Origin of the sequence: Agrobacterium vitis (assembly GCF_014926405.1) — a bacterium.
Classification (GTDB): domain Bacteria; phylum Pseudomonadota; class Alphaproteobacteria; order Rhizobiales; family Rhizobiaceae; genus Allorhizobium; species Allorhizobium vitis_H.
Window position 1 is genome coordinate 1449428 of sequence record NZ_JACXXJ020000003.1, and the last position, 115343, is coordinate 1564770.

The window sequence follows — 115343 nt, forward strand, 5'->3', positions numbered from 1 at the left end:
TGGCAGTCTCGGTCGTGCTTTCGGCCATCGAGTTTGGTGGGTTCCTGTCGCCACCGGCCCTTGACCGCTTGCTGGCGGTTTCGGGCAACAACTGGCGCCTCGGCTGGTGGGTGATCGCAGGCCTCGCCTCCGTCGCCTTGCTTACCGTCCGGTTCGCCCTGAACGAACGCGATATTGAGCGGCTCGTAGTTGAAAACCCTACGATTTCTCAAGCGGAGGGGAGACTGCTGTTTTCAAGAGCCAGATCTACTGGACTCTGAAGGAGGCGGTAAAAAGCAGATCCTATTGGCTCATCCTCGCTTATATGAGCGTTGCTGGAGTGGCGTGGGTATTTCTGATGGCGCACGGGGTCGTCCACCTGCAGGACGTTGGCTACACGTCAGCGGACGCGGCTATGGCCATGGCGATCACGATCGTCGCCTCCTTCGTCGGCAATATGACGGCAGGATTTTTGGGTGATCGCATATCGCCGGCAATCATTGCCGCAGCCAGTATGGTGCTCGTCACCCTTGGCTTCTATCTGCTGAGGCAACCGCAGGGCTTTGCGGGGATACTGCTTTACGCCGTGCCTGCGAGGATCGGTTACGGTGCTTCGCAAGTCTGCATTATGGCGCTTTTGGGAAACTACTTCGGGCGAGAAGCCTTCCCGTCGATGTTCGGTTCGATGATGCCGGTATCCACGTTCTGCGCAGCATCGGGAGCGGCCGGCGCCGGAGCGATTTTCGACCAGACCGGATCTTACGCGCTGATGTTCAACATCATTATCGGCCTCTGCATCATTGGCGCACTCGCCGTGCTGCTCGCCTCGCCGCCCAGACTGAACAGAATTGAAGAATATCCTGCCGGGGGAGCAGGCCGATGAAAGCATCAACTTACATATGGGAGGGGAAAATGCGCGTCCGACTTGGCTATGCCGCCTCGATTGTTCTTGTGACTGCAGCTACTGCTTGTGCAGATGATAACGGCCTTGCCATCGCGGTGCCGCCAGTTAATCCGGTCGGCAGCGTCCAGGAACCCGTATTCGTTGGACCATTGTCGGAAACCGGCAAATGGCTTCACGACAACGGAGTCGATATTCAACTTGATTATGTGAACATCTATCAGAATGCACCGTCCTTTGGATTCGAAGGAGGCTCCTCCGCAAATTACGGAATGTTCGTCTTCGGAGCCACGGGCAACCTGACGCCTGACCTGAGGATCAAATGGGTCGAGACAATCAACTACCCATCGTACAACACTGACAATTATCTCTTCGATCTGTCGAACGCATTTTTTCCGGTGCCTGTTGTGGATTCACGGACTGATCTGACGCGCCTGACGATCGAAGCCGATTTCCTTGATGACAGGCTTCAGATCGAGGCGGGCAGAATGGGACTCGGAAAAGACTTCATGACGCGGGGCTTTTGCGGGGGGCTCGGATGTCTGAACTCGACGCTGGCGACAACTCTCAATATGCCGGGGGAATCGCTTTCAGTTTGGGGTGCGCGCGCAGGCTATCATTTCACGCCCAATACCGCGATCGGTTTCGGGGTCGTTGAGGACAATCCAGACAACTGGCAGGAGGGAAATGGCTGGGACTGGGGCAAGGGTGATGCCGAGGGCGTAATTGCGATCGCGAACCTCACGCACCAGGAGTCGTTTTTCGATAATCCGAATCCGTTGAAATTTGAGGTTGGCGCCTACTATCGCTCCACGCGTTATGAGGATGCTCTCTACAATTCCGGTTGGGGTAACCCGACCTTTGGGCCGGCACCCACGATCGTCGAGCACGAAGGCACGACCGGCGTTTACGGGCAGGTCCGCAAAGTCGTCTGGAGCGCGCCAGGTGCTGGGCCCGTTCCAGAGAACATCGCGCTCTATGGCGGATTGTTTCACACCTTCGGCGACGGTCAGGCCTATCCGTGGGAGGCCTATGCGGGGATCGAATATTCGGGCTTCTGGGCGGAAAATCCCGTCGCCACGATTGGCGCTTCGGTGCATTACATCGGGCTCAGCGAGAAGCGTGCGCAATACGAGAGAAACGCGCGACTATTCTTTTCCGGCATCGACGAGAAGCAGCCGCGGGATACGTTCATGTTCGACGTCCATGGAAGCGTTGGACTTTTCGAGCGCGGTGTTCTCGATCTCGGCGCCGCCTATATCGTCAACCCCAACACGTCTGTGCTCGCAGATTATTCCTCCGGCCGGCAGAAGGACGGCTTTGTCTTCTATGCCACCCTTGCCTTCGACATCAGCGGCGGCCTCGGACTCTCCCCGTTGCGCCGGCCGTGAGGACGTCGTTGCGGACCACAAAGGACAATGTCATGGAACATGAAAACAAAGAACAGCTGGAACGCAACAAGCATCTGGTTCGGGAATTCTATCGTCGGGTCTTCGATGGTCAGAACCCTGATGCCGCGAAGGACTTCGTGACTGAGGACTACCGCCAGCACTGCGACCATATACCCAGCGGTCTGTCTGGGCTCGAAGGTTTCGTGAGGACGATTTTCCCGAATGGGCCGGTGCCAGAACCCGCCGAGATGCTTATTCCTCCGGCATTCATCGTCGCCGAAGGAGACATGGTTGTTGTCGCTGCCTGTTTACCTCAACCTGAACCGGACGGCAGCGGCAAAACCTACGATTATTTCATTTTCGATGCCTTCCGCGTTCGTGGCGATAGGCTTTCCGAGCACTGGAGCAGTGTGAACAAGATCGCACCCCCCAAGCATTGATACCATGCACAACAGCCTCGATTGGGAGTAGCAACATATGAAGCTTTACCAAGTCCCCGGAACCTGCTCGACCGCATCACGGATCGTTCTGGAGGAGGTAGCCATTCCGGTCGATCTCGTGGACGTCGATCTGCAGACCAAGAACCTGCGGGACGGAACGAGCTATCTCGACGTCAATCCCATAGGACAGGTTCCGGCGCTCCTTCTCGACAGCGGCGAGGTCCTTACCGAAGGCGCGGTGATCATGCAGTATGTCGCCGACCAGGCACCGGCTTCCGGGCTTTTGCCGCCACCGGGCGATTTCAACCGCTATCGTGTGCTCGAATGGACGAACTACATCGCAACCGAGTTGCACAAGACCTTCTCGCCGCTCAATCGGCCCAACACGCCGGTGGAATATCGCGACTTGACCAAAACGACCTTCCTGCCCCGGGTTTTCGGTGTCATCGACACTCGTCTCGCCAGTAGCCCTTATCTGGCCGGGGAAGCGTTCACGATCGCCGACGCCTACGCGTTTGTGGTGCTGGGCTGGGCGAAGAGAGCCGAACTCGATCTCTCGGCCTGGCCGGCAATCGTCGCTTATTTGAAGCGCATCGGCGAGCGTCCCTCCGTCAGAAAGGTACTGAACGCGGCGACCTGAGGCCCGACAAAATTCCGGGCGGCGAGCCGCGTGGCTCGCGACCCGCCTACATGCAGACCGAACCTGCGTGTCCGAACATCTCCGGCAAGGTTGTGGTCTCCGCATAGCAGGGTGGGGGAGGGGTGTCTTGCGGACTCGAACGCGAAGAAGCACCACGGGAAAAAATTCATTCATTCAAGAGAAGGAACCGGAATGACATACCTAATTCGACAGATGGGACATGTGGTCATCTCTTCGCCCGATCCGGTCGGCGCTGCCAAGGACCTTTGTGACGTCGTCGGTCTTCGCATCACCGAGCAGGAAGATGACACGGTTTATCTCTCAAGCAACGACCGCCACCACGAAGTGACCTACGTCAAGGGGGACGGCAAGGCGGTGGCCTGCGGGCTGGAGGCCGCCAGCGCCGACGCGGTCGACGAAGTCAAGCGGAGAGCCCTGTCCGATGGCCTCACCGTGCTCGACGACACACCGCTCGGCAAGCACTACGATAAGGCCGTTCGCCTGATCGCGCCGGGAGGCAGTATCTTCGAGGTGCATACGCCGATCACTCGCAATCAGCCACGTCGTTATAACTATTCGACGCCCGGTGCACGGCCCCGCCGCATCGAACATATCAACTCATTTGCGCCGGATACCCAGGCCTTCGGCGAGTTTTGCGAGAAGGTGCTTGGCATGAAGCTGTCGGACCAGACCGGAGAAGATGGCCTGCGTTGGTACCGAGCCGAGGACGGATTTCACCACACCATCGCCATGGGGCCGGGGGAGAGCGGCCTTCACCATTACGCCTTCGATCTCCACTCGCTCGAGGATCTGGCGGCAATCGCCGACAATCTCACCCTTAAGGACAGGGCGCTGGTCTGGGGCCCGGGGCGGCACGGCGCCGGCGGCAACATCTTCACCTACTACGCCGACCCGCATGGCTGCCTGGTCGAAAATTCGATTGAGCTGGACCGTATCGATAATGACGCAACCTACGAGCCACGCACCTGGGACATTTCCGAAGGTCTGGCCGGTCGCTGGCTCAATCTGTGGGGCACACCTCCCACACCGGAGTTCCTACGTCCGGGCATCGCCTTCGACCCGGATTTCTGAGCGTCCGGCTTTCAGAAGCGGTCGCCGGTTGTTCATGCGCGGTTGAGGGAGGAAAGTCATGACAGAATACGATGTCATCATTATCGGCTATGGACCGACAGGCAAGGTACTTGCCCGGCAGCTTGTCGACGTCGGGCACACTGTGGCGGTCGTGGAGCGCTGGCCGCAGACCTATCCGTTGCCGCGTGCGATCGGCTACGACCACGAGATAAAGCGCATTTTCCACGCTCTTGGCATAGCCAGCGAAGTCGCCGCCATCTCCCGGGAGATGGGTCATTACGTCTGGTACAATGAAGACTGGAAAGCGCTGATCGATATCGACGAGACCCGGGAATCGATCTCCGGCGGCCCGACCGGATATACGTTCAACCAGCCCGACCTTGAACAGATCCTTCATGAGGATCTTCTGCACCGCGACGGGATCTCCTATCACCTCGGCATGGAGGCCGTCGCAGCACACGACGCAGAAGATCATATTGTGGTCGAGCTGGCCCGCTTCGACGCGCAGACCCTGACCATCGATCATTCAGAAACACTAACGCTGACCGGCAGCTATCTGGTTGGCTGCGACGGAGCCAACAGCTTCGTACGCAAGATGATGGATGTATCCGTCATCGACCATGGGTTCGACGAATCCTGGCTCGTCGTCGACGTTAGGCCACACGATCTGGATAAGCTTTCGATTCCCAATGCGGCCCAGTGGTGCAACCCGGCACGCCCCACCACGATCGTGCCAAGCGGGGTGCGCAACAGACGCTGGGAATTCATGCTTCGCTCCGACGAATCGCCCACGCAGATGTGCGAAGCCGACAAGGTTTGGGAACTTTTATCCCCGTGGCTTTCACAAGAAGACGGCGAGCTCATCCGCAGCGCGAGCTATCGATTCCGCTCGCTGGTTGCGGGTGGCTGGCGGAAGGGCCGGATGCTGATTGCCGGTGATGCCGCCCATCTCATGCCACCCTTCATGGGCCAAGGCATGTGCGCCGGGCTGCGCGACGTCTGGAATCTCGGTTGGAAGCTCAATCGGGTCCTCGACGGTTCCGCGCCAGAAAACCTGCTCGACACCTACGAAGCCGAGCGTTCTCCCCACGTGGACGCCGTCATCAGAATCTCGATGGCGATGGGACAGGTGATTTGCGTCCCCAATCCCGAAGCAGCTCGCCGCAGGGATGAGGCCTTTTTTGCCGGAAACCTGCCGCCACCGCCGGCTTTCCCGCCGTTGTCCGGTGGCATCATAGCGCGAGACGGTGATGGTAAGCCCATCGGCGGTGCCGGTGAACTTCTCCCGCATGATGATCTGGCGCGCGGCGGGATTCGGGTTCGTCTCGATGATCTGGTCGGCCGGGATTTGGTACTGGTCACACGCATTGCGGTCGATGACGGGCGACTGGAAAGACTTGGCATCCGCCAAGTCTTTCTCGGCGAAGCCGGCTGGCGGGATGTCAACGGGCGCCTCGCACGTTGGCTCGACAGCCGTGGTGCTGTCGCCTACCTCGCGCGACCTGATTTTTACGCTTTCGGCACTGCTGCCAATACCGATGAGGTCGACACCTTGCTTGAGACCTTTGAATGCATGGTGGGGGGAAGAGAGCATGTTCTCAATGAAATCGCATAGCGCCACCATCGCGCTGATATTTGGTCATATCGCCGGGATGATCGATCTTGCGGGCTTGCCGGTCTGGGTCGGGACGCTCTCGGCCGGCTTCGGGTTCGGAAACACGCATGCCGGCGGACTGGTTACCGCATTCCTGCTCGGCGTCGTGCTGGCAAGCCTCTGGGTAGCGCGCATGTTCCACAAACTCCCCGGCCATTTGCTGGCGCCGGGTGGCTACGGCGCAAGTGCAGTCTGCTTCGTTTTGATGTCGCAGCTTCCGCCGGAGTTTGGAACCTTCCTCGCCCTGCATACACTCGCCGGTATGGCCACGGGAGCGGCGCTTTCGTCAACGCATGGAACAATGGGACGGACGGCAAATCCTTTGCGGATCTTTGCGCTCTGCTCGGCCGGATTCGGCGTCTTCGCGCTCGTATTCCTCGGGACCGCGCCAGCGGTGATCGCCCAAAGCGGGCCTCCAACCTTTTTTATGATCCTTGCCGCGATCATGGGAACGGCGGCGCTTGTGACGTCGATGTTCTTCCCCAAGCAGCAGGCGGGGACGGACGTCCAGCACTATACGGCCGCTCGCATCCCTGCCACCGCTTGGCTTGTAACCATTGGAGTGATGCTGATGAACTTCGTCCAGGCCCTGACCTTTTCCTATGTGGAAAGGATCGGCATGGCGAGGGGCTACGGCGAGGGAGAGGTTCAGACAGTCCTCCTGTCGATCGGGATCGTCAATATGTTCCCGGGATTGATCGCCGCTGCTCTCCAGAAGCGGTTACCGCCGCTTGTAGTTGGCATTGCCGGCGCCGCCGTTCAGGCTCTTCTTTCCGTTCTCATCACCGGGTCGAACGATTTCCTGCTGTATGCGGTGCCATCGCTCTTCTTCGCTGCGGTTATGATCTTCACCCACACCTTTCTGTTTGGCTTCCTCGCCAAGGTCGATCCCTCCGCTCGGGCTGCGGCCGCGACGCCTGCGATGACGATGGCGGGCTCTGCGATCGCGCCTCTCCTCGGTGGCGTCCTGTCGGATGTGATCGGCTACCATGCCATTGGCCTAACGGCCGCCGTGGTCGCCTGCGTGACCGTGGCGCTGTTCGCCCGGGCCCATCTGTCCACGCGCGTGATCCAGCAGGCCGGGACAACGTGACATTTACTGACTAGACGCTTTCAAGGAGATCAAAACATGGGCTTCACACCAAACCCCGATCATCGCTACCGAATGCCTGCGGTTTTCGGGCCGGCGGTAGGTCCCCGCCAAAGGCCAGGCGGCGGCATGTGGTCACCGGAAGAAACCGGCACGATGAATGCGGAGTGGATGGCGATCACATATCGCACCGACCCCGAGAAGCTGGCGGCTCTTCTTCCACCCGGCATGAGCTTGCGGGGCGAACCACTGCTCAGCGTTTCCTGCGCCTGGTTCAAAAACCTCTACTGGCTCGCCGGCCGAGGTTACGGCATTCTGTCGCTTGATTTTCCGGTTGCTTATCAGGGCAAAACCGAGACCCTTGATGGCTCTTTCTGCCCGGTGATCTGGGAGGGCCAACCTGAGGCGATCCTGACCGGCCGCGACGAGATGGGCTTCCCGAAACTCTTTTGCGACATGCCCGAAATTGCCTGGGATCGCAAAAAGGGTACGGCTTCTTGCGAGACGTCCTGGTTCGGCTTCAAGTTCTTCGATATCGCGCTCACGGATATGGTCGAAGATGATGCACCACCGAGCCTGCCCGGTTCGGGCGGTGGCGCGGCCATGTACTATAAATATGTGCCCCGCACGAACCCGCGGAAGGGGGGTGGCGCCGACGTCGCCTATGTCACCACACCGGCGCCGCGGCCAGGCGAAGGCCGTCCCGACGCCATCAGTTTCGAGGGCTACGACTTCAAGCGGTGGAGGGCCAACGGCAGCTTCAATTGGCACCGCGCCACGTTCGAGCAGCTCCCGACGACCTTTCACATCGTCAACACCATTGCAGACCTCCCATGTCTCGAAATCGTCAGAACCGAGATGGTCGCCTTTTCGGGCCCTGGCATCGGTGTATCCGTAAACAGCATCCGGCCGGTCGAACCGGCGACTGAGTAAACAGGAAAAAGATATGAAACTTGCCAGATTTGCGGTCGAAGGAAAAATCAGGCTCGGGAGGGTCGAAGGCGACTATGTCTTCGATCTCACGAATGTCGCGCCAGACCTGAATGGCTCCATGAAGCTCTTGATCGAAAGGTTGCACGAACTGCGATCTGCCATTCAGTCCGTGAATGCGCCCTGTTTCCAGCTATCCGAAGTACGTTTGCTTGCGCCGATCGATGATCCCCGCAAGTTTCTGGCCATCGGGATGAACTACAAGGCTCATGCGGAGGAGGCTGCCGCCGCGGGGATTCCGACACCGAAGTCGCAACTCTGGTTCAACAAGCAGGTCACCTGCATCAATGGACCCTTCGACGACGTCGTGATCCCGAACGTCTCCGGAAAAGTCGACTACGAGGCAGAACTGGGTTTCGTCATCGGAAGACGGTGCCGGCATGTCAGCCGCGAGGACGCCCGATCCGTTATTGCTGGCTATTTCGTCGCAAACGACGTCACGGCACGTGACTGGCAGTTCCGCTCGCCCACCTATACACTCGGCAAGAGCTTTGACACGCATGGTCCGATCGGTCCATGGATCACCACCGACGATGAGATCGCTGATCCTCACGGTTTGACCCTTACCCTCTCCCTCAATGGTGAAGAGCGCCAGCGGACGTCGACCGGCGACATGATCTACAACATCTGGGATCAAATCGCCTACCTCTCAACCGTTATGACCCTCGAACCGGGCGATATCATCGCAACCGGAACGCCGTCGAACGTAGGAATTGCGACAGAAACGTTCATGAAGCCGGGGGACGTCGTGCGGGTGGAGGTCAGCGGCCTCGGTGCAATCGAAAACCACTTTGTCGCCGAATGAGGAGAAACGACATGAACGTAGATCTTTTGATTTCCGGAAGCAGCGTGCTCGCGTCACAAAACAAGACGTTCCAGCGGTTTAACCCCTATAATAACGAGGTCGCTTCAGTTGTAGCCGCCGGCTCACCGGAAGACGCGATCGCCGCGGTGCGCGCTGCACACCGGGCCTTTCCCGCTTGGTCTGCAAAAGGTCCGCATGAGCGACGAAAGCTCCTTCTCAAGGCGGCGGACCTTATGGAGCAGCGCTCCGGTGATTTCATCGCGGCTACGACTGAGGAAACAGGTGCGACTGGACCTTGGGGCTCCTTCAACGTTGGAGTTGCTGCGAAGATGCTGCGAGAGGCGGCATCAATGACGACCCAGGTTACCGGGGAAATCATCCCCAGCGAGAAGCCCGGCAGCATGGCAATGGCTGTCCGCCAGGCCGTTGGTGTGTGTGTTGGCATCGCTCCCTGGAATGCCCCGGTCATTCTCGGTACGCGCGCAATCGCCACGCCTTTGGCCTGCGGCAATACGGTGGTGCTCAAGGCATCCGAGATGTGCCCCCGAACCCATCGGATGATTGGCGAGGTGCTGAATGACGCAGGAATTCCTGCAGGTGTTGTGAATGTCATAACGAATGCTCCCGAGGATGCCGCCCGCGTCGTCGAAGCGCTTGTTCGGGCGCCGGAGGTGAAGAGGGTGAATTTCACCGGTTCGACGCGCGTCGGCCGGATCATCGCAAAGCTGTGCGCGGAGGAGCTCAAGCCTTGCTTGCTGGAACTTGGTGGCAAAGCACCATTCATTGTCCTCGACGATGCTGATGTCGAGAGCGCGGTCAACGGTGCGGCATTCGGGGCTTTCATGAACATGGGCCAGATATGCATGTCGACGGAGCGCATCATCGTCGTCGAAAGCATAGCTGACCAGTTTACGAAGGCGCTTGCTGAGAAGGCCGGTAAACTGCCTGCGGGTGACCCCAGCGGCCCGAATGTTCTCGGGGCATTGGTGAGTCTCGAGGCTGCGTTGAAGATGGACGCAATCATTGCGGACGCCTTGGACAAGGGCGCTCAGATCGTTGCCGGCGGCAGACGGAATGGCGCCGTGGTCGAAGCAACAGTCCTCGATCATGTCACCCCGGCGATGCGGATATATAGCGAGGAGTCCTTTGGACCCGTCAAACCGATCATCCGTGTGAAGGATGCGGAGGAAGCTGTCGCAATCGCAAACGACACTGAATATGGTCTTGCCGCTTCGCTTTATACGAACGATGTCACGGCCGGCTTGAGACTCGCGGCGCGGATAAAATCCGGCATTTGCCATATCAACGGACCGACAGTTGCCGATGAGCCGCAGATGCCTTTCGGGGGCGTCAAGGAATCAGGCTGGGGACGGTTCGGTGGCAAAGCCGCGATCTCGGAGTTCACCGACCTTCGGTGGATCACCATCGAAGATCCGAAGCAAGGCTATCCATTCTGATTGAACCAGACTGCATTCCACCTGTTTGCTCGGGCCGGCGCCTGGCCCGCATCGCGCAGGCTGTCGGACTATTTGCCGGCCGACCGGGACGGCTTGGCGGCCGAGACCTCGCTGAGCCGGACCCAAGCCACCCGCTATTGACGTTGTTTCGGTCGCAAAGGTGCCGCCGAGAACCGGAGAGGGAGATGAAAAAAGTCGTTGCAAATCCACAGGAAGCTCTGACCGAGATATTGTTCGATGGAATGACAATTATGGCCTGCGGCTTCGGTGTCTGCGGTATTCCCACCGTCCTTATCGAGGCAATCCGTCAATCGGGCGTGAAGGACCTCACAGTTATCTCGAACAATGCCGGCATCGACAATTTCGGACTGGGCATCCTGCTGGAAAGCCGTCAAATCCGAAAGATGATCTCCTCCTATGTCGGGGAGAACAAGCTGTTTGCCGCACAGTTCCTGTCTGGCGCACTCGAACTGGAATTTAACCCGCACGGAACATTAGCCGAACGGATTCGAGCAGGCGGTGCCGGAATTCCTGGGTTCTACACGAAGACAGGCGTTCGGACGGTCGTTGCTGAGGGCAAGGAAACGCGAATGTTCGGCGACGGCGAGTATATTTTTTGGGGACCAGCCTGACCGCGGACCTCGCTATCTTCCATGCGTTTAAAGGGGACACTGAGGGTAACCTCGTCTATCGAAAAACCGTGAGAAATTTCAATCCGGTGATGGCGATCGCGGCTAAAATGACCATTGCCCAGGTTGAGCACCTTGTGCCCGCGGGGATCATTGATCCTGACGGCGTCCATACATCCGGCATCTACGTACGGAGGATACTGCAGGTGCCGAATCCTGAAAAGCGGATCGAGCAACGGACGGTTCGGCCCAAACCACACCAGGCGCTTGCCTGAGATAGCGTGGTCCAGCGAACAGATGGCTGCGCGAGCCGCGCGTGAGCTAAAAAGGCGGCTTCTACGTGAATTTGATAATCTGTATACCCACTCGTGGCAAACTTCATACCCCAAGGCATGCAGGTGACGCTCCAGAGCGAGAACCGAATGCTTGGGATGGGGCCATTTCCCATCGACGGAGAAGAAGATGCCGATTTGATCAATGCCGGCAAGCAAACCATCACAGAGGCGCCGAACACCAGTTACTTTTCGTCAGCGGAGAGCTTTGCAATGATCCGGGGCGGTTATATCGACCCGTCCATTCTTGGCGCGATGCAAGTTTCCGAACAGGGCGATCTGGCCGATTGGATGATTCCGGGAAAGATGGTGAAAGGCATGGGTGGCGCCATGGATCTCGTTGCCGGCGTTGAGCGCGTGATCGTATCAATGGAACACCAGGCTGGTGGCGAGCCCAAGCTACTCGGTGAGTGCACGCTACCACTCACAGGGCGTCGGGTTGCCGATCTGGTTATCACTGATCTCGGCGTGTTCGAAATCGATCGAAAGGGTAAAACGGGGATGTGCCTGATCGAATTGGCACAAGATGTGTCCTTGGCCGAAATCCGATCGAAGACGCCCGCGTCGTTCGGCGTCCGCCTTACTCCAGAAAGTCCGTTTAGTCTGTTCGGTCGGAACTCGTGAAAAGCTCTACTCGGCACTACCGCAACACGCACCCAGGTCATGTTTTGGCCAAAGAGTTGAACGGTGCCGACTGTGAACGAGCCGACCGGCACGGAGATCCTTCGCTGCCTCGTCCGCGACAAATACAGGTCGCAAGTCGGAGGAGCGATCACGACAACTCACTTAAGCGCGACACGAGCCTCGTCACCGGCCTCAGACTTGGCTAGGGCCGATTGACGTTCATGACCGAGCGCTCCGCGTCTTGAGGTAGAGCCATGCGGACATTCGTCGCTGTGCGCATGGCTTCGGCCGGCTGTGTTAGCACAGTTTTATCTTTTCGATGCGAAGCTGTACCACGGACGAATGGGGGTATTCATGCTGTCGATCAGGAACGTTCTCACAACGGTGTTTTTGCTGTTCAGCCTGGCGCTGTGTATTCTTTGCGGCGGCGCGCTGAACGCTTCCTATTCCAGTTTCCGCACCTACAGCACCGTATCTGCCTACACGGCCGTCAACCGCGCCGTTTTCGATGTCCTTCTTGGTTACCGGCTGGAGCGTGGCCACAGCGTGACGGTTCTCGAAGCGACAATCGAGCAGGGACGCGCTCGGCTTCAGGATGTCCCTGTCGACCGGGCGATGGTCGATCAAGGCATGGCGGATCTTAGAAAGGTCGAAGCGGGCATACAATCCGCCGAACTGGCCGGTTCCTTGAAGAGGATCAATGATTTCTATAAGGAGAACGAGACGCTCCGCAAACGGGCCGACGCACAGTTTTCCACCGAACTCGCCCTGCGGGATCAGGCTGTAGGCAAGGCCTATACGAGCTTCGGCCAAGAATTCCTGAAGGAACTTGAAGCTGCCTCTGCCATCACGGAGAGTAATATCCGCTCGCTCGACAACATGCTTGTCGATCTGTTGCAGATCCGCGCCGGCGCATGGGCCACCCGCGCAGCCGTCGGTGCGGCTTCCATCGTTCTGAACAAGGCGGCTACCACTCAACAGCCTCTCGCTTCAGACGATCTTGTAACGTTGATGACGCAGAATGGCCGGTCCTTCGCGAATTGGGATCAAGTTCGCAATCTTGTCGATCATCCCACAACCGACCGATCGCTGAAGGACAGCTTCAACACGGCGGACAACACCTACTTCAAGGGCCCTCTATGGGACCTTCGCAACTCGATGCATGCGGATCTCTTCAACGGCCGCGGTGCAAAAGTCGCCCTGAAGGACTGGCTGCCTGCGAGCAGCAAGGGTCAGGCCAGCGTGGCGGACGTCGCCCTGGTTGCGATGAAACTCCTCGATGAGAAGGCCCAGGGTCTGGCTCAATCCGCTCTCATGGGTGTCGCACTATACTTGGCCATCCTTCTGGGCGCGATCGGCATGACGATCGTGGGAATGTTCATCGTCATCCGGCGCGTGGCCATCCCTATCACGCGCCTGACCGAATGCATGAATAGCCTTGCGCAGGGAAATCGCGACGTGATCGTTCCCGGCGGAAAAAGGACCGACGAGATCGGCGGCATGGCGCGATCGGTCGAGGTGTTCCGGCGAGCCGCCATCAGAAACTCGGAACTGGAAGCGGAAGCCATCGAGAACAACCGCAAAGCGGAGGCCGAACGTCTGGCAATCGAGGAACGCGCCGCGGCCGAAGCGGAAATCCGCCTCAACAAGGCCACCGGTGCGCTGGCCGCGGGGCTCAGAAAATTAGCCTCGGGCGATATGCTGTGCGAAATCAACGAGGAATTTGCGCCCCAGTTCGAAGCGCTGAGACAGGATTTCAACTCGTCCGTTGCTCAACTGAGGGAGGTGTTGCTGGCTGTTGCCGATTCGTCCGGCAACGTCCATGGAGGTTCCGGCGAAATCTCTAACGCATCAAGCGATCTTGCGAAGCGAACGGAAAGCCAGGCGGCTTCGCTGGAGGAAACGGCGGCCGCGCTGGAAGAGATTACAGTGAACGTCCAGACGACGTCCGTTCGCACTGCCGAGGCTCGCGATCTTGTCCAGGGCGCGCGGAAAAAGGCCGATCATTCGGGCGAAGTGGTTGGAAACGCCGTCGATGCCATGGGGCGGATCGAGCAGTCTTCGAGGCAGATCATCCAAATCATCAGCGTCATCGACGAGATCGCCTTTCAGACCAATCTCCTTGCCTTGAATGCCGGGGTAGAAGCTGCCCGGGCCGGGGAGGCGGGAAAGGGCTTCGCCGTCGTTGCGCAGGAGGTTCGTGAACTCGCTCAGCGTTCGGCGCGTGCAGCCAAGGAAATTAAGACGCTCATCACGAATTCCGAAATAGCCGTTTCGGAAGGCGTGAAACTTGTCGGCGACACGGGCAGAGGGCTTGCCGATATCGTTGATCTCATCCAAGCGATAAACCAGCATATGGACGCCATAAGCACTGCCGCGAGGGAACAGGCCTCAGGATTGAAGGAGGTCAACTCCGCCGTGAATCACATGGATCAGGCAACGCAGCAGAACGCAGCCATGGTCGAAGAGATGAACGCCGCAAGCCTCGGCCTTGCGCAAGAATCAGAGAAACTCACGCAGTTGCTTTCAACATTCCGCACCTCCGGGGGCTCTGCCGAAAGAACACGTCGGGCGGCGTAAGTTCTCGGCTACGATTGCGGGACCCCATACCGAGAACGCGAGCGTGATTTTGGTTCCGAAGCGCCGGGCCTTGTGGTTCCCGCTCCAAACCTATTGGACCGGTAGGAGTTCTGTGGGCCCTTAAATCGGGTAATCTCTTTTGATGGCCGAGCTCGCAAATCTAACACATTGCAGCTGAGCTAGTTTTGTTGTTCAGGTTTCAGGAATTTCGACCAGGCAGCGATCTCTCTATTTACCAGGTCCTGCATGTAATCGCCAGACCGGTGATCGTCGGGCGGCAGGCTTGCTCCGATCGTACCCAGCTTTTCACGGACATTGTTTTGCGCCAGAGAATTCTGCAGAGCCGCGTTTAAGGTTTTCACGACTGCCTCTGGGGTGCCGACTGGAACAAAAAGGCCCGTCCAAGTTTCCGTCAGAAACTCGGGCAGTCCTGCTTCGGCACTGGTGGGAGCATCCGGAAGGACGGGGGAACGCTTTTGTGCGGCAATCGCCAATATGCGAATGCTTCCTGCCTTTGCTATAGGTGCCGCCGAGGCCAACAGGTCGCATCCTCCGGCTATTCTTCCTCCAAGCACATCGGTGATCGTCTGCCCGAACCCCTTATACGCGATGAGGTTGGGCTCTACGCCAATGAGCTTGAACAACATCACACACGCGACGTGGGAAGCAGCTCCGATACCGCCATGTCCCATGGCCGGCGCGCCTTTCGCGCTTTTCGCGTGATCGATGAATTCCTCCAGGTTCTTTGCCGGGAAATCCTTGCCGACGTAGATGACGTTCGGGCTGGTAGAGACCAGCCCAAGATATTTGAGATCCTTGCGTGGATCGTACTGCAGCGATCGATTGATCGTCACCGCCGCCGCCAGCGTCCCCATGTGCCCGAGCCCAATCGTGTAGCCGTCCGGTTCGGCCTTTGCAACCCGCGCCGTCCCGATCGCTCCGCCCGCACCGCCAACGTTCTCGACGAGAACATTCTGGCCGAGATGCCTTGACATTGCTTCTGCGATCACGCGTCCCGTCGCGTCTGCCGCGCCCCCGGCATTGAAGGGTACCACCATAGTGATCGGCTTCTCCGGGAAGTTTTGAGCACTGACGGCGGTGCTGTTCGCAATGCAGCCCAGCATCGAGAACGCGGTAAAACACAACATCTTGGGCAATATTTTGCTATTCAGCGTGTTGAGCATAGTTTTCTCCTCTCCAAAACGTCACTTTCGCGTGCTCGGGTCATCAACGAATACGTGTGGGAAACCCGTAGAGATTGGCGGGATTTTTCCACATGATATCTTCGATCGTATGCGGCGAGCCGACGGCTTCAACAAATCGCTCCACAAGACCCGAACAAGATAACGGGCGCCACGGGAGGGGACATCCGGCCCGAAGTGGCTTTCATGCGGAGGGGGGTGTGGCCAGTCACTACCCCATACGCATCGGCTGGGACAGCGATCAATCAAGGCTGAAAGCCAGTCCGGATCTGGTTCGATATTCAACGGCCGATCCGGCCTTCTATAAGGCGACGACAGTTTCACCCAGATGTGTTCTGCTTCAAGAAGGCGCAGCAATGCCCTTCCCTTTTCATCTGATGGACGGGCCTGCCCGTAAAGACCATAATGATCGATGACTGTCGGAATGCAAATTCCGAGACAATCCGCCCCCTGATTCCGAAATGATCTCGCCCCTCCATTCCGAGAAATAGTCGCCCCCTTGTTCCGAGATGATGCCGCCCCCTTTGGCAGGGATGTGGTGTGGGAGTTCTGCCGGTGTGAAGTTCCTTCCGTCGATGTTGACGAGGAAGGAACGGGATGCCTGCGGAGAGACTGGAATGGCGCGTCCGGCGTGCCGGGCTGGATTATCACGTCGAGATCGAACGGCATTATTATTCGGTTCCCTATCGCTTTGCCCGCGAGCAAGTAGAGGCGCGCATCACCGCCAATACGATCGAGATATTCCACAAGGGCGCGCGGATTGCCGCTCACCGCCGCTCGAGCGGTAACGGCAAGCACACGACCATCCCCGATCATATGCCCTCGGCGCATCGTCGGTTCGCCGACTGGACGATCGAACGCATTCGACGCGAAGCCTCAGCCATGGGGCCGGATGTCGACCTGTTGTGCGAGCGCATCCTTGCCGACCGGCCGCATCCCGAGCAGGGCTTTCGCGCCTGCCTTGGGATTATCCGCCTTAACAAGAGCTTCGGCCGCGACAGGGTCAATGCCGCTTGCGCCCGAGCGCTGGAGATCGGGGCCCGGACCTATGGTTCGGTGCGCTCCATCCTCGACAACGACCTCGACCGGACGGCGAGCTCGAATAGATCCGCCTCGCACGAACCGATCCACCACGAGAACATCCGCGGACCTCGCTATTACCACTAAGGAGAACGAAGAATGCTTGCTCATCCAACACTTGATCGACTGAACGCCATGGGCTTGGCCGGCATGGCCAAAGCCTTCGGCGAACTCGTCGCCAACGGCGAGGCCGAACATCTCTCGCATGCCGAATGGCTCGGATTGCTGCTCGAGCGGGAATGGAGTTCCCGTTACGACCGCAAACTTGCGGCGCGTCTCAGGTTCGCCAAGCTTCGTCATCAGGCGACCCCGGAAGATGTCGATTATCGCGCCGACCGCGGCCTCGACCGTGCGCTCTTCATGAAGCTGCTCGGGGGCGACTGGATCGGTGCTCACGACAATCTGGCCATATGCGGACCCTCGGGCGTCGGAAAGAGCTGGCTGGCTTGCGCTCTCGGTCAGAAGGCTTGCCGTGACGATCGTTCCGTTCTCTATCAGCGGGTCCCACGACTCTTTGCCCAGCTCGCGCTCGCCCGCGGCGACGGCCGATACGCTCGTCTGCAACGCACCCTGGGTCATGTCCAGCTCCTGATATTGGACGACTGGGGCCTCGAGCCGCTCAACGAGCAAGCCCGTCACGATCTGCTGGAAATCCTCGAGGACCGCTACGGCCGTCGTTCGACGATCATCACCAGCCAACTCCCCATATCCGCCTGGCACGGTGTCATCGGTGAGCCAAGCATCGCAGACTGCCGCTATTATCGACGGGGTGGTGCATTATGTAACCATCATTGACCCGCGCCACGGCCTTGCGGGTCAGCGTCTTGAGCTGGTGTCAGTCCAATCCGGACGCGGGCTGGCATTTGTTGTTGTGCGATTACCTGACGGACGCCGCCGTTCCATTCGCCGGTCGGTCACCGACCTTGTAACCGCTTCGCCTGACGCGCGGAGCGAGTTGGAGTCGGCGCCTCGCATCAGCGTTCGAACCCTGCTCACATTGATGCGCCATTTAGACAGCATGGTAACCTCCCGTTCCAAGGAGGTGATTCGCGATGACCGTGCAATCGAATCCGTACCGGTATCGTGTAGCGTCTCAGTCCCTCGTAAAGCTTCTGACCCCCAATACGACACTCCCGCATCCGTGGCCCGATCTGCCGCCAGAAACGCAGAAACAAATCGCTCAAAAGTTTGCACCCCTGTTGATGCGGATGCGGTCGATCCGCTCGTCGGCAAAGGTGGATCGACATGCTGAGAGCGACGAATAGCCCGGACGAGCGTATCACTGCCGAGCATCGCGGCAAGCTCGCCTACATTTATGTCCGCCAGTCTTCTGTAAATCAGGTGCGGCATCATCAGGAAAGCACGCAGCTTCAGTATCGTCTCGTCGAGCGTGCCGTCGGCCTTGGCTGGCCACATGAACGCGTGCACGTCATAGATGACGATCTGGGCAAATCCGGTTCGGGCAGCGTTGAGCGAGAGGGCTTCAAGAAGTTGATCGCGGAGATCGGGCTGGGCAATGCTGGGCTTGTCATCAGCCTCGACGCCTCCCGGCTCGCCCGCAACAATCGTGATTGGCATCAACTCCTTGATCTGTGCGCATTGTTCGGCGTTATTATCGCCGACGGAGAACGGCTCTACGACCCTTGCGCTTACCACGACCGCCTGTTGCTCGGCCTATCTGGCATCATGAGCGAAGCGGAGCTGCACCAGATCAGGCAGCGCCTTCATCAGGGTGAGCGCCAGAAAGCGGCACGCGGCGAATTGCGGCTTTGCCTTCCTGCTGGATTGGCTCATGACCGCTCGGGCCAGATCACTCTCAATCCCGACGAGGAAGTGCAGGCAAGGCTCGACCTCGTCTTCGGCAAGTTCCGCGAATTAGGAAGCGCGCGGGCTGTGATGCGCTATCTGCGAAAGGAGAATTTGCCGCTACCAATACGCCCGCTGCGTGGTCCGGCGCCGCACGAAGTCGTGTGGCAAGAGGCCACCAACCCACGCGTGCTCAGCATTCTCCATAATCCCGGCTATGCTGGAGCCTATGTCTATGGTCGGCGGCGGCAAACTGGCGGGCGCATTCGTCAGGACGTGTATCGGCCGCGGACGGCCAAGGTGCCCATCGAAGACTGGGAGGTCTGTTTGCAAGCTGCCCATCCTGGTTACATCGGCTGGGAGGAGTTCATGGACAACCAACGACGACTGGAGAACAACATCAACCACTACGAAGCCGGCCATACGGGAGCGCCACGCAAGGGCGCCGCACTGCTGCAGGGCATCGCTGTTTGCGGGCGGTGCGGTCGGCGGATGAGTTTGCGCTATAGCGGCCCTGCAGGGAACTATCCCGTTTACACATGCCGTGCCGATCGCGGTCACGACGGAGGGCCGTTATGTCAGGAGGTACGCGCTCTGCCCGTCGACGCACGCATCGAAGGCATTCTACTCGAGGCTCTGGCCCCGGACAGGATCGCTATTGCCATCGCCGCACTGGGTCAGATCGAAGAGGAAGCACACCAGCTTGAGCGTCAATGGGCATTGCGGCGTGAACGGGCGCGCTACGAGGCGGAAAGAGCCCGACGCCAATACGACGCAGTCGAACCCGAGAACCGCCTGGTGGCCCGGTCGCTGGAGCGAGCATGGGAAGAGAAGCTACGTGCAGCCGAGGCCATCGAGCAGGACTATGAACGGTGGCGCTCCGACGAGCCCCTCGTCCTGAGCGAGGCAGATCGCGACGGGTTACTGGCGCTCGGGGAGAACCTGCCTGGCATTTGGCGTGCCCCATCGACCACGGCGGCCGAGCGAAAGAGCATCCTGCGCCTCATCATCTGCGAGGTCGTTCTCGACCAGAAACGGCTGCAAGGACAGGTCTGGATCAAGATCCTGTGGCAAACGGGAGCGACAAGCGAGCACTCTGTCCAAAGGCACGTTCATACCTATGGCGACTATATCGATGTCGATAAATTACGAGCGCGCGTGGCGGAGCTGAACGCTGCTGGCAAAATGGATAAGGAAATCGCCTCATCGCTAAACTCGGAAGGCTTTCTTGCGGCACGGAATTGCGCCTTCAAGGGTGAGAATGTCTGGCTCTTGCGCAGGCGTTGGGGCATTCCAACCGTCAAAATCAACGGCACGAGCTCCAATCCCGTCAGGTGGCCGGACGGAACCTACTCCGTTCAAGGGGCAGCCGCGGCCTTGGGCATCACACCACAGGTCATCTTCGATTATCTCGCCCGCGGATGGCTCAAGGGACACCAACACGCCAAGGGCCAGCCATGGCAGATCGAATTGACGCAGGACCAGATCGACATCCTGCGCGCTCGCGCTCAACGCAATAGACGATCGAGGAAACAGGCATCATGAAATCATTGGTGACGCCAAGATGACGACCGCTCTACTCGATCGTTTGACCCATCGTTGCCATATCCTGGAAACCGGGAACGACAGCTTCCGCTTCAAAGCCAGCTCGGCCGCAGCAGCACACAAGAGAGGAGAAAAAGCCAATCCCTTGACCAAAGCCTGATCAGAAAACCATATTCAGAGGTGGCTCACTTCTCGGTGGAAAAACCGGCTCAGTTCCGCGTGGAAACCAACAATAGGCGGTTTCAACGATATGACGGCGTTTTTCGGCAGCGTCGGCGCGCAGTGGCATGGCAAAACCTAAGTGATACAGATCAGTATCACTTGCGCAGAACCTGAGCATTGGTCAATGTGCGATCGCGAGGATTTCGCTCCTACCCACTTCCGCATGGGGAAAAACCGCGTATTCTGAAAGCCCGTAAGCAATCAAGACTTTCGGGGGTTCCATGGATATTTCGACCTTATTCGCGTTCGCAGCGGCCTTCTTCGTGTTTGCCGCCAGTCCCGGCCCGGACAATATGACGATCGTCGCTCGTACGATTTCACAAGGCGCGGCCTCTGGCATTGCCTACGGGGCAGGAACTGTCGTCGGCATCCTGCTTTTCCTGGCGCTGGCCGCGTTCGGCCTCTCGATCATTGCCGCCGAAATGGGGATCGTCATGGCAATCCTGCGCTATGTCGGCGCGGCCTGTCTGATCTGGATGGGCATCAAGCTTTGGACGGTCGAACCTACCGTGCCAGAGCTGCAACCTGTTTCCGAGCGGCGTGGACTACTGGCGGTCTTCGCGACCGGTATTGCCCTCAACCTCGGCAATCCGAAAATGCCGCTGTTCTACGTGGCGCTGCTACCGAACGTGGTCGGCTCGTCCCTGGCCCCCGGCGACATCGGGGCTCTGGCGGCTGTCATCCTCGCTGTCGAGATAGTTGTAATCGGAGGGCATGTTACCCTCGCCGGCAGAGCTCGCAAGCTTCTCCGGACGCCAACCGTAGTCCGCCGCGTGAACCGGACAGCCGGGGGAGTCATGGTAGGTGTTGGCGTTGCGGTTGTAGCGTCGAGGTAGACCGACAAATTGTCGCAAAAGTTGGTCGCAAAACTCAGACTTCTACGTCTGAGTTTTGCGACAGAAATTTCCCTTAAAATTCAGGGGCCGTCGATCTGTCGCAAATGTTCGGCAGACCGTCCCAAAACTCTGCGGATAGCTAATTATCTGTACCTGTTGGCGCGGGGCGCTATGGAACGCAAAATCTCATAATCTCGATCCCGAGAGAGGAATGCGAAGCGTTTCCCCGGTATGTCGGACTTTCTGAGTTCAAAATTGACGAATATCGGCCCCTCACGCCGGAACAGCGGCGATGAGGCCGGGAACGCCGACGAGAGTGATGGCTCTTCTAATATTATAGGCATCATAAAAGCACCGTGGCACATCCATTGCTTTATCGTTGGGAATGGATGCTCGACGCTTTCACGTCGCCGGTCGAGAACGTTAGGTCTCGCCGTCAAGCGTGCCGCCATGCGATCAAGGACGGCCTCGTTCTCAAGTCGGGAGACGCGGCGATAGGGGTTGTTCGTGCAGCGTGGCTTTAGGGCGCAGCCCTTGCAAGCGTCCCTGTTGCAATAGTCGAACTTCACGTTCTCGCGTGACTTGCTCTCGTAGCGTGGGTAGAGAACCTGCTCGGCCGGGCAGATATAGACATCCTTGTGCGGGTCGTAGCGGAACGCCTCCTTGGTGAAGAAGCCCTCGCGTGCGGCCGGTCCGCGGATCGGCTTGGGAATATAGGCACTGATGCCGGCCTTCTCACAAGCCTCGATGTCCTCGATCTTGAAGTAGCCGCGATCGGCCACCGCCTCTATTTTGTCAACGCCGAGCGTTTCCATGGCAGCTTCGACCGTCGTCGCCAACAAACCTATGTCGAGGACCTGGTTGCACACTTCCTGTTCGACGATCAGCTTGTGCTTCACATCCACGGCAAGCTGGATATTGTAGCCGACGCCGACCTTCGTCATGCGGGCCATGGCGCGAGCTTCCGGATCTGTCACCGAGATCTGGTCCTCGCCGGTTTTGTCTAGTTCATCCAGTAGCGCCTTATGGCGATCGCGCTTGCCTTTGATGGCCGCGATCTTCTCCGCAAGTTTGCCATCGCCGCGACCAGATCCATTGCCCAGCTTCTTTTCGTCGATGTCACTTTCATCGAGCCACTTCATGTAATCGAAAAGCTTCTCGTCGGCCTCGGTGATGAACTTGGTCACTGCGCCACGGGTGAAGTTGCGATCCTTGTTGTTGACCGCTTTGATCCTCGTGCCATCGACCGCCAGAAGTTCTTTTCCGAACAAGTCGAGCTGCGGCATAGGATGACGAATTCCCGGAAGACCTGCCGGAATGCGGACCAGTTGATCCTGCGGAAGGCGGCGATGCTGCGAAAATCCGGCTTCAGGTGGCGCAGAAGCCAAATCACCTCGATGTTGCGATGAGCCTCGGCCTCCAGCCTCCGGCTCGACCGCACCCTATTGAGATAGCCGTAGATGTATATTTTAAGCAAATCCGACGGATCGTATCCAGGACGGCCGGTGTCTTTCGCCGCCACCCGCACAAACCCGGCGGCAACAAGATCCAGCCCTTCAACGAACGCCTCGATGAAGCGAACCGGGTTATCGGGACCAATATAATCCTCAACTGCTTCCGGTAGAAGCAGCATCTGCGAGCGATCAACTCCTGATAAATGTGCCATGGCAAATTCTATCATGGCCCGCTACTCTGAGGAATCCCCGATGGCGGCCTTGGAGACAATTGCGTGTTTGAAGACCAGTCATTTAGCATCAAGGTTGATCAGATCGAATGCCACGTATTCGGTATCTTTCAGCTTTCCGAGACTGTCGAGGAAACAAGGAAGGCAAGTTGGGAAGCTCTTCTCATAAAGAACCCCGCCGCCTTCGACGGAGCTTTGCTACGTATGGCGGATCATCGAATTGATGACGGCAGGTTAATTGTCGCTGCAAATAGCACGTCGTTTTCTGCCTATGTGGCAACACGTCATCCCGGATTTGGTGACAAGTATCCGCACGCGGCCCGAGCTGATCCGCTCGGAATGACTGCTGTTGTCTTGACAGCAGACGATTGTATCATCGTCACCAAGAGAAGCCTCATGGCGGATCAAAATCCTGGGGGGCTCTATTTTATCGGAGGATATGCCGAACCCTGTAAAGGCTCCGACACGGTCGATCTTTTCGAGGAAGCTGCTCGCGAGATCGCAGAGGAAATTGCTGTACTTGATCTTACCCGATCTGCATCGTTCGCAATTGGCCTCGCTTATGATCCCGTATTCTGCCACCCAGAACTATTCCTGTTGATGGTGAGCAAATCGACAGCCGCTGATGTTTTAGAAGGCGCTCAAAGTGCGCCAGATCGAAATGAGGCCGCTCAACTCCTTGCGTATCCAATGATCGACGTTCTTGATGAGGACGGGCCATTGGCAATGGCGCCTAAAACATGGAGCTTCATCAAAGCCAGAAATTTTCTTGCACAGCATTTACTGGCAAGTGATGCTATTTAGAGTTTTCGGACAGTCTGTAGGAGTTGTGTAAAACCATTCTTGCTGAAGCCGACACCTTCGCATCCAGCATTTTTTCAGGCGCTTGAGATCACGACCGACAATTAGCTGGACACCTCTAAAAACCTCCCCTTTTTTCGGGATTCGTGATTCACTTCGGCTGTGTGATTTGCAGGGAGCGGATGATGCGGGGACAGCCAGGGTTCTGGGATTTGGACGAACGTTACGAGCGGCTGAGTGCCGTTGGTGATCCTCTGGAAAAGCTCAACGCGATCATTCCCTGGCCTGTGTTCGAGAAGCCGCTCGCCAAGTCGCTGAAGCGATCTGATGGGTCGAAGGGCGGTCGCCCTGCTTTCCCGTCAGTGCTGATGTTCAAGATCCTGGTGTTGCAGGCGCTTTACAATCTCTCCGATGATCAGGCCGAGTTCGTTATCCAGGACCGATTGTCTGTCGGAGAAGGTGCCGGACGCCAAGACGATCTGGCTGTTCCGCGAAAGCCTGGTGCGCGCCGGTGCCATCGATAACCTGTTCGCACGCTTCGACAAGCACCTTTCACGTTCGGGCTATCTGGCCAAGGGCGGGCAGATCGTTGACGCGACGATCATCCAGGCTCCCAAGCAGCACAATAGCCAGGATGAGAAGGCCGCGATCAAGGCTGGTGAGGTCCCGGACGAGTGGAAGGACAAACCCGCCAAGCTCGCGCAGAAGGACCGCGACGCGCGCTGGACGGTGAAGTATTCCAAGGCCAAGCAACCGACGGAAACACCGACAACGGCCGCGACCAAGCAGCATGACATTGCCATCCCGATGTTCGGCTACAAAAATCATGCGGGGATTGATCGGGTGCACGGCTTCATCCGGGGGTGGACGGTAACGAGTGCGAGCGCCCATGACGGGGCCCAACTCCGCTATGTCGTGACAAAGGACAACACAGCCTCGACCGTCTGGGCCGATAGCGCCTATCGGTCGAAGACCAACGAGGAGTGGCTGGAAAAGAACGGACTGAAGTCGGACATTCACCAGAGGAAACCGAAGGGCCGCCCCATGCCCGAGGCTATGTCGCGGGCCAATGGCCACCGCTCGAAAGTTCGCTCCGCCGTCGAGCATGTCTTTGCCAGGCAGAAGGACAAGATGAAGCTCTTCATCCGCACCATTGGTATCAGCACGGCAAAGGTGAAGATCGGCGTGGCCAATATCGCCTACAACATGCTCCGCTATGTCTGCCTGACCGGAAAACCGCAGATGGCGTGATGCTCGTTGGCCGAAAGGCCGGAATGCAAGCCGCCAAGGCGGCAATTATCACCCAAAACTAACAGGTCGCTTGCCGAATTCACCGCCGAAATGGCTTTGTCAGCTCTTGCAACCGTCCCATGCCGGTAAATAGAGGTGTCCAGCTTATGAACAGGTCCGACCGGCAACATGTAAATGCGGCCAAAGGTATTATGCGTGACGACAGACGATGTGATTGTAAGCACCCAATCTACGATCGAAAGGCAGAGCGTCACGTCCAAGTGCCGATTGACCTCTGCACGCGTCGGAATGTCAGCGATACCAGCTTGACAGAGCGTTCTCCGACAAGCAGCCGAGGCCATTGGGAAGACTCCCGTCCACTGTCAGTCCTGTAAACTATCCAAGTCTCATAAGCCCATGCAATCCTAACCTAAAACCCTAATTGCGGGATCCTTCCGGTACTGATAGATCAGTACCTGTTGCTCAATAATCAGAGGAACTGTTTCCACTCAAATTCTTGGCTCAGATGACGATGTCGCCCAAAGCCTCAAACAACTTTCTGCCGCTCGGCAATCCGTGCGCGGACGCGATTGCTCGCTTCGAGTGGAGCGACACGCCCTTGGGCGACCTTGGCCAGTGGTCAAGCCTGCTTCGGAACATGACGTCCTACGTCCTTGGATCCGGTGTTCCCATGGTTTTGCTGTGGGGTGCCCAGGGCACAGTCATCTATAACGATGCCTATGCGAGTTTTGCGGGCTCCCGCCACCCGGGATCGCTCGGACAGACCTTAAGGAGGGCCTGGCCTGAACTGTTGGAGCTTGATCAGAACTTTCTGACAACCGTCCTCTCCGGCAAAACCCTTTCCTATCGCGATCAGCATCTCGTGGTCGAACGCAACAGCGCTCCTCACGATGTCTGGCTGAACATCGATGCCAGCTGCGTCCGGAATGACGACGGCGTACCCTGTGGTGCTGTGATCATCCTCAAGGACACGACTGCCCGGGTTCGTGTCGAGCAGAGACTTCAGATGGCCCAGAAAGCCGGGGGCATCGGCACATTCGAATGGTATCCCGATACGGGCCTGCTCGAGGTTTCCGACGAGTATCGGCGCATCTGGGGACTGTCACCCGACATCGAAGTGACCGATACGCTTTTGGTGAGCCTGCTTCATCCCGACGATCGTTCGAACACAGGACCGGCAAAGCTCGGCAGCGACAATCCGCTCGACTATGTCGAATACCGCAGGCTTTTCGAGACGTCCGGCGAGGTGAGATGGATCGCCCGCCAGGGGGAGGTGGTTTCAGGCTCCGGTGGGGCCAAGCGGTTTGTCGGCGCTGCGATGGACATTACGCCCCGAAAGGCGATCGAAGCATCTGTTCGCGACAGCGAGGCGAAGTGGCGAGAGCTGTTCGAGCAGATGCAGGAAGGGTTCTTCGTCGGTCGCGCTGTGCGTGATGCCGCCGGCCACATGCATGATTTCATATTTGAAGAGCTGAATCCAGCCTTTACCAAGCAGACGGGGATCCCCGCAGAGGACGCCATCGGTCATCAACTGGGCCACATCGTTCCGGACGTTCCCCGCGATCTGATCGATGGCTATGCCAGGGTGGTGGATACAGGTGTCGCGGAGATGCTGGAGGCCCACGTGCCATCGCTCGACCGGTGGTTCGAGGCGCGGGCGCGCGCGCTCGGCGGCGACCGATTTGCGGTGTTGTTCCTCGAAGTGTCCGAGCGCAAGCGCGCCGAACGTCTGGTGGCGGAAAGCGAAGCGCGGTTTCGGTCCCTGGCGCAATCGATGCCCAACCACGTCTGGACGTCGCCACCGGATGGGGCGCTCGATTGGTTCAACGATCGGGTCTATGCCTATAGTGGATCCGCTCAGGGTAGCCTTAACGGTGATGGCTGGGCAGCTATGGTTCATCCGAACGATATCCCTGCGGCCGCCGAAGCTTGGTCCAATGCCCGTGCGATGGAACAGCCTTACGAGGTCGAGTTCAGGCTGCGGCGCCATGACGGGGTCTATCGCTGGCATATCGCCCGCGCGGTTCCCATCAAAGCGAGCGATGGAAAGATCGATCGATGGATCGGCACCAATACCGACATCGACGATCAGAAGGCGGCGGAAACCGCCCTTGCTGAATTCGCGCTGACCCTGGAGCACCGTGTCGAAGCTGGAACTGCGGAGTTGGTGAAGGCGCAGGACGCTTTGCGCCAGGCCCAGAAGATGGAGACAATCGGCAATCTGACAGGTGGCGTCGCCCACGATTTCAACAACCTCCTACAAGTCATTGGCGGGAACTTGCAATTGCTGGCGAAGGATATCGCGGGAAATCACCGTGCTGAAACGCGCGTCGAGAACGCAATGGAGGGTGTGTCTCGCGGCTCGAAGCTTGCGTCGCAACTCCTGGCATTCGGCCGCCGGCAGCCATTGGCACCGAAGGTCGTAAGCCCCGCGCGTCTGATCCGAAACATGGACGAGATGCTGCGCCGCGCGCTTGGCGAATCCATCGAGATCGAGACTGTTATCGCCGGTGGTTTGTGGAACACGCTTATCGACAGCGCCAATCTCGAGAACGCCCTGCTGAACCTGGCGATCAACGCGCGCGATGCCATGGATGGGCAAGGCAAGCTGACGATCGAGGCGGGCAACGCCTTCCTTGACGATGGATATACGCGTTCTCATGTTGATGTGTCCGCCGGTCAATACGTGATGCTGGCCGTGACGGATACCGGCTCCGGCATGTCGGCGGAAGTCTTGGAAAAAGCGTTCGATCCGTTCTTCAGCACCAAGCCCGAAGGCAAGGGGACAGGTCTCGGCCTCTCGATGGTCTACGGATTTGTCAAACAATCCGGGGGACATATCAAGATTTATAGCGAGCTCGGCCAGGGTACCACCATCAAGCTCTATCTGCCCCGCTCTAGCCAGTCCGAGGACGTTCTTGTCAACATCGATATGGGTCCCATCGTAGGTGGGACGGAAACGATCCTGGTGGCGGAAGACGATAATGCCGTGCGCGAGACTGTCATGGCGACGCTGAGCGATCTCGGTTACCGCGTCCTTCAGGCGCCTGACGCGCAAAGTGCTCTTGCGATTATCGAAAGCGGTATGGCGATCGACCTCCTATTCACCGATGTGGTGATGCCAGGAAATCTCAAAAGCACGGAACTGGCGCGCAAAGCTGTCGAGAGGCTGCCGCAGCTCGGCGTTCTCTTTACGTCGGGCTATACCGAGAATTCTATCGTTCATGCCGGACGGCTGGATCCGGGCGTCGAACTGTTGAGCAAACCCTACACACGTGAGGCTTTGGCGCGAAAGTTGCGTGCCGTATTTGCGAACACGAAGCAACGTATGCTTACCGCCACGACGACACAACAATCCATTCCATCTGTCCCCGGTGATCCGCCGGTGCGATCCCTTGTGGTGCTGATTTGCGAGGATGATGCCCTGATCCGAATGAGCACGCGGGATATGCTGGAAGAGCTGGGTCATTCGGTTCTCGAAGCCGGCGACGCGAGAGAGGCTCTCGGCATTATCAATTCAAATCAGATTGATCTTTTGATGACCGATGTCGGCTTGCCAGATATGTCAGGGGTTGCACTGGTCGAGCGCGTGAGAACAATCGCACCCGATCTGCCTGTACTTTTTGCGACGGGACACGATCGGGTGGAAGGCACGGCGATGGGACCCATGACCAGGCTCGTTCGCAAGCCATTTGGATCAGACGATCTGTCCAAGGCTATCTTGGCGGTAGTCGGGGGAGTGAGCGAAGGATAGTCCAGGAAGCCGTATTTGTGCGACAATAATCCCTAGAGTCTGTCAGGTTTAATATGAACCATATCCTGCATGTCTGAGATAATTTGAGCATTCCTGTGGTGTGAAGAGCTTGAGCAGTTCGCCAATGCGCCTCCACGTTGTTTCGACGGTTCGCTCTTCGGCCTTTCTGACGAGCGTCTTGAGCTTTGCAAACATCATTTCGATGGGGTTGAGATCGGGGCTGTAGGGCGGCAGGAAAAAGAGATGGGCACCGACATCCCGGATCGCGTCACGGGCAGGCTTGCCTTTGTGGCTGCCCAGATTGTCCAGAATGATGACGTCGCCTGCCTTCAATGTGGGAACCAGGCATTGACGGATCCATGCGGTGAAGGCAAGGCCATTGATGGGGCCGTCGAGCACGAAGGGGGCAACGATGCCGTCGCGGCGCAGGCCAGCCAGAAAGGTCAGCGTCTTCCAATGACCATGAGGGACTTTTGCGATGAGAGGCTCTCCGCGCTGACACCAGCCGCAAGTGCGCGTCATGTTGGTCTTGACCCAGGTTTCGTCAATGAAGACAAGCCTGTCCGGGTCAAGCCGATGCTGATGGGTCTTCCACCGCGCTCGGAACCGGGCCACCTTCGGCCTGTCCTGCTCGCTTGCCACCAGTGTTTATGGAATGGCCCGCCCCTTTCCCCAGCGTCTGTTATGATGCTGGCGTGTGAAAGGAAGAAAGGAACGGACCAATGAACATAATGATTCTCGGAATTGATCTGGGCAAGAACTCCTGCAGCGCAGTTGGTGTCGACGCAACTGGTGCGGTGGTTACTCGCCGGACGATGCGTCGCGAGACGCTGATTGATTACGTAGCGAAGCTCCCGATTTGCGTGGTCGCAATGGAAGCATGCTGCGGTGCCCATCATCTGGGTCGCCTGTTTGCTAGACAAGGCCACGAGGTCCGGTTGATGTCGCCGGAGTACGTTCGCCCGTATATCAAAGCCCAGAAGAACGACGACCGGGATGCTGAGGGTATTGCCGAAGCTGCATCTCGACCAACCATGCGTTTTGTCGACCTTAAGAGCGAGGAGCAACTGGACATCCAGACGCTTCATCGGGCGCGTTCTCGCCTTGTGACTGAACGAACGAACCTCATCAATCAGCTTCGCGCGATCCTGTTGGAGCGTGGGGTAATCTTTCCGGTTGGGAGGCGAAAACTCGAGCTTGGCGTGGACAGCATGCTTGCAGGGAGCAATGAGGTCTTGTCGTCGCGACTGTGCCAGCTGGTTGGCGAGTTGCGTGCAGAATGGAAGGAACTCGACACAAAAATCGCAGCTCTGAATACCGAATTTATCCAGTTGGCTCGCGGTGATGCCGCTATGTGCAGGCTGACATCTATCCCTGGAATCGGTGTACTCAATGCGACGGCCCTGGTCGCTGCGGTGGGTGATGCGAGCAGCTTCGCCAAGGCTCGCGATCTGGGCGCTTGGCTCGGATTGGTCCCCAGACAGTACAGTACTGGCGGTAAACCCCGACTGCTTGGGATATCAAAACTAGGCAACACCTATCTGCGCACTCTACTTATTCATGGTGCTCGCGCGGCGTTACCGTCGCTTTCAACGAGTAACACGCCTCTCGGGCGATGGCTGAAGGCCATGATAGAGCGACGCGTACACCGTAACGCTGTGGTTGTAGCGCTGGCGAACAAGCTGGCACGAATGGCGTGGGCCGCCTTGCGCAAGGAAACAGCTTTTGACCGCAGTTACCCGGTAGCTGCGTAATCGGATTGGCTACGCACTATGAAACGCGCAGCCCAACGAAGTTTGCAGGAAGGATCGTGAAGATGGCCTGACAGTCGAACGGCGTTTGGAAAGCCCGGTTAAAAAAATGGCACTGGGTGCCGAAGTGTTTATTGGGGCTCTGAACGTGCGGATGTCCATCTTGGCCATGAGCTTACTCATGAGACCGTATACGTTGACGCAGACTGATCAGCAAATCGTAGAATGCTCTTGCAAGCGGGGCGGGCCATACGTTTTGAAGGTCTTGCCTTCTGCGCGCAGGAACCGCCAGACCGTGTCGTGGGACACGTTGATCCCTGAAGCCTTCAGGTCCGCCGACAGGGCACGCACCGTCCAGTCTGACTTGACCTGCAGCCGCTGACGCACTGCATCGGCCGCAGCCCCCCTCAGGGTTGGCTTGACATAGCCGCCGATCTTCGCTTGCAGCAAGCCTTTGCCCGAACGATTCAACTGTCCGATCCGCACAGCAGATGCCGCCGATATGCCAAACCGCTCCGCTGCGCGGACCGTCATGCCACCGTTCAACGCCCCCGCAATACGCGTTCGTAAATCCAAAGAAAGAGGTCTTGCCATCATCACCGGCCTCCACACCAGCAATGATCTTGAATCACAAAATCAACCACAGGGAATCTGGAGGGTTATTTGAGGTCGCATCGGACGGCGCGGCGAATTCGGGCGGCCTCATGTAAGCCGCATTGAACGAAGGCGCGGGTTGTTTGGCGCTATGGGGATTTAGCCGCGGCGGTGGATGGTGGTTGGCAGGATCGAGCCTTGCCGGAACGCGTCGACAGGTCTGGAAGGAGAGTCGTGCCGGTATTTGCGGTGTCTTTGATGCCCCTATCGGTTGGCTTGCATCGACCGAACTCTTGGTGCTGTTGCGTTTTACCTCGCGCAGGCACGATTGGCCAAAGCACTCGCCTCGCGGCCTGCGTGCCGTACGGTGATGTTCCCAGGCTTCAGAAACGGGCTCCAATGACGCGCCCAGCATAGATCGGCAGTCAGCGGTTAAAATTCCTCCCAGTTTGATTCTTTCGTGGCCAATGCCGCGTTACCGCGTGCGGCCGAGGACGAAACAGGTCTGCGGCTGGCTGGGGGTGAAGACCGGGGCAGGGGTCGCAGCGGACCACCGGTCGATGATGGCATCGATCTCGGTACATCATCGAACCTGAATTGCTCCAGCAGTTCGAACAGCGCGGCTGCCTCACGGGCCAGACTGTGGCTTGCGGCAGTTTGCTCTTCGACCATGGCCGCATTCTGCTGGGTCCCCTGATCGACGGTATTGACCGCCTGATTGATCTCTCCAAGGGCGGTAGATTGCTCGCGAGAGGCTTCGACGATCGCAACGACATTCGTGTTGATGTCGTGCACCTGAGTGGCTATCTCCTGCAAGGCGGAGCCCGCCTTCGTCACGAGAGAAACACCGTTTTGAACCTGCCCGCCCGAAGCAGTGATCAGCATCTTGATTTCCTTTGCCGCCGTCGCAGATCGCTGTGCTAATTCACGAACTTCCTGGGCGACGACTGCGAAACCCTTGCCGGCTTCACCGGCGCGGGCGGCCTCGACGCCGGCATTCAATGCCAGAAGATTGGTCTGGAAAGCGATCTCATCGATGACGCCGATGATGTTGGAGATTTCCCGCGACGAGTTTTCGATCTGATCCATGGCACCGATTGCGTCTCGAACGACCTGACCAGAGTGCTCCGCATGTTCGCGGGCGCGACTGACGAGCTGTCCGGCCTCTTCGGCGCGGCGGCTGGAGTCCTTCACAGTCGTCGTAATCTCTTCAAGTGCCGCAGCTGTTTCCTCGACAGAGGCTGCCTGCTGTTCCGTCCGTTTCGCCAGTTCATCGGCTGCGGTGCGAATCTCGCTCGAACCGGCCGCGATCGCACGTGCATTGTCAGCGACCGTCGCCATCGCTCGCTTCAGCTTTTCGGAGGCGGCATTGAAATCGGTTCGCAGGCGTTCCAGGGACGGGATGAATGGCTTTTCGATATTCTGTGACAAGTCGCCGTTGGCAAGATTGTCCAGGCAACCTGCAAGCTGGTCAACATTTTCGACGCGCCCGGTCACATCGGTCGCAAACTTCACCACCTTGAAGACATTGCCATTCATGTCGAAGATCGGATTATAGGAGGCCTGGATATAGACCTTGCGCCCGCCCTTGCCGATCCGCATGAACTCGTCCGCCACCAGTTCGCCTCCGGCAACCTTCATCCAGAAGTCCCGGTAGGCGGCCGAATTGACGTAGGAACTTTCGCAGAACATCGAATGGCGCTTGCCCTGGATCTCGGACAGGGCATAACCGAGGGTCGACAGGAAGTTTTCATTGGCTGTCAGCACGTCGCCGGCCGGAGTGAATTCGATGATCGCCTGTGCCCGGGACAGAGCCTCTAGCTTGCCGGCATCTTCGGCAGTCTTGAGCTTCTGAGCAGTGATGTCGGTGGCGATCTTGATCACCTTCACTGGCCTGCCACGGCGAATGACCGGATTATAGGAGGCCTCGATCCAGACTTCCTTGCCGCCTTTGCCGATGCGCTTATATTGCTGCTGATCATATTGACCGGCTGAGAGTTTGGCCCAGAATGCCTTGTAATCCGATGACCGCGCATAGCCCTGTTCAACAAACATGCTATGCTGCTTGCCGACGATTTCCGATAGCTCATAGCCGAGCGCGCGGCAGAAATTTTCATTGGCTGTCAATATCTTGCCTGAAAGATCGAACTCGATCATGGCTTGAGATTTTGATAGCGCAGAAAGAATTGCGACAGCATTGGCACCACGATTGAGAATATTCACGGGCGATCCTCCATGGAGACGTTCGTGGCTATACGTCGAGCCACAGTACGAATACTCGCACACTGATATTAATTCGGAATTAATTATAATCGTAACGGTTGCAGTCCAAATACGCGTAGAGATTCGCGAGTGACGGAGAGAAAATACCACAACCAGACCTTGATGAACGAGGGCGCATGGTCGCGCCCCCGCTTCGGGAATTCAATCGCTACATCAAACAGGGAATGTCCTGCATCGTAAACCTCAAGATCGACAAACCGGGCGGAGATACGCAATCGGTGCAATTTTCGATGACACCGGAACAGTGCAGAGAAATCGCCAACAATCTGATGATCTGCGCGCAGGTCATCGAGTTGGAAAGGCCGACTGCCCCGCAATGACGCCTCTCAGTGGATCGTGCCGCTGATAACCATTCTGGAAACGAAGGCCTTCAGCAGATCCGGGTCGAAATGCCCGGTTGAATGTATCATCGTGTCAATTGCCTCCGCCTGCGTCCAGGCCCGCTTGTATGGCCGCACAGTCGTCAATGCCTCATAGACATCGCAGATAGCGGCGATCCGGGCGACAAGCGGAATATCGTTTCCCGCCAATCCATGTGGATAGCCAGAACCGTCGAATTTCTCGTGGTGGGAAAGACATATCTCAAGGACGGCGTTTGAAACGTAGGGCTCTTTCTTCAACATTTCGTAGCCGCGTTGCGGATGAGTGCGGACTAGCGCCAGTTCATCGGCCGTGAGTTTGCCGGGCTTGCGCAACAGTTCCACCGGTAACACCATCTTTCCGAGATCGTGAACAAGCCCTCCAAGGCCGAGTAGGCGGATCTTCTCCTCGTTCAGTCCAAGGTTTCGGCCGAATGTGATCATCAACGCGCTGACGGCCAGCGAATGAAGAAAAGTCCCTTCATCCTTGTCCTTCAGCTTGGCAACGCCGATCAATGCACTTGTCGTCGACATGGCGTCGGACATGACCTTTTCGACGGCTAGACAGGCGGAATCGAATTGAAAGGCGTGATGAAGCTGCGCCTGGACGAGGACGTTTCGAACATAGGGTCGCGTCTCCTCAATAGCCCTTTGCGCCAAGGCAATTTGCTCGCCTGAGAAAAAGCTATGCAGATGGGCTTGAAAGGCGGCGGGGTTCAGCCCCTCGGGAGGGAACGCGGTATCGGTGTCGATGCCCTTCTGTGTGTCAATGACGACGCTGATAGCATGGCTTGCCATCATGCGATCGAGATCCAGCGAGGATTTAATCAGAAACCGCCCATGCGGTTTCGCAGGGTCGAGAGCTGTCCCTTCCAGCTCCTCGACAAACATTCCCACGCGGACCTGATGCAGCCTGATCCTCTTTCGCAACTAGCTCTCCCCAGAAGTCTCCCTTTACTGCCACGCGATAATGAGCATTCTTCCTACGATATGACTAATAGTCCATGGTGTGGAGTGGGGCAATCACCTGAGGCACCAACCCGGGCAGCGCTCGCAATCTACATGTGCGCCGAACCGGAACGCGGATTTCGATAGCCTGTGCAGGAGGCTGTTCAATCTGAATGAGCCACCGGAGCGCCCTGCCGGACCTGGAATTCCGATCGACGGTTCTGGATAGAGAGGCCTGACATAACTCGAACAGGAGGTGGCAATGCCCGAAATCCCTGCAAAGGGCTCTGCCGTGGCCAGAACGATGTCCATGCCATTGGTTTGGAGTGGGCAACTGAGACCCGAACCTCCTCCAGATACTCTTCCTATTGTCGGAGGAAGAGCTGGATGTCGGCGAACTGGCTATGCGGGTGGGCCTTGAGCGATCGGAGGTGTCGCGGCATCTATTAAAGCTCGCGCCATCGGCTGCGTTCGAGCGTGCCGATGTTTCCACGGTGTTCTCTATGTCTGTCATACGAGAAGGTGAAGTCCTGGGCATCTGCGCCCTTTTCGCCGGTGCTGTCGATCATCAGCCATTCCAGGTCAGCTTCGCGCGCCAGAACCCGAAAGCATCTGGTCAAGTACGCCCATCTCGATCCAGCGGTAATAGCGCCGTTTCACCGAGCGATAGTCCCCCAGCCGCGCCGGCAGGTCGCGCCAGCGTCCGCCCGAACGGCCATCCATAATAACGCATCAAGGAAATCCCGGTCGTCGGTGCGCGGACCACGACGACCTTTGGTCCCACTAGGCACAAAAGCCTTGATGCTCCTGATGTTATTAGCGACTTGCAACCAGCACGCCAGCGCCAATCATGAGCGCCCCAGCGCCACGGTTCAACACGCCGAGCTTCTTCGGATCGGTAAGAGCGGATTTTGCCCTCTGTCCCAGATACACGTGCCCACCTACGACCACGACCTCGATGAGCGCGATGATCGCCAGCAATTCCAGTGTGTCAGACACTGTTAGTGGCCGAATGCCGAGAACTCCCGGTAGGAGCGCGAGGTAGAAGATTGGCATCTTGGGGTTGGATATGTTCAAAAGAAACCCGGTTAAGAAGAGCCATACCAAGCCGCCGCGCATCACCCGGGGCTTAATGTCCGGTTTCGATCTCCACATCATAACGCCTGTGTAGATCAGATACATGGCACCCACATACTGAATGAATCGCAGCTTCTCGTTCATGTATTGGGCAATTGCATTGAAGCCAATTGCCGCGAAGATGACGAACAGAAAGATGCTGCAAACGACCCCAACACCATACGCAATTCCGTGCGCCGGGCCGTTGGAGACAGTTTTGGAAAAAATCGTAAGGTTGTCCGGGCCTGGGCTCGCGGCGAATACGAAGAAAGCCAAGCAAAACGTAAGAATTGTCTGAGTGTCCATTCGCTGCTCCTCTGTTCGCTAAATTCATCGAAATTAAAGTTGCCGCCATCGAAATAGTCAGTGCCGACTTTCTTGTGTCGTTCGGTAGGCGCATTGTACCCGAATTAGAGAAACATCGCCAACGCGTTGCGAATTTGAGGACCGTCGATATTGTCTGGGAGCAGTATATCAGAAGGGCGAGTGGCATCGGTGAGCGCACGAAATATTTGGTCGTGGATCCCAATCCCTTCCGGTATTCTAATCTTAGGACGGTCAATCATATAGTCCGGAATATCACCCCGGAATGCTTCGCGGAGTACGAACTTCTCAACGCCGGTCCTGACCTTCAAATCGAAGGGGAAAGCCATGGCGAACTCGATAAGCCATCGATCTAGGAATGGGAACCGGCACTGGATCGAGCTTGCCATACTGCTGCGATCGGTACGCTGAAGATCCGTACGGAAGAGATTATTCAGCCTGTAGGTCGAGAGAGCGTAGGGATCTTTGGCCGTTTTGAATAGACCATATCGCGCAAAAATCTCATCGCTTCCATCTCCCGACAGCGCAATCTTAAAGCCATTCGCCCGGACCCCGGCATAAACGGATGCCATTTGTTAGCATATCCGAGATGTCGACGGGCTCGAAGAACTCTCCGCTGAAGATTGAATTGCGAATGTTGCGTTTGTTCTGTCCACTTTGAAATTCCGTCACGATATGCGGAATGCCGCGCTCGGCGCAAAAACGCCGCGCATATTCCAGATCTGTGGAATTTTGAGTGCTGATCGGAAACGCTGTGACGTCCCGATGATATTTTGCGGCCAGATGGAGCACGATTGTGCCGTCGAGGCCGCCCGAGAAGATCAGTCAGTCTGGAATGTGATTTGGACACCTTTGGGAAGATCAAAACCTTAAATCGTCACTACGCCCTAAGGACAAATGCCGTTTTCGCGTGTCTCGCCGCCCACCGTTAATCAGTCTTCAAGCGATCTGATCCACCATAGTAAATCGTGCAAGTTGCTTTTGCCGGTCTTCCATAGTCCTGCGTTTTGATGATGGAGCTGATAGATATTGATGACCAGGGATTCCGCGCATGCAATACCGGTTGCTGTGTTATCCCCGTTGCGCAATCGGCCGCGCATCCAGAAATTGTCGCTTGTTGTTCGCCAGTGGCGGCGGTCGCTTGGGGCGAAAATCACCCTCGTGCTTCTGGTTGGTGTAATCTTTGCCTATGGCGTCGGAGCGATGCTTGGTCTGACAATGTTCGTGTCCGCCGCCCGTGAACAACGCGAGACCCAAGCGAAAATCAACATACAGATCGCCAGCGCCGCACTCCGTAGCGTCTATACTTACGTTTCAGCCACTGTCGATGCCAATGGCCGGATCGCCCGCATCGTCTCCTCCCAACCTGTCGGTGACGATGCGTCCGTTCTGTTGACAGGCTTCAGCCCCGTTGACGTACTGGCATCCATTTCAGCGCAGACCACGAACAATGCGTGGCTGTTCAGCTATGACAGCCAGACAAAGACGTTCCTTCCCATTGCCTCGTCATTCACCGGCACCGAAAACCCTGAAAACATTACCGTTACGGGAGACATTTTCTCGAAGCTGGCCGATGACCAACAGCTGACAACAGGCTTTGCCTCGATTGGCGGGACGATGCACTACGTCGGCTTGCTGCCTATATCCGACGGCGCCGGCCGACTGATGGGAGCGGTTGCCACGAGCATCGGCAGGGCAGACGAGCTTCGTCGCGCTCAGGAAGCTCTCATTCGTAATTCCCTTATCGTGTTTTTCGGCATTCTCTGCCTGACAGGCTTTACCGTGACCTCCATTGCGCGTCGCCTTTTTAAACCGTTCCCCCAGCTCGTCCACGCGACTTTGCGGGTAGCCCGCGAAGACACCGATATCGTGACGCCCTTTCAAAATCGCGCAGATGAGATCGGCGACCTTGCGGTTGCGATTGAAACCTTGCGGGAGGCGGTTGTGGAGCGCGCACGCCTGCGCGAGATCCGAGACATGGCGATACAAATGGAGCATATGGCTCACCACGACGCCCTAACCGGCCTGCCGAACCGCGCTTTGCTGATGAAACGTCTCGACGATGCTGTAGCAAGGTGTTCTGCCATGCAAGGCGGATCTAATATTCTTCTTCTCGATCTGGACCGGTTCAAAGCCGTCAACGACACGCTTGGCCATGGCGCTGGCGATGCGCTTTTGATTGAGACTGCAGACCGTATCCGGTCCTTGATCGAGGTCGATGACGTCGCGGCTCGTCTTGGCGGCGACGAGTTTGCGATAATTCAGCGGGTAAGGGCTAACTATCGCCCGGAAGCAGAAGCTCTTGCCAAGCAGTTGATCGAAAGTCTCTCGCAGCCGCTTGCGATCGGCAACCAACAGGTAAAAATCGGGACCAGCATCGGCATCGCCTCCATGCCTGTCCACGGGGTGTCCGCAGACCAGGTTCTGCAAAATGCCGACCTCGGGCTTTACCGCGCCAAGTCCAAAGGGCGCGGCACATTTGCCTTCTTCGAGGAGGGCATGGACATGGCTGTTCAAGGGCAGCATGCCTTAGCAATCGAACTTCGAACCGCGATACAAAAGCAGGAGTTCGAGCTGCACTTTCAGCCCATCGTCGACTTCAGCAGTGGGGCCACCTGTGCATTCGAGGCATTGATCCGCTGGCGCCATCCCAAGTTAGGGCTGGTTGCGCCGGACCGATTTATCTCCTTGGCGGAGGAGACGGGTTCCATAACCGAACTGGGAAATTGGGTTCTGCAAACTGCTTGTGCCGAGGCGATGAGGTGGGAGAAGCATATTAAGGTGGCAGTCAATATTTCCGCCCTCCAGTTGCGCGAGCCGGATTTCGCACCAGACGTCCTCAGGATGCTGAGCGTGTCCGGGTTGGAACCAGAGCGCTTGGAACTTGAAGTGACTGAAAGCCTCGTCCTGGAAGATGAAGTCAGTATAGCCGCATTGACTGCCTTGGCTAAGGCCGGAGTTTCCATCGTCCTCGACGATTTCGGGACAGGTTATGCATCGCTCATCTCGCTTCTGCGCGTGCCGTTCAAGAAATTAAAGATCGACCGCGCCTTCGTCTCCGGGTTGCCACACGACGCTCCGTCGGCGACAGTCGTCGCAGCGGTCATTGCCTTGACGCGGCAATTAGACATCACAGTGACTGCCGAAGGGGTGGAAAACGAGGCCCAGGCTGAAATCCTCAGGCTCTCCGGCTGCACGCAAGGGCAGGGATACCACTTCGGCCGACCGTCTCCTTCTGTCGTTCCCGGCATCCATAGCAGCGAAACACGTCCGGATTCGCGGTCAAAAATTTCATAGGAAAAAGCGAGGATTTTGCATGCGCAGCATTGGTACCGCACTGACCGCCCTGACACTTGCTTGCGTGGCAACTGCTAACGCGCTGGCTGGCGAAGCCACGCTCGACAAGATCGCAAGGAGCGGTGTCATTACTTTAGGCTATCGCCAGACCGAACCTCCGTTTTCGTACAAGACGCCGTCCGGAGACATCATCGGGTTCTCGATGGACCTTTGCCAGCATGTTGCGGCGGATATTGGCAAGCACCTCAAACGAGAAGATCTCAAATTAGAATATGTTCTTGCAACGCCGGCGACACGTTTCATCCTCGTCAAGAACGGGACGATCGATATCGAGTGCGCGGCAACCACCAACAATGCCGAACGGCGCAAAACAGTTGAATTTTCCTATCCTGACTTTCTGACCGCTACCCAGTTTGTGACGCGCCGAAGCGACAGCATCACGTCAATCGAGGATCTTACCGGTCGAACAGTGACGTCGGCGTCGGGTACGGTGAATATCGATCAACTCAATACTATCAACCGTGAGAAGAAGCTCAGCATAGCGGTGATAGCGACCAAGACCAATGAGGAGGCCTTCAATCTGGTCGTGTCCGAGCGGGCGCATGCTTTCGTGATGGACGGTATCCTACTTGCTGCCATGATCGCCCAGTCGGATGATCCGTCAAAATATTTGCTGTCCGAGGATATGCTGAGCAAGCCAGAGCCTTACGGCCTGATGCTTCGGAAAGACGACGAGGCGTTCAAAACGGTCGTCAACGACAGTCTGCGTAAACTGTTCATGAGCCCTGAGATGGATGCTATCTACGCGAAATGGTTCACATCACCGATCCCGCCGTCGGGCATGAACCTCAATCTTCCGATGTCTGGGGTCCTGAAGAAGGCTTATGCTGATCCAGTGGAGTATAAGGATTGACGTCTTTTCTACTTTGAGGGGGACATTGAATATGTTGAAGACGAGACGCCTGAGACTTCTGTTGGTATTCGTTCTGGTTGCTTTTACCGGAAAGGGGGCTTTTGCAGAAAATTCTCCGATACTCGATAGAATTCTGCAAACCGGGATCATCCGGATAGGATATTCGACAGATGACGCACCTTTCTCGTTTCTGGACGCGTCTGGTAAGCCGATCGGTTACTCGATCGATTTATGTTTGCGAATTGTCGACAGCTTGAGGCAAAAGTATACTCGGCCAGACCTGAAGATCGAATACGAGCCACGCTCAGCGGCGAACCGGTTTGCAAAGGTCATGGACGGGACGATTGATATCGAGTGTGTTTCGACCACGAACACCGCCGAACGTCGAAAGAGCGTGGCATTTTCCTATGCTCATTTTTTGACGGCGACCCAGTTCGTTTCTCTCAAGGCGAGTAACCTACATAGAATTGAAGATCTCGCTGGTCGAACGGTGACTTCGCCGGTGGCCACAAACAATATCGGTTATCTCAATAGCATCAACCGCAGCCGAAATCTCCACATCGCGGTTGTGCCAAGTAGCGACCAGCCGACCGCTTTTGCGATGGTGACCGAGGGGAGGGCATCGGCCTATGTCATGGATAGCATTCTGCTGGCAGTAACCATAGCAAACTCCGGAGCTCCGGAGAAATATAACCTTTCAGACGACTCTCTCATGGCTCCGGAACCCTACGGCCTGATGTTCAGGAAGGGCGACAATACTTTCAGGGAAGATGTCAACGCGGCATTGCGTCAGATTTTCCAAGGAGATGAAATCAAGGACACGTACGATCGCTGGTTCATGTCACCAATTCCACCCAACGGAATCAATCTCAATTTCCCGATGTCGTCGGCCCTGCGAACGATCCTGCATAACCCCGCCGATCAACAGTAATACCGGATTTCGCTGATCGCCACCTGGGGTCAGGACGTATTAATCTTTGAGTTGACTTCAAGGAGATGATTCAAGGTTGCAGGAGGATACTGCCTTGTCTCACTTGCTGATGATGACTTCGGAACAGATGCGCCGGATTGAGCCTTATTTCCCGTTGTCGCACGGGGTGCCGCGAGTAGCGATCGACGGGTTTTGAGCGGCACCCTGTTCGTGATCCGCAATGGCCTTCGATGGGGGGATGCCCCTGCAGACTATGGCCCGCACAAAACCATCTACAATCGCTTCATCCGGTGGATCCGGCCTGGTGTGTTCAATCGCATCCTTGCATAACTGGCAGCTCAAGGCGGGGAACCAGACAATCTGATGATCGATGCAACCCATCTTAAAGCGAATCGCACCGCTGCCAGTCTGCTTAAAAGGGGCTCTACCCCGATGTATCGGACGCAGCCGTGGCGGACTGATCACCAAGCTGCAAGTAGTCTGCGGCGGCCATGGCCGCCACGTCTGTTACATCTAAGCGAACGGCAGGCAAACAATCACAAAACCGCTGCAGCCGTAGTCCATGACTTTCCAAAAAACCCACACCTTGCTCGCCGATAGGGGGCCCAAAGTCATAAGGGATTTTAAGAGCGTCTTCTGGCCATGGAGTGTTATCTTCCAGCTGCTCAGACTTATCGCTCCGGGGTTTATGGCAGGTGATCGCGCGTGGCGGTCTTTTCCAGTTGACACCCACAATGGCATGCTCTTCACAGGAACGATCATTTCTAATCGCTTGCTGATCCCTTCCCGCCCACCCTGAAAACGAGAATCACCTATGAAGAAAAGCGCTGCGCCCGATCCGTCACGCCGAAACCTCGGTCTCGATCCCGGCGTTGCCCTTGGCCTTTTAGGCGCGATAATCTTCTTCCTAATCAGCGGGTTTGTTGCCAATTTCAACCTGCAGGCTTTGCGCGATGGCAATGAGAAGGTTGTCCAGACGCATGTCGCCATCGTCGCGCTGGACGAGCTGCTTTCTCATCTGCAGGATGCTGAAACCGGACAGCGGGGTTTCCTGCTGACCAATAACGAAAGTTATCTGGCACCCTACAATGCGGCGCTACGAGCAATCCCGACGCAACTCGATAAAATCGCGCAGTTAAGTGGGTCCAATATCGGACAGAGCCCGCGACTGACTGCGCTCCGGCAACATGTCGATGGCAAACTTTCCGAACTTAACGAGACGATCGAACTTCGCCGCACGGCAGGGCTGGAGGCGGCACTTGCCGTCGTCAACTCCGACCGCGGGAAGCTCGAGATGGATGCTATCCGCGCTCAAATCTCCGCCTTGGCGCAGGGACAAACAGAGGTTCGGGTGCAGCGGCTCGCCGAAATGAACGCTGCACAGCAGAGAGCACTTCTCAGTACGCTTCTAGCGGGGCTGCTCGGCATCGGACTAACAGTGGCGATTGGCTTGTTGATGCGCAGGGCCACTATGGCTCGGAGACGAGAAGAATGGCTTCAGTCCGGAGAAGTCGGCTTGTCCGGCGCTTTGTTGGGCGATCAACCGATGGAACAGCTCGGCAATAGCATCCTCGACTTCCTGACGCGCTATGTCGGCGCTGTCGCGGGAGCCGTATTCACCGGCGCCGGCGATCACTATCAGCGCGCTGCCGTCTACGGCATTCCGGATGACGCTAGCGTCCCGATGCGGTTCAAAGCCAGAGAAGGTCTTTTGGGGCAAGCTGCTGCTGAAGGTAGAGCAATGATGGTGGGCGAGGTGCCAGATGGCTATCTCGCCTTCGGCTCCGCTCTTGGACGGGATAAGCCGAAGCATCTGGTCATCCTGCCGGGACGCGTCGACGGCACTGTCAATTCCGTCATCGAGCTGGGCTTTCTGCGTCCGATCGACGAACGCATCGTCACGCTCCTGGAACGCGCTTCGGAAGCCGTCGCCATCGCCGTGCGGTCCGGAATTTATCGCAGTGAGCTTCAGAATCTGCTCGAAGAAACGCAACGTCAGTCGGAGGAGCTGCAGACCCAGAGCGAGGAGCTGCGCGTATCGAATGAAGAGCTGGAGGAGCAGGGCCGGGCGCTGAAGGAGTCGCAGGCGCGCCTTGAACAGCAACAGGTTGAACTTGAGCAGACAAATTCACAGCTCGAAGAGCAAGCCCAAGCGCTGGAGGTTCATAAGGATGATCTTGAACGGTCAAACGCTTCTGTTCAGCTCAAGGCGCGGGAGCTTGAGCAAGCAAGCCGATACAAGTCTGACTTCCTCGCCAACATGTCGCACGAACTGCGCACGCCGCTCAATTCCTCGCTGATCCTTGCGAAGCTGCTCGCCGACAACCCGAACGAAAATCTCACCGCCGAGCAGGTCAAGTTCGCACAGACGATCCAGTCTTCAGGCAACGATCTTCTGAACCTGATCAACGATATTCTCGATCTGTCCAAGATCGAAGCTGGCCATGTCGACATACGGCCCGAAGTGGTAACGGTCGAGCAACTGGCCGGCAACCTGCGGCAAGTCTTTCAACCCTTGGCAGCCGACAAGAAGCTTGATTTTTCGGTCGAGATTGGCCCCGATTGCCCCGCGACCATCGAGACCGATCAGCAGCGCCTCGAACAGGTGCTGAAGAACCTCCTTTCCAACGCCATCAAATTCACGGAAGCCGGCCGGGTAAGACTGTCGATCCGATCGGTCTCCGACGGTCAGGTTGCCTTCTCCGTGTCAGACACTGGCATTGGCATCGCCAAGGAGCAGCAGCGAAGCGTTTTCGAGGCGTTCCACCAGGCTGACGGCACGATCAGTCGAAAGTATGGGGGCACCGGTCTGGGACTGTCGATTTCCCGTGAGCTCGTGCGCCTCCTGGGCGGCTCTCTCGGACTGGAAAGCCAGCCGGGCGAGGGCAGTACCTTCACGCTCGCCATTCCGCCAGCCTACGATCCAGCCAAAGTCGCACCGCGCGACGCGCCCCCAAGCGCTGCCGTTGAGTCGGAGCGGCCGTCGTCGGAACTGGCCCGACCGGTAACCCCAAGACCAGCGTCGAAGGTCGAGGATGATCGTGATACATTGACCGACGCGAAACGCGTGCTTTTGGTCATCGAAGACGACGCATCATTTGCTGGCATCGTCCGTGATCTGTCTCGTGAGATGGGATTCCGCTCTCTGGTCGCTGGAACGGCCGAGGAAGCCTTGAACCTCGCCAAGGAATATATGCCGAGCGCGATCATCCTCGATGTCGGTCTACCGGATCAGTCCGGGCTTGCCGTCCTCGACCGGCTCAAGCACGATGTGCAGACGCGCCATATCCCAATTCACATTGTCTCGGGCAGCGATCATGCGGAGACCGCTCTGTCGCTTGGCGCAGTCGGATACGCCGTCAAGCCCGTCATGCGCGAGCAACTGGTCGAAGTGCTGGAGAAGCTCGAGTTCAAGCTGTCCCAGGGCGTACATCGGATCCTCATCGTCGAGGACGACCCGGTGCAGCGCGATGCCGTTGCAAGGTTGCTGAGTTCTGGCGATGTCGAGACTGTCACCGCCAGCACCGCCGCCGAATGCCTGGAACTGCTCAAGCAGCAGACCTTCGACTGCATGGTGCTGGATCTATCCTTGCCGGACGCCTCCGGCTATTCCCTGCTTGAAACGCTGAGCCGCGAGAGCGCCTACGCGTTTCCACCCGTTATCGTCTACACTGGACGCGACCTTTCGGCCGACGACGAACAACGTCTTCGCCGCTATTCAAAATCGATCATCATCAAGGGAGCAAAGTCGCCCGAGCGCCTGCTCGACGAGGTGAGCCTGTTCCTTCACAAGGTGATTTCCGAACTGCCGGACGAACAGCAGAAAATGATCCGCAAGGCCCAGAACAGGGATTCGCTTCTTGAAGGCCGCCGCGTTCTCGTCGTGGAAGATGACGTCCGCAATGTCTATGCCCTCACCAACATCCTTGAGCCCCGCGGTGTTGTCATTCAGATTGCGCGTAACGGCCAAGAGGCACTTGATGCTCTCCAGACCGCATCGTCGGCGGCAAGCGCGGCGATCGATCTTGTGCTCATGGACGTCATGATGCCCGTCATGGACGGCCTCACCGCCACGCGAGAGATTCGTAAAAATCCGGCATGGAAGAAGCTGCCAATCATCACGCTGACTGCCAAGGCCATGCCCGATGATCAACAGCGTTGCATCGATGCCGGCGCCAACGACTATATGGCAAAACCATTGGATGTCGAAAAACTATTGTCGCTCGTCCGTGTGTGGATGCCGAAATGAGCGAGACGCCCGCGCCGGAAAAGATCGAAGACATCGAGATCCGCCTCCTGCTGGAGGCCTTGTTCCTCAAATACCACTACGACTTCCGCAACTACGCGATGGCCTCGATAAAGCGACGCCTCAAGCAGGCTCGCCAACAGCTTGGGTTCGAGACCTTTTCGGCAATGCAGGAAAGTCTGCTCCACGATCCCGGTAGGTTGCCGAAGCTCCTACGGTATCTTACCGTCCAGGTCAGCGAGATGTTTCGCGATCCGAGCTATTTCAAGGCGATCCGGGAGAAGGTGGTGCCGCATCTGCGAACCTATCCTTCGCTCAAGGTTTGGGTTGCCGGATGCAGCGAAGGTGAGGAGTTGTACTCGCTGGTTATCCTGTTTCGCGAGGAGGGCCTGGAAGACCGCACGCTGTTTTACGCAACCGATATCAATCAGGAGGCACTGCAGTCGGCCGAGGCAGGTATCTATGCTTTGGAGCGGGTTCAACTTTTTACCGAGAACCACCGAAAGTCCGGGGGGAAATCCTCTCTGTCCGATTACTACCAAGCCGCCTATGGCAGCGTGGTCTTCGACAGCACCCTGCGCCGCAACGTCCTGTTTTCGGATCACAGCCTCGTCACCGATGCTGTGTTTGCCGAGATGCAGCTGATCTCCTGCCGGAATGTCATGATCTACTTCGATCGTCCCTTGCAGGACCGAGCGCTTGGACTGTTCAAGGATTCTCTCGCTCGCAAGGGTTTCCTCGGCCTTGGCTCCAAGGAGAGTCTCCGCTTTTCGAACCAAGGTGGTTCTTTCTCGGACTTTGTGCGAGAGGAGAAAATCTATCAGAGGCGGGGTGAATGATGTCGGTAAATCCCGAAGCGATCGTAATCGGTGCGTCAGCCGGCGCTCTTGAGGCACTATCGGCGATTTTGCCGGTTCTGCCGCGAGACTTCCGATTACCGATCATTGTTGTCGTGCACGTTCCGCCGGACAAACGTAGCGTCATGGCCGAGCTTTTCCAGGCGAAGTGCCAACTTTCGGCGCGTGAGGCCGAGGACAAGGAGCCGCTCGCCGGCGGGACGATCTATTTCGCGCCGCCGGACTATCATCTACTGCTTGAAGCCGATAGGAGCCTTGCACTGTCTAGCGACGAGCCCGTCCTCTTCTCCCGCCCCTCGATCGACGTTCTATTTGAGAGCGCCGCGGACGCTTACGGGCCGGCCTTGATCGCAATCGTGCTCACGGGCGCCAACAGCGATGGCGCCAAGGGGTTGCAGGCTGTAGTAGACGCAGGGGGAGCGGCGCTTGTCCAGGATCCAGCGGATGCGTTCGCGTCCGCAATGCCCGAAGCTGCCATTCAATTGTGTCCGAGTGCCCGTGTCTTGTCGCTCGACGCGATCGCAGAATATTTAAGAGAGGTTTAAGACGAATATGGAGCCTGTGCCGTTTCTACTGGTCGATGACCTTGAGGAAAACCTCCTGTCACTGGAAGCGCTGCTTCGTCGCAATGATCTTCTTATTCTCAAGGCAAAATCGGGCGATCAGGCTTTGGAAATTCTGCTGCACAACGACGTCGCTCTGGCGCTCGTCGACGTGCAGATGCCGGGTCTCAATGGGTTCGAGCTTGCGGAGTTGATGCGCGGCAATGAGCGAACCCGACGCATCCCGATCATCTTCGTCACCGCAGGCACCACCGACGCGCATCGCCGCTTTCGCGGTTACGAGGCAGGTGCCGTCGATTTCATTCAGAAACCGATCGAACCGGATATTCTGCGCAGCAAGGTTGACGTTTTTTTTGAGCTCTATCGCCAGCGGCAACAGCTTGCAGCGCAACGCGACGAACTCGTAAAACATGCCCAAGCGCTGAAAGATGCCGCCGGCCACAAGGATATCCTGCTCCGCGAGATCAACCACCGCATCAAAAATCTCTTCAGCCTGGCTGCCGGGCTGATATCGCTGAGTGCCCGGCCTGCCACCAGTGTTGCCGAGCTTGAAACCGATCTTCGGTCTCGTATGCATGCGCTGGCACGAGCCCATGAACTGACATTACCCGACTTTGAGACAGGCAACGATGGTGGCCAGATCGCGACCACGGTCACCGCACTGCTGAAAGCGATCGTGGCGCCGCATGATCACGCAGAGGGTTCTCGCATAACGATCACCGGTTCGGACGCGCCATTGACAGGCACCGCCCTCACATCGCTTGCACTACTTTTGCACGAACTGACCACCAATGCCGCCAAGTACGGTGCACTATCGACATCCGAGGGACGCCTGACCATCGATGTTACTGCGGCCGAAGAACTTCTGCATTTGAGGTGGGACGAGAGAGGCTCTCCGCCACCGCCCGAAGTATCGACAAGGGCAGGCTTCGGAACGACCTTGGAAAAAGCTGCCTTGCAAGGATTGAACGGCGCGATCTCCAGGGATTGGACGAGTGAAGGCCTATCGCTGACGCTCGAAATTCCGTTGGAAAGTTTGGTCAAGACCTGACGTCGTGGGAGCCGTGTGCCCTTGGAATGTCAAATTGGAACGCGAACTCATCTGCCTTATCTCTTGAACGGGAGCCGACCGCGGTGCCTCCCATGGTCGCCGAGTTTAGATTCTGGGTGGACATCTCTGCAGCCAGCCTGCCGCCAGTATGAACCATCTGTACTGCCCCTCCATTCGATCTCTCATGCTTCGCTATCTCAGTGGGCCGACAGACAGCGCCATCGCCCCCCTGTATTCAATTAGCGTGATGTCGGAGTGATTTCCTGCTGTGGCGGCAGGCTAGATCTGCAGCCTTCGACATCGGTAAGCAGCAGTCGTGCCTGCGTGCCCCAGCCGCCGATAAGAATATCTTGCTTGCCGTCGCCGTCAAGGTCACCGTGCCAGCGCTCCAGCTTCGCCAGACGGTAATCCCCGGAACCACGTCGGCCGACACGTCGATAAACTTGCCCGTTCCATCATTCTGCCACGCCCGAGGCTGCAGAGGAACAAATTTAGGGACCTGGATCGCGCCAACGAGAAGATCCGGTGCGCCATCATCGTTCCGATCGAGAATAGTTCCTGCCCAGCTTGAAAGTGTGTTCTTCGGCAATCGGGCATTGGTCTCGTCCTGAAGCGCCCGTTGCCATCGTTAATGAAAAGACGTGTCTACGGATCCTAGTCCCAACCCATGTTATTGCTGGTGATGTTGGAAAAACAGGATGTCCGGGTGACCGCCTTGTTCACGTCCGCGACTTTCACACCGCGTGTTTCCATGCGGAGATATATCGACCACTGATTGTCTCGAAAAAAGCGTCGTCACTTCCGATCGAGAAGGGCAGCATCAAGCGATGACGCCGCTGGCATTGACGTTTGAGCGCCATGCTTCAGGCAAGCGAGGGAGCCGGCCGCCGCTGCACGTCGTAGTGCTTGCGGGAATGATTTTCCCTGATCTAGACTGGCTGCCAGGTAGCCGCAGAAGGTATCGCCGGCGCCGACCGTATCGACGGGCTCTATCGTCAGGCCTTCGGCGGATAGGATCTCGTTCCGGCGAATAGCAACGACCCCAGCCGCTCCAAGCGTGACGACAATCGTCTGTCCGGAATGCCCATAGAGTGCTTTGAGTGCGGACATGGATGCGGCCCGATCCTCAATCGTTTGTCCGGTCAGCAATCCGAACTCGCTCTCATTGGCGACGACGATATCGGCCAGCATTGCGAGCCGTGCCGTCTCGGCCGTGAAGGGGGCGATGTTCAGCATGGTGACGATGCCCTTTTCCCGGCTTGCCATGAGCGCTGTTTCAGCGCTGTCCGCCGATATTTCCATCTGGAGAAGGAGAATGTCCCCAGACTTCATCGAAGCGACCAATGAGCGCGCCATGTCCGGCGTTACCAGCGCGTTGGCGCCCGGCACTACCGTGATCATGTTCTGCCCCGACGCGTCGACGAGGATGATCGCCGTGCCGGTCGCAGCCGGCTGGGTCTGGACCCCGGAAAGGTCGACCGATGCAGCATTCAATTCGGCAAGTGCTGCGGCCGCGAATACATCGTCGCCGACCGCTCCGACCATCTTGACCGCACTGCCGGCAAGTCGGGCTGCAAGCGCCTGATTGGCGCCTTTGCCCCCTGACGTTGTCGCGAATGACTGTCCCGCCACGGTTTCGCCGGGGCCGGGTATGCGCTCTGTCCTGGCAACCAAATCCATGTTGATGGACCCCAATACGCATATCATCGTCTTCTCTCCTTCCTTCCTCGGTTGCCGCTACGACGCCGACCTTCCGAGCTTGATTTCGGAGCCACGCCAAGACACCGCTTGACGGAGGCGTTGCTGTGGCTATATGAGTGGTCATACCACGGTATGGACAATTAAATGACCGACAGCAAGACTATTCGTCGTGAACCGCAAGAGGCAGGGGCCCACAATCGAGTGGCAGCGTTTCTGCGAGACCAGTTGTTGTCGGGTGAACTGAAGGCGGGGGACTGTCTTTTGCCCGAGCGAGAGCTGGCAGCTCACCTGAATGTCAGTCGCCCCGTTCTTCGCGAGGCGTTGCGAGCCTTGTCAATGATTGGTGCCGTCGAGATCAGGCACGGGGTCGGCACGATCGTCCGGCGTCCCGATGCCACCGCGCTAGGTGATGTCTTCAGCTTCATGCTCGCCCACGGCTCGAACGTGACTGGCGACATCATGGAGGCGAGAAAGGCGATCGAGCATCACGCCGTGCGGCTTGCCTGCCAGCGAGCCACCGAGCAGGATTTCGCCAATGTCACAAATGCACTTCGACATATCGTCGCTACGATCGATAATCCGGAAGCTGGCGGCATCGCCGACTTCCAGTTTCACGAGGCGATCGTCAGCGCGTCCCATTCACCGACGCTCGTCACGATCTATGCGTCGATTTCCCAGCTGATGATGCGCTCCCACCTGGAGCGCCGCGAGAAGATCATCCGGGTCGAAGGAATAGAAGAGTTCCTGATCGATCACCATCGCCTGATCCTGGAGGCGCTTGCGGCCCGCGATCGCGTCCGGGCCGATGATCTGCTCCACCAGCATTTCGAAATCGGCGCCGATTTCCGGCGCCGTGCCAACCTGCACGACATTTCCATAGGAACCGGCGTTTCGGCCTAGTTTCCATTCAATCAAACGGGAGGATAATCATGAATATTGTCATCGGCAGCGATCACGCGGGTTTTCCGCTGAAGGCGGATGTCATCGCGGTGCTCGAAGAACTCGGCCATGTCGTAGAAGACATCGGCAGCTTCACGCAGGAGCCCGTCGATTTCCCGGATATTGCAGGCCTTCTCTGCAAGAAGGTCCGCGACGGAGCAGCCGAACGTGGCATCCTGGTTTGCGGCACCGGCGTTGGCGCCGCGATTGCGGCCAACAAGGTCAACGGCATTCGCGCGGCCGTCTGCCACGACGTGCATTCGGCCCATCAGAGCGTCGAGCATGACGATGTCAACGTCATGTGCATTGGCGCCAAGATCGTCGGCCCCTGGCTCGCTCGTGATCTCGTCGTCGCCTATCTCGAGGCGGAATTCGACCGCAACGAGGATTTTGTCCGTCGCGTCGAAAAGCTCACTGCCATGGAGCAGGCCAACTGACCGACACTGGCTCGTGACGCAGGGAGAGAGCGACATGACGAATCAAGATCTACCCAAACTGGCATTTATCGGACTGGGCGTGATGGGCCGCGAAATGGCGCTTCATCTTGCCGGCGCTGGTTATCCGCTGAGCGTGTTCGATATATCGTCCGCTGCGGCCGATGCTGTCGTGGCAAAGGGCGCGACACGCTGCGAGAGCGTGGCTGTGGCCGTCAAGGATGCCGAGATCGCCATCTCGATGTTGCCCAACACACCGCAGGTCGATGATGTCGTCAACCGCGACGGCGTGCTGGCCAACATGAAGAGCGGCAGCATCTTCATTGACATGAGCACGATCTCGCCGGAAGCCACCCGGGCGATGGGGGCGGCCCTTGCTGGACAGGGCATCACAATGCTTGATGCACCGGTGTCCGGCGGCCCGATTGGTGCCAAGAATGCGGCGCTTTCGATCATGGTGGGCGGCGACCGCGCGGCATTCGACCGTGCCGAGCCCGTGCTGCGGGTGATGGGAACGACGATCAGCCATGTCGGTGCGCCGGGTGCAGGTCAAACGGTCAAGCTGTGCAACCAGCTTGTCTGCGCGATCAACATTCAGGCCGTCTGCGAGGCGCTTGCCCTCGGCCGGGCAAGCGGCGTCGACCTGTCGCAGATGCGGGACGTGCTGCTCGGCGGCTCGGCCTCGTCGTGGATGCTCGAAAAGCTCGGCCCCGCGATGATCGCAGGCGATGCCGGCGCCGGCTTCCGCATCGACCTGATGCTCAAGGACCTTCGCCTCGTGCTCGAAATGGCCGGACAGAACGATGTCGCGCTGCCTGGCACTTCACTCGTCACCGCACAATATGTGGAGGCCCGTGCTCACGGTGAGGGCTCGAATGGCAACCAGGCGCTGTTCCGGGTCTATGACCGGATGACGGGGCAGGACGCATCGCGCCTTCCGGTCATGGAAAATCAGTCATGACCCTCGATTTTTCTGTCGTCCTTCTCCGGTGGCAGATGCTGATCGACGGGATGGCGCTGACGGCTCAGCTCGCTCTGATCACGACGATCACCGGGTTCCTGATCGGCACGGCCTGCGCTATCGCGCGCCGGTCGGGCGGACCCGTGCTCCAGTGGGTCGCGGCAACCTATGTCGAGAGCTTCCGAAACACGCCGTTTCTGGTTCAGATCTTCGTGATCTACTTTGGCCTTTCGAGCCTGGGCTTCTCGTTCAGCGCGCTTGTGGTCGCGGTGATCGCGCTGACCGTCAATGTCGGCGCCTATACGGCCGAGATCATGCGGGCGGGTTTCGATTCGATCCAGAAGGGACAGTGGGAAGCCGGCGAATGCCTCGGGCTTTCGCCGGTGCAACTCTACTGGCATGTGGGACTGCGTCCCGCCATGGAGCGGGTCTATCCGGCTCTCACCAGCCAGTTCATCCTGCTGATGCTTGCCTCGTCGGTCACCTCGCAGATCTCAGCCGAGGAACTGACGGCGGCGGCGAATTTCATCCAGTCAGAAACGTACCGGCCTTTCGAAGCCTATATCGTTGTGGCGGTTCTCTATCTTTTTCTGTCGCTGGTCATGCGGGCCGTCTTCTGGGCGCTTGGCATGCTCATGTTCCCGCGCCGTCGCCGGCTCGGCACGCCGCTGTGAGGAGGGAACGATGACCACGGCATTCAATATCAACCATCTGCAGTTTCTGGTGACCGGAGCCTTCTGGACGCTTGTGCTGAGCGTCATGGCCTTCGTCGGTGGCGGACTGTTCGGCTTTCTTGTGGCTTTGGGCAGAATTACGCCGTCACGCACGGTTCGCATCTTCACTGGCGCCTATGTCCAACTGATCCAGGGCACGCCACTACTCGTGATCATGTTCATCATCTACTTCGGCCTGCCGACGCTCGGTTTCTCCATCACGCCGCTATTTGCCGCTGGCCTGTCTCTGACGATCTATGTCAGCGCCTATCTGGGCGAGATCTGGCGAGGTTGTCTGGAATCCGTGCCCAAGGCGCAGTGGGAAGCGGCGGAATGCCTGGCGCTGTCGAAGATGCAACGCATGTTCAAGGTCATCCTGCCACAGGCGGTAAGGATCGCGACCCCACCGACGGTCGGTTTCAGCGTCCAGATCGTCAAGAATACATCGCTCGCGTCAGTCGTCGGTTTTGTCGAGCTGACGCGCGCCGGGCAGCTCATCAACAATTCCATCTTCGAGCCCTTCCTCATCTATCTCGTCGTTGCAGCCCTCTACTTTTGCCTCTGCTTTCCGCTGTCGGCATTCAGTCAGAAGCTCGAGCGGCGGGGTCCGAGAATGCGGACGACGGTTAAGCCAGCGACACAAAGCTGAAGAGTTTGAGGGAGGCAGAGCATGCCAATGATTGCACTGAATGACGTGAGGAAGAGCTTTGGCGCGATCACCGTGCTCAAGGGTGTAACATTTTCCGTGGACAAGGGGCAGGTTGCAGCACTCATCGGTGCCAGCGGCTCAGGTAAGAGCACGGCTCTGCGCTGCATCGATCGGCTGGAGGTGATCGACAGCGGTGAGATCACGGTGGCGGACCACAGGGTTCACGATCCGAACCTCAATCTGAGAAAGCTCAGGCTCGACGTCGGCATCGTGTTCCAGAGCTACAATCTGTTTCCGCACCTCACGATCGAGGAGAACATCTTGCTCGCGCCGTGCTCGGTCAAGAAATTGCCGAAGACACAGGCCCATGAGCTGGCTCTTGCTGCACTTGAGAGGGTGGGCCTATCCGACAAGGCCGACAATTATCCCGAACAGCTGTCCGGTGGACAGCAGCAGCGAGCCGCTATCGCCAGATCGCTGGCGATGGAACCGAAGGTCATGCTGTTCGACGAGGTGACGTCGGCGCTCGATCCCAAGCTGACCGGCGAGGTGTTGCGCGTCATCGAGAAGCTCGCCGAAAGCGGCATGACCATGATCATGGTCACCCATGAAATGAACTTCGCACGCAAGGTGGCGGACCGCGTCATCTTCATGCATCGCGGCCTTGTCCACGAGGAAGGCGATGCCGGGATGCTAAGTGCTCCGCAAACATCGGAGCTGCAGGAGTTCCTGAGCCACGATCTGTAATTTTCATCAAACCGGAGGAATAAAGATGAAATTTCTGAAAACGCTTGCACTGGTTGGTACAGTAGGTGCTGTTCTAGCAAGCCAGTCGCTGCCGGCATCCGCCGACACCTTTGCCGACATCCTGGCCGCAAAGAAGATCCGCATCGCAACCGATCTTGCCATCCCGCCGTCTGGCATGCTGGACGCGAACCTCAAGCCCGTCGGTTCCGACGTGGAGACGGCCCAGCAGCTGGCCAAGGATTGGGGTGTCGAGGTCGAGTTCGTCCAGACGACGGGCGCGACCCGTATTCCGAACCTGCAGACCAACAAGGCGGATATCGTCATCTCCACCCTGTCTGTCACCCCGGAACGCGCCCAGGTGATCGATTTCTCGAAGCCCTATGCTGGCCTCCAGTCCGTCATCGCCGCGCCGGCGGCCTCGCCGATCAAGGATTGGGCCGATCTCAAGGGGCAGGCCATCACTGTGACCCGCGGCACGACCCAGGATACCGAGCTGACCAAGATGGCGGCCGAGCATGGCTTCACGGTGACGCGTTACGACGACGATGCGACGATGGTGACAGCCGCCGTATCCGGCCAGGCCAAGTTGATCGCGACCTCCGCCACGCTGGTCAAGCAGGTTCATGACAAGAACCCGACGCTGGCCTTTGAGCCGAAGATCACCATTCGCGTGCTGAACCTCGCGATTGGCGTTCGCAAGAACGAACCAGAACTGTTGGCGAAATTGAACGAATGGGTAGCTTCAAACCTTCAGAACGGGAAGCTCAACGAGATCTATCAGAAGTATCACGGCACGCCAATCCCGGCGGAGATCGTCAACCCAAAGTGACAGCGACCAAGTCGCTAGCGACTGCGGTGGTTGGGTCTGGAGGAGTGATTTTGCCACCGTGAATTCCGAATGGACCCGGAAGCCTTGCCATTGCGCAAGGCTTCCGAGGTTAAATTCCTAAAGCCGTCAACAAGAGAAAAAGTGGAGGAGAACGCATGGCAATCCGAAAGACTTTGGCCATAATTGGCATTTTAGGAGCAATGGCTGTGACAGTCGCGGCCAAAGCGGCAGCAGACAGTTTCAGCGACATCAAAACGGCTGGCAAGATCCGCGTGGCGATTGATCTTGCCAGCCCACCGAACGGGATGCTCGATGCAGGTCTCAAACCTGTCGGCTCGGATGTCGAAACTGCCGAACTGCTTGCGAGAGACTGGGGTGTTCAGCTGGAACTTATCCAGACGACCGGCGCGACACGCATCCCGAACCTGCAGACCAACAAGGCAGATGTCGTCATCTCGACCCTGGCAGTGACTCCGGAGCGTAAGCAGGTCATCGCGTTTTCGAAGCCCTATTCCGGCCAGTTGTCTATGGTCGCTGCACCCGCTTCGCTGCAGATCAGGGATTGGACGGATCTGAGAGGCAAGGTCGTTACCGTGTGCCGTGGAACGACGCAGGATACGGACATGACGAAGCGGGCAACGGAGTTCGGTTACACGATCGCCCGCTATGATGATGAAGGCGCGATGGTGACAGCAGCTGTGTCGGGGCAGGCGACGATTGTCGCCTCCTCAGAAGCGCTGATCAAACAGATTGCGGTAAAGAGCAAAGGAAATCCGTTCGAGCCGAAATTTACGATCCGCGTCTTCGACCTTGCCATCGGTGTCCGGAAAAACGAGCCTGAGTTGCTCGCAGCACTCGATCAATGGGTTGCCGACAATCTGAAGAACGGTAAACTCAACGATATATACCAGCGCCACCATGGCCATGCTCTGCCGAAGGAAGTCGTGGAGCGAAAGTAAGATCTCTTGATGCGCCAACCGCCAATACGGTGGAGACAGAAATAGCCGGTCGACTAATTTTCAAAGCCGCCGCCGATATTGCGGCGGTAGTCAGATCATCGCACTTTCCTTACCTTGAACTCGGTTCTTATCCATGAAAGTCGAGCCACTCTGGCATACTTATGGCCGAAGTGAACTCAATCCATCGGTATGGCTGACTGCCCACCTTGCCGTCGCCTATGTGCGATTTTGCACGAGCGCGGCGTGGTTGCGACACCCAAACATTGTTGGCAATGAAGGGGAAATAGAGCGGACCTCACTCATTTCAGAGATCCTCTAGGTTGCTGTGCGCGACAATGCCGACTGGTTAACTTCTGTCGTCGCCGGCGCAATAAATTGGAAGTCATTCGTGTATCAGATCTTTGCGATGCCTTTCCGGCGGGTCATTCAACCTTCCCCCTACAGCTCTAGTAGCTAGAAGTCGTTCAACGGCGTCCATTGTCCCAAGGGATCCATCATTAAAAATTTTGAGAGCGGAGAAAGGCGCTTTAATCTCGCTCCCCCACAACGGTAAACCGGCTTCCATGCTTTGGCGCTAGAGCGCGTCCGTTGAACGGAATCGTGTTGAGGATTCCCCTGACCCCCGAATTCTGGTTCAATCGCTCCGAATGGTGATTTGGTCGGAGGCAATATGCCCGAGCTTTCAGCGATGATCTGAGTAGTCGCGTTCTGGCTGCGTCACGGGATGGCATGTCGGCGCGCTCAGCAGCGACCGATTTGAGATTGGCATTTCGACAGCGATCGCTTGGATTGCGAGTGCGCGCGCTGGTCGGTTGAAGCCTGCGAAACAGGGCCGACGCGGCGGTTCGCGCCTCGATGCCCACGAGGACCTCATCGTCGGCATGATCAAAGAGGCGAAAGACATTACCCTCAACGAGATGGTCCTGCCATTGCGTGAGGGGAGAGCCGTCTCCATTGGCCGCAGCGCACTCGATGTCTGGCTGCGAAGGCGCGGCTGGACATTCAAAAAAGACCGCACATGCAGTGGAGCAGGAGTGTCCCGACCTCCTGAAGCGTCTCCGCGACTGGTTCGACGGCCAGTTCGATCTCGATCCGGCGCGGCTTGTCTTCATTGATGAAACCGGCCTGAGCACGAAGATGTCTCGGCTTCGCGGATGGGCCCGTTGCGACGATCGATGCCGCTCCCCGATCCCACACGGGCACTGGAAGACGACGACATTCACCGGGGCGCTCAGGCTCTCGGGCATTACAGCGCCTATGGTCCTCGACGGTGCGATGAACGGAGGCGCGTTCCAGGCCTTTGTCGAATAGGTTCTCGTTCGCATCTTGGCACCAGGCGACATCGTCATCATGGACAATCTGCCTGCACACAAGGCGGAAGGAGTGCGTCACGCAATCGAAGGTGCGGGATGCCGGTTACTCTACCTTCCTCCCTACAGTCCATACTTCAATCGAGAAGGCCTTCGCCAAGTTGAAGGCTGTCTTGCGCGCCAAAGCCGAGCGAACGGTCAAGGGCTTATGGAATACGGTCGGCCAGATCGTCACATTGTTCGAACCGCAAGAATGCGCCAACTTCTTCAAATCATGCGGATATGACCCCGAGTAAAACGGACACGCTCTAGATCCGCAGCACCGGTAATATCCCCTTCCAACATCACTAAGTCCAAACATCATCCGCCATTATAAAGTGCGAGCATGCCTGTCTTGGGCGCGTTGATGCCATCAGCTCAAACGAACCTTTGACGCTGAGACGTCATGCGGGCCTCAATACTGGCGTCACCTCATTGCTGTGCAGTGGGCCGTTCGAGCTCGATAACCTGAGCGCAAATCATCAGGTTCTGCGCAATTTCCCGGCACTGATCCGGCGTCATCGAAAACTGGACGGCCTGGGCGCATTTCCCCGGCTCACCGATCACCAGTTTTACGATGCAGGACATGCCTTGCTCGATGTAGCGACTGAACTCTTGTAGCGGCGGTCCAATAAGACGTCCGGCTTGATCGAGATCTGGAGGAGGCATGGTTGTGTTTCCAGGAGGCGTGACGATTCTGTTCCGTATTTGACCAGACGAACGTTAAATTTATAATTAAATGTCGATTAATGGAGATTGTGCGTATCGTGAAGTTTGCGATCGACGTGAATGGTCGCGTCGAAAACGTCGGTCAACTCGCCGGTGCCTGAAATAGTCTCGCCGATGGGGACCTGTCTCAGAAGATCGACAAGCCGTTTATTCCCTCGCACGAACAGCTGCGCACCGACTTTTATGCTGCATCTGACAAGCTGAAACGCGCCATGGCGAGGGTTGGCGACAATGCTCGGGGCTTCGGCCAGGTCGACAGAGACCCGCACCGCGGCGGATGATCTTGCAAAGCGGACCGAGCAGCAGGCAGCCTCGGTTGAGCAGACGGCCTCTGCGCTTGAGGAGATCACGACGACGGTAAAGGATTCCAGCCGCCGTGCCGAAGAAGGGGGCCAGTTAGTGACCCGAACCCGTGATCACGCCGAACATTCCGGCCAGGTGGTGGGCGTTTGACATCGGCGCCATGGACCAGATCGAAAAGTCATCGGGCGAGATTTTCAACCCATCGGCGTCATCGATGAGATCGCTTTCCAGACAACTGCTGGCGCTGAATGCAGGTCTAGAGGCTGCCCGTGCCGTCGATGCCGGCAAGGGCTTCGCGGTCGTCGCCCAGAAAGTGCGCGATGCGCGCGAATATTTCTCGTATCGCCATGTGCGGCAATGAGAGCCGGTTGTAGAGAATACTACCACGGAATATTCTCTACACCGCGCATCGTAACCTGCATATTTCACTGAACTGAATGGAGAGAGCCTTGGGATTTCCGAAAATACCACATGAAACCGACTTCGACGTTGGACAAAAAATCAAAGCCCGCAGACGTGCGATCGGGATGAGCCAGGAAACCTTGGGCAAAGCCCTCGGCATCACGTTTCAGCAAATCCAGAAGTATGAAAAGGGCACCAACAGGGTTGGCGCAAGCCGCTTGTCGAACATTGCCGATTTCCTCGCGGTGCCTATCTCATATTTCTTTCGCGACAATGATGAAAATTCTGAACGGTCATCCGAAAGCATGTCGCTCCCGGATGACGAAATCACGCGGTTTTTAGCCACCAGCGAAGGACAGGCGCTGAACAAGGCATTTGCCAAGATAAAAGTGAAAATTGTTAAACGCAGTGTCGTTGCTTTGACCAAGACGCTGGCGAAGGTCAACGATGAGCCGACAGAAGTGACTTAGCCCCGTTCCCGCATGATCGCGTTAGATCTGCTGGAAAGCTTTTGTTATTGCTACTGAATGAAATCTCGCTCTCACAAACAAAGTTCGTGCCAACCATTGGCAATTTAACTCGGACTTAAAACGCGGGGCACAAGAATAAAAACAGCGCGTACTTTCTTCAACCGATCCACGAGGGTCCTTTAGACGATTGTTTTCAGATGACGGGAACGGAACAGACCAGACTGCAGTATCTAAACAAAAGCGGTACCATGTATACGCCGCCGGCAGAGGGATTCGACGCCGTCGTTGGCCTTGTCTCGTCCATTCTCAGCATGCCCATCGCGCTGATTTGCCTTTTGGATGCGGAACAGGTCTGGTTCAAAGCCAAGCATGGGCTCGATTTCGACCGCGCGGCTCGCAAGCATTCGTTCTGCGACTATGTCGTCACCTATCAAGAGCCACTCATTTTGTCCGACACCCTCCAGGACCGGCGGTTCAGAAACAATGCCATCATGAAGGGGGCTCTCGGAATTCGCTTTTATGCCGGCGTTCCCTTGATCGAAAACGGCATTTGTCTCGGCAGTCTTTGCGTCATGGACCGGGAAGTGCGCGGATTTGAGGATGAGGATTTGAGGCGACTTGAGGGCTTTGCCACCATCGTTCTCGGGCTCCTGCGGGAACACCGTCAGGCATCGATCCTAAGGGAACAACAGCGCGAACTGCGTATCCGTCAAGCCCGGTTCGAGCAGACGGAACGATCGGCCAAAGTCGGAGGCTTCGAAATGGATTTGCTGACAGGCAAGTTCATCTGGTCCGATCAGATCTATCGAACCGTTGGGCTTCCCATTGGCATGCCTTTGACACGGAAAAAGGTGCTTGGCTGTTATGCGCCGGAAGAACGCGAGCACGTCGAGCGCCGGATCAAGGCTGCGATGGACGGAAACGGCGATGGCACCGATCGGGACTACCGAATCCTGACACCTGAGGGAGAGGAGCGTTGGGTTCATATCGTTAGCGACGTCGAGATGATCGATGGCGCGCCACGCCGCCTCTTTGGCATTTTGCAGGATGTCACCGAAAGATATCGGCAGGAACGCGGTCTCGTCCAAGCGGCGAACAGCGATGCCTTGACCGGCCTTGCCAATCGCGCCTGCTTTAAGGCGGCAATCGATCGTCAGATTAGTCAGGATCGTGCTGAGTTCGGGCTGTTACTGATTGATGTCGATCATCTCAAGGTCACCAACGACACGCTTGGCCATGGGGCAGGAGACGTTCTTCTCAAGGAGATCGCCAACCGTCTGGTTTCGCAAATGGGCAAAAAGGGAACTGTGTTTCGGGTTGGAGGAGATGAATTCGCGGCGGTGATCGAAAAGCCTGTCAGCAACCGCGGCATGACCATGATCGCGCGCGGATTGATTCGGGCCGTCTCCGAACCGATGACCTTCAACGGTGTGACCATCAATCCCAAAATCACTTTGGGAGGAGCGATCTGCGACGGTTGTACCGATGCGGAGGTTCTCTGCCAGAATGCCGATTTCGCGCTCTATCACGCAAAGCAGACAGCCAAAGGCACATATGTTCATTTCGAACTCGGTCTGAGAACGAAGATTTCCCGCCGACTCGCTGTCACCAATGAAGTTGAGGAAGCACTGGCAGAAAATCGCCTGTTTCCTTACTACCAGCCCATCGTCCGAATTCAGACCGGCGAGATCGTCGGTGTCGAAGCGCTGGTGCGCATGCGTCTTGCCGACGGTAGTGTGAGGGCTGCGGGCGATTTCCACGAAGCCCTGAAAGACGCCAGCATTTCGCATCGAGTCACCAGCCTGATGCTGGAAAAAGTCGCAAATGATCTGCGCAATTGGTATGATAGCGGCCTCAAACCTCTCCGCGTCGGCATCAATATCAGCTCATCCGACTTCTCACGGGGCGATCTCGAAAGCCGTATCGCATCGGCATTCGCGCGCTATGCTTTGTCGCTCGACAGCTTGCGGCTCGAGGTGACCGAAAGCGTGTTCATGGAAGGAACAGAAGAGGCTGTCGCCGCTACGCTTCAGCGCCTGCGCAAGAAGGGGGCTTCGGTCGCACTTGATGATTTCGGCACGGGCTACGCCTCGCTGACGCATCTACAGCGCCTGCCAGTCGATGTTATCAAGATCGACAAGAGCTTTATAGACACCATGCTGACAGATGCGTCTAGCGATGCAATCGTCGAACTCATGCTTGAACTGTCGAGGAAAATGGACTTGCGGGTTACGGCCGAAGGCGTCGAAACGATCGAACAGGCTATCCGGCTCGATGAACTGGGCTGTGCTTCCGGACAGGGATATCTTTATGCCCGACCAATGGATGCGTCTGCCATATACACTCTGGTTGCGACGACCGCCGGCAAGGAACATCAAGAGAGGCCGGCACTGCAAAAAGTTCGATGCTCGGTCTTTTAAAACAATAATTGGGTATTTCCGGACAAAGGGGTCGCCTCAACCTTTTGAAGGAGCCTTCAGATGGGTGAAAGCTGGAAAGGTGTGGCCATTCCGAAACGACTGCAGATGCTGAGGTTTGTGTCGCAGAGTGAAACGAGTGCAGGCGATCTCACCAAGAATGTGCCGCTGGATCAATCAGCGTCATCGCAGCATCTCGAAGCTGCACGCGGCCAACCTCATCGAAACGCGACGTGAGGCCCAGCAAATGTTCTACATATCCGCTAGGACAAGGTAAGGCGGCGACTGGCTACGATCAGCAATTTGCGTGACCCCTTCATACCCGAGACCAACGGAGTCTGCAGAGCCGCCATCTGCCTGTCACTTGCTGACGGCGCGCCATTTCACAGCCTCGTTTCCTATGTTTCCAACGGAAAGATGACTGAGCAAAGCGACATCTGATCGAGCAGCCGTTATTTTCGGCTGTGTAAGGCCATCGGATTGCTCGGCTTCCGATAACTGATCCAGTAATTCAGGGAATGAAACGTGTAAGGCGTTGTAGACTCTCGTATTGGATGACAGCGAATCTCATGCGCAATGCACTCCGCGTGCTCCTATCGGCGGCTAAAATTCCTCCCAGCTGGCTTCGACGGCGAGTGCGCCGCCTCCGCGGCTTGACACCCGCACGACCGACGGCCGCGTCGCAGGTTTGATGACAGCTGGAGCGCTTTTTTTCTTAGGTGGCGAGTCAACGCCGTCGAAACGGAACTGCTCAAGCAGGTCGAACAGCGCTTGCGCCTCTCCAGCCAACCCATGACTTGCCGCCGTCTGTTGCTCGACCATCGCAGCATTCTGCTGCGTCCCTTGATCCACGGTATTGACGGCCTGGTTGATTTCACCAAGGGCAATCGCCTGTTCTTTTGAGGCATCGACGATGGCGGAGATATCGGTATTGATATCGGCCACGTGCGATGCAATCTCCTGTAAGGCGGATCCTGCTTTAGTAACAAGCGAAACACCATTTGCGACATGTGCGCTGGATGCGGTGATCAGGACTTTGATCTCCTTGGCCGCCTTAGCCGAGCGTTGTGCAAGCTCCCGCACTTCCTGCGCAACAACGGCAAAGCCTTTGCCGGCGTCGCCGGCACGAGCGGCCTCGACGCCAGCATTCAGCGCCAGAAGATTGGTCTGAAAGGCAATTTCATCGATAACGCCGATGATGTTTGAAATTGCACGAGACGATTCCTCGATCTGGTCCATCGCCTGGATGGCTTCGGTTACCACCTGTCCGGAACGCTGGGCGTGAGTTTTTGTCCGATCGACCAGACGGCCAGCTTCTTCGGCGCGGCGACTGGAATCCTTCACCGTTGTTGTGATTTCTTCGAGGGCTGCGGCGGTCTCTTCAACCGAGGCAGCCTGCTGCTCGGTACGCTTGGCAAGGTCGTCCGCAGAGGTCTTGATCTCATTCGATCCGGCCGTTATGGCACGAGCGTTGTCGGCCACACTCGCCATTGCCATACGCAGTTTGCGCGAGGCACTGTTGAAGTCTAGCCGCAACCGATCCAGAGCCGGGATGAACGGTGAGGGCAGTTCGCGGGAAAGATCGCCCTCCGACAGCGCATTGAGATTGGCAGCTAAATCCTCGACATTGTTCACGCGGCCTGTGACGTCAGTCGCAAACTTGACCACCTTGAAGATTTTACCATCGGGATCGAAGATAGGATTGTAGGATGCCTGAATGAAGACACTTTGACCAGACTTGCCGATGCGCCTGAATTCGTCAGTGACAAATTCTCCGGTAGACAGCCTTTTCCAAAAGTCGACGTAGTCGGCCGAGGCGGCGTAGCTCTTTTCGACGAATATCCTGTGGTGCCGGCCGACAATCTCCGAAAGCGCATATCCGAGCGTCTGCAAAAAAATTCTCGTTCGCGGTAAGGATGGTTCCGTCAGGTGCGAATTCAATGGTGGCCTGGGCACGGGAGATGGCATCGAGTTTTGCGGCACTTTCAATCGCATTCAGTTTGCTCTGTGTAATATCACTGGCGACCTTGACGATGCGCACCACTTTACCGCTTCGGTCTTTGATCGGATTATAGTTTCCGCGGATGTAGATCTCTTTGCCGGATTTGCTGATCCGTTTGAAATCGCTGATCTGGAAGTCGCCACCGCGCAACGTTTCCCAGAATGCGACGTAAGCTGAGGATTTGGCATATCCCGCATCGACAAAGATCTGATGATGTTTGCCGATGAGCTCCGCTTCCGAATACCCCATCAAATCGCAGAAGTTTTTGTTGGCTTTGAGGACACTTCCAGTGGGGTCGAATTCAATAATCGCCATCGAACTATCAAGCGCGCGTACGAGCTGGCCAGCTTTGCCTGAGAGAAACGACAGCATAACGACACTCCCCAATCCAGCACAAACCGCGCCTTAATCCGAATCTAGGGGAGAAAGATTAATTTTATCGAAACTCTTAGAGAATGAACAATATCACGCAATCCAACGGTGGGGCGAAACGGTTCTCGCGCGAGATCGACGGGCACGGGTGGGCAAGGCACATAAACCTACCGAATCGTTTTGAGAAGACATATCTAAGAGAACGCGCCGATTCCGGCAGCTATAATTGGATCAGTCGTCTCATGCGTTCTAGTCGAAGTAATAACCGGGACAATGCCGATGACATCATCGACTTGCGCTCGCTGCCGCAGTTTCGGCCAATCCGCGACAACGCGTTCGTGGATCGACTGCGCAATGCAGTGCCCTTTGACCATGTCAGCGTCAGCGGGCTCGATCTCGACGGGTACCGTCTGGGAGAAACCACCTTTCACCTCGAGTCGGACGTGCCGCCCGCACTGGCTGAGACGTATCTTTCCGACAAGCTCTACGAAGCTGATCCGCTTTTGCGCTATGTTATAGAAACTCAATGCGTCGCGTTAGAGAGCCTCGTTTACCCAAAGCGGAAAGTGCCCGTGCGATTCAGACAATTGGCCGAAAACTTTTCGATCCGAAACCGGACAGTGTTTCCAGTCAAACGAAACGGTTTGGTGTGCGCGTCAGTTGGGTTCATGCGCCGCGAGCCTTTCACAGAAGACGAAATCGAGTTTCTTCGGCAGATTGCGCGTCCTCTGTACACGTCGGTCGTTGGCCCCCTGGTGGAACGGTTCGCAGCCGAGAGTTCAAAGTTAACGGAAGGGGAGATCATCTGCTTGCGCTTGGCCGCCGAAGGAATGACGACAGCAGAAATTGCTGAGGGCAGTAAATTCCAGGCGGCGACTGTCGATAGCTACCTGAAGTTAGCTACAAAAAAACTTGGTTGCAAAAATCGGGCTCATGCTCTTGTAGAAGCTGTCCGGCGCGAACTCATAGATTGAGCATGGGAAAGTCGTTCGATAAGAGCGAATTTTGCTGAGGTGCATGCTCCATGGCGGCTCTTCGATGGTTCGGCGTTCTGAAATCGCTTTCGTCACCGCTGAAGTCCTTCCGACCCCGCCGACACTGGTTCGCTCCTGTTAAGTTGGATCGCTTCGGTGAAGCTCGAAAGCTGACGCTGAAAAAAGCCTCGCTCCGGACGCACTTACGTTGCCGACGCCTTGACCGCGATAGTAAGGAGCCTTGCTCCAGAAATGGTGCAAAAGTGGATGCCGATGTTGCCGGTCACCCAGCGCAGGACGAGCGGCAGATTGTAGTACGAGGCGCCGTGCACGGGGGCTTTTAAGTGCGGACCATTTGTCCCTGCTTTTAACCGCTGCGGACAGATCGAGCTCGACAGAGGGTTGGCCCACCTCTTGCTTTCGCATGACAGCCATGCCTCTTTCCAATAAGACTTTCTGCAAATATTTTAGGGCAACTGGGCCGCTGCTGACGAGGAAAACGCAATTGAATGAGGGTTCAGACTATCCCGACGACTTGAAGTTTCTTGGAGTGGATAGCCTCCGGTTTCTCGACCGGCTTGGGACAGAGACATCGTCGCTGTCCGATGCCGACGCGATCCTGGCCACCACGACGCGTCTGGTCGGGAAATATCTCAGCCTTTCGGTGTGCGCGTATGCCGACATGGACGAGGACGCGGATGGTTTCACGATCCGCGGGGACTGGGCCGCTCCGGGATCGACTAGCATAGTAGGCTTCACGACACGAAAGTGGCGAATCTGTCCGACTTTTAAGAACGTATCCGGAACTCAGGTTGGTTTGACCGTGGATGTCGTTGCTTTTTCGGCCTTGAGAGCTTCGTAGAGGGCGGTTTTCCCGATTTTCACGCGGGCCGCGGCTTCCCGGACGTTCAAACCGACCGCCAGATGCTGGCGGGCTTTGGCAAGTTTGTCCGGGGTTACGACGACTTGTCGGCCACCGCGTCGGCCGCGTTCCTCTGCGGCTTGCAGACCGGCACGTGTTCGTTCCCGGATCAGATCGCGCTCGAACTGTGCCAGCGCGCCGAACAGGTGGAAGACCAGGCGACCGCCGGATGTCGTGGTGTCGATGTTTTCGGTGATGGATCGGAAGCCGACGCCTTTGGCCTCCAGTTCGGTGATGATCTCGATGAGGTGCTTCATCAACCGGCCGAGGCGGTCGAGCTTCCAGACTGTGAGCGTGTCGCCGTCGCGAACGTAGCGGATCGCCTCCGCCAATCCGAGTCGGTCAGTCTTCGTGCCGGATGCCTTATCCTCGAACAGCCTTTCACAACCTGCTTTGCGCAAAGCGTCGAGTTGCAGGGCGGTGTCCTGGTCGCCGGTGGAGACCCTTGCATAGCCGATAGCGGTCATGAGACGTGGTTTGTCCGATTTGCCGTTTCATGACAAGGTTTGCGGACAAGAACTGTGGATGCCGCGAAACGTTCGTTTGTCGGACACGCATTTTCCGTTTCGCTGCACTCTCCGCGGCGAAACGGGAAGATCAGAGAATGGTGCGAAGAGCATTACTGAGCGAGGCATGGTGGCAACAGGCGACGATCATCCCGGATAACGAAAGGGAGATCGCCAAACATTACACGCTGGATCGATCGGATCTCGACCTGATCATGCGACAGAACAAGGCCTCGAACAGACTGGGCCTCGCCTGTGTTCTGGCCACGCTACGATACCCTGGCCGACCGCTTGCGGATGGCGAGGTCCTGCCGGCTGGCGTCTTACGATTTCTGGCGCGGCAGATCGGCGTCGATCACCATGAGATCGAACGTTATTTCGAGCGCCCACAGACGCGGCGCGAGCATCTGGCCCTGCTTTTCGACAGAATGCAGATGCGTCCGTTTGTGCCTTCGGACGTGCGGGCACTCACAGGCTGGCTGACACCTGCCGCACAAACCCTGCGCCACGCCGATGTATTGGCGGATATGGTCGTGGAAGAACTGCGACGCAGGAGAATTCTCTTGCCAGCGCGGCCAGCGCTCGAAGCCATCATTCATGTGGCGATCAGGCGCGGCATTCGTATTGCTCATCGGGCCTTGGCCGGCGGGATCTCAGAAGGCCAAAAGCTCGATCTGGACAAGCTTCTCGATCCGCGTGAGGGGACAAGCGTGACTATTCTTGCCTGGGCGAGAACGCCAGCATTGTCGCCAGCCGCCGTCAACCTCGACAGAATTGCCGAGCGCATTCGCTTTCTCCGGTCTCTGAACCTGCCGACGACGTTGATGGATCGCATTCCGGCCAAGGTCTTTGACGAATTTGCTGCAGAGGGGACGCGAATGAGCGCGCAGCATCTGCGCGACCTTAACACCGAACGCCGACATGCTGTCCTGGCTGCAACAGTGCTCCACCTTTCCCGCCATCTCACCGATTGCGCGATCGACATGTTCAAGAAACTCATGGGCATCCTGACGCGGCGAGCCAATAACCAGGCGGCTGCTCGCGTCACCCGATCCGTTCGGGAAGTGCAGACGCCGTTGAAGGACGTTTCAAAAGTCTGCCATGCGATCATCAAGGCCAGAGAGAAGGGTGAGGACATGGCCAAAGCGCTTGATCTGGTCATCCAATGGCCAGCTTTTACAACCAGTGTCCAGGCGGTCGATACGCTGATCGCGCCGGATGTTATCGACGGTAAAATCGAAATGCTCCAGCGCTATCCGACGATCAGGAAACTGGCGCCACAGTTTCTCTCCACTCTCGTGTTCCGCGGTCACGCAGTGGCGGCGAACCTCTTGCGGGCGCTATCCGTGGTCGCGGGTCTATATCGTACGGGCAAAAGGACCATACCCGACAAGGCACCGATCTCCTTTGCGCCGAAGGGCTGGATGCCTCTCATACTCAAAGATGGAAAGATTGATCGCAGGGCTTATGAGCTTTGCCTGTTCAGCGAATTGAAGCGCCGGCTCGATGCGGGCGATGTCTGGGTGGAAGGAGCCAAACGCTTCCAGTCTTTCGAAAGCTTTCTCATTCCCACGCCGACATTCGAGCTGATGCGTGAGGAAGGACCGCTTCCAATCGCCGTTGATACCGATGTCGAGACGTATCTTCGCCAACAGCGCCAGCTGCTGAACGATGGACTGGCTGACCTCTCGCGTCTGGCCGCAGCCGGCGAGCTCGACGATGTAGAACTGACCGGGGCGGGGTTTAGCGTCACGCCGCACAAGGCTATGTTTCCGGACATCGCCAAGTCGCTGAAGCTAAAGGTGGAAAGCCGTCTGCCTGCGATCCGCATCACTGACCTTTTGCTCGAGGTTGACGCCCGAACGGAATTTTCGAACGCCTTTACCCATTTGCGCAGCGGTCGGACGGCCGACAACAAGCTTGCGCTCCTCACCGCCATCCTGGCGGACGGGATCAATCTCGGTCTCACGAGAATGGCGGACGTTTCCCCCGGCATTACGATGCGCCAACTCGCCTGGGCGCACGACTGGCATATTCGCGAGGAAGGTTACACGGCCGCGCACGCCATTCTCGTCAACGCCCAGAGGCAATTGCCTCTGGCAAGCTTGTGGGGCGATGGAACAACGTCATCCTCCGATGGCCAGTATTTTCCGGCGGGCGGACACGCCGAGGCGATCGGCGACCTCAACGGCCGCTATGGTCCCAACCCCGGCGCCAAATTCTACCGGTTCACCTCTGACCAGTACGGCGCTTTCTACATCATCGCCATGAATGCCAATGCGAGCGAAGCCATCTATGTCCTCGATGGACTGCTCTATCATGGCAGCGATCTCGCCATCGGAACCCACTATGTCGATACCGGCGGGGTAAGCGATATGAGCTTCGCCCTTTGCCATCTCGTTGGTTTCCAGATTGTGCCTCGGCTGCGCGGTCTCAAGGATCGCAAGCTCTATCTTTTCCCGCGCGACGCGCCTCCCGAAAACCTGGCGCCGCTCGTTGGCGAGCACATCAACGTCGAGCGGATCAAGGCAAACTGGAACGACATCCTGCGGCTGGTCACGACGATCCGTTCCGGGCAGGTTCGGCCTTCGACCCTGTTGGCAAAGCTGTCCGCATTCCCACGCCAGAACGGACTGGCGTTGGCGCTACGCGATCTCGGTCGCATCAATCGGTCCATCTTTCTGCCCCAGTGGTGGCAGAACCCCGAAATGCGCAGGAACGCGACGGCCGGCCTCAACAAGAGCGAATCCCAGAACACCTTGGCCCGCGCACTGTTCTTCAATCGCCTCGGAGAATTGCGCGACCGGACTTTCGAGAGCCAGTTCTACCGAGCATCTGGACTGAACCTGCTAATCAACGCCATCGTCTACTGGAACACACTCTATCTTGAACCGGCGTTCGCCGAGCTCAACCGAGATGGCATTCCCACGCCGCTTGACATCATCAAACACATTACCCCACTCGGCTGGCAGCACATCAGTCTCACCGGCGATTACATCTGGACCCCAACAGACGGCGTTGATCTCAGGCCATTGCGGCGCGAAACATCTATCCTCGCAGCGTGATCACCATACGTTCTCAAAAGTCGGACAGATCCAACACTTTCGTGTCGTGACGCCTAAAGGATCCGATCATGGCACCGCTCAACCGCTCCACCCAGAAGAACCGTCCCGCCAAATCCCAACGCGCCACCACCCTCGAAATGGTCAGGCACGCCTGCCCCGACACAGCCCAGGCACTGCGCATCTCCGAAAGCTTCGGCCTTGCCCTCATCGACAGCGATGGGATCCGCGACCTTCACCGCGGACAGTTGATCGAAAGCGCCGATGCCCTGAGGGACGGCCTCGCCGAAAAGGCAATGCAGATCCACATGCAGCGCATCGTCGGTTCGTTTGTCGGCTCCGCCTACGGCGCCGGGCAATTCTACTCCCGCGCGGTCACAGAGGCCCGCGATCTCACCACGAAGCTCTCTAACGATACCAGAGACGAGGACCTCGACGGGCCTGTCGGTTTCGACAGCCGCGCCCAGCGCAAGCGCGAGTTCGCAGCCGATATGGGCCTGCAGGCCCATGTGCTTCGCATGGCAGCCGAAGGTGCTGTCTCAGCTTACGAGGAAATCACAGGCGAAACCTGGAAGCCCTACGAGCGTACGGTCGAGCAGCCCGCCAACTCAGTAGACCAAAAGGCCGCAACGGCCCAGATGGCAGCATTTGAATAGGACAATCGCGGGGCTTCGGCCCCGCCTGAGGCCCCATTTCAGAAAATCATAAATGGGCAAATGCGCCGTAGGGTCCGAGCGCCCTCTTTCTCCGGTCAGCCGTCCGTCGATACCGTCACGGAGGTCCACGCATCGATCTCTTCTTGGAGACGCTTGAGTCTCGCCGATACATGCTTGAGAGCGTCGCTGCCAAGGAGAAGTTGCGGTGGCGGGTTATCGGTCTCGACTAGGATCAAGACGGCTGCAGCGAGTTTCTCTGGATCACCAAGCTGCTTGCCACTGACTGCCTCCCGGGCCTCGCGTATCGGATCAAAAAGGGAATCGTAATCCGCGATCGACCGTTCCGTGCGGATCATCGAACGTCCGGCCCAGTCTGTGCGGAAAGAGCCGGGGCATAACGTCGTCACATGCACACCGAACGGCGCCATTTCTGAACGCATCACTTCCGATATGCCTTGCAGCGCAAACTTGCTGCCACAGTAATACCCGATACCGGGCATGGTGATCATGCCGCCCATCGACGTGACATTGACGATGAAACCCTGGCGCCGTTCGCGGAACCTGGGAATAAACGCCTTGGCGACAGCTACAGCGCCAAAGACGTTCACGTCGAACTGTCTGCGCATCTCTTCGAGAGGTGATTCTTCGATGACGCCCTCGTGGCCGTAACCGGCATTGTTGATGAGCACATCGACCGGCCCGTACTTGTCTTCCGTATCACGGACGACATCCGGAATCTGGTCGAACGCGGTGACGTCGCAAAGGACGGGGTGAATGGCGGGCACGGCTGCGGCAAGCGCCGAGCGTGCCGTCTCGGAGCGGACGGTGCCGATAACCTGATGGCCCATCTGAGCAGCAGCCGTAGCGATGGCCAAGCCGAAGCCGGAATTTGCGCCGGTGATGAAAAAGGTCTTTCTCGACATGATGTACGAACTTCCTTGATTGAGGAGACGTTTGACAGATAGTATTAATCGTCCGGCTGAACGATTGCAGATCCGATGGAGTTGTTGCCAAATCCTATGATTGACGGACATCGCCAATCGATGCGAGGCCAGCTGGTCGAGTTGGCCGGCGGTCTAGCTCCGCGTCACGGATACAATCCGACCGGACTCGATCGCGTTCGTATTCTCCGCAGCGAGGCCGTGCTCCACGATGTCCCGGTCCTCTATAACCCAGGCGCGGTGTTCGTCCTGCAGGGCAGCAAGCAGGGCATGCTGGACGGAGAAATCTTCCGCTACGATGAAGACCACTATCTGGCTGTTTCTGTCCCCGTGCCTTTCCGGATGGAATCGACCGCCAGTCCGGAGAGGCCATTGCTTGCGGTCTATCTCGAATTCGATATGCAGTTGGCGGCTGAGATCGCCCTGCAGGTCGAAAAGCGCAACGAGCTTGCGGGTCATCCGCCACGCGGTTTGATGTCGAACAAGATGGATGCTGACATCGAGGACGTCCTGTTACGCCTGTTGAGGGCGCTTCGCAGTCCGGTCGAAAGTGCTGTTCTGGGTGCGGGCATTCTGCGCGAACTGCACTATCGGGTGCTGGTCGGTCCGCAAGGCGGCGCAATGATTGCCGCGCTTCAGCACAGTGGACCATACGGGAAAATCTTCCGGAGCCTGGCCTGGCTGCGGGAGCACTACGGCACTGAAATCTCAATCGCCGAGCTGGCCGGCAGGGTGGGCATGAGCGTGCCGTCCTACCATGTGCATTTCAAAAACCTGACTGGCACCAGTCCGATGCAATACGTGAAGGCCATGCGGCTGCAAGAAGCAAGATTGATCATCGCCCGCCAGGAAAAGACGATTGCGGTGGTCGCGAGGTCAGTCGGTTATGCAAGCCCGGCCCAGTTTAGCCGAGACTTTAAGCGACATTTCGGTCGCACAGCGTCGGAGGAGGCGAAATGGGTCAGACACCATCTTGGCGAACTCGTCTGAGCATAAGCGAGGAGGCATAATGCCCGTTCCGGCAATCTCTCATATGTGGGCGTTCGCTTCGATTATTCGATTGGGAGTTGTGGCCACTGTGCAACCCGCTCCAATTCGGCACCTCCCGATGATGCCATAGTCGTAACACTTGATCTGTCAGCCGGCACGTCCACTGCGGTCTCGATGCGGCATGTCTGACCAAAGACCACCTCGCGATGCTCGGCTCGATCGGCATCCGCAACGGCCGGATCGTTTTCTTCCCCTGTGCGCTGAAGCGCCCATTCCTCGCGAGGCATATGTGGACACCCCCTCGGTCAAGCCTTTCTTCTGATCTTTTTGAACCCGGCTGGCTGCTCGCATATGTCCGGCCTCTCTGATGATCGGCCGAACGGCCGCGGGCCTTGATGAAATCCGCGGATCATGGTCCCAATCAAAAAAGCGCATTCTGCAGATGCAGTCTCGCGAACGGGTTGTCCTGATCCCCGGCGGAACCGGTATTCATCACGATCGTCTGGCAGGCCCTCCGAACTCGGTGACGCTGGTGCGTCGGTTTCTATGCGATGGCGTTTGTGTATACCGTCTGCCGAGTCATCACGGCCCATGCGATCCGCGCCATCTTGTTCGCCAGCGCCACGGTCGTCAGGCGCGGGGGCTTCGTTAACAACAATTTCCTGACCCACTCGATGAGCGGCCCGTGCATCTTATGCCTGACATGCCTGAGGACGGCTGTCGCGCCGACGATCAGCAGCGTTCGCAGATATCGGTTCCCGGCCTTCGTGATCCTGCCGAGGCGCTCTTTTCCTCCAGACGAATTCGATCGTGGCGTCAGCCCGAGCCATGCGGCAAATTCTCGCCCGACCTGAAGACTGACGCATCAGGCACCGTCGCCGCCAGTGCTGTGGCAGTGATGACGCCGACGCCCGGGATCGTCGCAAGCCTGCGGCCTGCTTCGCTCGTTCGTTGCCATTCGCGTATCTTGGCTTCAAGTGTCCTGACCTCGGCGGTCAGGGAGTCGATTTGCCTGGCCAAGGATACGACAATGTCAGTCACGAGCGGCGGAACGTCCAGCTCTGTCGGCTCGTGTGCGAGCACCCGCTCGACGAGCTCTGCCGTTCTTTCGATCCCGACCGGCGCCACGATGCCGATCTCGGTGAGATGGCCTCGTAAGGCGTTCACCAGCATGGTCCTCTGCCGGATGAGGAGAGCACGCGACTTGTGCACCATCAGGATCGACTGCTGCGACGCGGTTTTGATTGGAACGAACCGCATGGTCGGCCGGGTCACAGCCTCGCAGATCGCCTCGGCATCCACCATGTCGTTCTTCCCCCGCTTCACGTACGGCTTCACATAAGCCGGCGCCATCAGCTTGACCTCATGGCCCATGCCTGTCAGTTCGCGAGCCCAGTGATGCGCGGAGCCGCACGCCTCCATGCCGATCAGACTCGGCTCCAGCTTGGCAAAGAATGCAAGAAGGTGTGTGCGCCGGAGTTTCTGAGCGATCACGACACGACTGCTGTCATCAATGCCGTGAACCTGGAAGACATTCTTTGCAAGGTCGATTCCGATTGTCAGCCTGGACATCCCGTTTCCTTTCCAACGTTTGATTGGTCCCTGCCGATATTCTCGGCGGTAGTGGTGGGGGTGTCCACATCATCAAGAAAGCCTCTCCCTGGCCGTCCTCCACTGCGTTTCGGCCTTTCAGGTGCAGGCCGATCGTCCCCGGTCCTATCGACTGCCATCGAGGCCGCGATGGATGCGGCCCGAACAACCGAAAAGGATTACGACAATGGCAACCATCGGCTCTTTCACCGCTTCCGGCAACGGCTTCTCCGGCACCATCAAGACCCTTAACCTCAACGTCAAGGCAACCATCCGCGCCGTCGAGCGCACTTCCGAAAAGGGCCCGGACTACCGCATCCTCGCCGGGGCTACGGTCGAATTTGGCGCAGCCTGGAAGAAGACCTCGAACGAAGGCCGCGACTACCTCTCGGTCAAACTCGACGACCCGAGCTTCCCGGCCCCCATCTACGCAACGCTGATCGAGGTCGAGGGCGAGGAAGGCCTCTCCCTCATCTGGTCCCGGTCGAACCGGGACTGATACTGGATGCCCCGCCCGACAAGGCGGGGCTCTCCACGTCAAGGATCACTTGTTCAGTGCATCCTTGAGCGCCTTAGCAGGCGCGAAAGTCAGCTTCTTCGAAGCGGCAACAGTCATCTTTTCTCCGGTCGCGGGATTACGACCCTCGCGCTCAGGCGATGCCTTGACCTTAAACTTGCCGAAGCCGGGGATTGAGGTTTCAGCGTCGGAGCCTGCTGCATCGGCGATTGCCTGGAAGACAGCCTCGACAATGCCCTTGGCCTGAACCTTCGTCAGGCCGTTGTCGGCTGCAATCTTGTCGGCGATTTCATTGGTGGTGGTCATGGAATTCCTCGCATCTTGTCTCAAAGATAAAATCCGTGTCAGCTTATGGCCGGATTGTCATCGGCGACGATTGGGACGAGGGTCAGATCCGCTGGATGTCCACAGGTCGTTTCGGCCGGTAGCCTCGTTTACGCTTCTCGCGAAGCACGTCGAGCAACAGGATGATGGCCTGACTCTCATTGTCGAACAGACGCACCATCTGCTGTCCGCGCGTTCCGATCCGGCCCCAGGCGCGCGCAAGCGACACCTCTCCGAACAATGTCGGCTGAACAGCAAGCGCATAGAACCGCGCCATGTTCTGTTCCGGCGCGATACGCTCGACATAGATGTGGTAGGGCGTTGGGGCAGGGATCAAATTTCAATGTTCTGCGTCTATACGGCCGGATCAAAAACAGGTTGATTGATCCCGGATGCCACACAAACATAACGCCGCCCGCCGCCATGAGATCGGTAAGATGAAGTTCAAAGTGACGAACCGGGCGGAGTATGAAGCGGGCTTTGCCGCCGTGGCAGTTTAACCCTTTGGATAACGCCGGAAGCAATCCGTTCGTCGCCAAGCCTTGACGGGAGAAACCGAATAAGCAGGGCCATCAAAGACCAAGTTCTGCACGTTTACCGATCCCTGCACCAGCGCCACGTGCAATAAATGGTGATTTCGGTGCAAATTATTTGAGACAGAAGCGATCAAGCGACGCACATTCGTTGAGAGAAAGTTTACAATCTCGGAGACAGACGCAAAATCGTGATACTTCGGCGCAAATTGTCGGTGTCTTTAAACTCGCCAGAAAAGACCAAAGGGTGGATGTACCCTTGCGCTGATTTCCGCAACGGGTCTTCTCGTGATTTTCTAACGCCAATATCGGTCTATTCACTACTACCAAAAAACGGGCCGTTTTTCTGGTGGCGCTGATAACAATGCCTTCTAATCGTTGTTGTCGTCTTGGGTAAGCTTCTCATGAAGTTTCAAAGCTTGCGGGCTGCGTAAAGCCGGATCTTCGCCATTTTCGACAGCCAGGACCATGCGAATGCGTTCTTCTTCCGCCATGCGGCGGGCGGTCTCATAGCCGAATTTGCTGACGTTGAAGGTGCGCGTGAACTGTCGGCGGCGGCGCTTTCCTGCAGGGACCGGCGTGTTATCATCGAGGGCGATCTCAATACGAGCCATCCAGATACCGCTTTTATGCGCCCCGGTAGGTCCGATAAAATAGACGCCCGGCACGCTGCTGCCTTCTGAGCGATTTTTGCGCACCAACATGCGCATGTCATTGTTTGTCAATGGGGGGACGACCCTGAGAACGGCATCGCGATAGGCTTGCGCTATTTCCAGCGCCTGTTCCTTGCCGCCATAGGTGCTGTCACTGAAGGTCATGTGGATCGATTTTCCGCCACGGGAAAGATTGACCATCCAGGCATCTTGTCTGTGCTTGTCGATGTCCAGTCGATGAATCGCGTACATGGATTCGTCGTGAAAGCGCTCCTCTGGAGCATGTTTAGGTCGCGATCTGATCATTGTTATTGCCGTCCGATTTCGAGCATTTGACCAATAAAAGTCTCAGGCTGGCTGCCATTCTTGCGGCACCCCAAGGCGGGCCATAATGATCCGATCAAAACCAATCATGCCCTCATTAAACCGCAGCTCGATAAGGCGTCCCCCTTCCATGAAGAATGAAATCCGGCGCTCATCGGCATCGCCGCTCACATCGCCTGGTCCGGCTATATTACCGGACAGTTTCATGGTGGCGCTGGCCGGCGTCTCGTTTATCGGATCCAGGCCAAAGGGCATTGGCGAGGTGCTATCGCCTTCGGCGCTGACCAAGATGATTTCGTCTTGCCAGTTATCCAGCGATGTCCCAACTCGGCCGAATGTCAGGATGAGACCCCAGGATCGATCAGCCCTGGAAAATGCTCCGGGTTGCAAAGCAGGGTTCGGCATAGGCCGCCCAAGCTTCAGCATCGTCTCTTGAAGCCAATCGGCCATGTGATAGCAATTAATGCGTTCGAAAAATGCGTCCGCCAAACCCGCCATCGTCTCACCTCAACAGATCATTGCCAGGGAAATCGATGCGCTCCCAGTGCGTGCCGTCATAGCGCAGCAAGTCCTTGCGGCCCATGACCCATAGCACGCCGTCAACTGCCTCGACGGCGGAGACATCTTCGATGTCGGGCGTGAGGCCACAGCGCACTTGTTCGACATGGTGGCCGTCGAACACGAACAGCCCGCGAGGATCGGCATAGCTGGAGAGATAGAGACGTCCGTTGAACATGGTCATGCCATTGAAATCAGGCCAGCCATCAATTCCCCGCAGCGCGTCGAGATCCCGAAAGCCCGTCTTGTGATTGCCGACCAAGAAGTTTCCATCACGGCCAGCGACCCAGACGCGGTCCTCATTTTCCACCAGGATGGAGAGGAGGCCACGATCCGCCTCGGTCGGGATTTCGGTGATTTTCTCTCCGTCAAACCAGTAGACGGTTTTCTTTTCCCCGGCAAAGTAGATGCTGTCTTCGGAGAGGCCGAAAACGTCCCAGAGACTTTTTGATTCATTCTGTAATCTTAATTTTTCTTCTTTATCGTAATTTTCTTGCGTGCGATTCTCTTTAATTCTTAAGAAGGCACCCATCAATCTAAGCTCTGACTTAGGGTCCATAATTGCATCCGGTCCATCAAAGAAATCCAAGTCCAAGGCTTGCCATTGTCCTTCGGATGATCTCCGGTAGGTTTGCCCACCGTCGCCACAAACATAAAGGTGATCGCCGATCTGCCTGATCTTGACCAGATAACCAAGCCTATGTTTTGTGCAAGGAGCCTTGGGAAGATCCAAGATTGTCTCGCGGTCCTTCGTGTGGAAATTGACCACTGTGCCAGTCTCACCCAACACATAGAGGACGCGGTGAGGACTGCCCGGCTCGCGGTACAGCGTCAAACTCGCCAGCGCGAAATCGAATGTCTCATAAGACCACTCCCCCGCATTATACTGGCAGATAGCCGTGAACGGCGTAGCCAGTTCCTGATCGTCGGGCATGGTGCCGAGATAGACGATATCGCTGTTGACAGCACAAAGACGAGTGAAGCTGGCCTTTTTCATCAGCTCACCTTAGCGGATCATTGCCAGGAAAATCGATGCGCTCCCAGTGCGTGCCGTCATAGCGCAGCAAGTCCTTGCGGCCCATGACCCACAGTACGCCGTCAACTGCCTCGACGGCGGAGACATCCTCGATGTCGGGCGTAAGGCCAGAGCGCACCTGTTCAACATGGTGGCCATCGAACACGAACAGCCCGCGCGGATCGGCATAACTGGAGAGATAGAGGCGCCCGTTGAACATGGTCATACCGTTGAAGCTTGGCCAACCATCGATTCCCCGCAGCGCGTCGAGATCACGGAACCCTGTCTTGTGATTGCCGACCAGGAAGTTTCCGTCGCGGCCTGCGACCCAAACGCGGTCCTCATTTTCCACCAGGATGGAGAGGAGCCCACGATCCGCCTCGGTCGGGATTTCGGTGAACCGATGGCCGTCATACCAGTAAATATTTTTTTTCTCGCAACAGACATAAATACTTTCCTCTGAAAGGCCATATATGTCCCAGAAGAGCTTTGATGCATTTTCAGTACGTAATTTTTCAAATTTATCTAAGTTCTCTTGCGTTAATCCTTCCGCTGTTTTCAATAGGTTCATCATTGTCTTGATTTCAGATTTTTTATCTGAGATAGAATCGGGACCATCAAGTAAAGTCTTGTCCAAAATATTCCATTTACCCGATGGTGCTCGGGTATGTACTTGGCCTCCGTTGCCACAGGCATATAGCTTTTCACCAATTTGCCTAATTTTATGCAAATACCCAAGTCGATAATCTTCCTGTAAAGCGAACCTATTGGGCAGAATTTCTTCTCGCGTCTTCGTCGCAAAATTCAGCACAATGCCAGTTTCCGATAGCAGATAGAGAACACGATATTCAGCATCTGGAGCCTTATAAAGCGTCATATCCGCCAACGCGAAATCGAAAGTTTCGTATGACCAATCACCCGCATTGAATTGACAAACTGCTGTAAAGGGTGCGCCAAGTTCTTGATCGTCCGGCATGGTGCCCAAATAGACGATATCTCGATTGACCGCTCTTAACCGTGTAAAGCTGACTTGGCTCTTAGTTTCCATTTAAAAATCTCTTAGTGGTGTGTAGCACGGGTACCATTTGACAGAATGTTGTAGGTTTCAGTACCCTCAACTGGTGGCATTATCGTTGTCCTCCCTAATATGTCCGAAAACAACGACGGCTGTTTTCTTAGAGCCTGAAATATCTCCAAGGTGCATTCACCCTGTGTAGCACTAATAGCTGTGAGAGCGGAGATGTCCGTTATGCTGTCTATATCCAAAGTCCCCTGCGGCGTGCTGCCTCCTGAACCTCTCAGAGCTATCTCGTCATCCGCCTGATGCGCCAGTCCATGTTCACTCCCCGCGTCTGCCTTATATCCCTTCAAACAAATCGACGGTCCCTGTCCGAACGTTGGCAATCCAGGAATTCGTTTCTGCCCTTTCTCGGCCTCTGCACGATTACCGTAACGCAGTGTGTAATCCGGCACGATATGGTGCGCCTGATAATCAGAACCACATTCGACACCGCAGACATTCTTGATATCATCATAGGCGCCTGTAACGCATCGGCACTCCCTTTTGCGCTTCTGTTGCCCCGTGATCTTGGTGTTTCCGTCCGTCCGCCCATTGGCCGGCGCCGTCGTTTGCTTTTCCTCAAGTTCCTGCTTCTTTCCAGGTTCGGTCGGGGCCGTGTCGGTTGGGACACCATTATCGATAGGAGTATTCGTGTGAGTCGGTTGTGTCTTTAGAAAGCCATGACTCAACCAGTCCGTCGGCTCATTGACGTTCTGCTTCAGATAATAGTCAGCCGCCCCCATCAGCTCCATAGCGCCTGCACCGCTCGGATTGATCGCTCGGATGTTTTTAAGCCCGTTGATGATGGTCCACCATCGCGATCCATCCGACGCTGTCTGCTTCGTATCGGTCGGCTGGGTTTGGGCGGGTTTTGTAAATTGTCCGGTCGTATCGTTGAAGGCGTATTCCTTGCCAGGTTCGAAGGTCATGGGCGTCGCATCGCTCATGACCAGACCTTCCTGGCTCCGGCTAGCGGACGGTTGTTCTAAAGGAGGCGTTGGCTTAAAATCCTTCGACCCCGTGTACCAAACAAGTTTACCGACGGTATTCTTGTTGTTCATATACCATTCGTCGGTGTCGCGGGTGGCCCATTGGCCTTCGATACGGACATTGCGCGAATGAGTTTTGCGATGGCACACAGAGCCAACAGTGTTCGATTTGACGCCAAGACCCACGCCCGGCTCGTCGCCGAAGCATTTCGTGACAACCGAATTTTGCTTGTGGGCGCGCTGCCCAGTCATATGCACTGTCGCGGCCGTGCCGGCTGCGTCGGATTGGTAGGCTATAATATTGTATGGCACGCAGGCATGCGGCGAGCGGCAAACATCAGGATATTTCGAGATGATCAGACCCAATCGCGTCTCGCGGCTTGCCTCTTGCGATGGATAGCTCATGCCAGCACCTCCGTCAGTCCATGCAGGCTGGCGCGTGGCAGGCTGGCCGCTTCCCGATCCGCAAACGGCCTGTCTGACAGGTTGATACATAGAAAATTCGGGCAGATCGGCAGCCAGGCGCGCCAGGTCAAATCGACGTTCCGGGCGCCATTGCGAAAGTCGATATGCACGCCGTCGAGGTTGAGCTGCACCACAACCTCGCGGCCGTCGCGCCACCGATAGCTCGCAACAGGGCGCAGCGCAGGGAGCGCGAACTTGAACGTCCCGCCGCCAGGCGTCAGTCTCGCCATCTCCACCATCTCGTCGCCCGCCAGAAAACCTGGATAGATCATCGACGGATGGGCCGAATGATAAAACCGATAGTCGAAATCGACGGGAAGCTGAGGATGACGATGCGCCTGCCAAGTGTCGTCATAGGTGCCAGCATATCTCTGGCGAAAATACCAGAATGGCGCCACCGGTCCGAGGCCTAGCGGCTTGCGTGCAAAAAACGGATCTGAATAGTCTTCTTCGGCGTCATCGATGCGTGGTGCTGGCACTGATGCGGATGACAGCGCCTGTTCGGGCGTCGGCCTCGATACACCTATCGGATTGCCGGGAACGCTGGGCGAGCCCAGTCCTTCGATGTGGCCATCGCCGGCTGCCAATCGATAATCAATCGGAACCTCGGTCGCTTCCTGCGGATCTGACAAGCGCCATTTGCCTGCGGTGCAGATCCAGGACCGTGCTCCTGTCACCCGAATGGCATGAGAAAGCTGTCCAACCTTGATCGCAACGAGCCAGTCCTGTTTGGCGCGCCCGTCCGGCGCATAGGCTGCACCGAGAAACGTGATGTCGCTTGCCGGTTTGAATGGAATGAGATCAGCAGCTTTGATCAGAGGTGAGGTATGGGGATTGCCGTCATACTCATCCACCAGCACGATATCCTGCCGGTCACTGAGTTGAAGAGAGCCGTCCGCGTTGACCTGATAACGTCCTCGCACCGCGATCACGCCCATATCCTCGCCATCGCGATGGGCTTGCTCGAAACCGATGGCAGCAAAGCGCGTGAGATTTTTCCCCAGCATGCACGCGCCCTCAGTTCAGATCGATGACTTCGCCGTTGATCTGGACATGTCCCGATGCGGCGAAGTTAAACTTGGTGCCGACGATCGTAACATTACCAGCCTTGTCCATCATCAGCTTGGATTCGCCACATTTGATGATGAATTCCTCGCCAGCGTTGATGGTCATGGTGTGACCTACGGTGGTGTTCTTGTAGAGACCGATCTGTTCGGTTCGGGCAATGCCAATGGTGTCGGAGCGAAATTTTTCGATCACCGTGTTGACGATGCCGCTGATCGGCAGAATTTTGCCCAACAGTCCGCCAAGGGTCGATCCCGTCGATGCCTGCTCCGTGCCGGCTGCCGTTCTGAAGTTGCCGGCGTTGGTGACATCCGCATTCGCCGATAGAGATGCAACCTCCGCCGTTACTCCCGTCGAAGCCATGGCCCCGGCGAATTCCTGCAACAGACCGTGACCGATAGCGGACGAACCATTCTTACTGTCTATGCCACCAGCCGCCGCGATACTGGCAAGAGAGGCGAACAGAGAAGAGCTTGCACCTCCGCCAACGGTGACATTTTTAGACCCGCCGATTTTTTCCTGATGATTCTGGCCGACGTCAATTGATTTATTCTGCCCGATACTCTCGACCTGATGAGCGTCGACCCGTTTGACGCGATTATTCAACACTTTGATCGTCTGATCCTTCTGGGCATGGAAGAACATGTTCTCCTTGCCGTTCTCATCCTCGAAGGTCATCTCGTTGAAGCCGCTACCTTTATGGGTGTTGGAGCGCAGCACCATGCGGGTCTTGTTGGCGGGCAGGTCGTAGGGCACCGGGTTTTTCGGGTTCGGCACCACGCCAATGACCAGAGGCCGATCCGGATCGCCATCAACGAATGACACCATTACTTCCATGCCGATGCGGGGAATGACCTGCGCACCCCAGCTGCCACCGCCCCAGGCCTGGGCGACGCGCACCCAGCAGGTATCACTGCCGTCCTTCTGGGCTTTTCTATCCCAGGGGAACCATAATTTTAGTCGTCCGTATTGATCCGTATGGATCTCTTCGCCCGATGGCCCGGCGACAATCGCCACCTGCGCACCCTCAATGCGCGGGCGCTTGGTCTCCCGGTGTGGCGTCAGCGGAACCCGCGACGGAATAGCCTCGAACGCATTGCGATATTCCGGTTCGTTCTCCGTCGTCTCATAGGAGCGATCAACGACCCAATGGGTAATATGGGTGATGACATGCTCTTCGTATTTATGTTCCGGATGCGGCTCCTCGTAAGGGGTGAACCGACGGCCAGGTTCCAGGAAACGCACATTGGACTGGCCCGTCACCCGCTCATGATCGGCTTCCACAGCCTGCATCCGAAACGTCTCGGCCACTTCGGCCTCTTTGACATCGGAGATGCGGGCTGGATATTCGTAAAGCTCGCGCTGCTTGGCGCCTGGCATCTGGATCAGTGACGGCGTGACATTCAGCGGAACCGTGCTCGGCGTCTCGAAATTCCAATCCGCACCGGCGCGCTGGCCAGGGACATAGGAGAATTGCCGCATCCATTCGTTGATATGGTTGCGATCCGAGGAGCCTTGGGCAAGACGCACATTCTGTTCGCCTTCTGCTGAGGCCGATGGGTTGCTCCAGGCTACCTTGCTGTCGCTGACCTTCAGGCGGTGAACGCCGGTCTCATGTTCAAACCAGTAGAACAACCCTTCTTGCTCGAAGCGACGCAGCAGATAATCGAGATCGGTCTCGTTCCACTGCGTTGAATATTCCCGCGACGGCGGCGTTTTATGCAGAGGGGCATATGCGGGGGCCGGAATGCCATGCTCAGAGAACAATGTCTCCATCACCTGGATGGCCGTCATGTTCTGCCAGATCCGGCAATCTGAGCGGCGCGACAGCAGCCACAGTTGCGGACGGATGGTCAGGGTATAGGAGCGCAGACCACGGGTCACCGGCGGTCCCTCGGACAGATTGGTCACAAGTCCATTAAAGGGCCGTCGCACGCCCTCGCCATCAAGCTCGCCCTGGCGGATTTCCAGGGAGACATCGACCAGTTTGCCGATCAGCTCTTCCGGCTTGACTGCCTCACGCTTGGCGCGAACCGAAAGGGTGATCTCAAACAGACGATTGACGCCTTCCTCCACCATCATTCGCTCAGGCAAAAGCTGGTCCTCACCCAAGGGCGAGGATAGTTTCAGCACACGACTGGCCTGAATGAAATCGGTCGGCGACAGAACGTCGTCCATGGAAGCCCCCAAATGTCGTTTTCAAAATCAACAGATCGTATTGCTGGCCACGCAATGGCTATTCTAATATTCACTCATGAAGTGTCGCAATCACGACATTGAATCTGGAACCTAGATCACCCTACCAAAAGGTCAAGGTCTCGGTTGTAGATTTTTGTCTGGTTGTGCTTTCGCAGCAATTCGCTTTAAACAGTCGCTTTTTGTTGAGCAACAGGCCAAAACCCAAGCATCCTGACCCATCAGTGCCATCAAAAGCTGCACACCCCTGCCGGAGTAAGTTCGAGGATCAATGAGCATGATCTTCGAAATCAATCATCTGCGTTCATCGCAACGAATATGATTTCATTCTCATTTATTGCGCGCCGCTACAATAAGGGGCAGCTATTCAGTGCGATTGACCTCGGAATAACCCCGTCGTTTCTTTGTGCGCTCCAGGTGGGAAACGGCCAAATCCGCGTCTTCCTGGCGATCGAAGGTTTCAATCATCGTCTGGCCGCCTGAGCCGATCCGGCCCCAGTTGCGAATAACTGATGCGCCACCAAACAGTGTTGGCTGGATTGCAAGCAAGTAGAAGCGTCGCATGTTCTGCGTCGTGTCAATGCGGTGAAGATGAACCAGGTCTTTCGCGTCTTTTTCCATGACCGCATTGTTGTTTCCTCTTGGAGCTGCGTCCAACGACTTTTCTGAATCGATACGGCTTGATTGATTCAAAGCCTTTATGAACCGCCGCTGTTGGACAATACCGAAATGGGCCAGGTGGTTTTGTCCCATTCGGGTTGCAGCGCGATCCCGCTGACAAATTCGCAATGACGGCCAATGTGCTCTTTTGCGGGCGCAAGATCATCCGTCGAAGATGGCACCAAACGCGCGGTGTCCCGGAATCTCTTGATAAGATGCACGGTCGAAGATGCCATGAGGATCTTCGATATGTCGTGTTGAGGCTTGACGTTCTCTATCGATGATGAGAACATAAAGTGAACATTGATCGGAGGCGACCATGAACACAGCCGACATTGCAATTCAAAACGCCAGGCAGGAAATATCCAAGATACGAGCCGCCCGTGAGGTCCACATGGCTCAACGCTTGGAAATGCAACGCAAGGCAGAGGCCATGATACGTCGTCCTCCGACATATATGGTAAGGAAATACGGCGGCCAGCAACTCACTCTCAACATCGGGGCGGGCCATGCAAACAAAGCCAATTGAACCCCAGGTTCATGATGAGGCGGCTCATCTCATCGCTTGGCACGATGGAGACGCGACGGCTGCCATCCGGACTTTGCTCAAAGATTGTCGCCATCTTCATGAACAGTTGCGGCTGGCGGCGGTTGCAATGGGCTGCGGATATACAAGAGGCTGGATGCCAACAGCCGAGCCGAAACACCTCGACGTCGAAGCGGCCTCGACTGGTTGCAAAGAAACGTAGCCGCGCCCAATGTGAACAAAACGGATAGGTATAGATCGCCCTGTTGACAGGAGCGTACCACGTCAGTCTTCATCCGACTTCGTAACTTTGGGTACGGCAATGGACGTTGTTGCCGTATGGGGGTGGTGGAACCTATTCTCTCCAACGCAGGCTTTCATGTCTTCGCGTCGAAACCAGATGGCGCGCCCGCAGCGTAGCGGTGCATTGCCAGCAGTAAAGACGATTTGCTCGTCGCTGCGCATGCGCAGAACCTCATGCGGCAGGATCAACGGCCGGCGGCTGAGCTGCTTTGATCGCGACCGTGACGATCCCTTCATTCCGGAGGAGCGATTGGTTTGGTCGACCTCAACCGTGGTGTCGCCACATCGCTTCGAGATGTAGTCTGCAGTATCAGGATCATTGATCGCCGCAAATGATATCCACGACGCGGATTCGAACCATTTGGACGTCGCGTCCCGACCCCCATAAGCCTCGCGCATCTGGCCCAGCGACTGGAAGATCAGCGTCAGCGTGATGCCGTATTTACGACCTGCATCGCGGGCAGTTTCAAGGATGCGCAGGTATCCGAGACGAGCCACTTCATCGAGCAGGAAGAGCGTGCGCCCATTCACATCACCATTGCGATTGTAAATGGCGTTGAGCAGCGAGCCGATGACGACACGCGCCAGGCCGGGATGCGCTTCCAGCACCTTCATATCAAGTGCGATGAAGATGTCCGTTCCGCCCTCGGAGAGATCGTCGGTTGAGAAACTATCGCCCGACACAAGACCGGCATAGTTCGGATAGGACAGCCAGTGTGTCTCCTTCACCGCGTTCGCGTAGACACCGGAAAACGTTTCCGGCGTCATGTTGACGAAGACAGCGACGTTCTCCTTGACGAAGTCGGATTCCGATTGCTCATAGATCTCGGTCAACCGTCCCCGCAGCTTGGGCTCTGGTTCGGAGAGATTGGCCCGGACACGGCGCAGTGTCTGGTTCTTCTCGTCCGTGTGACCGGACAGACAAACGTCGGCGATGAGTGCGGTCAGAAGCTGCATGGCCGAGGCGCGAAAGAAATCGTCGCGGGCGGATGCTGTGCGTGCATTGTCGGTCATGATCCAGGTGGCGACGGCGACGATATCTTCTTCCTTCGTATTGCCGTGACGACCGATCCAGTCGAGCGCGTTGAAGCCCACTCCCTGCAGGGTGGGATCCAGCACAATCACCTTCCGCCCAGCCTTGCGTCTGTGATCGACGACTATCGGTGCGACCTCGCTGGACGGATCAAGCACAACCAGTCCACCACCCCATTTGAGCGCGGTCGGGATTGTTACCGACGTCGTCTTGAAGCCACCGGAGCCGGCAAAAACGATACCGTGCGAGGAGCCGAACGAGCCATCGAAGCAGAGCAGCGGTGACTTGCCTCCGGCACCCCAGCTCTGCGGGTCATCGGCTCGAAAAGGCATAGTAGCCACGCTGTCCTTGTCGACTCGATATCGCTCGCCAATGACGATGCCGCCGGGTTCTGGAAAGAGCTTTGCCGCCTCCTGCAACTTCATCCAGTCGGCTTCCCCATGCACTGCCCGCTTTCCGCCGACCCGCTTAGGTCCGGTTTGAGCAAAAGCGGCGTTGCCCTTGATCGCGACGCGCAGCGCAAACATTGCACTGACAAAGGCGACGCCTGCACCGACCATTGTCGCTGGATCGGCATAGGTGAGAACCGATTGTCCTGCCGGTACGCTGCTCGCGATGCCGGTCAGGCGGATCGTCTCGGGTATGATCGCGATAACGATCGCCGCGCCGTTTCCGGCAAGGACGCTCAGACCCGCCGTCTTGATGTTGGCTGATCCATTTGCCGCGAACAACGCAACGACACCAGTTGCGGCGACCGCGATGTAGGGGAGGGCAAGGCCTGTTCGTCCCAGCATCAGCTTTGCCTGGGCGGATGAGCCGAACTCCGCCAGCCGATGTTCCATTCCGGATGTCATGACCAACGCGGCAAGCATGATTGCCGCTGGCAAGACGAACAGCAAAAGCCTATTCACCGTCATTGCCAAACGCCTCCACGCCGATGGACGTCAGGCGCGATCGCTCCGCCTCATTGCCCTTGATCCTTTTGCTCGCATCGATCAGAACACCGAGCAGCAGCGCCCGCTGTTCATAGCGCAAGCCCGCTTTCACGATCAGGCCACCGAGCTCGATCTTTTCGCGCGTGTCCTTTTTGCGCGCCTCGGTCGTCATTCCCTTTGCCATCCGATCAAGCCTCACCAGGCCCGCCCGCATCCGCGCCAGACGCGAGCGACGGGCGTGCGTCGCGATCTGGCTTTTCACCACGCCCATTCTCTTTTCCGGTCGTCGGTCCTTTGCCTCCGTGAAACCGCCCGGCAATTTCCTCAAAGGCAGCTTGAAGCTCTGCCTCGCGTGTTTCAGCCGCTCTCAGCTGGTCCTGTAATCTGGCGATTTCTTCCCTGATCTTCGATGACGGCTTCTTCATTCCGGTTGCTCTCCTTGGCGTCGTGGCGTTGCACTTGCGACGCCAAGTCTCCCCCGGATGCTCGAAAAATGGAATCTGCAGATCTGCAGATCGCCAAGGGCGATGCTTTCGTGAATGATCCCGCCGTTCCGAAGGAATGGCTCCAAGGGCGCAATTATACGTCGCTGGCGCGACGAGTTGCTGGCGGCCCTGGCGGGGCCGTCGTGGGGTCGTCGCCCCCGACGAACGAAATTCGAACCGGGAGTGCTTTTAGCTGTGGCCATCGCCCATTTCTCAGCCAGCATCATCAGCCGTGGCGACGGCCGCAGTGCCGTGCTGTCTGCGGCCTACCGGCATTGCGCGAAAATGGACTATGAGCGCGAGGCCCGCACCATTGATTATACCCGTAAACATGGCCTCTTGCATGAGGAGTTCGTCCTCCCCGTAGATGCCCCGAAATGGGTCCGCTCCCTTATTGCTGATCGCTCTGTATCGGGAGCGGTCGAGGCCTTCTGGAACAAGGTCGAGGCCTTCGAGAAGCGCTCCGATGCGCAGCTCGCGCGGGACCTGACCATCGCACTTCCGCTGGAGCTCACCCCGGAGCAGAATATCGCGCTGGTACGCGACTTCGTGGAAAAGCACATCCTTGCCAAGGGCATGGTGGCCGACTGGGTTTACCACGATAATCCCGGCAATCCGCACATCCATTTGATGACCACATTGCGCCCGCTCACCGAAAATGGGTTTGGGGCAAAGAAGGTCGCGGTCACAGGTGAGGATGGCCAGCCGGTCCGTACAAAATCCGGCAAGATCCTCTACGAACTCTGGGCTGGTTCGACGGAAGATTTCAATGTCCTGCGCGATGGATGGTTCGAACGCCAGAACCATCACTTGGCGCTCAGTGGTATAGATCTTCGTGTCGATGGCCGCTCCTACGAGAAGCAGGGCATAGACCTGGAGCCGACCATCCATCTCGGCGTCGGCGCAAAAGCGGTCGAGCGCAAGGCCGAAAGCCATGGCGTGCGTCCGCAGCTCGAGCGGATCGAGCTGAATGAGCAGCGTCGAAGCGAGAACACCCGTCGAATTCTGCGACGCCCAGAGATCGTCCTCGACCTGATCACTCGGGAGAAGAGCGTCTTTGATGAGCGAGATGTCGCCAAGGTGCTGCATCGCTATATCGACGATCCCGGCATGTTTCAGCAGTTGATGGCGCGCATCATCCAGAGCCCGGATGTGCTCCGGTTGCAGCGCGATACGATCGACTTCACTACTGGCGACAACGTGACGGCCCGCTACACCACCCGGGGGATGATCACGCTGGAGGCAACGATGGCGCGGCAGGCCATTTGGTTGTCAAACCGAGAGGGTCGTGCCGTCTCTGGCACTGTGCTGGATGCGACGTTTAGGCGGCATGAGCGTCTGTCGGACGAGCAACGCACTGCAATTGAACACATTGCCGGTCCGGCCCGGATCGCTGCCGTGGTTGGCCGTGCGGGCGCTGGCAAGACCACGATGATGAAGGCAGCGCGGGAGGCTGGGGAACTGGCCGGATATCGTGTGGTCGGCGGGGCACTGGCTGGCAAAGCGGCTGAGGGTCTGGAGAAGGAGGCTGGCATTCAGAGCCGCACGCTTGCGTCCTGGGAGCTGCGTTGGGGCCGAGGCCGTGATGTACTTGACGACAGATGCGTGTTCGTGATGGATGAGGCTGGCATGGTCGCCTCAAGGCAGATGGCGGGCTTTGTCGATGCCGTGGTCAAGGCAGGGGCAAAGATCGTGCTGGTCGGCGATCCAGAGCAGCTTCAGCCGATCGAGGCGGGGGCCGCCTTTCGGGCCATCGTCGACCGCGTCGGATACGCCGAGCTGGAGACGATCTATCGCCAGCGCGAAGACTGGATGCGGCATGCCTCGCTTGATTTCGCGCGTGGCAATGTCGCTCGGGCGCTGTCTGCCTACCAGAGCGAAGGCAAGGTGCTTGGGTCGACGCTGAAAGCCGAAGCCGCCGACCATCTGATTTCCGACTGGTACCGTGATTACGACCCTGCGAAGTCCACGTTAATCCTCGCTCACCTGCGCCGTGACGTGGGCATGTTAAACGGCATGGCGCGTGACAAGCTGGTCGAAAGCGGCTTCATCGGTGAAGGCCATGCCTTTAGAACTGCCGACGGCATCCGCCATTTTGACGTAGGTGATCAGATCGTCTTTCTGAAGAACGAAGGATCGCTCGGCGTCAAGAATGGCATGATCGGTCATGTCATCGAAGCGGCGCCGAACCGGATCGTCGCTGTCGTTGGAGAAGGCGATCAGCGCCGCCAGGTGACGGTCGAACAGCGCTTCTACAGCAATATCGATCATGGCTACGCGACAACGATCCACAAAAGCCAGGGAGCGACCGTCGACCGGGTGAAGGTGCTGGCTTCGCTGTCGCTCGATCGTCATCTGACCTATGTGGCGATGACCCGCCACCGCGAGGATTTGCAGCTTTATTACGGGACGCGATCCTTTGCCTTCAATGGTGGTCTCGCCAAGGTTCTTTCTCGCAAAAACGCCAAGGAAACCACACTCGATTACGAGCGTGGAAACCTCTATCGCGAGGCACTGCGGTATGCAGAAAACCGTGGTCTCAACATCGTCCAGGTAGCGCGTACGCTGCTGCGCGACCAACTCGACTGGACACTACGCCAAAAAACCAGACTTGCCGATCTTGCTCAGAGGCTTCGTGCAATCGGTGAGCGCTTTGGCCTCCAACAATCCCCGAAAACCCAAGCGATGAAGGAGACAGCACCTATGGTCGCAGGCATCAAGACATTTTCCAGTTCCGTCGCCGATACGGCGGAGCAAAAGCTCGACACTGATCCAGCGCTCAAGAAACAATGGGAAGAGGTCTCGACCCGCTTTGTTTACGTCTATGCCGATCCCGAGACTGCCTTCCGGGCGATGAACTTCGATGCAGCGCTGGCCGATAAAGATAGCGCCCGCCAAGTGCTTCAAAAGCTTGAAGCAGAGCCGGCATTCATCGGACCATTGAAGGGTAAGACCGGCATTGTCGCCAGTAAGGCCGACCGCGAGGACCGTCGCGTCGCAGAACTGAACGTCCCCGCCCTGAAGCGCGATCTTGAGCACTATCTGATGATGCGCGAGACTGCCGTGCAGCGGCTACAGGCTGACGAGCAGGTATTGCGCCAGCGCATATCGATCGACATTCCAGCGTTGTCGCAGGCGGCACATGTGGTGCTGGAGCGCGTGCGCGATGCGATTGACCGTAACGATCTGCCAGCGGCCATGGCGTATGCGCTCAGCAATCATGAAACCAAGCTGGAAATCGACGGGTTCAACCAGGCCGTCACCCAGCGATTTGGGGAACGCACGCTGCTGACAAATGCCGCGCGCGAACCGTCCGGCAAGATTTTCGACACGCTCTCAAACGGAATGGAGCCAGAGCAGAAAGAGCGTCTGAAGGAAGCCTGGCCGGTGATGCGCACAGCCCAACAGCTTAGCGCTCATGAGCGTACCGTGCAGTCGTTGAAGCAATCCGAAGACCTGCGTCTCATCCAGCGCCAGAACCCGGTGCTGAAGCAATGAGGCGGCGGCAGCTACTCTTGTCTCTGGCGGGTGTCGGCGTGGTCATCTCCAGTCTTGTCGCGACCGGGTGGATTGGCGGCTATCGACTGAACCTGACGCCAAGCGAGCCACTCGGGCTGTGGCGCATCCAGGCGCTTTACCGCGACGTCGCGGTCGGAGATCTCGTGTTCGTCTGCCCGCCGGCTACAGCCACATTCGAAGAGGCATGGCAGCGCGGCTATCTCCGGCGCGGACTGTGTGCCAGCGGCTTTGCACCGCTCATCAAGACTGTTGCAGCACTCCCCGGCCAGCACGTCGTCATTGGCGAAACGATCGAAGTCGATGGCGTGCCGCTCGGCGCATCCCGCCTCCGAAAAAGTGATGGGCAACGGCGGGCGATCGTCCCGTATTCCGGTGGTGTCGTGCCGCGGGGGTACCTGTTTCTCCACTCATCCCTTGAGAGCTCCTATGACTCACGATATTTTGGACCGATCCCCGATAGCGGGCTCCTCGGGCTTGCCAAGCCGATCCTCACGTTTGATCCCTGACAGCTGGCGCGGACCGGTCCTGGTCGGGCTGTCGATCATGGTGGGGACGGTCGGCTGGAGCGGAAACATCATGACCTTGCCGGTCGGGATGCTGTTCCCGCTACTCTGGGGGCAATCGCCGTCACGTTTGGTCGCTGCTGCCGTCTCAGCTGGTTACTTCCTCGCCGCTTCCCGCGGCTTGCCCCAGGGCGTCGCCAATTTCTACGCCGCTGATCTTTGGCCCGGCCTGCTACTTTGGGCGGTTGCCTCGCTTGCTTTCGTCGTCGTGCATGCCGTCCTATGGGCAAGGCAAACGGAAAGGGTACGGGCGGTACGTTATGTGGTGGCCATGGTGCTGATGGCTCTGCCGCCATTTGGGATCATTGGCTGGGCGCATCCATTGACCGCGGCCGGCATCCTGTTTCCAGGATGGGGATGGTTTGGTCTCTGCGCAACCGCGATCCTGTTGGTCGTCATGACCGGTCGAAGGTGGAAAATCGGGGTCGCTGCCCTGGTGGGACTGTACGCCTGGTCCGCCACGAACTGGACGCAGCTCAAGGTACCAGACAGATGGAAAGGGGTCGATCTCGCGCTCGGGCAAAAACTCGGTCGTGACAACTCGCTCACCTACCAACGCAGTCTGATCGTAACCGCACGTGCGATGGCGGGCGAGAAGGCTCGTTTCGTCGTTTTGCCGGAGAGTGCGCTCGGCTTTTGGACGCCGACCGTAGCACGTCTCTGGCAGGATGGCTTGCAGGAATCCGGCGTCACCGTGATCGCCGGTGCAGCGGTCATCGATGCGACCGGTTATGACAACGTCATGGTGGCTATCTCTGCCAGCGACGCCCGTGTTCTCTATCGAGAGCGGATGCCGGTCCCGGTCTCCATGTGGCAGCCGTGGCTCGATTGGACAGGGCAGGGTGGAGGCGCACGCGCTGACCTTTTACGAAATCCGACCGTCGATATCGACGGCCAGAAGATCGCTCCGCTGATCTGTTACGAACAACTCATCCTCTGGCCGGTTCTGCAATCGATGCTGCATTCGCCTGATATCATCGTCGCCACAGGCAACGGATGGTGGACTGACGGCACCTCGATCGTTGCCATCCAGAAAGCAGGCGTGACTGCCTGGGGCAGGCTGTTCGGCGTGCCCGTCATCATGGCATTCAACACATAGGAGATTTCCCGATGGTCGATGCTGCCCTTATCCAGCAATGCGCCGATCCTGCTCTAAAACCCGCAATCGTCGAGCAGTTCATCGAACGGGCAGGGTCCCAGGATCCACTCTTTATTACGGTTCGCTCTGGGAGCCGAGCCATTCTGGCACCTAAGCCCGCGACACCGGATGATGCCCTGACGCTGATCCGTAACAACCTCGGCCGCAACACCGTGCGCGTTGGGCTAACTCAATATCCCGCCGGCCTCGGCATCCTGGAGGCCGGGCAACTGAAGCCCGACCTCGTCGATGCATGTACGAACATCAGCATGGGCACGGCGCTGTTTGCCAAGGTCTACCGGATCGTCACCAAATGGTATGGCAATCCAACCAACAACGATGTGCTGCCGCAGGTACTCGACGATGCCATCATGGCTTGGGAGACGGGGTATTTCGAGGGGGTGGCGGTGTTTCGGGCACCCGATCCCAAAGACATAAAATTGCTAGAGCCAATCCAAAATTGGCCGCCGGAGCAGGCGACGGATGATGTCAATCATCAACGCCAGGGTCATGAACAATCGCAAATGTCAGACGCCGATGCCGAAAACGACCCCAATAGAGCAGAAATCCGCGTCGACCTTTCCGGAATTGGTCGTTCCAGATGATCCAGCATCTGTGCTGATTTCAATCAGAGGAGGAAATCAATGGAACTTAAGCAACAGATGCTTTTGCTTTCTTCGTTGAAGACTGTGCGAAGGGCTGGCAGCGTCAATGACTTGAACGCAGCTATTTCTGAGGTGCGTGATCGGTACGGTTTCGCCCATTTGGTGTTTTTGCTGGTGAAGCCCGCAAACCACCCAAACATCGAGCCTCTGTTTTGTGCAACATATCCAGAGGAATGGACTTCTCTTTATCTTCGGAACAATTACCTGGAGAGTGACCCCGTCATTCAATTCTCACAGAAAGGCTTCCTTCCCTACGATTGGTCCGGCATCGAACGGACCTCTGAAACAGCGCGTGCGTTTTTCAAGGAGGCGAACGCGTTCGGTGTTGGTGTCAATGGATTGACAGTCCCCATCAGAGGTCCCGGTGGTGAGCGCAGTCTTTTTTCAGCGACTTCGAATCTTCTGGGAAGAGAATGGCGCGCATTACGGACATCGAGCAAAAACGATCTTCTGGTCCTTTCCCATTTCTTTCACGAGAAAGTTCTCACGGTGTCGAGGTTACGAAAAACGAACGCATACCGCACGCTGTCCAAACGTGAGCAACAGTGCCTCCAACTGCTGGCCAGCGGCATCGTGCCCAAGCGCATTGCATCGCAGTTGCAGCTCTCGGAGAGTGCTGTCCGCCTTTATCTCAGATCAGGTCGAGGCAAACTCAATGCTCGGACAATGTATCAGGCGATCGCCAGAGCAAGCTTTCTGGAAATAATCCAGACGCGATAGTCTGAGCAGACTTTTCACTGTCGTTCAATTTCGTCGTCCCGGAAATGCTGCGTTGTCCGTCAATCTATCGAAATCGATAGATTGCGCTGAGCCCTATTGTTGCGGACCTTGATCGCTCTGAATTGCCCCCTAGAGCCACGCAATTGGCGAGGTGGTCATGCATCGAATTCGGCAACCGAATTGCTGTTGGCCCCTGCATTTGGCTCAGTATCAAGGAGCATGCAATGGCTGACAGCCTGACCATAGAGGCGTGGAAAAAAGCGCCGCGTCTCAACGCATTTGCGTCCTTTTTCGAAAGAACGGCGAGTGGCAAGGGAGGGTCACCCGGTCTGGGTGTACCAGAGCCTGCGATGAATCTGCTGTGTTACGATCTGGATTGTATGACATTCTGGGACACTCATCGGCGGTTATGGGGTCATTTCGACAGTCATTATTTTGCGAGCATCCCGTATAGATTGGAGGAAGAGTGCCGCCTTGCCGTTGCGATTCTGTCGTTTGGCCACAAGGCATGGGCGCGCAGTGGGCGTGCTGCGACAGTTTACACATTGGGTGCTGGTGCTGGCACCCTTGCCAGAGCGCTGGCAAGGCTTGGGGACGGACGCCTGAAAACGCTCAATTGCAGCCCGACGAACGGTAATCGTGTTTGCTTTTTTGCCAAGCGAGGAAGCGATGATGCCAGCTTCTATCATGGTCCATTCTTTGAGCTGGATGATGAGCGCTATGCGTCGGATGAGGCTCTTCGTCCCTTCCGGGATGGATATGATATCCTGCTCGAGGACACGACGTTTCAGATGTATGGGCGCGACAGAGAAAATCAAACCGCCTTTATCGCACCAAGGCTTCGCGAAGGCGGGGTGTTGGTACAGGTGCAGAAGCTTAAGAACCCAAAACCAGACGTCTATCTTGCGCGTGAGATTCAAAAGGATGAGATCTTCAAATCGAAGTTTTTTTCTACCGCGCAGATTATCGAAAAGCAGCGCGATGTGCTTGAGACGATGGTAGATTTTCAGGTCGATCTCGAAACCTCGGGATCTGCTCTCCAATCATACTTTCGGTACAGCGTTGTCACCTGGAACAGTGGGAATTTCTACACGATTGTCTCATCCAATTCCTTGGGCTCGATCCGCGATTTTTGCGCGTCGATGCTAAGGCCGGCGATACCAGAAGAGTTTTGCTATGAGCCGCTACCACGCATCATCATCAATGATGAAAAAGATCCCATCCGGGCAGACTGGACCTGGCGCACACCGCATTCAATTCGTGGCGAGGCCACAACGGGAACGTCCTCAGGTGTAAGTGAATGACACAGGAAGAAAAGCCATCCCACGTCAATTGCGATCACGCGACGCTGGATGAGGTCATGCGGGCATTAACGTTTCTGATGCCCGATCTTACGCGATTCTGGGCGCTTCCGCTTAAACACTACGCATACACTGTTTATGATACAGTCATCAGAGGCGACGGTTCCGTGCGCAAGGATGCCATGGTGCGGCTACAAAGATGTATTGTGCGGGCTGCGTTGAGGTCTGGAGCAAGCGATGAGGATGTAGAGCGTGTCAGCCACCAAATAGCACAATCGCCCATTATACAAACCGGACCTCACTGTCATTTGCTGGTCGAGCCTGATGCATTCTACACACATCTGTTCAGCGCGCTTGGCCTCGCAGCCCATGGTCTCCGATGGCACATATGGTACAGCGCCTCGACGGTGAAGTTTATTGAGCGCGCGAAAAAAGGTCCCGGATGGCTTTCGCTCAATGGAAATGCGGTGAATGTCTTCGGGTTGCCCCGCAGGCGTATGGATTCTTACAGCATTTGCGGACAAAATGGACCGTATCGGTTCGAATTGGCAGCACAGAAAGGCGATGAAGCCACCAATGCTCTGGCTTCGCAATTGAAGGCAATCTTGCCTGATCGCGCATTTCCATCTGCCGCAGAGGCAATCAAGACCGCCAATCAGATCCTCTGGCGGAGCTCATTTCCTCCGTCAATACGACTGTTGCAAGTTGATGATCTCGACGTTGCCGATCTGGTCGCCGACCATCTCGAAGACAGCGGATCATGGCTTTCGGCTCGTTTGAATGAGCATGACCCTTTCGCAAATAATATAATGCGGACGATGGATCATCTGAATGCGGGGGCATGGGCAGGATGGGTCCGCCCAACGACTGATTTCTTCTGGGGGCTACAGGATGGGCGGATATTCCCTCTGCATCTGGAACGAGGTGTCTGTTCAGGTGGGCCTTCGTCCACGTTTAAGGTCCGTTTTGAGCCTGAACACCTTGCGGCCGCGCTGCGCGAGCGCAAACTGGTGCCGAATCTTCTGACAACCTTTTTGATCACCTCAATCCTCCCCGGCACCCGTGTGCTCGGCGGCTGTCGTCAGACTGTATATTACCCTCTTATGCGGTATCTGGTCGCGACGGCACTCCAATTCTCAGGTGATTGGCAACTCCTCGACACAATGCGTGCCGACAAGTGCTTGGGCGTATGGGGGCACCGCGTTTTGCGCCCAACCGTAGGCGATCCCTTGCTTGAAATCGAAAAACATGGATCAGTGATGCAGATTGCGGCCCAATACAGTGCTCGCACGCTTAAGGATTGCGCTGGAGACATGGCGAGTTTCACCAAGGATCCGATTTGGGCGCAGATGTCAGCGCATATCCGGGATCAGGCCGTCAACCTGCAGTCTGCGGAGTGGCAATGGGTATAGGTTGCGCGCAAAGGCGAATTGTTGCCGATTGAGAAGGTTACGAAAATGTCTCCGACGGGTGGGTATCCCAATGGCCGGAAATGTCTTCGGGAGAGGCTCATTGAATATTAGGAGGCCGGTCATGGAAGCCAAAACGCTGCTAATCCGATGCATTTCCCACGAAGACATTGCCGTTTTTCGACGTATTCGTCTGGAAGCTCTTGCATGCGAGCCTGCATCTTTTGCCAGCCGGTTTGAAGATTGGGAAAAGCTCTCAGATGACGATTGGCACCAAAGATTACAGGATCACATCTTTATCGCATTCAGCGATGATGAACCGGTTGGCATTATGGGGCTGTCGCGACTTCGTCCAAAAAAGATGGCGCATCGCGCTACCCTTGTGATGGTATATATTCGAAAGCGCTTTCGTGGCACTGGTCTTTCCAGAAAACTCCTTGGTGCAGTTATCGATTTTGCCAAAGCCAAGGGAATTTTACAGATTGAGCTCGGCGCAAGTGCTGACAACCTGGAGGCGTTGCGCTTTTACCGGCGCAATGGATTCACAGACATCGGCCTCAATCCGCGTGGGTTTCTCGATGAGGGCAGGGCTGTCGATGAAGTGCGCATGGCGCGTCTGTTCAATGAATATCCCAGTCATTGCCAGAGCGGTTCCTTGAGCAGGTGATGCGATGGTGCGACATGTGGCATCGTAGATGTCGATAAAGCGGAATTTTATCGACATGTTGTAGGGGCCAAGAGGTTCTACTATTCGGACCGAGCCGATGTCCGGTCGCGCAGAAGGGCGAGCAATGCCGGATTGATGTAAAGGTTCTCTCGTCCCGCCTTCACTTCTTTGAGCAGGCCGTTGTCAGCGAGCGCTTTCAGGTAGACGGATGCCGCCTGACGCTTGGCAATGCCAGCATCTACGACGTCGCTGATCCGGCAATAAGGATTGACAAAGATCACTTCAGCCAGTTCACGCGTGTAGATTTTCGGGAGATCACGACGGATGCGTTCAGCTGTTTGGTCAAGCAAATCGCGAATGGCTCGAATCCGTGATGTTGACCAATCGGCTGTGTCACGGACAGCTTCTAGCATGTAGAGGATCCAGTCTTCCCAGGCCCCCTTGGTGGTGACTGCCAGAAGTCGCTCATAGTAGTCGCGCTTGTTGCCTATGATGTATCGACTTAGGTAGAGCACAGGGATATCCAGCAGGCCTTTATCAACGAGGTAGAGAAGGTTTAGCACGCGCCCAGTACGGCCGTTGCCGTCTATGAAAGGATGTATGGCCTCAAATTGGTAGTGCATCACGGCAAGTCGGATCAACGGATCTATATCTTCTGCTTCGTGAATGTATCGCTCCCAGTTGGCCAGCTTGTTTCGTAGCAGGTCCTGTCCTTCCGGCGGGGTGTAGATCACCGTACCTGTCGCCTCATTCATCAGTGCCGTGCCGGGTGTCGAGCGGATATCCAGATCAACGCCCTTGATCCTGCGGCAGACAGCGACCGCAGTGGACGTCGATACCGGGCGCTCTTTGAGCGATTGAAATCCTTCATTGAGGGCTGTCCGATACCGCAGTGCCTCCTTCGTTGCAGGATCGGCCTGGTCTCCAGTTTCGTTGGCGAAGCGGAACAGTCGATCAGTCGTGGTGACGATATTCTCTATTTCCGAACTCGCCTGAGCCTCAAGCAACGGGATCGAGTTGATAAGGACGGACTGATTGGGGATGAGTTGTCCTGATATGCGGAGTTCGGCAAGTGACGCCCTCGCCGCAATGCAGGCTTTGAGGACTGCCTTCGTTTCGACGTCGTCTTTCGGGGGCAGCGCAGGGAGATCATTATAGGGGAACTCCGGGCGAAATATCATGTCGATCAATCCTGGTTTTATCGACATGTGGCATCGCACATGTCGTCAGCATCGACATATCAGAAAATCGTGTCGATCAAATTGGTTTTTAACGACATATTGTGGCGGGTACAAGGGGTGCCACAAATGTAGAAGATGCGGATAAACGGACTAAGCGTACCGCTGCGAAGTCAGGATCCGTGGTTGAGCCTTTGGTTCAGGCGGCTTGAATGCAAGCGATTATACTCACAATAATCACTGAGACGTGACGCCTGGGGTTGCAATTACCACGATTTTCGGCGGCCCACATGCCCAATCAACCCCCCAAAAAATCGGAATAGACGTAAGCCTACGGCGAAGGCAGCAGGCATGGGCGTTGTTATTCAACCGGAATCCGATCGATTCAACAACGCCATTTTGAGGGCGGTGCGTTGGTGTTGCCGCTACGGTATCAGCGACCCTGCTATGCAAACGAGGCCCGCCGGATCAGCGGGCCTTTTCTATTTCATCGGTGGGTAGAATGCCGAAGGCTTGATGGACTGACGGTTGATATTGCTTGGCGACCGCATCAACGCCAGCCATGATCGAGCTGCGCCATGACGGACCTTGATCCCACGCCTCGCGAAGAGCTTCAGCCAGGCTTGTCCCTTCGCCCGTTTCCTGCAATGCCTCGAACAGCATTCCAGCTTGCCGCAAATCCTTATCCTTCTTTGCTTTACCCCCGGCATCATTCTGGCGACGACCGGCGACGATCAGCTTGTGGACGGCATACCGGCATGGATCGGGCACCACGACCGAAACTCCGGCACCATGCAGCAGGATCGTCCGAACGGGATCACGCAGCAGGAAATCCATGAACCGCAGGGGTTCGGCCGCGGCCCCACCAAGAGCGGGCATCTGAGCCGGTTGATCCGAATATTCTTCAGCTCCCCGATTTGTCGTCAGGAACTTGACCCGATAACCAGACGAATTGCGGAAAGCATTAGAGTTGGGGGAACCGGAAATTTTGGGTAGTGCTCGGAAGGACGGATCGACGCCCTGAAGGAGATCAAGGATTGGCGGAATCGAATCTTCGACCTCGCTTGAGATCGCATAATCTTGAGCGAGGTCCGCATCACCTGTGAGGATCGCTGCCATTGGCAATCTGATACCGAGATGAGCGGCGTAGCACTGGAATGCGACCGTGCCGACAAGGACACCTCGAAGCCGGAAGAGCCCGGCCGCAGCAAGGGTTTCAACGACCGCGCCAGTGAGGCGATCAGGAGCAACCAAACCAGCCTCACGAGTGAGAGCCGCCACCATCTTTCGGCGGTTTTGGTAATCGTCCTTTTCGCCTCGGAAGGTCTCGACCCGCGCTGTGATTTCCTCATCATCGACCGGCCCGACATATCGGCGTTTCTGACCGCCTTCTCCGTTCGGTTGATCAAAATACCAGTATGCGTGATTGTCGACCGTCACCTTGACGAAACGTCCTGTTGGCGGGAAGTCGGCCGACCATTGCGCATCGAAAGTCCGCTGCTGCAACTCCGCAACCATCGTCCTGAACATGAGATCGATTTGCTTCATGTGAGGCGTCCTATAACATTTCCTCAAATCTAGTATAGTTCGTTGATTTTGGCAAATCGGATGAAATGTTATCGGTCTCAATTTTAAAACGAGGCACGGGGATGTTCTCTATTCAGGTCGGCTCATCTACCTTCCGCCATTTTTTGATATTTGGTGGTCAACCGTTTGCCGATGTCATGGATTGGCTTGCTCCGGCCAGCATCGGCATCTGCAACGCCTCGCGCAATTGCAATATCGAGCGCCGCAAGCCGTTTTTTCCCGTTCCTCAATCATACGAATTCCCTTGCGCGGAAATTCACTGCATGATTTGTAACAACCCGCTTTTATGAGGTTGGACACATATGCTTAAAGGTGTTGTCCGAGATTTGCGCTGCATGCCATGCCAATACCTCTCTATGGCTTTTTATCGCCTGGGTTGAGGGTAGTTAGCGACTATCGCTTATACGCGGCGGTAATTTGGCGAGGGAGCACCCAATTTCTGCATTTTTTGGAGCGGCAGCGCGATGTCTTCGAGCATTCTCAACCCTCACGATTTTGACTTCTTGAAATAAATTCCAACTCCCTCGTCATTGAAGAATTCAATCCCCACTGTTTGAAAAGCCGAAATTATGCTCGTCAGATTGTTGCTTATGGGCATGTGCGCCCCACGTTCGAAGTCAGCAATTGTCTGACGAGACACGTTAGCTGCCTTAGCAAGCTCCGCTTGACTCCAGCCCAGCATGGCCCGTGCACCACGGCATTGCTCAATTGTAATATTCTTGCTAGCCAAGACAAACTTTCTGATTGACTTCTATCATTATGTAGGGAACATTGCACTCATCGACCGAGTAAGTGCGGCAACACTTACTCGGCCTAACCACGCCCTAGCTGTATGGAGCTCGGATCATGGCTGATTCCGATAATAGCAGAACTTTGCCTTCGGTCACGCGGCAGCATTTTCAATCCTTGCATGGAACAACGTTTCCCACAGAACGCGTCGCCAAGGTGGCGATCATTGCGTCGTCAAATGATGAATGCCGGTTAATCCCCACGGTGTTTAAACAGTCTGTAGCGGTGCGACAGATTTGGCACCGGCCTGGAGGGCAGCAGACTTCTCAGGATCCCGCAGCAGTGGGCTGATTTCCCCACACACGATACAGCCGAGGTCAGTGCAGTGCGCAATCGCGCGGGACATTGCCTTTGACCATTCCTTGTATCGCGCCTCGAGTTTTGCTGGACATTGTCCAGAGCATTGAAACGTCGCCGGTAGTTTTCCAGCGCGATGCTGTCGGCTGCGTCAAAACCAAAAAAGGGAACATAATGATGAAATTGCAAAATCCGCTTCGCCGGGTTGTTCTAAAAGCTTCGTTGATCTCAGTTGCATCTTCGTGCTTGCCATGGCGACCCGCATGGGCACAGCAGCCTCTTCGGATCGCAACGTCCTATAAGCTGATGACGCTCGATCCGCATTACGCAAACCTCAACGAAAATACTGCATTGCTTTCCCATATCTATGACCGGCTGGTCTATCAGGACGAGCGTTTGGATTTGAAGCCAGGTCTTGCGGTCTCCTGGCGTGCCCCGACTGAGACGCAATGGGAATTCACGCTAAGGCCGAATGTCCGTTTTCATGATCACTCGCCCTTCACCGCAGATGATGTCGTCTATACGATTGAGCGGATAAGGGATTTTGTAAAATCACCCAGTGGAGGTTTTCGTTCCTATGTGAGCTGGATCAAGGCAGTTTCAGCATCTGACCCTCTCACTGTCGTCATTGATACGAATGGCAATATTCCCAATTTACCACTGTTGTTGTCTTCGATTTTTATAATGCATCGGGCGGGGCAGGGGTTCCAGACAACGGATGAACTCAACACAGCGCGCGCTTCAGTCGGGACGGGGCCTTACAGGTTTCAGAACTGGAGTTCCGGCGAGGCATTGCACCTTGCCAGAAATGACGATTACTGGGGTGACAAGCCAGTTTGGGCGGCTGTTTCCTTCCGGATCATTGAAAGCCCTGCCGCACGTGTTGCCGCTCTCTCGACGGGTGAGGTTGATGTGGCGGATGCGATCCCTGCGCGTGATGTCGCCTCCCTGAAACAGCGTGGTGCCAAAATTGCCAACATTGGTGCCGCCCGCGTCAATTTTTTGCAATTTGACGTGGCCCGCGAGACCTTACCCGGCGTCACGAGCAAATCAGGCGGGACAATCGCCAATCCTTTTCAAAATCCGTTGATACGGCGTGCTCTAGCATTGGCAACAGATCGCGGCATTCTGGTTGAGAAGATTCTCGCAGGCTACGGCACACCCGCATCGCAGATTTTCCCCAATGGTCTGCCCGGCACGTCGGCACATCTGCAACCAGAAGCGCCAAATTATGTTGAAGCCAAAGCGCTGCTCGCCAAGGCGGGCTTTCCAGATGGCTTTAATCTCGTTCTTGCAGGACCCGCTGGTCGCTATCCGGGAGATAGCGAGAGTCTGCAGGCAATTGCTCAAAGCTGGGCACGTATCGGCGTGTCGGCTCAGCCAGCGGTGTCGCCGTTCTCGGTCTTCAACACCAAGCGATCTGCAGGTGAATATGCCGTCTGGTATGGCGGAGCCTCTGGCGAGGCGGTCGACATCATTCTCGATGCGCTGCTTGCATCACCCGATCCTGAGCGGGGTACCGGAGCGTTGAACTTTGGACATTATCGGAACAAGACTTTTGATGAGATGCTTTTGAAGGCAGAGGGTCTACAGGAAGGCCCTGAGCGCAACAAAGCTCTGGCGGAGGCGACCGACTTTGTCATGGCTGACCAGCCGATCATTCCCCTCTATCACTTCCATCACATCATCGGTTACGGTCCGCGCGTCGCGTCTTATGTGGCCCATCCTCGCGGCTGGACCACCGCAATGCAAACACTTGCGGCGACGGAGTAGGGACCATGGCTTTGCTTTCCGTTGCATCCGCCAGGCTCTCTCAAGCCTGCCTTCTTCTGTTTGTCATGTCGTTGATTGGTTTCATTGGCGTTCATAGCATTGGCAATCCGGTCTTCAACATTGTCAACATCGAAACCGCCACGCCAGAGGATATCCGGCGTGCGACAATCGCACTGGGATTGGATCAACCTATCTGGCACCAGTATCTTGTCTTTATGAGCAACGTTCTGCGCGGAAATTACGGAACGTCGTATATTTATCATCTTCCCGCTTTTGATCTGGTCATGAGCAAGTTGCCGGCGACGCTGGAGCTGGCGTGCATGGCAATGTTTATCGCAGCCCCCGTCGGGATTGGCCTCGGACTGCTGGCTGGACGGCAAAAAGGCACAACTTTTGATCGGACAGTTTTGAAAGCCTGCATCTTTGCTCTCAGCCTCCCATCCTTCTGGCTGAGCATGATGTTGATCTTGGGCGGAGCCATCCTGACAGGTTGGTTTCCTGCCGGAGGACGCGGTGCGACGGTGAGTGCTTTGGGGAGTGATTGGAGTGTCCTGAGTTTTGACGGCCTTCGACATATGGTTCTGCCCGTACTTGCACTTGCAATCCCGAACATTGCCTTGATCGCGCGGCTTTCCCGATCCGGCACCATCGAAGTCGAGAACCAGGATTTTACGCGATTTTGCCGCGCCAAAGGGCTCTCGCCACAACGGGTCCTGATGCGGCACACGCTTCCAAACATCAGTGTTCCGATCGTCACGATCATTGGCCTGCAATTTGGTGGCATGCTGGCTTTTGCCGTGGTGGTTGAAACGATTTTCGCATGGCCGGGAGTTGGCAAGTTGTTGATCGACTCTATCCAGCTTCTCGACCGGCCTGTGGTTATGGCGACCCTGTCCTTCATCTCCGTGGCGTTCGTCGGACTGAATGCCATGGTCGATCTCTACCAAGCCGTGCTCGATCCGCGCGTGCGCCTCGCCTCTTAAAGGAAATCCGCCATGAAAACTGATATTCTCAGGGCACTCAAAAGGCCAATTAGCGGGCTTCCGTGGCGGCAGGTGATGACTGCATCCAAAATCCTGCTTGCAATTTATGTGCTGCTTGCGCTTGCCGCACCGCTGATCGCTCCGCAAAACCCCTATGATCCATTGCAGATTTTTGGATGGGAGGCTTCTTCTTCTCCCGGCACGCGGGGGAGTGGCGGTTATCTCTACATGCTTGGAACGGACGGGCTCGGGCGTGATATCGCCAGCACGATCCTATATGGCTTGCGCATCAGCTTGGTGGTGTCCGTCACAAGCGCTGCCATTGCTGCTGTGATCGGGCTGACGGCCGGTGTCAGTGCTGCCTATTTTGGCCGTTGGGTGGACGTGACCATCATGCGTCTCGTCGATCTTCAACTCAGCCTTCCTACAATCCTTGTTGCTCTCATCGCCATCGTCACGCTCGGACCTGGTGTGGACCGCATCATTCTGGCGTTGGTCATTGTGCAATGGGCGACGTATGCAAGGTTGGCGCGCGGCGTCGCACTCAGTGAGACACGCAAGCCTTATATGGATGCAGCCAGATTGATGCGCCTGCCAACGTTCCGGATTATCTTCCGCCATCTTCTGCCCAACAGCATAGCGCCTGCGGTGACATTGTTCCCCATTGAAGTAGGGCATGCCATCGCACTGGAAGCAACCTTATCCTTTTTGGGTTTGGGTGTTCCAATCGACAAACCCTCTCTCGGGTCCGCCGTCGCCAATGGCTTTCAATACCTCTTGACCGGCCAATACTGGATCAGCGTGTTTCCAGGTCTTGCCCTCTTTGGTCTGATCGCCAGCATTAATTTTGTCGGTGAAGATATTCGTCACCGTCTCGATCCAAGGAGCCTTTCCGTATGATACGTGATCTGGAAAAGCCACCTCTTCTTAAGGTGGAGAACCTGACTCTGTGCCGAGACTCTCATGCCAACTCCGCGACGATTCTCAGTGGTGTGAGTTTCGAGCTTGGTCGCGGTGAAATCCTCGGTATCATTGGGGAGTCAGGTGCCGGTAAGTCGACATTGGGATATGCTGTCCTTGGACTGCTGCCACCAGAATTGCGGCAGGTCTCAGGCAAAATCGAATTGGATGGCATATCGCTCTCATCAGTTGATGGGCAATGGAAGACCATTCGAGGACGGCGGATATCTGCGGTTTTCCAAGATCACACTGCATCACTCGACCCCCTTATGTCCGTTGGTACGCAGATCGAAGAAACGGTCATGGCCAACGACAGTTCAGCGACGAGATGGCAGGCGCGTGCCCGTGCTATCGAGCTTCTGGACCGCGTCGGGATTACAGATCCACGGCAGCGTTTTGGAAATTATCCGCATCAATTTTCGGGTGGGCAAAGACAACGTGTGGTTGTCGCCATCGCCCTTGCCGGATCGCCAGATATCATCGTGGCCGATGAACCAACCTCTGCTTTGGATGCGAGTGTCCAAAAGCAAATCCTCAAACTCCTTCGAACTCTTGTCGATGAGACGGGCGTGTCCATCCTCCTCGTTACCCATGATATGGGGGTCGTTTCCGAAATAACCGACAGGGTTCTGGTCATGAGAGCAGGGCAGGTGGTGGAACAGGGTCTGACGGCAGTCATTCTCGATGCGCCCCGAAAAGACTATACGCGCAGCCTGCTTGCTGCGGTTCCGCGGCTGCGGGTTTCCGCGCCTTCGCCAAATGTCGATGGGAATGGAGCAATATCCAGCGCTGAAGGGCATGGGGGCGACACGTCTCTCACGGTGCAGGGTGTCTCCAAATCATTCTCGCGGCACGGTTTCTCTCTTCGCCTTGGTCAACAGACGGCAAGGTTTGCCTTAAGCGACGTCAGCATACAACTTCCGTATGGCGTTATCACCGGCATTGTCGGCGAAAGCGGGAGCGGCAAGACCACTCTGGGCCGGATTGTCGCCGGGCTAGACATCGCGACAACAGGAACGGTGACAATCGGAAACAACAATTTCGACGTCTCAAAAAGTGGCTATCGAACCGGGCTCCTCGGGCGTGTGCAGATGGTCTTTCAGGACCCTGCCATGTCGCTAAACCCGAGAATGACCATCAATGAGATATTGCATGAGAGTCTTGGTTTTGGTGCGCAAATGCGTGCTGATCAGACTTCTGCCAATGTCCAAGGAATGATGGATCGGCTTGGTCTCGCGAGGAGCCTTCTCAGCCGCTATCCGCATCAACTGTCGGGCGGTCAGAAGCAGCGTATTTGTATCGCCCGGGCACTTTTGGCGCGACCGCAAGTCATCGTTGCCGATGAGCCGACGTCGGCGCTCGACGTATCCGTACAGGCGGAAATCATCAAGCTTCTTAAAGAGAGCATCACCGAGCATGAAATTACGATGCTCTTCATTTCTCATGACCTTGCGGTGGTGCAGCAGCTTTGCCGTGACGTCTACATCTTGAAAAACGGTCGAGTTGAAGATTACGGCGCTTGTGATTTTGTCTTCTCGAACTCGAGCAATCTTTACACACGCACTCTTATTGATGCCCGGCCGCGCCTGTTCGCGCACTGAGGGGCGTTTGACCACTCCAGGTCCGCCAGCCTGCCTACCATAACCACGTTCCAGAGATCAGCGGCGACTGCTGCTTCGATAGGTGACATATGACCGAAAGTTTCACATTGGCGATGACAGGCCAATCCCTCATAAAACACGATATCCGTAGCATTCGAAGCCAAGGATTTCAGCAGGTCTGCAATCTACTCATGAAAGCAGATTTGGCGTTTACCAATTTCGAGGGAACGATCCGAGGAGCTCATGGCGGGTGGCCTCTCAAAGGATCTTTTTTTGGCTGCAGTGAACCGATTGTTCTCGATGCACTCAAGGCCATCGGTTTCGGGGCCTTGTCTCTTTCCAACAACCACGCTTTCGATCTTGGTCCTTCTGGCGTTTTGTCGACGTTGGAAGAGGTCGAAAAGCGGAGCTTTCTTCACGCAGGCCTTGGACGTAACCATGCAGAGGCTTCGCTTGCCACAAAACGACTAATCGGTCAGAAACGCGTTGCACTCGTTGCGATGGACGGTGGCCCTGGTCCGGATTTTATGTACGCTTCAAACGCTGGCCAAGATCGTCCTGCTCGGCCCGGCGTGAACAGACTTCGATTGTCTCAGGTCATCGAAGTCGACGATACGGCATTCGAGCAGCTTTGCTCCCTCCGCCAGCAGGTAGGCTACACAGCTATCGATCTTACTAATGACAGTCAGCCGGATGATCCGCCCTCCGGTGATCCGAATGAAGTGAATCTGGCACGTGCGGCTTTCAGGCGATCCCACCGGTTCGGGAAGAGCGTGAAAATCGACGAAAAAGATATGACATGCAATCTAAATGCGATTGCATCTGCCGCAGCAGACGGTTGCCTTGTCATTGCGTATTTGCACCATCATCATTGGGCAACGAATTGGTATGAGGTACCTGATTGGGTTGGTGGGGTTGCAAGACGGTGCATTGATGCGGGTGCAGCTATGTTTGTCAGCCACGGAGCGCCCGTGCTTCAGCCGGTGGAGATCTATCGTCGCCGTCCGATCTTTTACAGTCTTGGTAATTTCATCTTCCATGTGAAGTCGGAAGCCTCGTCATGGCGTGCTCCAGAAGTTTGGGAAAGTGTTGTAGCTCTCTGCGATTTTGGACAAGATAATTGCCTTAACGACATTACTTTTCATCCGGTTATAATTGGCGGTGAGGATGCGTTGGGGCATAAAGTCCTCGAAGGCAGACTGGTTCCGCATCGCGCAAGTGGTGTAAGCGCTGAGAGGATTTTGGGGCGATTCAAGGCGCAGTCGGCAAAACTGGGCGCGCAAATTACTCTGGTTGATAATGCCGGTATCTTACGTGTGTAGATCTCATTTTGAGCCGTGAGATTAAGCATTGACACAATTGTAAAAGAAAATATTCCTACAATGCGCCACTCCCACAGGCATCGAGGTTTTTGAATGTATATTCCTGAATATGAGGAGATAGGCCTTCGAAGTGAACTTGTTGAACGGTTTTTCCGGTATGTTGGCATAGAAAGCCAGAGTGACGCTGCTTCAACGCAGTTGCCGTCTTCAAAGGGTCAGCGAGCACTCGCAGAGTTGCTGGCACAGGAGATGAGAGGCCTTGGTCTTGATAACGTTGTTATCGATAAAAATGCTATCGTCACGGGCGTCAAACGGGGCAGCGTTGTGGATGTACCGAGGATAGGATTCATCGCACATCTCGATACTGTAGATGTCGGTTTGTCATCGAGTATTCGGCCCCAGATCAAGTTTTTCGATGGCCATGATGTGTGCCTTAATACCCAAAGAGACATCTGGTTGCGGCTCAAAGAGCATCCCGAGATCCTTCCGTGGCAAGGAGAGGACATTATCTTTGGTGATGGAACCAGCGTGCTCGGAGCGGATAATAAAGCAGCGATATCGGTCATTATGACACTGCTTGCACGGATCGGCCGAGTACAGGCTCATGGCGATATTGTTGTCGCTTTCGTTCCAGATGAAGAGATCGGTTTGCGAGGCGCAAAGGCGCTCGACCTCAGCCGGTTTCCTTGTGACTTCGCTTACACTATCGATTGTTGCGAACTTGGCGAAGTCGTGATTGAGAATTTTAACGCAGCGTCGGCTGAAGTCATCTTTACTGGCGTCAGCGCACATCCGATGTCTGCAAAGGGCGTGCTGGTTAATCCCTTACGAATGGCGTTTGATTTCATCTCCCATTTTGATCGTAATGACTCGCCTGAAGGTAGCTGTGGTCGGGAAGGATATTTCTGGTTCAAGGAGCTGTCAGCCAACGAAAGCGAAGCGCACCTCAAAATTATGGTCCGCGATTTTGACAAGGCTCGATTTGACCAACGGAAACGGGATGTCCAAGAGGTTGCTGCCCATATCAGGTCACAATATCCCACGGGATCCCTCATATGCGACCTATCTGATACCTATCATAATATTGCTGACTATTTTTCCAAAGATAACCGATCAGTGGAATTGCTGTTTGGCGCTCTCGGAAAACTTGGCATCGAAAAAAAACTCATTGCTATGCGTGGGGGAACAGACGGATCAGTCCTGTCGGCTCGTGGTTTACCCACTCCGAATTTTTTCACAGGCGCGTACAATTTCCATTCGCGGTTTGAGTTCCTGCCGGTTGCAGCATTCGAAAAGTCTTACGAAACGGCCCTTACAATCTGCATTCTTGCGGCAGAGCAGGGCTGGACGACGCATCCGTGAATGAGTCACGCTGTAATCGGTACTGGCCCATGTGGCAAAACTGTTGCGAGCATGGTCTTTCGCTAGATACAGGAAATTCATGAAATGGAGAGCTGACTTGAATATGCTCACTATCCATCTACCTGACTGAGAAGGACGGCGCGTGTTCAGATGCTCTAGGTATGATTTATGGTGTACAACGTTCATTTGGGAGCTGGCACGGTCAGCCATCGAATAACTATTTCATCAACGCGACCTGTCGAAAAGGCTTCCTCGCTTTTCCGAACCCACTGGTGTCGCATTCGAATGTTTCACATAAGGAACACTTAATGGTATGACGGCATTTGAGAGCTAATGCTTTAGCTCATGGACCAACATCGGCTCGAATTGCATCGGTTTGTTATGATGCCGTGGAATAAATCTTTCCTACGGACAAAGCAAACACTTATATAGGTAAAGTGGAAACCTGATGGAACCGAAACAATTTAAATCGATTGAAGGCGTGGAGATTCGGTCTTTGCTAGGGCTGACACGGGGGTTATCCGACGCAGATTTAGAAGCCCTTACAGTCAAGGCCATTTTCAATCATCGGCGCTTGGTTGAAGATGCCGACAGACTGTACCACGATCTGCCTGAGGAATATAAAATTGGTAAGATCGCGGGTGGAGCACAGCATCTCAACTACATTGAAGCCAGCATTGAAATGCATGCCCAAATGAGCGTCGTGAACACGCTAATCAGTATTTTGGGGTACATACCTAAGGTCAATGCCAATTAAAAGTCAGATTAGATTTTTTCGAACCGCGATTGCGGTCAAGTGGGCTACGGTATGCACGTCGAAACGTTTCATAGCTTCGGCAATTTTAACGCGTACTGTATTATATTTAACGCCTTCAATGACCGCCACTTCCTCCATTGTTTTACCGACCGCTATCCATCGCAGATATGTTGCTTCTTTCGGATCCAGATAGGCAGGATCTTCGATTTGAGGTCTTGCGCGCAGAAAAGTAAATCGGGTGTGGAGCTGCCCGACTGCAGATGCAGCGGAAACAGCATCAATCTCGCGACGAAGATTGATTTCGCGCTTTTCCGAAGCGACGGTAAACATGGAAATCGAGCCGTTCGCTGTTTTTACAGGAATGGTAATGCCAGAACGGATTCCAAATTCGGCCGCGTGGGCATAGAATTTACGTTCGTCCTTTGAAATGCGCGTTCGTTCCAATTCTCCCGCCCATACGAAGACCCGTTTAATTGCTTTCGCACGCTTAACGACAGGATCAAGCGACGGATAATTTAGCTGAAAATATATGGATCGCCATTCTCGATTGTAGTTCGTGATTGCTAGCGTACGTCCAGGCTGAAGGTTAAGGTACGCATAGCTGTGAAAGCCCATCTGATTGGTAAGGTCGGCCAGCGCATCCTCAATCTTGTTTTGAGTACCTTCAATTGCGCTAATATCAATGAGTTTATCCAACCAGCGCTGCATTCGCTTGCTCCGTGTACTTATGAGTTTCCTTTGTCGCTCGACACTTGGAGAAAAATCTACACGCCAGAGTATAATCGCCGTTGAAGTTCGTCAAATCCATTGTGCGGCGCACCTTCGATGGCAGCATTTGTGAGATGAAATTTGCCCTTTTTTTCAGCCGCCTACTATCCGCTTTGCTGAAGAAGACGATGATAACGACTGCGGTCGTCGACAGTTTAAGGCTGCTGCTACCGGCGAAAGCTGGCCTTGGATCCAACTCGGCTGTGCGCCAATTTCAATCCATTGAAACGATGCCCACGTTTTGCTTGAAGACATTCTGGAAGCTAATGCGGTCTTGACCAAAGCTGATTAGCTCATCTCGATTGTGGTCCGTATGCCGATGACAAGCACATCGACATGGGCCGGATGCTGTGGGAGACGGCGACGTCAACCGTAACTGCGGGCGATTTAACAAGGCAGTCACTACGTGTGAGCCGAATTCGTCGGATCTTGCCGCTTCAAAGTTCATCAGAAAACCGTCCGTACCAGTTAAGATCAGGATTTTGCAGAACGGCTAGAAGTTTTTTATGTAAAAAGTTCCATAATTCTGATTATTAAATTTTTAACCGTCAGCGGGTGGGTTCAAGGATGAAGTGCGACTTGCAATAGATAACAAAGGTTTATCGTTTGCAAGGAAGCTGCAATGAAACGCACCTACTCCCATATCGACTTGGACGAACGCCGTAAGATCGCTCGCTGGCGTATGGCGGGCCAGAGTATTGAGATGATCGCCGAGACACTCGGTCGCCATCGCTCGACGATCTTTCGTGAAATCAAGCGGAATACGTTTATCGATGAGGTGGTCCCGGACCTCAATGGCTATTACTGCGTCACGGCGCATGACATGGCTTGCGAACGGCGGGCCAAGCTGCGGAAGCTGGCGCGCTTTGCGAATGTGAGGCAGTCTGTGATCGACCGGATCATGCATGGTTGGTCGCCCCAGCAGATCGCCGGTCGCATGCGGCTGGAACAGCATCCGATCTTTGTCAGTCACGAGACAATTTACAAGTTCGCATACTCGGCCGACGGTCATGCCATCAAGCTGTGGCGTCACCTGCCGGAGCATCGAGCTAAGCGACGACCACGACATGCAAGACGTAAGCATGGTCAAAGGTTTGGCCCGGAACTCAACATTCTGCATCGTCCGAATGTCGTTGCTGAACGCAAGCAGTTCGGACATTGGGAATGCGATCTGATTCAGTTCCGGAAGAAGTTCGGCAAGGCCAACGTGACATCGCTTGTTGAGCGGGTGAGCCGCTTTACGATCTTGTTGCGCAACAATGATCGCCAGTCCCGCCCGGTCATGGATGGCATCATCCAGGCGTTGAGGAGCCTCCCTCACCTCGCCCGCCGATCAATGACATTCGACCGAGTCACGGAATTCACTGATTGGCCGTACCTTCAGGCTGGTATAGGCACGCAAACATGGTTTTGTGACCCTCAGTCGCCCTGGCAAAAAGGAACGGTCGAAAACACCAACAGGCGAGCGCGGAAATGGCTTTCCAGGGACGTCGACCCCTTGTCCGTAGCCGATGCCGATCTGATCAAGATCTGCAATCAACTCAATCAGACGCCGCGTAAATGCCTCGGCTACCGAACACCGGCTGAGGTCTTCCGCAAGAAACTACTCGCGTAGACGCGACATGCCAGCTAGCTTGAAAGCCACGCAGGTCGCGCTTCAGCGTGAACTCACACGCATCGACGGCGAAGCCTTCGCCACCGACAAGGCCCTCTTCGATGCAACGCCTGACCGTCGTCTCAAACAGCTCGCGCAGCAAGTCACTATCGCGGAAGCGGCCATGCCGGTTCTTGGAGAAAGTTGAATGATCCGGGACATCGCCTTCAAGCCCGAGCCCGCAAAACCAGCGATAGGCGAGGTTCAGATGTACCTCCTCACATAGCCGACGCTCTGACCGAATGCCGAAGCAGTAACCAACGATCAGCATGCGGATCATCAGTTCTGGATCAATCGAGGGCCGCCCGATCTCGCTGTAGAAAGGGCGTAAGTGAGTCCGAAGGCCAGACAGATCGACGAAGCGGTCGATAGACCGAAGAAGATGGTTCGCCGGGACGTGCCGCTCGATGCTGAACCCGTAAAACAGCGCTTCCTGCGCTACCGTCCGCTCGCCCATCATCGGCACATCCTCCTAAATCCCTACAAGGAGTGAATCAGAACTTCGCACCGACAGCAACGCCGACTTTTTCAACAGTATCGGCGCAATCCGGCCATGAACTTTGCAGTTTCGAGACGACCTTTGGGGCTCTTGGTCAATGTAGGAAGACCTGCACAAGGTTCAGCTTTCCCGGACTAGGGCGTTACACGACGCGGGAATGTTGAACAGGATGCTGCATCAGCTCTATGGTGATACCATCCGGGCCAGAGATGTACGCGACCATTGTTCCGCGTCGGGGTCCGGCCGGTATTGGCTGCGGCGAACCCTTCACTGCCCACCCTGCCCTCTCAACCCGCGCAATCGCCGTGCGAATATCTGTAACCGTGAAGGCAATGTGCGCGGCGCCGATCGCACCAGCGCTATGGGGTGTCTGGCCCAGCGTACGGCCTGTCGAATATTCGAGCAGCTCGATAGGGTAGCCATTTGGAGCCGTCACCAGCGCCATTCGGCAGCGCGGATCGTCAACCCCCGTGGCGTCCCGTAGGAACTCCCCACCCATCTCTCCTCGGCGAGCAAGGTCGAAACCCATCGCCTCAGTCCAGAACTGGATCGCCTCCTCCAACGAGGCGACCGAGAATCCCGTGTGGTCCACAGCTATCACGCCGGCATCTTCGGCCATTTTTAATCCTCACATATCTACCAGTTACGTCTGCCCGATCTAACGACGGCTCAATAGCCTTACTATCTTACTTTCGTCTCTCGACATCGTTGCGAGCAAAACTTCACGTTGTCCCAGGTCTTTTCCCACTTTTTTCTCCATGAGAACGACCTGCTACAGACCGGACAGATCTTAGTAGGCAGGTCCGATTTCTCACGACGCTTCGGCATCCGTTACTCCAGACTGTTTCCATCGATGACGAGACTTTGCCGTAAAAAGCGAACTCAAGCCGACGGTAACGTCCGTGCGGTTAGCTTGTTTCCGTCTGGATCACGGAGATAGGCGACGAATGAGCCATTCGCGCGTTCTGACGGCGGTGTCTCGATCGACTTCCCTCCGTGGCTTGTCCCCGCGTCGTGCCATGCTTTCACATGGGCAGGGCTCGGAGCGACAAGACCGATCGTTCCACCGTTGGCGACCGTCGCGGGTTTTCCATCAATCGGCGTGGTCACCATTAGTCTGCTTGCGCCATATACGTAGACAATCCTCCCTCTGGCGTCGATTTCACCGGGTCCGCCGCCAAGGGCATGGAAGGTGGCGTCGTAGAAAGCTTTCGATCTCTCCAGATCATTGCTGCCGATCATCACGTGCGTAAACATCGTACGAATCCTATGCTGTTTGGGATATGCGAAGCCCGAATTTAACAGCAAACCAGCAGCGCGTCTCCTCGGATACGGGAAGAAGCCCGAGCCCTTGAAGCAGCGCGAAACTTCACCCTGATAACATAACCCAGCAATCTACTGGAAATTCCTGCTTTTGATCTTGAGACTGTCGATGTGAAGATCAGGAATGAAGATGTCGCGCACCTTGTTGGGCTTCGGACGATCCCTCGCATCTCCTCCTCCGGGAGACCCATGTCCGAACTCGTCTCCTCTGCCGCTGGGGTTCCGGAATTCGGCGTCGCGGTCCGACAAAGATGAGAGATCGCTAGATAGGTCATAGAGCTGCCGCGCAATGAGGTGAACCACCTCTCCTTCCCTCTGGATCTTGCCCTGGATCGCCATCATCGATGCACCGAGCATGACGCGTCGCCGCTTCTCAAATGGGCTAGGCCAGACGACGATGTTCGCAAGCCCGGTCTCGTCCTCGATGGTGATGAACATCACGCCCTTTGCGCTGCCAGGCTTCTGCCGAACAAGAACCAACCCGGCAAGCCGAGACGGAGCACGGGCAGCGTCATCTGCGGGTCGAATTTTCTTCTTATGCGCCGGCTGGGGCGTGTTCTGATCTACGACATCATCATCAGCACAGCTAATTTGGATTGTTTGTAAGGGATCTTATGCTTGCGAAAGTTCTCAACTCCCACGTTGAGCCATAAAGCTGGAAACCTCCTCTTCGAAGAACTTCGAGAAGGATGCAATTCGCGGCGGCAGCGCTTGATAGGGTGGATAGTAAAGCGTCAACCACAGGTCCGGTGGCGTCCAGCCCTGTAAAATATGGACGAGTTTTCCTGAATGCACATGTGCCGCAACATGAAACGTTGGAAGCAACGCCACGCCAGCGCCCTCTACCGCCATTCTCGCCAGCACCTCGCCACTATTGGCGCTGAACGCTCTGCCCGCTGAGATGATGGCGCTTCTGCTACCGTCAGAAAGCACCCAGTTTTCCCGCCTGCTCTGCCCGCTATAGGCAAGGCAATCATCCGGCGTCAATTCGCTTGGCTGCTGCATATCGGCAAATCGGCTGCCCGGAGCCGCAACGAGAATGCGCTTCACCACACTGATTTTTCGCCAGATCGTGAACTTGTCCGAGGGTGCTGCCGAGATACGGATCGCCAGATCGAAATCGTCATCGATGATGTTGACCAGACCATCACCGAGGGACACTTCGAAGCTAATCTTTGGGTAACGTTCGCGGAACCCGGACAGGATACGCGGCAGGACCTGCTGGCCGAACC

The 115343-nt window shown here is 56.5% G+C and carries 100 protein-coding genes and 18 pseudogenes (2 of these 118 running past the window's edge); 73 read left to right on the forward strand and 45 right to left on the reverse strand.

What is annotated here, in order from left to right; all coding sequences use genetic code 11:
• The 14 genes and pseudogenes from IEI95_RS29290 to IEI95_RS07860 form a co-directional block, all read left to right on the forward strand.
• Positions 1-260: the 3' portion of an MFS transporter gene (locus IEI95_RS29290; protein WP_234823938.1), read on the forward strand. The gene continues 460 nt to the left of window position 1, outside the view; 260 of the gene's 720 nt are visible here — the last part of the coding sequence; the start codon falls outside the window, past its left edge; its stop codon occupies positions 258-260.
• A gap of 77 nt (positions 261-337) precedes the next feature.
• On the forward strand, positions 338-862 hold the full coding sequence (locus IEI95_RS29295) for an MFS transporter (RefSeq protein WP_234934177.1): 525 nt from the start codon (positions 338-340) through the stop codon (positions 860-862).
• Positions 859-2271 (forward strand): carbohydrate porin, encoded by a 1413-nt coding sequence (locus IEI95_RS07805; protein WP_234823940.1) that lies wholly within the window; start codon positions 859-861, stop codon positions 2269-2271. The genes IEI95_RS29295 and IEI95_RS07805 overlap by 4 nt, the downstream gene beginning before the upstream one ends.
• A gap of 32 nt (positions 2272-2303) precedes the next feature.
• Positions 2304-2711, forward strand: a complete 408-nt coding sequence (locus IEI95_RS07810) for a nuclear transport factor 2 family protein (RefSeq protein WP_060716711.1) — start codon at positions 2304-2306, stop codon at positions 2709-2711.
• A gap of 37 nt (positions 2712-2748) precedes the next feature.
• Entirely contained in the window at positions 2749-3351 is a 603-nt protein-coding gene (gstA, locus tag IEI95_RS07815) for a glutathione transferase GstA (RefSeq protein WP_060716691.1), read from the forward strand.
• Positions 3352-3543: 192 nt separating this feature from the next.
• On the forward strand, positions 3544-4443 hold the full coding sequence (locus tag IEI95_RS07820) for a VOC family protein (protein ID WP_060716690.1): 900 nt from the start codon (positions 3544-3546) through the stop codon (positions 4441-4443).
• Between the two features lie 58 nt (positions 4444-4501).
• Positions 4502-6058, forward strand: a complete 1557-nt coding sequence (locus IEI95_RS07825) for a bifunctional 3-(3-hydroxy-phenyl)propionate/3-hydroxycinnamic acid hydroxylase MhpA (protein ID WP_071207463.1) — start codon at positions 4502-4504, stop codon at positions 6056-6058.
• Positions 6045-7190, forward strand: coding sequence for an MFS transporter (locus tag IEI95_RS07830; protein ID WP_060716688.1), 1146 nt, complete (start codon positions 6045-6047; stop codon positions 7188-7190). The genes IEI95_RS07825 and IEI95_RS07830 overlap by 14 nt, the downstream gene beginning before the upstream one ends.
• Positions 7191-7226: 36 nt before the next feature.
• Complete coding sequence (locus IEI95_RS07835; RefSeq protein ID WP_060716687.1) at positions 7227-8120, forward strand: acetoacetate decarboxylase family protein; 894 nt, start codon at positions 7227-7229, stop codon at positions 8118-8120.
• A 13-nt stretch (positions 8121-8133) separates the two neighbouring features.
• Complete coding sequence (locus IEI95_RS07840; RefSeq protein ID WP_060716686.1) at positions 8134-8982, forward strand: fumarylacetoacetate hydrolase family protein; 849 nt, start codon at positions 8134-8136, stop codon at positions 8980-8982.
• An 11-nt stretch (positions 8983-8993) separates the two neighbouring features.
• Positions 8994-10439: an aldehyde dehydrogenase gene (locus tag IEI95_RS07845; protein ID WP_060716685.1), complete on the forward strand. Its 1446-nt coding sequence runs from the start codon at positions 8994-8996 to the stop codon at positions 10437-10439.
• A gap of 185 nt (positions 10440-10624) precedes the next feature.
• Positions 10625-11343 (forward strand): annotated as a pseudogene (locus tag IEI95_RS07850) (CoA transferase subunit A).
• A 1-nt stretch (position 11344) separates the two neighbouring features.
• Positions 11345-12024, forward strand: a pseudogene (locus IEI95_RS07855) (3-oxoacid CoA-transferase subunit B).
• A 294-nt stretch (positions 12025-12318) separates the two neighbouring features.
• On the forward strand, positions 12319-14604 hold the full coding sequence (locus IEI95_RS07860) for a methyl-accepting chemotaxis protein (RefSeq protein WP_143116652.1): 2286 nt from the start codon (positions 12319-12321) through the stop codon (positions 14602-14604).
• 179 nt (positions 14605-14783) lie between these two features.
• Here the strand turns inward: IEI95_RS07860 and IEI95_RS07865 are convergent, their stop codons facing one another.
• On the reverse strand, positions 14784-15788 hold the full coding sequence (locus IEI95_RS07865) for a Bug family tripartite tricarboxylate transporter substrate binding protein (RefSeq protein WP_060716683.1): 1005 nt from the start codon (positions 15786-15788) through the stop codon (positions 14784-14786).
• A gap of 21 nt (positions 15789-15809) precedes the next feature.
• Positions 15810-16475 carry an amidohydrolase family protein gene (locus tag IEI95_RS29745; RefSeq protein WP_194416232.1) on the reverse strand — a complete coding sequence of 222 codons (666 nt, stop codon included), beginning with the start codon at positions 16473-16475 and terminating at the stop codon, positions 15810-15812.
• Here IEI95_RS29745 and IEI95_RS07875 point away from each other — a divergent pair.
• The 6 genes and pseudogenes from IEI95_RS07875 to IEI95_RS07895 form a co-directional block, all read left to right on the forward strand.
• Positions 16422-16973 (forward strand): annotated as a pseudogene (locus tag IEI95_RS07875) (Mu transposase domain-containing protein); the annotation flags it as partial. The gene IEI95_RS29745 and the pseudogene IEI95_RS07875 overlap by 54 nt on opposite strands.
• 12 nt (positions 16974-16985) lie before the next feature.
• A pseudogene (gene istB / locus IEI95_RS07880) lies at positions 16986-17636 on the forward strand (IS21-like element helper ATPase IstB); the annotation flags it as partial.
• Between the two features lie 82 nt (positions 17637-17718).
• On the forward strand, positions 17719-18138 hold the full coding sequence (locus IEI95_RS29750) for a hypothetical protein (protein WP_422387230.1): 420 nt from the start codon (positions 17719-17721) through the stop codon (positions 18136-18138).
• Positions 18132-20237, forward strand: coding sequence for a recombinase family protein (locus IEI95_RS07885; RefSeq protein ID WP_060716681.1), 2106 nt, complete (start codon positions 18132-18134; stop codon positions 20235-20237). Before IEI95_RS29750 ends, IEI95_RS07885 begins: the two co-directional genes overlap by 7 nt.
• 1 nt (position 20238) lies before the next feature.
• Positions 20239-20397: pseudogene (locus tag IEI95_RS07890) on the forward strand (ATP-binding protein); the annotation flags it as partial.
• A gap of 283 nt (positions 20398-20680) precedes the next feature.
• Positions 20681-21295 (forward strand): LysE family translocator, encoded by a 615-nt coding sequence (locus IEI95_RS07895; RefSeq protein ID WP_060716680.1) that lies wholly within the window; start codon positions 20681-20683, stop codon positions 21293-21295.
• Positions 21296-21438: 143 nt separating this feature from the next.
• Here the strand turns inward: IEI95_RS07895 and IEI95_RS29300 are convergent, their stop codons facing one another.
• Both IEI95_RS29300 and IEI95_RS29305 read right to left on the reverse strand, forming a co-directional pair.
• The gene (locus tag IEI95_RS29300) at positions 21439-22581 is read right to left on the reverse strand and encodes a transposase (protein ID WP_234625143.1); all 1143 of its coding nucleotides are present in this window, start codon (positions 22579-22581) and stop codon (positions 21439-21441) included.
• On the reverse strand, positions 22479-22961 hold the full coding sequence (locus IEI95_RS29305; RefSeq protein WP_234625144.1) for a transposase: 483 nt from the start codon (positions 22959-22961) through the stop codon (positions 22479-22481). Before IEI95_RS29305 ends, IEI95_RS29300 begins: the two co-directional genes overlap by 103 nt.
• 63 nt (positions 22962-23024) lie before the next feature.
• Between IEI95_RS29305 and IEI95_RS07905 the strand changes: the two genes are divergently transcribed.
• Together IEI95_RS07905 and IEI95_RS07910 are read left to right on the forward strand one after the other, a co-directional pair.
• Entirely contained in the window at positions 23025-23783 is a 759-nt protein-coding gene (locus IEI95_RS07905) for a hypothetical protein (RefSeq protein WP_071205905.1), read from the forward strand.
• Positions 23784-23965: 182 nt separating this feature from the next.
• Positions 23966-25031 (forward strand): annotated as a pseudogene (locus tag IEI95_RS07910) (IS5 family transposase).
• Here IEI95_RS07910 and IEI95_RS07915 read toward each other — a convergent pair.
• Complete coding sequence (locus IEI95_RS07915; RefSeq protein WP_081088931.1) at positions 24995-25372, reverse strand: DUF2867 domain-containing protein; 378 nt, start codon at positions 25370-25372, stop codon at positions 24995-24997. The pseudogene IEI95_RS07910 and the gene IEI95_RS07915 sit on opposite strands and share 37 nt — an antisense overlap.
• Positions 25373-25542: 170 nt before the next feature.
• On the opposite strand from IEI95_RS07915, the gene IEI95_RS07920 reads away from it, so the two are divergent.
• Positions 25543-28785 (forward strand): response regulator, encoded by a 3243-nt coding sequence (locus IEI95_RS07920; RefSeq protein ID WP_071207468.1) that lies wholly within the window; start codon positions 25543-25545, stop codon positions 28783-28785.
• A gap of 48 nt (positions 28786-28833) precedes the next feature.
• Here IEI95_RS07920 and IEI95_RS07925 read toward each other — a convergent pair.
• Positions 28834-29433 (reverse strand): annotated as a pseudogene (locus IEI95_RS07925) (IS630 family transposase); the annotation flags it as partial.
• 74 nt (positions 29434-29507) lie between these two features.
• Here IEI95_RS07925 and IEI95_RS07930 point away from each other — a divergent pair.
• The gene (locus tag IEI95_RS07930) at positions 29508-30539 is read left to right on the forward strand and encodes an IS110 family RNA-guided transposase (protein WP_060716676.1); all 1032 of its coding nucleotides are present in this window, start codon (positions 29508-29510) and stop codon (positions 30537-30539) included.
• Between the two features lie 207 nt (positions 30540-30746).
• Here the strand turns inward: IEI95_RS07930 and IEI95_RS07935 are convergent, their stop codons facing one another.
• Both IEI95_RS07935 and IEI95_RS07940 read right to left on the reverse strand, forming a co-directional pair.
• Positions 30747-31133 (reverse strand): helix-turn-helix domain-containing protein, encoded by a 387-nt coding sequence (locus IEI95_RS07935; protein ID WP_060716675.1) that lies wholly within the window; start codon positions 31131-31133, stop codon positions 30747-30749.
• A 429-nt stretch (positions 31134-31562) separates the two neighbouring features.
• Positions 31563-33353, reverse strand: coding sequence for a methyl-accepting chemotaxis protein (locus tag IEI95_RS07940; RefSeq protein ID WP_060716674.1), 1791 nt, complete (start codon positions 33351-33353; stop codon positions 31563-31565).
• 176 nt (positions 33354-33529) lie between these two features.
• Here IEI95_RS07940 and IEI95_RS07945 point away from each other — a divergent pair, with 176 nt between their 5' ends.
• Positions 33530-33733, forward strand: a complete 204-nt coding sequence (locus IEI95_RS07945; protein WP_060716673.1) for a COMM domain-containing protein — start codon at positions 33530-33532, stop codon at positions 33731-33733.
• Positions 33734-33739: 6 nt separating this feature from the next.
• Here the strand turns inward: IEI95_RS07945 and IEI95_RS07950 are convergent, their stop codons facing one another.
• From IEI95_RS07950 to IEI95_RS29755, 6 genes and pseudogenes are all read right to left on the reverse strand, one after another.
• Positions 33740-34702 carry an HD-GYP domain-containing protein gene (locus tag IEI95_RS07950; protein WP_060716672.1) on the reverse strand — a complete coding sequence of 321 codons (963 nt, stop codon included), beginning with the start codon at positions 34700-34702 and terminating at the stop codon, positions 33740-33742.
• 464 nt (positions 34703-35166) lie between these two features.
• The gene (locus IEI95_RS29595) at positions 35167-35289 is read right to left on the reverse strand and encodes a hypothetical protein (protein ID WP_267967346.1); all 123 of its coding nucleotides are present in this window, start codon (positions 35287-35289) and stop codon (positions 35167-35169) included.
• Positions 35275-35562, reverse strand: a pseudogene (locus tag IEI95_RS07960) (transposase); the annotation flags it as partial. The gene IEI95_RS29595 and the pseudogene IEI95_RS07960, both read right to left, overlap by 15 nt.
• Positions 35537-36142 (reverse strand): LysE family translocator, encoded by a 606-nt coding sequence (locus IEI95_RS07965; RefSeq protein WP_060716671.1) that lies wholly within the window; start codon positions 36140-36142, stop codon positions 35537-35539. The gene IEI95_RS07965 and the pseudogene IEI95_RS07960, both read right to left, overlap by 26 nt.
• Before the next feature lie 104 nt (positions 36143-36246).
• Entirely contained in the window at positions 36247-36732 is a 486-nt protein-coding gene (locus IEI95_RS29600; protein WP_060716670.1) for an asparagine synthase C-terminal domain-containing protein, read from the reverse strand.
• A complete protein-coding gene (locus IEI95_RS29755; protein ID WP_114386918.1) occupies positions 36692-36985 on the reverse strand; it encodes an asparagine synthase-related protein in 294 nt (97 codons plus the stop codon). The genes IEI95_RS29600 and IEI95_RS29755 overlap by 41 nt, the downstream gene beginning before the upstream one ends.
• Before the next feature lie 567 nt (positions 36986-37552).
• On the opposite strand from IEI95_RS29755, the gene IEI95_RS07980 reads away from it, so the two are divergent.
• The 8 genes and pseudogenes from IEI95_RS07980 to IEI95_RS08015 all read left to right on the forward strand — a co-directional run bounded on the left by IEI95_RS07980 (position 37553) and on the right by IEI95_RS08015 (position 48018).
• Entirely contained in the window at positions 37553-39457 is a 1905-nt protein-coding gene (locus tag IEI95_RS07980; RefSeq protein WP_234934178.1) for an EAL domain-containing protein, read from the forward strand.
• A gap of 28 nt (positions 39458-39485) precedes the next feature.
• A complete protein-coding gene (locus IEI95_RS07985) occupies positions 39486-40370 on the forward strand; it encodes an amino acid ABC transporter substrate-binding protein (protein ID WP_234625150.1) in 885 nt (294 codons plus the stop codon).
• Between the two features lie 31 nt (positions 40371-40401).
• Positions 40402-41301 carry an amino acid ABC transporter substrate-binding protein gene (locus tag IEI95_RS07990; protein WP_071205909.1) on the forward strand — a complete coding sequence of 300 codons (900 nt, stop codon included), beginning with the start codon at positions 40402-40404 and terminating at the stop codon, positions 41299-41301.
• 177 nt (positions 41302-41478) lie between these two features.
• Positions 41479-41631, forward strand: a pseudogene (locus IEI95_RS29760) (transposase); the annotation flags it as partial.
• A 484-nt stretch (positions 41632-42115) separates the two neighbouring features.
• Positions 42116-45550 (forward strand): response regulator, encoded by a 3435-nt coding sequence (locus tag IEI95_RS08000; RefSeq protein WP_060716665.1) that lies wholly within the window; start codon positions 42116-42118, stop codon positions 45548-45550.
• Entirely contained in the window at positions 45547-46386 is an 840-nt protein-coding gene (locus tag IEI95_RS08005) for a CheR family methyltransferase (RefSeq protein ID WP_194416233.1), read from the forward strand. The genes IEI95_RS08000 and IEI95_RS08005 overlap by 4 nt, the downstream gene beginning before the upstream one ends.
• Entirely contained in the window at positions 46383-46949 is a 567-nt protein-coding gene (locus IEI95_RS08010; RefSeq protein ID WP_234625147.1) for a chemotaxis protein CheB, read from the forward strand. Before IEI95_RS08005 ends, IEI95_RS08010 begins: the two co-directional genes overlap by 4 nt.
• 7 nt (positions 46950-46956) lie before the next feature.
• Positions 46957-48018, forward strand: coding sequence for a response regulator (locus IEI95_RS08015; RefSeq protein WP_060716663.1), 1062 nt, complete (start codon positions 46957-46959; stop codon positions 48016-48018).
• Between the two features lie 795 nt (positions 48019-48813).
• Here the strand turns inward: IEI95_RS08015 and IEI95_RS08020 are convergent.
• Complete coding sequence (locus tag IEI95_RS08020) at positions 48814-49725, reverse strand: ribokinase (protein WP_060716662.1); 912 nt, start codon at positions 49723-49725, stop codon at positions 48814-48816.
• 138 nt (positions 49726-49863) lie between these two features.
• Here IEI95_RS08020 and IEI95_RS08025 point away from each other — a divergent pair, with 138 nt between their 5' ends.
• The 9 genes and pseudogenes from IEI95_RS08025 to IEI95_RS08065 all read left to right on the forward strand — a co-directional run bounded on the left by IEI95_RS08025 (position 49864) and on the right by IEI95_RS08065 (position 57556).
• Positions 49864-50619, forward strand: a complete 756-nt coding sequence (locus tag IEI95_RS08025) for a FadR/GntR family transcriptional regulator (RefSeq protein ID WP_060716661.1) — start codon at positions 49864-49866, stop codon at positions 50617-50619.
• A gap of 29 nt (positions 50620-50648) precedes the next feature.
• Positions 50649-51095 carry a ribose 5-phosphate isomerase B gene (gene rpiB / locus IEI95_RS08030; protein ID WP_060716660.1) on the forward strand — a complete coding sequence of 149 codons (447 nt, stop codon included), beginning with the start codon at positions 50649-50651 and terminating at the stop codon, positions 51093-51095.
• Between the two features lie 13 nt (positions 51096-51108).
• Entirely contained in the window at positions 51109-52053 is a 945-nt protein-coding gene (locus IEI95_RS08035; RefSeq protein WP_420094381.1) for an NAD(P)-dependent oxidoreductase, read from the forward strand.
• A complete protein-coding gene (locus IEI95_RS08040; protein ID WP_060716658.1) occupies positions 52050-52727 on the forward strand; it encodes an amino acid ABC transporter permease in 678 nt (225 codons plus the stop codon). Before IEI95_RS08035 ends, IEI95_RS08040 begins: the two co-directional genes overlap by 4 nt.
• Before the next feature lie 10 nt (positions 52728-52737).
• Positions 52738-53415, forward strand: a complete 678-nt coding sequence (locus tag IEI95_RS08045; RefSeq protein WP_060716657.1) for an amino acid ABC transporter permease — start codon at positions 52738-52740, stop codon at positions 53413-53415.
• 21 nt (positions 53416-53436) lie between these two features.
• Positions 53437-54162 carry an amino acid ABC transporter ATP-binding protein gene (locus tag IEI95_RS08050; RefSeq protein ID WP_060716656.1) on the forward strand — a complete coding sequence of 242 codons (726 nt, stop codon included), beginning with the start codon at positions 53437-53439 and terminating at the stop codon, positions 54160-54162.
• Positions 54163-54187: 25 nt separating this feature from the next.
• Entirely contained in the window at positions 54188-54991 is an 804-nt protein-coding gene (locus IEI95_RS08055; protein ID WP_060716655.1) for a transporter substrate-binding domain-containing protein, read from the forward strand.
• A 155-nt stretch (positions 54992-55146) separates the two neighbouring features.
• Positions 55147-55950: a transporter substrate-binding domain-containing protein gene (locus IEI95_RS08060; RefSeq protein WP_081088927.1), complete on the forward strand. Its 804-nt coding sequence runs from the start codon at positions 55147-55149 to the stop codon at positions 55948-55950.
• A gap of 729 nt (positions 55951-56679) precedes the next feature.
• A pseudogene (locus IEI95_RS08065) lies at positions 56680-57556 on the forward strand (IS630 family transposase).
• A 175-nt stretch (positions 57557-57731) separates the two neighbouring features.
• Here IEI95_RS08065 and IEI95_RS08070 read toward each other — a convergent pair.
• Positions 57732-57968 carry a hypothetical protein gene (locus IEI95_RS08070; RefSeq protein ID WP_060716654.1) on the reverse strand — a complete coding sequence of 79 codons (237 nt, stop codon included), beginning with the start codon at positions 57966-57968 and terminating at the stop codon, positions 57732-57734.
• A 291-nt stretch (positions 57969-58259) separates the two neighbouring features.
• On the opposite strand from IEI95_RS08070, the gene IEI95_RS08075 reads away from it, so the two are divergent.
• From IEI95_RS08075 to IEI95_RS08095, 5 genes are all read left to right on the forward strand, one after another.
• Positions 58260-58481: a hypothetical protein gene (locus IEI95_RS08075; RefSeq protein WP_060716653.1), complete on the forward strand. Its 222-nt coding sequence runs from the start codon at positions 58260-58262 to the stop codon at positions 58479-58481.
• A gap of 10 nt (positions 58482-58491) precedes the next feature.
• Positions 58492-58692, forward strand: coding sequence for a methyl-accepting chemotaxis protein (locus IEI95_RS29605; protein ID WP_060716652.1), 201 nt, complete (start codon positions 58492-58494; stop codon positions 58690-58692).
• A gap of 88 nt (positions 58693-58780) precedes the next feature.
• A complete protein-coding gene (locus IEI95_RS08085; protein ID WP_234823942.1) occupies positions 58781-59203 on the forward strand; it encodes a helix-turn-helix domain-containing protein in 423 nt (140 codons plus the stop codon).
• Positions 59204-59451: 248 nt separating this feature from the next.
• Positions 59452-61623, forward strand: a complete 2172-nt coding sequence (locus tag IEI95_RS08090; RefSeq protein WP_060716650.1) for a putative bifunctional diguanylate cyclase/phosphodiesterase — start codon at positions 59452-59454, stop codon at positions 61621-61623.
• Positions 61624-61683: 60 nt separating this feature from the next.
• Positions 61684-61857 carry an ArsR family transcriptional regulator gene (locus tag IEI95_RS08095; protein ID WP_081088925.1) on the forward strand — a complete coding sequence of 58 codons (174 nt, stop codon included), beginning with the start codon at positions 61684-61686 and terminating at the stop codon, positions 61855-61857.
• Between the two features lie 366 nt (positions 61858-62223).
• Here the strand turns inward: IEI95_RS08095 and IEI95_RS29610 are convergent.
• Positions 62224-63994, reverse strand: a pseudogene (locus tag IEI95_RS29610) (methyl-accepting chemotaxis protein).
• Between the two features lie 83 nt (positions 63995-64077).
• Here IEI95_RS29610 and IEI95_RS08105 point away from each other — a divergent pair.
• Positions 64078-64968 carry a LuxR C-terminal-related transcriptional regulator gene (locus IEI95_RS08105; protein ID WP_060716649.1) on the forward strand — a complete coding sequence of 297 codons (891 nt, stop codon included), beginning with the start codon at positions 64078-64080 and terminating at the stop codon, positions 64966-64968.
• A gap of 225 nt (positions 64969-65193) precedes the next feature.
• Here IEI95_RS08105 and IEI95_RS29345 read toward each other — a convergent pair.
• Positions 65194-65306: pseudogene (locus IEI95_RS29345) on the reverse strand (fatty acid desaturase); the annotation flags it as partial.
• A 221-nt stretch (positions 65307-65527) separates the two neighbouring features.
• Between IEI95_RS29345 and IEI95_RS29350 the strand changes: the two are divergent.
• Positions 65528-65722 (forward strand): annotated as a pseudogene (locus IEI95_RS29350) (hypothetical protein); the annotation flags it as partial.
• A gap of 53 nt (positions 65723-65775) precedes the next feature.
• Here the strand turns inward: IEI95_RS29350 and IEI95_RS08110 are convergent.
• Complete coding sequence (locus tag IEI95_RS08110; protein WP_060716648.1) at positions 65776-66357, reverse strand: recombinase family protein; 582 nt, start codon at positions 66355-66357, stop codon at positions 65776-65778.
• A 137-nt stretch (positions 66358-66494) separates the two neighbouring features.
• On the opposite strand from IEI95_RS08110, the gene IEI95_RS08115 reads away from it, so the two are divergent.
• Together IEI95_RS08115 and IEI95_RS08120 are read left to right on the forward strand one after the other, a co-directional pair.
• Entirely contained in the window at positions 66495-69461 is a 2967-nt protein-coding gene (locus IEI95_RS08115; protein ID WP_070167330.1) for a Tn3 family transposase, read from the forward strand.
• A 68-nt stretch (positions 69462-69529) separates the two neighbouring features.
• On the forward strand, positions 69530-70114 hold the full coding sequence (locus tag IEI95_RS08120; protein ID WP_070167331.1) for a hypothetical protein: 585 nt from the start codon (positions 69530-69532) through the stop codon (positions 70112-70114).
• A gap of 95 nt (positions 70115-70209) precedes the next feature.
• On the opposite strand, the gene IEI95_RS08125 is transcribed toward IEI95_RS08120, so the two are convergent.
• Positions 70210-71037, reverse strand: coding sequence for an oxidoreductase (locus IEI95_RS08125; RefSeq protein WP_070167332.1), 828 nt, complete (start codon positions 71035-71037; stop codon positions 70210-70212).
• 81 nt (positions 71038-71118) lie between these two features.
• On the opposite strand from IEI95_RS08125, the gene IEI95_RS08130 reads away from it, so the two are divergent.
• Positions 71119-72045 (forward strand): AraC family transcriptional regulator, encoded by a 927-nt coding sequence (locus tag IEI95_RS08130; RefSeq protein WP_070167337.1) that lies wholly within the window; start codon positions 71119-71121, stop codon positions 72043-72045.
• A 544-nt stretch (positions 72046-72589) separates the two neighbouring features.
• On the opposite strand, the pseudogene IEI95_RS08135 reads toward IEI95_RS08130, so the two are convergent.
• Positions 72590-73617 (reverse strand): annotated as a pseudogene (locus IEI95_RS08135) (IS110 family RNA-guided transposase).
• Positions 73618-73822: 205 nt separating this feature from the next.
• Between IEI95_RS08135 and IEI95_RS08140 the strand changes: the two are divergent.
• Positions 73823-74134, forward strand: a complete 312-nt coding sequence (locus IEI95_RS08140) for a DUF736 domain-containing protein (protein ID WP_041699667.1) — start codon at positions 73823-73825, stop codon at positions 74132-74134.
• 45 nt (positions 74135-74179) lie between these two features.
• Here the strand turns inward: IEI95_RS08140 and IEI95_RS08145 are convergent, their stop codons facing one another.
• Positions 74180-74458, reverse strand: coding sequence for an HU family DNA-binding protein (locus tag IEI95_RS08145; RefSeq protein WP_012648969.1), 279 nt, complete (start codon positions 74456-74458; stop codon positions 74180-74182).
• Positions 74459-74540: 82 nt separating this feature from the next.
• A complete protein-coding gene (locus tag IEI95_RS08150; RefSeq protein ID WP_194416234.1) occupies positions 74541-74813 on the reverse strand; it encodes a WGR domain-containing protein in 273 nt (90 codons plus the stop codon).
• Between the two features lie 55 nt (positions 74814-74868).
• On the opposite strand from IEI95_RS08150, the pseudogene IEI95_RS08155 reads away from it, so the two are divergent.
• Positions 74869-75002 (forward strand): annotated as a pseudogene (locus IEI95_RS08155) (IS5/IS1182 family transposase); the annotation flags it as partial.
• 378 nt (positions 75003-75380) lie between these two features.
• Here the strand turns inward: IEI95_RS08155 and IEI95_RS08160 are convergent.
• From IEI95_RS08160 to IEI95_RS08195, 8 genes are all read right to left on the reverse strand, one after another.
• Positions 75381-75914: an AP2 domain-containing protein gene (locus tag IEI95_RS08160; RefSeq protein WP_070165765.1), complete on the reverse strand. Its 534-nt coding sequence runs from the start codon at positions 75912-75914 to the stop codon at positions 75381-75383.
• Between the two features lie 96 nt (positions 75915-76010).
• Positions 76011-76484, reverse strand: coding sequence for a hypothetical protein (locus tag IEI95_RS08165; protein ID WP_070165767.1), 474 nt, complete (start codon positions 76482-76484; stop codon positions 76011-76013).
• Positions 76485-76488: 4 nt separating this feature from the next.
• Positions 76489-77541: a hypothetical protein gene (locus IEI95_RS08170; protein ID WP_070165769.1), complete on the reverse strand. Its 1053-nt coding sequence runs from the start codon at positions 77539-77541 to the stop codon at positions 76489-76491.
• A 4-nt stretch (positions 77542-77545) separates the two neighbouring features.
• Positions 77546-78607 carry a hypothetical protein gene (locus IEI95_RS08175; RefSeq protein ID WP_081344102.1) on the reverse strand — a complete coding sequence of 354 codons (1062 nt, stop codon included), beginning with the start codon at positions 78605-78607 and terminating at the stop codon, positions 77546-77548.
• Positions 78608-78618: 11 nt separating this feature from the next.
• The gene (locus IEI95_RS08180) at positions 78619-80013 is read right to left on the reverse strand and encodes a DUF4150 domain-containing protein (protein ID WP_070165777.1); all 1395 of its coding nucleotides are present in this window, start codon (positions 80011-80013) and stop codon (positions 78619-78621) included.
• The gene (locus IEI95_RS08185) at positions 80010-81080 is read right to left on the reverse strand and encodes a DUF2169 family type VI secretion system accessory protein (protein WP_194416235.1); all 1071 of its coding nucleotides are present in this window, start codon (positions 81078-81080) and stop codon (positions 80010-80012) included. The genes IEI95_RS08180 and IEI95_RS08185 overlap by 4 nt, the downstream gene beginning before the upstream one ends.
• A gap of 10 nt (positions 81081-81090) precedes the next feature.
• Positions 81091-83316 carry a type VI secretion system tip protein TssI/VgrG gene (tssI, locus tag IEI95_RS08190; RefSeq protein ID WP_194416236.1) on the reverse strand — a complete coding sequence of 742 codons (2226 nt, stop codon included), beginning with the start codon at positions 83314-83316 and terminating at the stop codon, positions 81091-81093.
• 381 nt (positions 83317-83697) lie between these two features.
• Positions 83698-84087: a WGR domain-containing protein gene (locus tag IEI95_RS08195; protein ID WP_420481787.1), complete on the reverse strand. Its 390-nt coding sequence runs from the start codon at positions 84085-84087 to the stop codon at positions 83698-83700.
• Positions 84088-84313: 226 nt separating this feature from the next.
• Here IEI95_RS08195 and IEI95_RS08200 point away from each other — a divergent pair, with 226 nt between their 5' ends.
• Together IEI95_RS08200 and IEI95_RS08205 are read left to right on the forward strand one after the other, a co-directional pair.
• Complete coding sequence (locus IEI95_RS08200; RefSeq protein WP_070165788.1) at positions 84314-84523, forward strand: hypothetical protein; 210 nt, start codon at positions 84314-84316, stop codon at positions 84521-84523.
• Positions 84504-84743 carry a hypothetical protein gene (locus tag IEI95_RS08205; RefSeq protein WP_071207362.1) on the forward strand — a complete coding sequence of 80 codons (240 nt, stop codon included), beginning with the start codon at positions 84504-84506 and terminating at the stop codon, positions 84741-84743. Before IEI95_RS08200 ends, IEI95_RS08205 begins: the two co-directional genes overlap by 20 nt.
• Before the next feature lie 62 nt (positions 84744-84805).
• Here the strand turns inward: IEI95_RS08205 and traG are convergent, their stop codons facing one another.
• Genes traG through IEI95_RS08220 form a run of 3 tightly spaced genes read right to left on the reverse strand, consistent with a single transcriptional unit; the run spans position 84806 to position 87216 of the window.
• Positions 84806-86773, reverse strand: a complete 1968-nt coding sequence (traG, locus tag IEI95_RS08210; protein ID WP_194416237.1) for a Ti-type conjugative transfer system protein TraG — start codon at positions 86771-86773, stop codon at positions 84806-84808.
• Entirely contained in the window at positions 86760-86975 is a 216-nt protein-coding gene (gene traD, locus IEI95_RS08215) for a type IV conjugative transfer system coupling protein TraD (RefSeq protein WP_194416287.1), read from the reverse strand. Before traD ends, traG begins: the two co-directional genes overlap by 14 nt.
• Before the next feature lie 4 nt (positions 86976-86979).
• A complete protein-coding gene (locus IEI95_RS08220) occupies positions 86980-87216 on the reverse strand; it encodes a TraC family protein (RefSeq protein ID WP_194416238.1) in 237 nt (78 codons plus the stop codon).
• Positions 87217-87471: 255 nt separating this feature from the next.
• Here IEI95_RS08220 and traA point away from each other — a divergent pair, with 255 nt between their 5' ends.
• The 8 genes from traA (at position 87472) to IEI95_RS08260 (ending at position 97258) form a co-directional block, all read left to right on the forward strand.
• The gene (traA, locus tag IEI95_RS08225; protein ID WP_194416286.1) at positions 87472-90774 is read left to right on the forward strand and encodes a Ti-type conjugative transfer relaxase TraA; all 3303 of its coding nucleotides are present in this window, start codon (positions 87472-87474) and stop codon (positions 90772-90774) included.
• Entirely contained in the window at positions 90771-91301 is a 531-nt protein-coding gene (gene traF, locus IEI95_RS08230) for a conjugative transfer signal peptidase TraF (RefSeq protein ID WP_070165799.1), read from the forward strand. Before traA ends, traF begins: the two co-directional genes overlap by 4 nt.
• Complete coding sequence (locus tag IEI95_RS08235; protein WP_141747298.1) at positions 91291-92457, forward strand: conjugal transfer protein TraB; 1167 nt, start codon at positions 91291-91293, stop codon at positions 92455-92457. Before traF ends, IEI95_RS08235 begins: the two co-directional genes overlap by 11 nt.
• A gap of 11 nt (positions 92458-92468) precedes the next feature.
• Positions 92469-93101, forward strand: coding sequence for a TraH family protein (locus tag IEI95_RS08240; RefSeq protein ID WP_070165801.1), 633 nt, complete (start codon positions 92469-92471; stop codon positions 93099-93101).
• Between the two features lie 39 nt (positions 93102-93140).
• On the forward strand, positions 93141-93881 hold the full coding sequence (locus IEI95_RS08245) for a helix-turn-helix transcriptional regulator (protein ID WP_081344105.1): 741 nt from the start codon (positions 93141-93143) through the stop codon (positions 93879-93881).
• A gap of 224 nt (positions 93882-94105) precedes the next feature.
• Positions 94106-95185 carry a class I SAM-dependent methyltransferase gene (locus IEI95_RS08250; RefSeq protein ID WP_070165803.1) on the forward strand — a complete coding sequence of 360 codons (1080 nt, stop codon included), beginning with the start codon at positions 94106-94108 and terminating at the stop codon, positions 95183-95185.
• Complete coding sequence (locus tag IEI95_RS08255) at positions 95182-96594, forward strand: hypothetical protein (protein WP_070165805.1); 1413 nt, start codon at positions 95182-95184, stop codon at positions 96592-96594. The genes IEI95_RS08250 and IEI95_RS08255 overlap by 4 nt, the downstream gene beginning before the upstream one ends.
• A gap of 121 nt (positions 96595-96715) precedes the next feature.
• On the forward strand, positions 96716-97258 hold the full coding sequence (locus tag IEI95_RS08260; RefSeq protein ID WP_070165807.1) for a GNAT family N-acetyltransferase: 543 nt from the start codon (positions 96716-96718) through the stop codon (positions 97256-97258).
• Positions 97259-97338: 80 nt separating this feature from the next.
• Here IEI95_RS08260 and fic read toward each other — a convergent pair whose 3' ends face one another.
• The 4 genes and pseudogenes from fic to IEI95_RS08280 all read right to left on the reverse strand — a co-directional run bounded on the left by fic (position 97339) and on the right by IEI95_RS08280 (position 100753).
• Positions 97339-98439, reverse strand: a complete 1101-nt coding sequence (gene fic / locus IEI95_RS08265) for a protein adenylyltransferase Fic (RefSeq protein WP_070166153.1) — start codon at positions 98437-98439, stop codon at positions 97339-97341.
• Between the two features lie 465 nt (positions 98440-98904).
• Positions 98905-99984 (reverse strand): nucleotidyltransferase family protein, encoded by a 1080-nt coding sequence (locus IEI95_RS08270; RefSeq protein ID WP_070165809.1) that lies wholly within the window; start codon positions 99982-99984, stop codon positions 98905-98907.
• 122 nt (positions 99985-100106) lie between these two features.
• Positions 100107-100323: pseudogene (locus IEI95_RS29355) on the reverse strand (type II toxin-antitoxin system ParD family antitoxin).
• A gap of 187 nt (positions 100324-100510) precedes the next feature.
• On the reverse strand, positions 100511-100753 hold the full coding sequence (locus tag IEI95_RS08280; protein ID WP_272951069.1) for a helix-turn-helix transcriptional regulator: 243 nt from the start codon (positions 100751-100753) through the stop codon (positions 100511-100513).
• 116 nt (positions 100754-100869) lie between these two features.
• Here IEI95_RS08280 and IEI95_RS08285 point away from each other — a divergent pair, with 116 nt between their 5' ends.
• From IEI95_RS08285 to IEI95_RS08320, 8 genes are all read left to right on the forward strand, one after another.
• The gene (locus tag IEI95_RS08285; RefSeq protein WP_139190377.1) at positions 100870-101103 is read left to right on the forward strand and encodes a hypothetical protein; all 234 of its coding nucleotides are present in this window, start codon (positions 100870-100872) and stop codon (positions 101101-101103) included.
• 183 nt (positions 101104-101286) lie between these two features.
• Positions 101287-102882, forward strand: coding sequence for an ABC transporter substrate-binding protein (locus IEI95_RS08290; protein WP_070166154.1), 1596 nt, complete (start codon positions 101287-101289; stop codon positions 102880-102882).
• Positions 102883-102887: 5 nt separating this feature from the next.
• Positions 102888-103865 (forward strand): ABC transporter permease, encoded by a 978-nt coding sequence (locus tag IEI95_RS08295; RefSeq protein WP_070165817.1) that lies wholly within the window; start codon positions 102888-102890, stop codon positions 103863-103865.
• Between the two features lie 12 nt (positions 103866-103877).
• A complete protein-coding gene (locus IEI95_RS08300) occupies positions 103878-104765 on the forward strand; it encodes an ABC transporter permease (RefSeq protein WP_070165818.1) in 888 nt (295 codons plus the stop codon).
• Positions 104762-106426 (forward strand): dipeptide ABC transporter ATP-binding protein, encoded by a 1665-nt coding sequence (locus IEI95_RS08305; RefSeq protein ID WP_070165820.1) that lies wholly within the window; start codon positions 104762-104764, stop codon positions 106424-106426. Before IEI95_RS08300 ends, IEI95_RS08305 begins: the two co-directional genes overlap by 4 nt.
• An 89-nt stretch (positions 106427-106515) precedes the next feature.
• On the forward strand, positions 106516-107748 hold the full coding sequence (locus tag IEI95_RS08310) for a CapA family protein (RefSeq protein ID WP_070165823.1): 1233 nt from the start codon (positions 106516-106518) through the stop codon (positions 107746-107748).
• 117 nt (positions 107749-107865) lie between these two features.
• The gene (gene pepT, locus IEI95_RS08315; RefSeq protein ID WP_070166155.1) at positions 107866-109110 is read left to right on the forward strand and encodes a peptidase T; all 1245 of its coding nucleotides are present in this window, start codon (positions 107866-107868) and stop codon (positions 109108-109110) included.
• A 448-nt stretch (positions 109111-109558) separates the two neighbouring features.
• Positions 109559-109867, forward strand: coding sequence for a transcriptional repressor TraM (locus IEI95_RS08320; RefSeq protein ID WP_070165825.1), 309 nt, complete (start codon positions 109559-109561; stop codon positions 109865-109867).
• 3 nt (positions 109868-109870) lie between these two features.
• On the opposite strand, the gene traR is transcribed toward IEI95_RS08320, so the two are convergent.
• Positions 109871-110575: an autoinducer-binding transcriptional regulator TraR gene (gene traR, locus IEI95_RS08325; protein ID WP_070165827.1), complete on the reverse strand. Its 705-nt coding sequence runs from the start codon at positions 110573-110575 to the stop codon at positions 109871-109873.
• Positions 110576-111257: 682 nt separating this feature from the next.
• On the opposite strand from traR, the gene IEI95_RS08330 reads away from it, so the two are divergent.
• Positions 111258-112250, forward strand: coding sequence for an IS30 family transposase (locus tag IEI95_RS08330; protein WP_174096621.1), 993 nt, complete (start codon positions 111258-111260; stop codon positions 112248-112250).
• Positions 112251-112308: 58 nt separating this feature from the next.
• On the opposite strand, the pseudogene IEI95_RS08335 reads toward IEI95_RS08330, so the two are convergent.
• The 6 genes and pseudogenes from IEI95_RS08335 to IEI95_RS08360 all read right to left on the reverse strand — a co-directional run.
• Positions 112309-112749, reverse strand: a pseudogene (locus IEI95_RS08335) (transposase); the annotation flags it as partial.
• Between the two features lie 181 nt (positions 112750-112930).
• Positions 112931-113407 (reverse strand): VOC family protein, encoded by a 477-nt coding sequence (locus IEI95_RS08340; protein WP_174096620.1) that lies wholly within the window; start codon positions 113405-113407, stop codon positions 112931-112933.
• A gap of 62 nt (positions 113408-113469) precedes the next feature.
• Positions 113470-113616 (reverse strand): DUF2256 domain-containing protein, encoded by a 147-nt coding sequence (locus IEI95_RS08345; RefSeq protein WP_156545318.1) that lies wholly within the window; start codon positions 113614-113616, stop codon positions 113470-113472.
• Positions 113617-113670: 54 nt separating this feature from the next.
• On the reverse strand, positions 113671-114045 hold the full coding sequence (locus IEI95_RS08350) for a VOC family protein (protein WP_174096619.1): 375 nt from the start codon (positions 114043-114045) through the stop codon (positions 113671-113673).
• Positions 114046-114183: 138 nt separating this feature from the next.
• Positions 114184-114597 (reverse strand): annotated as a pseudogene (locus IEI95_RS08355) (OB-fold nucleic acid binding domain-containing protein); the annotation flags it as partial.
• 144 nt (positions 114598-114741) lie between these two features.
• A protein-coding gene (locus IEI95_RS08360) for a LysR family transcriptional regulator (protein WP_174096618.1) crosses the window boundary here: on the reverse strand, positions 114742-115343 show its 3' portion. The gene runs 301 nt beyond the window's last position; the window shows 602 of its 903 coding nt (coding positions 302-903); its start codon lies beyond the right edge, outside the window — the gene reads right to left on this strand; it ends in the stop codon at positions 114742-114744.

What these genes read in the sequence shown, in the direction of transcription:
- IEI95_RS08295 (WP_070165817.1), top strand. Translation starts at nt 102,888, where the DNA reads ATGGCTTTGCTTTCCGTTGCATCCGCCAGGCTCTCTCAAGCCTGCCTT.
- IEI95_RS08090 (WP_060716650.1), top strand. Translation starts at nt 59,452, where the DNA reads ATGTATACGCCGCCGGCAGAGGGATTCGACGCCGTCGTTGGCCTTGTC.
- IEI95_RS08045 (WP_060716657.1), top strand. Translation starts at nt 52,738, where the DNA reads ATGACCACGGCATTCAATATCAACCATCTGCAGTTTCTGGTGACCGGA.
- IEI95_RS07865 (WP_060716683.1), bottom strand. Translation starts at nt 15,788, where the DNA reads ATGCTCAACACGCTGAATAGCAAAATATTGCCCAAGATGTTGTGTTTT.
- IEI95_RS08305 (WP_070165820.1), top strand. Translation starts at nt 104,762, where the DNA reads ATGATACGTGATCTGGAAAAGCCACCTCTTCTTAAGGTGGAGAACCTG.
- IEI95_RS08120 (WP_070167331.1), top strand. Translation starts at nt 69,530, where the DNA reads ATGGCACCGCTCAACCGCTCCACCCAGAAGAACCGTCCCGCCAAATCC.
- IEI95_RS07845 (WP_060716685.1), top strand. Translation starts at nt 8,994, where the DNA reads ATGAACGTAGATCTTTTGATTTCCGGAAGCAGCGTGCTCGCGTCACAA.
- IEI95_RS08290 (WP_070166154.1), top strand. Translation starts at nt 101,287, where the DNA reads ATGAAATTGCAAAATCCGCTTCGCCGGGTTGTTCTAAAAGCTTCGTTG.
- IEI95_RS08070 (WP_060716654.1), bottom strand. Translation starts at nt 57,968, where the DNA reads ATGCCTCCTCCAGATCTCGATCAAGCCGGACGTCTTATTGGACCGCCG.
- IEI95_RS08060 (WP_081088927.1), top strand. Translation starts at nt 55,147, where the DNA reads ATGGCAATCCGAAAGACTTTGGCCATAATTGGCATTTTAGGAGCAATG.
- IEI95_RS08005 (WP_194416233.1), top strand. Translation starts at nt 45,547, where the DNA reads ATGAGCGAGACGCCCGCGCCGGAAAAGATCGAAGACATCGAGATCCGC.
- IEI95_RS08285 (WP_139190377.1), top strand. Translation starts at nt 100,870, where the DNA reads ATGGCTGATTCCGATAATAGCAGAACTTTGCCTTCGGTCACGCGGCAG.
- IEI95_RS08185 (WP_194416235.1), bottom strand. Translation starts at nt 81,080, where the DNA reads ATGCTGGGGAAAAATCTCACGCGCTTTGCTGCCATCGGTTTCGAGCAA.
- IEI95_RS07920 (WP_071207468.1), top strand. Translation starts at nt 25,543, where the DNA reads ATGTCGCCCAAAGCCTCAAACAACTTTCTGCCGCTCGGCAATCCGTGC.
- traG (WP_194416237.1), bottom strand. Translation starts at nt 86,773, where the DNA reads ATGACGGTGAATAGGCTTTTGCTGTTCGTCTTGCCAGCGGCAATCATG.
- fic (WP_070166153.1), bottom strand. Translation starts at nt 98,439, where the DNA reads ATGATATTTCGCCCGGAGTTCCCCTATAATGATCTCCCTGCGCTGCCC.
- IEI95_RS08115 (WP_070167330.1), top strand. Translation starts at nt 66,495, where the DNA reads ATGGTGCGAAGAGCATTACTGAGCGAGGCATGGTGGCAACAGGCGACG.
- IEI95_RS07935 (WP_060716675.1), bottom strand. Translation starts at nt 31,133, where the DNA reads ATGATGGCAAGACCTCTTTCTTTGGATTTACGAACGCGTATTGCGGGG.
- gstA (WP_060716691.1), top strand. Translation starts at nt 2,749, where the DNA reads ATGAAGCTTTACCAAGTCCCCGGAACCTGCTCGACCGCATCACGGATC.
- IEI95_RS29745 (WP_194416232.1), bottom strand. Translation starts at nt 16,475, where the DNA reads ATGCCGTTCGATCTCGACGTGATAATCCAGCCCGGCACGCCGGACGCG.
- IEI95_RS08300 (WP_070165818.1), top strand. Translation starts at nt 103,878, where the DNA reads ATGAAAACTGATATTCTCAGGGCACTCAAAAGGCCAATTAGCGGGCTT.
- IEI95_RS07835 (WP_060716687.1), top strand. Translation starts at nt 7,227, where the DNA reads ATGGGCTTCACACCAAACCCCGATCATCGCTACCGAATGCCTGCGGTT.
- IEI95_RS07825 (WP_071207463.1), top strand. Translation starts at nt 4,502, where the DNA reads ATGACAGAATACGATGTCATCATTATCGGCTATGGACCGACAGGCAAG.
- IEI95_RS08020 (WP_060716662.1), bottom strand. Translation starts at nt 49,725, where the DNA reads ATGATATGCGTATTGGGGTCCATCAACATGGATTTGGTTGCCAGGACA.
- IEI95_RS29305 (WP_234625144.1), bottom strand. Translation starts at nt 22,961, where the DNA reads ATGGCACATTTATCAGGAGTTGATCGCTCGCAGATGCTGCTTCTACCG.
- IEI95_RS08200 (WP_070165788.1), top strand. Translation starts at nt 84,314, where the DNA reads ATGAACACAGCCGACATTGCAATTCAAAACGCCAGGCAGGAAATATCC.
- IEI95_RS08125 (WP_070167332.1), bottom strand. Translation starts at nt 71,037, where the DNA reads ATGTCGAGAAAGACCTTTTTCATCACCGGCGCAAATTCCGGCTTCGGC.
- IEI95_RS08340 (WP_174096620.1), bottom strand. Translation starts at nt 113,407, where the DNA reads ATGGCCGAAGATGCCGGCGTGATAGCTGTGGACCACACGGGATTCTCG.
- IEI95_RS07805 (WP_234823940.1), top strand. Translation starts at nt 859, where the DNA reads ATGAAAGCATCAACTTACATATGGGAGGGGAAAATGCGCGTCCGACTT.
- IEI95_RS08180 (WP_070165777.1), bottom strand. Translation starts at nt 80,013, where the DNA reads ATGAGCTATCCATCGCAAGAGGCAAGCCGCGAGACGCGATTGGGTCTG.
- IEI95_RS08260 (WP_070165807.1), top strand. Translation starts at nt 96,716, where the DNA reads ATGGAAGCCAAAACGCTGCTAATCCGATGCATTTCCCACGAAGACATT.
- IEI95_RS08250 (WP_070165803.1), top strand. Translation starts at nt 94,106, where the DNA reads ATGGCTGACAGCCTGACCATAGAGGCGTGGAAAAAAGCGCCGCGTCTC.
- IEI95_RS08040 (WP_060716658.1), top strand. Translation starts at nt 52,050, where the DNA reads ATGACCCTCGATTTTTCTGTCGTCCTTCTCCGGTGGCAGATGCTGATC.
- IEI95_RS08110 (WP_060716648.1), bottom strand. Translation starts at nt 66,357, where the DNA reads ATGACCGCTATCGGCTATGCAAGGGTCTCCACCGGCGACCAGGACACC.
- tssI (WP_194416236.1), bottom strand. Translation starts at nt 83,316, where the DNA reads ATGGACGACGTTCTGTCGCCGACCGATTTCATTCAGGCCAGTCGTGTG.
- IEI95_RS07885 (WP_060716681.1), top strand. Translation starts at nt 18,132, where the DNA reads ATGCTGAGAGCGACGAATAGCCCGGACGAGCGTATCACTGCCGAGCAT.
- IEI95_RS08000 (WP_060716665.1), top strand. Translation starts at nt 42,116, where the DNA reads ATGAAGAAAAGCGCTGCGCCCGATCCGTCACGCCGAAACCTCGGTCTC.
- IEI95_RS08160 (WP_070165765.1), bottom strand. Translation starts at nt 75,914, where the DNA reads ATGTACGCGATTCATCGACTGGACATCGACAAGCACAGACAAGATGCC.
- IEI95_RS08075 (WP_060716653.1), top strand. Translation starts at nt 58,260, where the DNA reads ATGCTCGGGGCTTCGGCCAGGTCGACAGAGACCCGCACCGCGGCGGAT.
- IEI95_RS08145 (WP_012648969.1), bottom strand. Translation starts at nt 74,458, where the DNA reads ATGACCACCACCAATGAAATCGCCGACAAGATTGCAGCCGACAACGGC.
- IEI95_RS07915 (WP_081088931.1), bottom strand. Translation starts at nt 25,372, where the DNA reads ATGGCCTCGGCTGCTTGTCGGAGAACGCTCTGTCAAGCTGGTATCGCT.
- IEI95_RS08105 (WP_060716649.1), top strand. Translation starts at nt 64,078, where the DNA reads ATGAACAATATCACGCAATCCAACGGTGGGGCGAAACGGTTCTCGCGC.
- IEI95_RS08025 (WP_060716661.1), top strand. Translation starts at nt 49,864, where the DNA reads ATGACCGACAGCAAGACTATTCGTCGTGAACCGCAAGAGGCAGGGGCC.
- IEI95_RS08055 (WP_060716655.1), top strand. Translation starts at nt 54,188, where the DNA reads ATGAAATTTCTGAAAACGCTTGCACTGGTTGGTACAGTAGGTGCTGTT.
- IEI95_RS08330 (WP_174096621.1), top strand. Translation starts at nt 111,258, where the DNA reads ATGAAACGCACCTACTCCCATATCGACTTGGACGAACGCCGTAAGATC.
- IEI95_RS29300 (WP_234625143.1), bottom strand. Translation starts at nt 22,581, where the DNA reads ATGCCGCAGCTCGACTTGTTCGGAAAAGAACTTCTGGCGGTCGATGGC.
- IEI95_RS08245 (WP_081344105.1), top strand. Translation starts at nt 93,141, where the DNA reads ATGGAACTTAAGCAACAGATGCTTTTGCTTTCTTCGTTGAAGACTGTG.
- IEI95_RS07945 (WP_060716673.1), top strand. Translation starts at nt 33,530, where the DNA reads ATGGTCGCGCCCCCGCTTCGGGAATTCAATCGCTACATCAAACAGGGA.
- IEI95_RS08010 (WP_234625147.1), top strand. Translation starts at nt 46,383, where the DNA reads ATGATGTCGGTAAATCCCGAAGCGATCGTAATCGGTGCGTCAGCCGGC.
- IEI95_RS08255 (WP_070165805.1), top strand. Translation starts at nt 95,182, where the DNA reads ATGACACAGGAAGAAAAGCCATCCCACGTCAATTGCGATCACGCGACG.
- IEI95_RS07990 (WP_071205909.1), top strand. Translation starts at nt 40,402, where the DNA reads ATGTTGAAGACGAGACGCCTGAGACTTCTGTTGGTATTCGTTCTGGTT.
- IEI95_RS29595 (WP_267967346.1), bottom strand. Translation starts at nt 35,289, where the DNA reads ATGATCGACAGCACCGGCGAAAAGGGCGCAGATGCCCAGGACTTCACC.
- IEI95_RS08345 (WP_156545318.1), bottom strand. Translation starts at nt 113,616, where the DNA reads ATGCCGAAGCGTCGTGAGAAATCGGACCTGCCTACTAAGATCTGTCCG.
- IEI95_RS08270 (WP_070165809.1), bottom strand. Translation starts at nt 99,984, where the DNA reads ATGAAGCAAATCGATCTCATGTTCAGGACGATGGTTGCGGAGTTGCAG.
- IEI95_RS08175 (WP_081344102.1), bottom strand. Translation starts at nt 78,607, where the DNA reads ATGGAAACTAAGAGCCAAGTCAGCTTTACACGGTTAAGAGCGGTCAAT.
- IEI95_RS07965 (WP_060716671.1), bottom strand. Translation starts at nt 36,142, where the DNA reads ATGGACACTCAGACAATTCTTACGTTTTGCTTGGCTTTCTTCGTATTC.
- IEI95_RS08140 (WP_041699667.1), top strand. Translation starts at nt 73,823, where the DNA reads ATGGCAACCATCGGCTCTTTCACCGCTTCCGGCAACGGCTTCTCCGGC.
- IEI95_RS08205 (WP_071207362.1), top strand. Translation starts at nt 84,504, where the DNA reads ATGCAAACAAAGCCAATTGAACCCCAGGTTCATGATGAGGCGGCTCAT.
- traR (WP_070165827.1), bottom strand. Translation starts at nt 110,575, where the DNA reads ATGCAGCGCTGGTTGGATAAACTCATTGATATTAGCGCAATTGAAGGT.
- IEI95_RS08050 (WP_060716656.1), top strand. Translation starts at nt 53,437, where the DNA reads ATGCCAATGATTGCACTGAATGACGTGAGGAAGAGCTTTGGCGCGATC.
- IEI95_RS07830 (WP_060716688.1), top strand. Translation starts at nt 6,045, where the DNA reads ATGAAATCGCATAGCGCCACCATCGCGCTGATATTTGGTCATATCGCC.
- traF (WP_070165799.1), top strand. Translation starts at nt 90,771, where the DNA reads ATGAGGCGGCGGCAGCTACTCTTGTCTCTGGCGGGTGTCGGCGTGGTC.
- IEI95_RS08310 (WP_070165823.1), top strand. Translation starts at nt 106,516, where the DNA reads ATGACCGAAAGTTTCACATTGGCGATGACAGGCCAATCCCTCATAAAA.
- IEI95_RS08095 (WP_081088925.1), top strand. Translation starts at nt 61,684, where the DNA reads ATGGGTGAAAGCTGGAAAGGTGTGGCCATTCCGAAACGACTGCAGATG.
- IEI95_RS07820 (WP_060716690.1), top strand. Translation starts at nt 3,544, where the DNA reads ATGACATACCTAATTCGACAGATGGGACATGTGGTCATCTCTTCGCCC.
- IEI95_RS08240 (WP_070165801.1), top strand. Translation starts at nt 92,469, where the DNA reads ATGGTCGATGCTGCCCTTATCCAGCAATGCGCCGATCCTGCTCTAAAA.
- rpiB (WP_060716660.1), top strand. Translation starts at nt 50,649, where the DNA reads ATGAATATTGTCATCGGCAGCGATCACGCGGGTTTTCCGCTGAAGGCG.
- IEI95_RS08350 (WP_174096619.1), bottom strand. Translation starts at nt 114,045, where the DNA reads ATGTTTACGCACGTGATGATCGGCAGCAATGATCTGGAGAGATCGAAA.
- IEI95_RS07810 (WP_060716711.1), top strand. Translation starts at nt 2,304, where the DNA reads ATGGAACATGAAAACAAAGAACAGCTGGAACGCAACAAGCATCTGGTT.
- IEI95_RS29600 (WP_060716670.1), bottom strand. Translation starts at nt 36,732, where the DNA reads ATGGCATCCGTTTATGCCGGGGTCCGGGCGAATGGCTTTAAGATTGCG.
- IEI95_RS07895 (WP_060716680.1), top strand. Translation starts at nt 20,681, where the DNA reads ATGGATATTTCGACCTTATTCGCGTTCGCAGCGGCCTTCTTCGTGTTT.
- traD (WP_194416287.1), bottom strand. Translation starts at nt 86,975, where the DNA reads ATGGCAAAGGGAATGACGACCGAGGCGCGCAAAAAGGACACGCGCGAA.
- IEI95_RS07930 (WP_060716676.1), top strand. Translation starts at nt 29,508, where the DNA reads ATGAACATAATGATTCTCGGAATTGATCTGGGCAAGAACTCCTGCAGC.
- IEI95_RS08320 (WP_070165825.1), top strand. Translation starts at nt 109,559, where the DNA reads ATGGAACCGAAACAATTTAAATCGATTGAAGGCGTGGAGATTCGGTCT.
- IEI95_RS08170 (WP_070165769.1), bottom strand. Translation starts at nt 77,541, where the DNA reads ATGAAAAAGGCCAGCTTCACTCGTCTTTGTGCTGTCAACAGCGATATC.
- IEI95_RS29605 (WP_060716652.1), top strand. Translation starts at nt 58,492, where the DNA reads ATGGACCAGATCGAAAAGTCATCGGGCGAGATTTTCAACCCATCGGCG.
- IEI95_RS29295 (WP_234934177.1), top strand. Translation starts at nt 338, where the DNA reads ATGGCGCACGGGGTCGTCCACCTGCAGGACGTTGGCTACACGTCAGCG.
- IEI95_RS08195 (WP_420481787.1), bottom strand. Translation starts at nt 84,087, where the DNA reads ATGGGACAAAACCACCTGGCCCATTTCGGTATTGTCCAACAGCGGCGG.
- IEI95_RS07840 (WP_060716686.1), top strand. Translation starts at nt 8,134, where the DNA reads ATGAAACTTGCCAGATTTGCGGTCGAAGGAAAAATCAGGCTCGGGAGG.
- IEI95_RS08165 (WP_070165767.1), bottom strand. Translation starts at nt 76,484, where the DNA reads ATGGCGGGTTTGGCGGACGCATTTTTCGAACGCATTAATTGCTATCAC.
- IEI95_RS08220 (WP_194416238.1), bottom strand. Translation starts at nt 87,216, where the DNA reads ATGAAGAAGCCGTCATCGAAGATCAGGGAAGAAATCGCCAGATTACAG.
- IEI95_RS08015 (WP_060716663.1), top strand. Translation starts at nt 46,957, where the DNA reads ATGGAGCCTGTGCCGTTTCTACTGGTCGATGACCTTGAGGAAAACCTC.